We start from the raw sequence: 115,343 nt of genomic DNA, 5'->3' as shown, positions 1-115,343 counted from the left end.
GATGTTCCATGAAGTCGCCCACGGGTTGGGCATTAAGAACACGATCAACGATCGTGGTCCGGTACGAACAGCGCTGAAGGAACACGCCGGTGCGATCGAAGAAGGCAAAGCCGACATTCTGGGGCTGCACATGATCAATCAACTGCATCAGAAGGGTGAGATCAGCGAAGACCTCGAAGACTTCTACGTCACCTTCATGGCTGGCATTTTTCGCAGCGTCCGCTTCGGTGCATCCAGCGCCCATGGAAAAGCCAACATGATTCGGTTCAACTTTTTCCGAGACGCCGGTGCGTTTGCGCGGCAGGACGACGGGAAGTACCGCGTCAACGTGGACAAGTTTCGCCAAGCGACGCAGGATCTGTCGTCACTGCTGCTGGAACTGCAGGGCGACGGAGACTACCAAGCGGTTTCAAATCTGATCGAGACCAAGGGCGTCATCGGCGAACAATTGCAAGCCGAACTCGACATGCTTAGCAAAAACGGAATCCCGGTCGACGTCGTCTTCCGACAGGGTCAAGAAGTGCTGGGGCTGACTGGGAACTGATTCTCAGCGTTTTCTTACAGCTTCTTCCGTCGGCCCATTTGAGTCGGCGAGCTTGACCAGTCATACTCGGCGGGCCCTGGCATCTTGTGCCAGCCCCAATTCCCACCTTTCCTCTGATCCCACTCCCCGGAGACTTCCCCTATGGTTCGTGCTTTTGCGATCGCGCTGCTTGCTGCCCTGTCAACCTTCTCGGCGACTCGTGCCGAAGACTTGGTGATGACGGCGCCCGCCGAGACGTCCGACATGACATCCTTGTTCAACGGCACCGACTTGGAAGGCTGGAGTGGCGACCCTCGATTGTGGTCGGTCAAAGACGGCGTCATCCACGGCGAAACGACTCCCGAGAACGCGGCCGCTGGAAACACTTTCCTGATTTGGAAAGATCCCATCGATGATTTCGAAGTCCGATTGTCGTTTCGTTGCAATGCGATCAACAACTCGGGAATCATGTATCGATCCGAACACGTCACCAAAGGCGTCAAGAACGAATGGGTCTTGAAGGGTTACCAGTATGAAGGACGCAACGAAGAAGACTTCCCAAATGTTCCTGGTTTCATTTATGACGAACGGGGCACTCGAGGTCGCATTTGTGTCGTTGGCGAAGTTGCCGAGTGGAACGAAGATGGCAAGAAGGTTCTGCGAGACGACTTGATGGACCAAGCCGCGTTCAAAGAACTGATGAAGATCGACGGATGGAACGACGTGATCATTCGCGCCAAAGGCAATCACATCCAACATTACCTCAACGGCAAACTCCTGTTGGACTTCACCGACAACCATCCTGAAAAGGCATTCAGCAAAGGACTGTTCGGCGTCCAATTGCACGCCGGTAAACCGATGTGGGCCGAATTCAAAGACATTCGCATCAAGTCGTTGAAGTAACGATTTGCCCGGAAACAACCTTCTCCACTGACCCGTTTGGCTCGATTCTTGTTCGCAGGGGTCGAGCCATACTTCTTTTACACGCAGTCACATTCGATGAAGTTTACGTTTGGTTGCTTAGGATTTTTCGCCACTGTATTCCTGATGGCGACGAACCACCCCGGTCAAGCTCAGGAGCATTCTGGTCCGTTTGCCTACCCGTTTGAGTTGCCGGCCGAATTGTCGGCGACGCTGACGATCGATGCGAACGAACCTGCGCCGGTCAACGCCATGCTGTTGGGTCTGAACTGCAATTGGCCCGAAGGACTATACGGAAAGGTCGGCTACAACCACCCCGATGCGCAGCGATTGATCAAGACGCTGCAACCCTCGTCGCTGCGATTCCCTCATGGCGTTTGGTCGAATTTCTATGACTGGGAATCCGATGGTCGCCGCATGAATGACGACTACGTGACACCGTATGATTCGGCTGTCAAAGATCACCCCGAGTTGCGATACGGGTTCGACGGCTTTCACGAACTGCACGACGCACTTTCGTTCGAAGTCGTCCACACATGGAACGTCAACTACGACGACGTCGACAAGAGCGTTCGACGTTTAAAAGATCGGCAAAGCAAAGGGTTTCCGGCTCGTTGGATCGAATTGGGAAATGAAACGTTTTGGAAGACTCAGCGCAGCGAGTCGGTTCGCGACGTTGAAAAGTACATCGAGGTTGCCAAGGCACACGCGACCGCACTTCGATCGGTGTCACCACAAACGAAATTTTCGGTGCCCGTTCACTGGCGCAACGCGGTCACCGATCCGTGGAACCAAGCGTTGATGAAAGAAGACTTTTACGACGCAATCACCATCCACAAACACATGAACTACAGCGCCGACGCGAAGGGCGTGACCGAGGCATTCTCGGCACGCCAAACGATGGTCGACATGTCAAAGGCCTTGCAAAGCGTCTTCCCCGGAAAGCCCCAATGGGTCACTGAATGGTCGGTCAGTTGCGGCGAAAACTCGCTCAGTACACTCGCGATGGCCAGTGCGCTGTTGAGCCTATTTGACGAACCGGCGCCCTTTCAGATCGCGGACTACTTTCAAATCAATGCCAGCCATCCGTTGATCCACTACGACCGTGCCACTCAAGTTCATTCACGGACCGCATATGGCGCCGCGTACCAGGTCATTCGAGACGCGTTGGAAACAAGCGAAATACTTCCCAGCGACGTGGAATCCACGAAGATCCAACCCAGTTTCGACGCCGTCAGCGCTCAGGCCGTTCGACAAAACGGAAAAACGATCGTCGTCGCGATCAACAAGACGAATCGTTCCGTCCCGTTGACCATTGCCGTCAAGGATGATGCTGCGGCTCGCCAATGGTCACTGCGATCACTCGCCTTTGATGACACGAAAGATTCGCCTCGCTTTCCGATCGATGCGGACGTTCTTGAAACAAGTGCATCAAGTTCGCCCGTCCCGATCTTACCGCCGTTGTCGATCAATCGCATTGAAATCGTTGATCCTTAGGCGGTGGTCACCTGTCATCAGTCGCGACTTCTGCCGCGCTCGATCACCGATGCGAGACGCTTCTTTAGCTGGGCGGCGATCTCGGGGTTGTCGGCGATCACGTCGGTTCGTTCACCAGGGTCGGACGACAGATCGTACAACTGGAACTGGTCGATTTTGCGCCGCTCAAGCTTCAGTTCGGTGTTGTGGGTCTTCCCAACGTCGTGCCGCAGCAGTTTCCAATTTCCTTCGCGAAGTCCATACGTTCCGTTTTGGCCGTTGTCTTGTTGAACCAAGTACTCGCGACCTTCGGCATCGGGCTTACCCATAAATGCAGCGGAGAGATCGAAGCTGTCGAGACACCCGTCACTGGGCAGGGTCGCACCGGCGAGCTTGGCGAAACTGGCTGCCAGGTCGATCGTGCAGACCATCTTGTCGCTGACGCCGACGGAAATCGTACCGGGCCATCGTGTGATCATCGGCGTCCGGGTGCCACCTTCGAATATGTTGTATTTCCCTCCACGGTAAGGTCCGGCGGGGCGATGACTGCCCAGTTTTTCGATGGCGTCGTCTTTGTATCCGTCATCCAGCACGGGGCCATTATCACTGCAGAAGACAACCATCGTTTTCTCAGCAAGCTTCAATTCGTCCAGCGTGTTCATCAACTCGCCGACGCACCAATCCAATTCGATGATCGCGTCGCCTCGTGGTCCCAAGCCGCTGGTTCCGACGAAGCGTTCATGGACGGCCCGAGGTACGTGCAAATCGTGTGATGCGAAAAACAGAAAGAACGGCTTGTCTTGATTGGAAGTGATCCAAGTCTTTGATTCGGCCACCCATCGATCACTCAAGTCTTGATCGCGAAACCTCGCCGCATGACCGCCGGTGTAGAAACCGATTCGGCTGATTCCGTTGTGGATGGTGCTGTTGTGACCATGCGACCAATCCATCGTCAGCGTGTCCCGGTGGCTGATCCCGGTCGGGTGATCGGGCGAAGGGGACTTGTCGCCTACCCAAAGCGGATCGGCGGGATCGAGATTCAGTACGCGATGGTCTTGAACGTAGACCTGTGGCACGCGGTCGTTCGTGGTCGGCAACAGGAAACAATGATCGAAGCCGATCTCAAGAGGGCCCGGTTTCAAATCGCCGTTCCAGTCCGGCTTGGGATCCCCCAATCCCAGGTGCCATTTGCCAATCACCGCCGTCGCATAACCGACGTTATGAAGCACCGAGGCGATGGTCGGCGTCCCGGGGCGAATCAATGAGGGGCTATTCGGTGGTGCAATGCCGGTGCCCTTTTCGCGAAAGGCATAGGTGCCAGTCAAAAACGAATAGCGCGTTGGGGTGCAGGTCGATGCAGAACAGTATCCGCTGGTGAACCGTTGCCCTTGGGCAGCCAAACGATCGATATTGGGCGTCTGAAAGGAAGTCGCACCGTTGCAGGAGACGTCTCCGTACCCCAGATCGTCAGCCATGATCACGATCAGGTTGGGCTTGTCGGCGAGGGCAGTTGCGGGGGCCACCAGAAGGCAAAGTAGGGGAATCCAGTTTCGAATCATCGTGGATCATGGGTTCGAGAAATCGTTCAATTTGAGCTCCAGCCGATACTGGATATAGCGACGTATCTTACTCGGACGGACGCCCCGTCCCGTCGTCCAGATCCAAACCGACGTGAATCGAGCCGGCACCCTGTTATCGATGGGGGGCACTGACTAAATTGTTGCCACTATGAAAAACCTATTTGATCTATCGGATGATGTAGCCGTCGTCATTGGCGGCACGGGCGAGCTTGGCGGATTGATGGCCGAGTCGCTTGGGAAATTTGGCGCCAAAGTGGCCGTGCTGGGGCGAAATGCCGAGCGAGGCGACGCCCGGGCCAAGAAAATCAACGATGCCGGCGGTCAGGCAAAGTTCTTCGCCGCCGATGGTTTATCCGCCGAATCGCTGGACCAGGCTCGGCAAGCGATCAAAACGTGGGCCGGTGGGCCGGCTTCAGTGCTGGTCAACGCGGCGGGCGGAAATCGCCCCGACGCCACGATTCCGCCCGGCGGCGACATTTGCAAGTTGCCACTGGATGCGTGGCGAGACGTTTTCGACCTGAATTTGGTCGGCGGTGCGTTGTTGCCCAGCCAAATTTTTGGCCCCGATATGATCGAAGCAGGCGTCGGCAGCGTGATTAACATTGCATCAATGTCGGGCATGATTCCCCTGTCGCGCGTGGTTGCCTATTCAGCAGCCAAGGCGGCGGTCATCAACTTGACGTTGTGGTTGGCTCGCGAATGGGCAACGACCGGAGTTCGGGTCAATGCGATCAGTCCCGGTTTTTTCCCTGCCGAACAAAATCGCAAGCTGTTGTTCAATGATGATGGTTCGTACACCGAGCGTGGCGGACAAATCATTGGGCACACGCCGATGAGTCGATTCGGTAAGCCCGACGAATTGGCCGGTGCGGTGGTCTGGTTGGCCAGTCGACGTGCGGCTTCATTCGTCACCGGCCAAAACATTGCCGTCGACGGCGGCTTCGCGTCCGTCACGATTTGATTCGTCGATTGGCACTGACTTTTTAATTTTGAACCCTAACAAAACCAATAGAAAACATGAGCGGTCTGAACATCCCCACCGGCGATAAAGCAATCGATTTCTGTGCCCTCGGCGCACTTGTTCATCGCCTGGACCCGGGCACGATCCCATTTCGTACCGCAAACAATTTTGAAGTTCACGTCTCGGGCGGCGAATACAACTGTGCCGCGAACCTTTCGTCATGCTTCGGCTTGAAAACCGCCGTCGCCACGGCGATGGTTGACAATCCGATCGGCGAATTGATCCAGCGCCAAGTTGCAGCGATGGGCGTCAAGCCTTTCTACAAGCACTTCAAGCATGACGGCGTCCGCGGCCCGAACATGGCGACCGTTTACAGCGATCGTGGTCAAGGCGTCCGCGCTCCCGTCGTGTTCTACAACCGCGCAAACGAAGCCGGCGGCATGCTGAAGCCAGGCGACTTTGACTGGGATAAGATGTTCGCCGGCGGAATTCGGTGGGTTCACAGCGGCGGTATCTTCGCGGCGCTATCGGAAACGACCGCCGAAGTCGTCATCGAGATGATGGAAGCAGCTGGTCGCGCCGGTGCGGTCCGATCGTTCGATCTGAATTATCGAGCGAAACTATGGGACACGATTGGTGGCTTGGCAAAGGGACAAGAGATGATGGCCAAGATCGTTAAGAACGTGGACGTATTGATCGGCAACGAAGAAGACCTTCAAAAGGGTTGTGGTATCAAAGGCCCTGACGTCGAAGAACACAACGAAGGCAAGCTCGACCCGAAGAATTTCTTCAAGATGATCGGTGACGCGGTTGCCAAGTTTCCCAATATCAAAGCGGTTGCAACGACGCTGCGGGAAGTCCACTCGACCAACCGTCACTCGTGGAGCGCCGTACTGTGGCACGACGGCAAAGAATATGTCGCGCCGACAGCGGAACTTGACGTGATCGACCGAATCGGCGGTGGCGACGGATTCGCATCTGGATTGATCTATGGATTGATCAACGGCCGATCACCCGAAGAATCGTTGAAGTTGGGCTGGGCCCACGGCGCTCTGTTGACCACGTTCACGGGCGACGTCAGCCGAGCAGTTTTGCCGGAAGTCGAAGCCTTCGCCAAGGGCGGCAGCGCCCGCGTTCAGCGTTAAGAACGGCCTAACCGAAAGTGAAGCAATGGGCAGTGGAATCGCGGTAGGGACTGCCGTCGCCGGCAGCCCCCCGCACAGATCCGTACGTGAAGTTTTCCCTCATACGGCTCCTGCTCTGAGTCGGGCGTGATGCCGAACATTGGGGTAAAGATGGAGGATTTTGGGTTTCGGGATGTAGGCGTTGTACAATCGCGAGAGCCGATCCCACGTCCAGCCCCTTCGTCCACGTTGAGAGCGACGGCGGATTTGGCGGAGCCAAAGACGCTGCACTTCGTCGTCGAACTGCTTGAGCCGGTCGTAGTTTCCTGGAACCGCGTAGTACTGACGCCACCCGCGAACCACACTCCACAACCAGCGACCAGTTTGGCCCAGCTTGTGGTGGCGACGACGACGGAGTTGTTCCTTGATCGCTGCCAGCGTGCGAGTCATGCGCTTCGCCATCGTGATCCGAAGTAGCTTGAAACGTTTTCCCCGCCAAGTCTTTCCGCACGCATGCGTGAAGCCCAGAAAGTCAAACGTCTCGCACTTGCCTCGACCCTCCCGCTCGCGTCTGGCCGCGCTACCGCGACCGAACTCGATCAGGCGAGTCTTCTTCGGATGCAGGTTCAATCCAAACTCACCGAGTCGTTGGTGTAGGGCTTCCAAACACGCTCGGGCGTCCGCTTCATGCTCAAAACCGATCACGAAGTCGTCCGCGTAGCGGACGACAATCACGTCGCCTTGAGCGTGTCATTTTCGCCACTGCCCGATCCAAAGATCGAACACGTAGTGCAGAAACACGTTAGCCAGGATCGGTGAAAGAATCGCACCTTGTGGCGTTCCCTTACCATTGTCACTCCAATCGGTATCCTCGATGATTCCAGCGTTTAGCCACTTGAGAATCAGTCGAACGATCCGTTTGTCGCCGATTCGATGTTCGATGAACTTCACCAGCCAGTCACGGTCGATGTTGTCAAAGAACCCTTCGATATCGGCATCCAATATCCAGTTCACTCGCTTTTCGTCGATCCCGGTCGCCAACGCATCAAGAGCTTGATGCTGTGAACACCGGGGACGGAAGCCGTAGCTGAAACCGACGAAGTCTTCTTCGTAGATGCACTCGATGACCGTTCGCACTGCGTGCTGAACGATCTTGTCTTCTAGTGAAGGAATGCCCAGTGGGCGTTTCTTGCCGTCAGACTTTTCGATGTACACCCGCTTGGATGGCTTCGCTCGGAAGGCTCCGCGGTGAATTCGACCGTGAAGATCGTCAATGCGTTCTTCCAGGTCTGTCTCGTATTCGTGCCAACTGATTCCATCGACTCCGAGGGCTGCTTTCTTGCGGAGCTTGTGAAAGCTCGCCGTCAGCAGTTCGGGGTTGATGTGGTGCAGCAGGTTGCTGAATTTGAGATCACGGCGATTCTTCGCCGTCTCACGCACACCAAGCAGCCCGCGTGACCTGCGATAACCCGGCTTCAAGGTCCGGTCGAGGTTAGGTCTGCTGGTGTTCCTCCTTGCTGGACGCCTTACCTCGACCGACTCCGCAGATGCTTCAGCAGCATCGTTGTTCGCCGATGTCATCGGTACTATGGGTCCATCTGACTTCCCACTCGCGTTCACGTCCGCTGTCCTCTTCCTAGAGTTTTCGGACCGACGTCGGTGACTGATGCCGACGTGCTCATGGGATCTCCCGGTTCTCGTGTTTGGAACTTCCAACCATGCCTCAGCTCCTTGACTCCGCCGAACCGAACGCGGTCTCGCCAATAGCGACCTCGTCCGTACTGCCTTCCACAACCTCGACGGTGTCGGCATTCGGAAAAACTCTGTTTTCGGAGCTCACTCGCTGCGCCTAGTTGTCCCCTTGTCGATACCACACCCAACGTGTCACCACGGTCAGCGTACGACTCAGGGCCAGCGTTCTTGGCTAAGATTTCACTGTAAGAAACTTTCATTCTCTATTCCAAACCGGTTTATCCCGGCGTTTTCCGAGGTTACGAGTCCCCCTCACTATTCGCGGCCGGGAAGAGGATTCGTAACCTCGTCCGCTATCTGAAAATTGAGCTCTTCCGCTGCGTTCGTGGGTCGAAAACGCTGGGCATGGGATCCGAATTGGCGGCGCCGCCCGCCGAGCGGCTGATTCCGTTGCAGTCCGATTGCGAGCGCAAGAGTCGCGACGACATCAGGAGCAAAGTCTTTTCTTTCCTGTTCGGTGTGCCGGTTTAGTTCTCGCGAGCTCAAATGGACCCCATTTCAATCACGCACACGAAAGTTCGATCAATGGAAATTCTACCGCTCGTCATTCAACTGCTCTCTGGCTCTGCCGGCGGCAACGCGGCAACATCGTAGGCAAGTTGGCCAAGAAACTAGACCTTGGACTTCTCTGGAACTCGATCGCGGGAGTCGTCGGAGGCGGCCTTGGAGGGCAACTGATCGGGATGCTTGGCATCGGCGCAGGCCCCAGTGGTGGACTCGATATCGCGTCGATCGTTGGAAGTATCGCATCGGGCGGAGTTGGTGGCGGCGTCGTCATGGCCGTTGTCGGGCTGATCAAGTCAGCACTGGCCAAAGGCAAATGACCGGAATATCGGCTCGGGAGCGAATGAGGCGTCAGGTACGAATGGCACCGTCTTGGCAACCTGTAGAGCCGTAAATACCGAGGAACGCAGGGGTTAGCAGCCTGTTGAAAAAGGGGGGTCTGACCCTTTGGAGACGTTGCTGAAACATTGTGAATTCGAAACGTCGGAGAGGGTCAGCCCCTTTTTCAACAGGCTGCTAGAGCCACGACGAGCCTCCGGGGCAAGATGCTGCATTTTTTCAGTGATTGCGGGATTCCGATATCCGCATTCAATGGGCTGGATATGATCTTCTAAGTGATAAGGTTATTTTAGAATGCATTAGTTCCCTGAAACTGGGCATTCCCGGCCCTTTACATGTCTTTTTAGGAGTTGCGAGTGCGTCTTGCCCACACGTCTATGTTTCTAGTCTTGTTGTTCGTTCCCGTGATCGGGTGCGGCGACGGTGGTGCCAACACAACCCTTGAGACCAGCGACATGCAGGCTTATATCGATGCCCATCCTGAGATGGCTGAAAAGCAAAAGGCCCGTCAAGCGACGTTTGAAAAGCCTGGTGCTGCAAAGTAATCCACGTCTTTTTTTCTATTTCCACGGTTCAAGAGGATTGAGATGAGTAAGCCGAAGAAGCAACTGGGTTTCACATTGGTGGAACTTCTCGTTGTGATCGCCATCATTGGTGTTTTGGTGGGACTGTTGCTGCCAGCCGTTCAAGCTGCCCGTGAAGCAGCCCGCCGTATGAGCTGCAGCAATAACATGAAGCAGCTCGGATTGTCCGTTCAAATTATCACTCTGCCTACAAACAGTTGCCACAGCACGGGTCTGGCAGCGGATGGCTGGACAGAACTGGCGGTGGCCCGCTCAGCTCTGGATATTCCGCAAGCCCGTTTGGCCCCCCCGTTGAACATAGCGGCCTGAACTTGAGTATTTTCGTCGGCCTAACGCCGTTCTTCGAGCAGCAAGCAATTTGGGAGCAAATCAGCAATCCGTTCCTCGTCACGCAGGGATCCGCGCTTGGCAGCCTTCCTCCTGGCACCGCATTCCAGCCCATGGGGCCAATGCCGAACTTCTACGACTTAATTGGTCAGGTTCAAGCTCAGTACGATCCTTGGATGACTGAAATGCCAGCCATGCGATGCCCCAGCGATCCAGGTGCAGGGCTGCCAGCCACTGGCCGATCGAACTACGCCGCGTGCTTGGGTGATTCGATGCAACGCATGGGTTACGGCCTTGCAGAAATTGACGGCACCCGTCCAAATTCCAACAGAGCCCAGATCGTTCGAGCAGGCTGCCGCGGAGCCTTTGTTGGCGGACAGCCAAATAAGTTCCGCGACATTCTGGACGGCCTCGCCAACACCATCATGTTGGGCGAGATCGCCACCGACCTGGGCGACCAAGACGCGAGGACGACGCCCCTAGAGAATGCCAACATCTCGGCCGGAATTCCAAATATCTGTGCCAACAGCAAAGATCCTTTGCGTCCGCAATTTTGGAATCCCACTTTGACTGGAGCGATCAATGCTGCCAGCGAATTCGAGAACCGACGTGGGTATCGCTGGCCTTCTTCCTCGCCCATGTTTACAGCGTTTGTGACCATGCTGCCCCCGAACCGTGAACTCTGCTTGCAGGGGAGCGATCCGCTTGATGGTAGCTCGATCCGGGGATACACACGCCCCGGTTCGTACACGCTTTCCAGTCGCCACCAAGGTGGTGCGCACATCGTGATGGCCGATGGTGCGGTGAAGTTCATCACCGATTCCATCGAAGCTGGTGACAGCGGTGCTGTGAACGTGATGTTTGGCGGTGTGGGTGTTAGTACCCCTGGTTCCGCTAGCCCCTACGGACTGTGGGGCTCGTTGGGCACACGTGCATCGAAGGAAGTTATCCAAGAAGAACTGTAGGCCTATCTATTGCTGAAATAGAAATGTCGAAACACGCGACAAGCGGCCTTGCTACAGGGCCGCTTGTTTGCGTTCATGAGGCATCGCGGGGCTTCGGCGCTGCGACCCATTCTGTCCTCCATTGTCGTCCATCAAAGAATTTGGACCTGATCGTGACGACAGTCGAGAACGAAACAGGCCAACGCGAGCGAAGCTGGAATTGCGGCTCTAATTTCTGATGAACGAGCGTTTGTAACTCATGATGTCACGTAAAACGACGAAGCAATGGTTTGACGAGTACGCCGTTTGTCACCAAAACGGAGTGAATCAGTTGATTCACTGGGTGTGCGTGCCCGCCATTGCTGCTGCGGTACTCGGACTGCTTTGGGCGATCCCGTTCCCTTGGATTATGGCTTCGGGCTTTATCAATTGGGCAACAATTGTGATCGCCGCCAGTCTCGTCTTTTACTTTCGGCTCTCAATCACGCTCGCCATCGGCATGACCGTTTTTTGCGCAGCTGTTGTCGCGGCGATCATTTTCTACGAATCAAATACTACGATTCCGGTCTGGATTCCTTCGTTGACGTTGTTTGTCGTCGCATGGATCGGGCAATTCATCGGACACAAGATCGAAGGCAAGAAGCCCGCATTCTTTCAGGACCTTCAATTCTTGTTGATTGGACCTGCCTGGGTCCTGGATAAACTGTTTCGAAAACTCGGCCACTGAAAACTATTCGAAAGCCATCACAATGAAACTTGCATACGTTTTGCTCCTCATCTCTGCTATCGTGCTTGTGACGGGATGCGCAGACTCCTCGCCAGCGCCTGATCCCACCGCGGATGGTGGAAATGCAGGCTCGGGCAACTCGACGGCCAATGTGCCTGAGCAGGATGCAGTAGTTCGAGTTGTCATTCAACCGGGGCCTGATGCTCAAACGGAAGCTCAGGAGGCTTTGGTTTTGGCTGAGCCCGGTGATGTGATTGAGTTTTCAGAAGGAACGTTTGAGTTCGACGGGACGTTGTCTCTCGATGGCGTCAACGACGTGACGATCCATGGCAAGGGAATGGAAAAGACGATCCTAAACTTTGCCAAACTCGGAGCCGGCAAGGGTGGGGAAGGCCTAAAAATCAAGTCCAGTAAATTTCTGCTGGAAGATTTGACGATTGAAGATACGCCGGGTGACGCGATCAAGTTGCAGGACTGCGAGGGCTTAACGATTCGGCGCGTTCGGACTTGGTGGACGGGCGGGCCTGATGCAGCAAACGGTGCCTATGGTCTTTATCCCGTGATGTGCAGCAATGTATTGATTGAACACTGCGTTGCCGAATGCGCGGGGTGTCGTCTCGCCAGGGCGCGAGTTTACGCGGCCAATTGATGGTTCGTGGTAGCTTTGGGTGCGTAAGGTCGTATCGACGCCTCATTAGCCTTCAAGACCGCGCCATAGGTTGACTCCCACGTTCGCGTTTGAAATTGCTTTTAGTCAACAATTCCAACGCGCGAACCCGCTTGCGGGTTCGATCTTCGGGGAGCTTTTCTTCGAAATTAGTCGTAATTCCTGCGGCCATGCGATTTCTGGACAGACACTAGCTAGTGTCGGCTGAATTGAAATCGGCGGGCTTGACCGTCGTCTGTTTGACGACCGCAACGCGACCGCTGCTGGTCAAGGTCACGGGTCGGTCCGCGGGATCGGTGGACGTGGTCGTGTAGTGCGGCTTGACGGAAATTTGGTATCCGAACACACCGCTGTCCCGCACATCGGTCGACTTGTCGATGATCGGAACGGTCAACTCGAATCGACCGTTCTTCCGGTCGACCGTGGCAACAGGGAACTGATACGTTCGGACGACGGGAGTGCTGGCCTCGTTGACGTAATGATCTGCCAGCGTGACTTCGACATCAAAGCGATCGATCGCACGGATCGTGGCGACGGGAAGATTCAATTCCGAAGCCGGACGATCGATCACCACTTTGGCAAGCGATTTGTTGTCGACCAAGTCGCCTGAATAGATCAGCCCGCCAAGCGGGATCGATAATTCGTCAAACGCATCGGACAGCGGCAACGTTTGCGCGACCTTCGCATTTCCGGTCGTCAAATCGACCGAGGTGTTCCCCGACGTGAAGCCTTGGGCACGATCGGTGCCGGACGCAAAGGTCGTGGACGAGACTCGCCATTCATTGAACCGTTGCCGCCACGCAGCATTGCCGGCAATTTCAGCAGGCGTCGAACTGGACGTCTCGTTAAGGTCAGGACGCTGGGTTGGCTTCAGGTAGGTGATGCCTTCAAGGATATCGTAGGTGGGGAAAGCGTCATCGAAATCGCGAAGAGGAATTTCTAGCTCGGGCCCTGTCGAGACGAAAGGATGATCGCTGATGTAGAGCGTGACTGTCGCCTGATCGAACTGTTGTGAAGACCCAAAAACGTCTCCCTTGATGTCAATCAGTGCCTTCGAAGACTCAGACTGAACGTCGATGCCAATGTTGTCACTTCCGAATCCGGCAAACGCACCTTGCACGATGACTTTGTCGCCATCGGGATCGATAAACCACTGGGACACATCAATGCTGAGTAGGTCATTGAGTTGTGCGAAGACGGGACGTGTCGTCAAAACGCCAAAGTCGTAGCTGAAGAGCCCGTCTGCGATCCCGACGGGCTGGGTATTGGTCAGCCGGGGCGTTGCCTTTCGCTCGGCCAGCCGTTGGTAGGTCGTTGCCGACGTTGGCGGATTGGTGGCGACCGCGGCGCCGCTAGATCCGATTGCCGCGAGCAATACCAATGTTTGCTGTGGACGTTCTAAACGTGAAATGCCTGTCAACGCGAAGTCGTCATTGAAACTAAAGTATCGGTCGGCGTATAGCGTCTCGTTGGGCGTGTACTTCAGGACGCCATCAAGACCTGCGGTATAACTGCCGTAGGTATAACCGCCTTGGACATCGTCTAGGGTCTGTCCCGGGGAGAGCGGATTACCGTCCGGTTTCAGCAGTGTCGTATACAGTGTTTCGCCATCGGCCGAAACACTTGCGGGCCGTAAATCAAACGTGATGCCGTAACGATGGGATCCGGCATCGCGGTAGTCGTCGCTAACCGTTTCTGGCAATTCGGGAATCGTGATGTTGACGGTTCCGGAAACCTGCAATCCCAGCGGATCGGTTGCCGTGAAGGAGAGGGCGCCCGTTGTGCCACCGGTGGGAAGCGGCACCAAATCGCGCAAGTACAAATCGCCCGTGGCGGGATCGACGGAAATCAATCCGGACGCAAGCGAGCTGGATCCGGTGCTGATCGCATAGGTCAGCGAGTCGCCATCCGGATCATACGCGGGAATGCGTCCGAGGTAGCTTCCCAGCGAGATCGGCCCCGGCTGGGACAGTGACTGACCGGGAAAAAAATCTGGGGGTTGATTGCCGGTCGGCGCTTCGACAATTGTGATCTCTGAACTACGACCCGTCGGAGAAAGCCCGACCGTCGTTCCCCCCGGGGCGATCGAGATCAACGTGATGGCAACCGTTTCGGGTGCCTCGATCTGGGAGTCTGGCAACACCGTTACGTCGATCGAAACGGATGTTTGTCCGGCCAAGATGGTCGCTGTACCGCTAAGCGAAACGTAGTCGGTCCCGCCTATGGCGTCGCCGCCCACCGTGTATTGGATCACCGTATCCGAGGCCCGTGGCGAGCTCATGCTGACTAGGAAGGCTGCCTGGCTGTCCGGTTCGGCAACTTCGCCACTGAAACGCTGAACATCCACAATTGCCGCGGGGCGAAGCTGTGTTGGTATGGGAGCAAAGACTGACGAAATCAACCCGTTTTTGTCCGTCGAATCGAAGACGCCATCACGATCGAGATCCATGTCTTCGCGGTAGGGCGGCGGAGGCTCACCGAAGTACGGAACAAAAACAATAAGGTCCGAATTGTTGTTGAGGCCGTCACCGGTCAATTCGCCAAACCAGCGGTGCGACTGATCGAATCTATAGCCACCGAAAACATAGTCGTCGCCAGCGACTCCGTCGTTGTTTCCATCGAGTGGTGTTCCCGCGAGCGACGAAACTGCATCCGAATGAAGACGAAGCTGGTACACGCCATTGGCGAGCGTGCTTGGGGCAACGGGAACTTGCCCATCGATCACCGAATTGCCGGGAAGAAATCCGAGTGTTAGACGTGACTTGCCATCAACAATCGAATTCGAAATCGACGTGCCAACGATAGTTCCCGTCGTCGTGTTGAGGAGAGTGATAGGCGAGCCGTGAGTCGAATCGAGCAAAACAGGTTGATCGAGACGAAATTCTATCTTGGTGAGACTCGACCGAGTCGCGGCGCCGTCATTGATAATCGTCTGTTCAACGATCGGCATATCGCCGGCAAGTAATTGTCGAGATTCAAGATTTTGGAAGGCTAACGATCTCGAAAGTCGATATCGTTTTCTTGACGACTGACTCTTTCCTTGCCCATACGATGCCCCTAAGCGATGAAGAAGTTTTGTTGAACGGTGCCCTGTTCAATCGGTGGAATGTTGACGCATTGAAAAACCAAAAGCAAGGACAATTTTTTCAGCATACCGAAAATTTTACAGTTCGATGCTGTTTCGTATTGGGCGGGCCGTTGTTCGAGCATCAGGCAGAATGGTTTTGCACTGATGCCTCGTGTTGATTGGACCAAGCATGGCGAAATCGATTCAACATCGTGCGGACATCGTTGGGTCTTTCCTGTTTGCCGTGGCCAACCCAGTGTCATCCGAATCCGCCGCCGCCCGGCGTTTCGATGATCAGTCGATCGCCCGTCTGAACATTTACCGTTGCCGTAGGGGGCAGTTCGGTGGTTGCGTCCCTAGTAACGAGCGTATTCCGCCCGGACATTCCCGGTTCACCACCAGCGATGCCATAGGGACACGTGGTCCGACGGCCGGTCAACAGACTAAGCGTCAGCGGTTTCAGGAACTCGAATTCTCGGATGATCCCGTCTCCTCCGCGACGGCGCCCCCCTCCGCCACTGCCACGTCGAATTTCGAATCGCCGGATGCGAATCGGCAATCGTGACTCGGCGACTTCCGGATCGGTGATTCTTGTATTGGTCATGTGCGTATGAACAGCATCGGCGCCGTCGGCGTCCGCCGTCGCCCCGCTGCCACCACCGATCGTCTCGTAGTAGCCAAACGTTTTATCGCCGAAGATGACATTGTTCATGGTGCCCTGTGACGCAGCAACGCCCCCGATGGCGCCGAACAACACATCAACGATCCGCTGACTCGTTTCCACATTGCCCGCAACCACGGCCGCGCATTTCGTGACATCCGGATCAGCCGGTGGATCCAGCAACCCAGGGTCGATTTGCAGATCGACATCCCGTAGCACACCCTCGCACAATGGCAAGTTGGACTGTGACACGCATCGCAGCACATACAACACCGCCGCCGTTACGATCGCGGGCGTGGCGTTGAATCCGAATCGATGCACCGGATCGGTGACGAAGTGAATCGACAATCGGGCGGATCGCCTTTGGATCGTTACCGCGATCGAGGTACCGTCATCAAGCGTGTCCGCAAACTCCATCGGATGACTCGAAAGACCGGCGATCCAGCGGGCCATGGAATCGCCAGCCAAGTCCAAGATCGCACCCATCAAGTCCGTCACCACCGCCGGTGAATACGTCGCAGCTAAATCGCGAAGTGCCCCCGCGCCGTGCGAGCCCGCCGCTTGAGCGGCCGCAATGTCGGCTAAGTTTTCATCGACGCTGCGCGACGGGTACCGCCCCGACGAAAGCAAACTGCGCAGTTCGTCGACGCACGAGACTCCATTGCGAACAAGCGCGAAGTCACGTATCAGGACCCCCTCTTCGGCCAACGAAGTGGCATCGGGCGGCATCGACCCAGGCGTCCGCCCACCGATTTCGGCGTGATGGGCACGCGACGCCACAAAGAAATCAGGCTTGGCGTCACGAGCCGAAGCGTCACAGAAAACGGGTGTCACCAACGTCACATCCGGCAAGTGCGATCCGCCGGCGAACGGATCATTGCTGACGTACGCTTCGCCCGGCGACATGACCGGAAACACATTCATCAGATGGCGTACCGTGTGCCCCATCGCACCCAAATGCACCGGAACGTGCGGCGCGTTGGCGATCAGCGAACCGTCGCCTCGAAAAACCGCACAGCTATAGTCACGTCGTTCCTTCACGTTGACACTGATCGACGTCCGCCGCAGTACTTCCCCCATCGCATCGGCAATGCCTTGCAACCGCCGCGCGATAACTTCCACCAGCACGGGATCCGAAGCGTCCATCGACTTTGCCGGCGAGGACGGCGCCGACGCCAGCGACAACTCGATCACGCCAGCTGCCAAAACGTTCGCACGCCAGCCCGGTTCGACCAACAACGTCGAATGATCGGCAACGATCATCGCGGGTGCATCCACCGAATCGCCCGTTTCCAAACCGGCCCGATCGATCAACATCGCTTGGATTTCTTTACCGTCGTGCCAAAGTGTTGTTTTGGTCGTCGGACGCGAAGGCGTGGATATGGTCGAAGTGGCCAGATCAACGTTGTGACTGATCGTCGATTCACATCGGAGGGCGACCCATTCGATCGAGCGATCCGATTGGTGGTAGCCAAAAATGGACTGGTGCGCGGCGTGAAACCGTTGTTCAAGGGATTCGATTGGCGACAACGACACGGTCAGAGATGCGTCGGTGCCGCGATATCGAAGATCGCATTCAAAGCGATGATCCAAGGCATTCGATTCCGTCGATTCCCCCGACAACATCGTGGTCGTTTCCGACTGCAATTCGTCGATCATCGCTTGCACTTCGGGCGAATCGACCTCGCAGAGGGGACGATAGACACCGCGAGTCACCACACGTCCGATGTCGGCCAATCCCATACCCAAGGCACTCAACATTCCAGCATCGGGATGATCCAGAATACGTTTCATGCCCAACGCCGTCGCCACGCGGCACAGATGCTGCCCCGAAGCGCCCCCGAAACCGACCAGCGTCATCTCTCGCACGTCGACGCCCTGGGACGTGCTAACCGTGCGAACGGCTTCGGCCATGTGCGTGACGGCGATCTGCAAGAAACCGTCGGCCAGTTCTTCATTACACGTTAATGCACCAGATCCCATTTCGGCGGCGATCGCTTCGATTCGCCTTTGTGCAGCAGCACGGTCCAGCACGAACGGGAACCGGTCTACTGGGATTCGACCCAGCAACAGGTTCACATCCGTCACCGTCAGCGGTCCACCGCGACCGTAACAGGCTGGTCCCGGGTCGGCGCCCGCGCTGGCGGGGCCGACGATCAAACGCCCACCTTGGAAGTTACAAACGGAACCGCCACCCGCCGCGACCGTTTCGATATCCATCATCGGCGTCATCACACGAACACCTGCGACGATAGATTCTTGGCGTCTTCCAACGATTCCTTCAAAGCGACTGACGTCGGTGCTGGTCCCGCCCATGTCGAGTCCGATCGCCCGGTCAGCGCCGTACTGTCTGGCGACGTGAGCGAGCGCGACGACGCCACCGGCCGGTCCTGATAAGATGCTGTCGCGACCGCGAAACGCATCGGGCGAAACGAGATTGCCGTTGCTGGTCATCAAACGAAATCGGCACGTCGCTTCGCCGCCGAACTGGTTCCACACCTTCGCCGCGTAGCCCGCCAAAATCGGGCTAAGGTAGGCATCCAAGGTTGTCGTTTCGGCGCGAGAAACCAACTTGATCAGCGGCGCCACCTCACTGGACCGGCTGACGTGAACGAAACCGATCTCGCGAGCCAATTCCTCGGCGCTTCGTTCATGGACGTCACTGACATGAGCGTGCATCAACGCGATCGCAATCGACTGGACACCTTGATCGTAGAGTCGTTGCAAATCCAAGCGAAGTCCGTCCGTGTCCATCGCCGTAAGCACGTTGCCGTCGCAATCAAGACGTTCGACGACTTCGACCACCGTTTCGGTCAACGGCGTCGGTTTGACGATCGACAATGCGAAAAGGTCGGGTCGATCTTGTTGTCCGATTCGTAGCACATCACCGAAGCCAGCCGTCACCAACAACGCCGTGTTGGCGCCGCGGCGTGTCAGCAGTGCGTTGGTGCCTCGCGTCGTCCCCAGCCGAACATCAAGTTTCGGCAATGGCATTCGCAACGGCACGCCGAGCAGAATCCGGGCGGCCAGCACCGGTGCCTCCAGTCTCGCGTCGACTAGGATCGAAGACTCGGGTGCAACATTCTGGCCGTGAATCGAAAGCGTGATCAAGCGACTGGATTGGCGGACAATCTTACCCAGCGGAGTCAGCGTTCCATCGCCATTGACCACCGATACGTCCGCATCGATCCAGAAACCATCCGTATCCAACGCTGGGATTGCGTCCAACGTGATCGATCCGTCCGCAGTGACCTCGACGACTCGCGCGTAGACGGCACCGGAGCTTAGCACTTTGGTGGCTTGGCGACGGTCGCCATCGACGACGAAGCAATCGGTGAACGTTCCGCCGACATCGGCCCATACGGCAATCGTCATGGCATCACGCCGGATTAAAGAGCTTCAAACTATCTTCAGTCGCGGACTGATCGATCAACGCGACAACGACGTCACCCACCTTCAACTGATCCGAAGCGGTTGGAACGCGAACGAAGCCATCGCGATGAATGGCCGCGATCAAGCACTTCCCGGCCAACGGCAATTCGGCCAAGCTAGCTTGGGTGACCGGTGATCCCTCCGTCACTTCCAATTCGAACACGCCGATCGTGCCATTGGGCAAACGCGTTTGGCTGATGATGGCACCTTCGTTCAGAAAGCCCAAAATTTGCCTCGCCGCAACGTCGCGTTCAGACACCGCGCGGTCGATGCCTAGCTTACCAACAACGTTGGCATAATCCGGACGACCGACGACACACATGACTCGCGCTGCACCCAGTTCGCGGGCCTCGACGCCGGCCATGATGTTACTTTCGTCGCTGCCGGTGCAGGCGACGAAGTAGTCAACTTTTCCAGCGCCCTCGTCTTCCAGGATGCTACGGCGGTTCGCGTTGGCGTGAACGAGCGTCACGTTGGGTAGAATCTTTGCCAAGTGATCGCATCGATCGACATCGCGTTCGAGCATAACAATTCGATAGTCACGTCGGCTGAGTGATTCGGCTAAGTGATATCCTGTTTCGCCACCGCCGGCGATCATGACGCGTTGTTTCGCTTTGTCGTCGATGTTGGTGACGAAGATGCTGCGCGTCTTGGCGACCGTGTCGGGAGTCCCAATCAAACTGACCCTGTCACCGCCGTGCAATTCGTCTTCGCCGCTAGCGATCCACATCCGACCTTGCCGTGAGATCGAACCGATGCGGATCGACGCGGGCAGTTTTAAGTCGCGAAGTTTGTGATCGACGGCGCTGCTTTTGGCGTTCACTTCAAGCTCGTAAACTTCCAATTGTCCACGAGCAAAGTGTTCCAGCGGGATCGCATCGGGATTCCGAATCGCGCGTGCGAGTTCGAACGCCGAGAGTTGTTCCAGGCTAAGCAGGCTGTCGATGTTGAAGTGACGTTGATAGTCAAACGTTGACAGGTCGCGAAACGCCGGCGCGTACACGCGAGCGATGCTTCGCCGCGCACCAAGCGCCTTGGCCATGCTGGCCGCGACGATATTAACTTCATCATCACCAGTAACGGCCAATACCATATCGGCGGCGCATACATCGGCTTGGAACAACACGGTGCTGCGAGACGCGCTGCCTTCGATCGCCCGCACGTCCAATTCGCTGTTGATGCGGCGAACATTTTCGGGATTGTGGTCGACGACGGTAACGCTGTGTCGGCGACGACAAAGCATGTCGGCAACCCAACGACCGACCGTACCAGCGCCAAGAGTCAGTACTCGCATCGGATTAGGCCATCCAATCCAAAACGCAAATCACGGCAAAGATGATTGCCATAAATCCGGTGATCCAGCGACCGGTTTGCCACGCGTGTCGCAGAACCAACGACGTGTCCTCATGACGTGTACCGCCGAAGACCAACGAAATCGCGATGATCAGTGGAACGTAGTACAGCAGATAAGATGGAGCGATCGAGAGCATGGTGAGAGAGTCCGTGGTGGGGATGAAGTCCAAGTCGCACTGCGCGAGTGCTAGGCCTGGGCCGGCGAAGTTTCGGAGGCTGTGGTTGATTCCGCCTCGCCGTCTTTCTTGCGACCACTGATCGGGATCGCCAACGGTCCCCCATAAGCATCGTAGATCACCAATATGTTTAGCAATCCCGCGATCACCGTGTACCAGGTGCCCAATTCATAGCCCGCGCCGCGCCGCGCGTACCACGCCGACACCTCATCCGCTTCGCTTTCCAACACCGGTCGAAACGGTGGTGCCATGAAACCTCCCCAAAGTGGTTCGTAGGCCGGTGACGTGCGTCCATTGGCAGTGGCTTTCCGCATCCGGTCGCCTTGGATCATCGCCGGCAATGCGACCGCGCCGACGCCCGCCTGCAGAAAATAGTGCCAACGTTTGTCACCGGGCTGCCACGACGCGTAAACAACGTGGCCGCCGCCGAGAGCGAATCCCAAAATCCACGCCGACATGATGCAGACGAAAAATAAACATCCCTTGGTCGTTCGTCCTTGGTAAACGTGTCCCGCGCCGGGGATCAGCCAAGCCAGAAGAGCAGCCAGCGGTCGGTTTCTGAGATTTACCTCTTTGCCGTCGACTTCGATTGTGTTTTTTTCGTCCGCGGCCATCAGGGTTCTTTGCGTTAGCTATTGGATTCGGGGTAAGCGTGCGAGGCCCATTGTGGGTTAAAGCGATTCAGGGCGGTAGGTGAATGCCTCGGTCATTCTTCGGCTACCAACCCAGAATCTTGGATCGCTTGTCTTGACCCCGCCGGATTTGATTTCCTACAGGAAGTGCTTACCGACACACACACTGTCCAACCCCACATCCCTATACGGCTCCTTCCATGGCACGATTCGAATTCTGCAAAGCCTGGCCGAAACTCCTTCTGGCAACCCTGGTATCGCCTCTGTTTTTGACGTCGATCGGTTGCGGCTCGAAAACGGATGCCGTCGCAGATGCGTCCACCACGGGCGGTTCCGTCGCATCGGTGACCACCGTTGACGGTGAATCGGTTCCCGGCCCGACCGATGTTGTCAGCCAGTTTCTGGATCTAGTCCGACGCGGCGGCGCGGATTCCGGTGCCGGATCGTTGCTGACCCAGCAAGCCCAGTCAGAACTACGGCGAATCGGCCGCAACGTCCAGCCGATTGGATCTCCCAACGCCAAATTCACCGTAACGCGAGCCGAAATGATTCCTGATGAGCCGGGATCTGCTCTCGTTCACTCGATTTGGGGCGAACCGACCACAGACGGCTCAAAAGTCGAGTATCAAGTCGTATGGGCGCTACAACGCGAATCCGTCGGATGGCGAATTTCCGGTTTGGCCATGGAGATTGATCCGAACCAAAACCCGCTGATCATCGACTTCGAAAACGGACAACGTCTGGCGCAATTGCTCGACGATACGGCCCCACCGGCCGCCAACGATACGATCGCTCGGTAGGCCCCGATCGCCCGGCCGGGCACCCGGCTGACCCATGATTTCCAGCGAAAACTGGCATTCATGGCGGTTTTCTGTCTCCCCATCTCGTTCGCCTCTGCCAGCCACCCCAACGGGTGGCTATCCGACGTTGCGCTCGCCCAAACGTTGGAATTCGCGGCAAAACGGAGCTCAACTCGGGCCCGTCGTGCCCCGAACCATGCCGCAAAACCTTCCATTACCGGCCGCCCGCACTTTGATGACGGATTGACACTCGCCATCGTCCAGGTACTGTAACGACGAAATTACGCGAGCGGCAAAACTTACGCATCTTACGCAGTGTACGCTTTGTCGATGAAAGACCGAATGACGGTCGGCATGTTGCCGACGGTTCGGTTGGGGAGCCCAAGGATTTGGGAGCCTTCGAAATGATGTGCGAATTCGGATCGCACCAAGCACTCCGAAATCTTGGGAGAATTCTATGAATCGGACCGTGGTGAGCGGCATTGCCGCATTCGCACTTTTGATCAGTGCGTCCTTGAACATGAACGTGGCGCAAGCCGGTTGCAACCACGGTGGTGGATTGCTCGCAAAGCTTCACGCCAATAAGAACTGTGGCGGTGGCTGTGGATTGTTCTCACGCTTAAAAGCAAAACGATCCTCGGGTTGCTGCACTCCCGAACCAACTTGCTGCGAACCAGCTCCAGAACCTTGCTGTGCACCAGCACCGGTTGCCGAACCCTGTTGCGCACCGGCACCTGTTGCCGAACCGTGCTGTGGTGGCGTTGTCGAAATGGCTCCGGCCGTTGAAATGTCAGCACCTTGCTGTGGTGGCTCGGTCGAAATGGCTCCCATGATGATGGAAGCTCCTATGATGGAATCGGCACCGATGGCGACTGGCGCAGGTTGCGTCGGTTGTGGCGAAGCCGTTAGCGATCAAGGCATGACCGGCGAAGTGATGATGGACAGCAGCAGCCAAGGCTACGACTTGGCACCGGGCGAACAACTCGTCCCCGGTAGCGTCCAGACCGTTTCTGAAGGTGGCGCTGTCGAAGCTGCACCAACCGCAGAAGCCGCTCCTGCCCCTAAAGCTGCTCCCGCAGCCGAAGCACCGGCCAGCAGCAGCGACGCTGTCGAAGCAGTCGAAGAAGCCGCACCACCGGCACCGACACCTGATGCATCAACCGATGCATGATTTCGGTTGCGATCCGCTTCGGGTCGCATCGAACTTCTAGTCGAAATAAAGAACCTCGTCGATCATCCGATCGGCGAGGTTTTTTTTGATGCGTGGGGAAAAAATCCGTTCTCGCTAGATATCGAATTCTTCGATCACGTCGAGACGCCGTCGCCCGACGTCATTGAAATCCTCGACGTCATCAGGCTTCAGGAACAGATGTTCTTGCTCATCTTCGTCGCGGACATAGAACCACTTGGGCGTCGTCACGGCCGCGCGAGCACGCGACGATTGCGTGCGTATCTCTAAGCTCGGATCGGTCTTGACCCACGCCGCAGGCGATATCAGAGAACACGAACCGTCGGCCAATTGGCAAAGCAAGTCGACCATCGTCTGGTCCGATGTTGGGCCAGATATTCGAATCGGTCCGATGTCGCTAACGATCATAGGCACGCGAATTTCTGGACTGCGCAGTGGACCGCAATGATGGCCGATCCATCCGTTTTGTCCCAACGCGAATCCGTTCGTGCCGACGACAATCACTTGCGGATCCTCCACCCCAATCGATTGCAACAACACTTCGATCATCAAATCGATCAATCGCACCTGACATCCGTACGTGCGCATCCATGACGTGATCCAGTCCGGATCGACCGAATCGCCGATCGGCTGGCGCGGCACTGCAACGGTGTCGAAAATCGGTAACGTCGGTTCGTCGATGACTTCGTCGTTCGGCATTCCGATCAGTTCGACATCTTCGAACGCTTCACGCGAAGGCAGTTCGATTTCGTCGATCGGGAATAACGACCGTGGCGCGTCCCAGCGATTGGCTAAAAAATTGCTGTGCAACCACAACACGTTCCAAGGTTCCGCTTCCGAATCGCGTTCGATCGCTGCCGCAATGATCGATGCCAATTGGGTGCTTTCAATGTCATCCGCCGGTTCGTCGGTGTCACCAACGGGCAACTGTGGCAACGTGATCACGCGATCAAAGCAATCGGCATGGCGCCCGATTGATGGATCATCTGTGATCAAGTCAACGGCGCCACCGCTGCACTGTCCCCGATCGCGATAGCGTTGGGACCAGTGGTCGACTTGATCGGCGAACCACTTTTGCATCACGGCTGCGGATTCGTCATCGGTCGCGATCCAGCGATCCCAAACACAACCGCCGGTCGCGATGGTATCGATCGCCGGCGTTTGATTCCAAGACGAGCCGTAACAACCAACCGCTGCCGTCGCCAAGCCTTCAAAGGACAAAACGATCAACGGCTTGGCTGCATGATTCGATTGAGCGGGGCGAACGTCGGACACGATCGGCGAAACCCATGGGGGATGAAGGAAACGAACACCCGGCACAACCGACAAATTCGTCGCAGTCGGTCGCCAAGGCGACTTGCCATAGAAGCGTAGCACCTACGGACGGGTGCACCCAGTCTATGGGTGACCTAGCGTTCTTGGCACGGGTTCCCCTTTTTCCACCGACGATTCTCTCAATCATGTCCACGCCCATTGATGCTTCGCCCACTTCGATGCCCGGGAACAGCCCCGTCGTTGCACCGACGTTGCTTCCATCATTGCCCGCCGAGTCGCCACCGATTCGCCACACGCGTTCGGTCGTTTGGGGCGTGCCGTTCGATCACGTCACCTTGGACGAAGCCGTCGACAGTATCGAAGGCCTGGTGACGCACGGCCAACCGGCTTATGTCATCACGGCCAATTTGAACTACGCGATGCTGAACCATCGGCGCGACGAGATGAAGCCGATCACTCGCGAAGCCGATTTGATTCTGGCCGACGGACAACCCATCGTCTGGCGCAGCCGACTCAATGACGAACCGCTTCCCGAGCGCGTCGCCGGCAGCGAAATGATTTATCGGCTGGCCCAGCGCGCCGGTGAAAAAGGTTGGGGCATCTATTTCCTTGGCGGCGCACCGGGTGTCGCGGCGACCTGCGCCGAGCGACTCTCGACGATGTACCCGGGATTGCGAATCGCCGGTGTGGAATCACCTCCGTTTCGAAAATTAAGCGACGAAGAACAAGCCGCTCAAGACGCCCGAATCAAAGAATCCGGCGCCGCGATTTTGTTGGTCGCGTTTGGCCAGCCCAAGGGCGAGCAATGGATCCATGAAAACTATCGCCGACTCGGCGTCCCCGTCAGCATCCAGTTGGGCGCTTCGTTCGACTTCATTGCGGGAACTGCAAAACGAGCACCCGAAGCGTGGCAGCGGTTCGGCATGGAATGGGCCTATCGAATGCTAAGCGATCCCAAACGACTGGTTCCAAGATATGCGGCCAACGCTTCGTTTCTGTTCAGCGCGATCATCGAAGACTGGAAACAGACCGTGATTCGATGGGGCATGTGGACGCCCTCAACAAAGTAGCCTTACCCTCACTTCCCATTGGTTCGACTCATGTTAGTAATGCTTGTGCCCTTCGCAATCGTTGTCGCTTTGTTAACGCTGGCGGCGGTTCTGATCAGCCGCACTTACAACCGATTGGTTGCAGCCCAACAAGTCGCAGTCAACTCGTTTTCGCAAATCGAAGTGCAATTGAAGCGTCGATACGACTTGATCCCTTCCCTGGTCGAAGCCGTCCGTTCCTACATGGGTCACGAACGTGAAACCTTGGAAGCCGTGATCGCCGCACGCGGAAACGCATCGTCGAAGCTATCCGGCGTTAGCGGACAATTGAACGACCCGGCGACCGTTAGTTCATGGTCCGCATCGGAATCAGCCTTCGGTGGAGCGATCGGACGCTTGGCAATGTTGATCGAAGCCTATCCCGAATTAAAGGCCAACGAGACCATCGCCGGACTGACCGAAGAATTGACGAGCACCGAAAATCGGATAGCGTTCGCTCGTGGCCTGTACAACGATACGGTCACCACCTTCAACATCGATCGCCAAAGTTTCCCAACCGTCGTCTACGCTGCTGCAATCGGTTTTGGCGATGATTTGATGTTGTTGAATTTTGACGATCAACCCGAAATCCACAACGCGCTGAAAGTCGAATTGGTCGCATAGTTGCACGCCTTGACCTTCGCACCGATTGGGGCCTCCATCAATGTTTGACTTCCTCGCACGAAGGACGCGCGCACTTCGTGCCTCGGCTCGATGGTTCGCGCTCGTCATCTTGACTCAGACGTTCACGGCGGTGGCCACCGGCGTTGCAATTGGATACTTGTTGATGTTTCCCGTCGTGTTGGTGTTTGCCAACCAAGATCCGTCCGAATCGGCGGCAGACCGGGCATCGGCGGAAAAGACGTTTCTGCGCGCGTTTGATGAATCAATACCGATCGATGATCATTGCGTTGACCCGAAACGGGTTTTCTGGTTTACATCGCTGCTCGGTATCGCAACCACAGCCACGGGTCTGATTCTTGTCACAGCGGTCGAGCATCGATGCATCCGACGCGACGGTGGATGGGCAATTGGGTTAGCGATGGGAGGCCGCCGCGTTGATGCGATCGCAAATTCGAACGAACGACAGCTCAGCAATATCGTCGAAGAGGTCGCCATCGCATACGGGACCTCTGCCCCGGCCGTGTTTGTGTTGCCCGGCGAGCCAGGCATCAATGCCTTTGCGGCGGGGCTATCATCCGACGACAGTATCCTTTGCATTACAGGCGGTGCGATCGACCACCTGGACCGCGATGAATTGCAATCGATTGTCGCGCACGAAATCAGCCACCTCGTTCACGGCGACACGTTGCTGGGCACCCGGTTGACGTCGGTTCTGTTGGGCATTCAAAGCATTCGCGTGTTGGCCGAATCGATCTTTCGATTGGGTCACCACTTGGCCGAGTGCGAAATGGAAGGGACCCTTCAAGGTTATCTGTACATGTTGGTCGGCGGCGTCCTTTGGCCCTTTGGTTTGTTCGGAACCGTCGCTGCAACGGTGCTGACCATGTCGCTGGGTCGATCACGCGAGTCCTTGGCGGATGCCGAAGCGGTCGCTCGCGTCCGGAACCCCATCCCGTTGGCTCGCGCGATGCGAAAGATCGCGGGACACGACCACCAGGGACAAATCCGACACCCGATGACGGCGCTGATTGCACCCATGTTGTTTGTCGAGCCTTCGCAAACCCATCGATGGTTTTCGACGCACCCGCCATTGGCCGATCGGATTCGGGCGATTGATCCGGCGGGGGATCACAGCCCCATTTTTGAACAACCCACCGGTCCGCCACCCACTCACAACGAGTCACCGCACACGGTCGCCTTGTTCAACATGATGTTTGTCGGTGCTGCGATCGCGCCAACAACGAACACACAACGAACGTCCATCGATCCTAAGTCGGCTCAAGCGGCGTCGATCGTCGTGTTGTCGGCGATCGCTTCGTGCGACGGGGAAACGCCGATGTCGGACTACGAGTTCATGCGAGGCTGGTCGCACCTGGGACTCGGGCACGCCAACCGATTGCCGGCTACCGACCTGGACGCTGACTTGATCCAAATGTCCATCGACGCACTGGCCGATGCAACGCCTCGCCAGAAACGAGAACTGATGACCGCCATTGCTCGCACCGTTTCCGCGGACGAAAATGTTTCACCCGCCGAAGCGGAACTCTTGTCGTCGATCCGAAGAAGCTGGTCCTGCGATACCGACGACTTCCAATTCACCGGCGAGTTGAAAGTACATTAGGCTTTCCGGACGGCAACAATCACGCGTCACCGTCAGACAAAAAACGGGTCACGAAGCCGGTGTACCATCGCCGAGCAACTTCAATCCGACCAGCAATTCTTGCATTCGTTTCTCGATCGTTCGTTCTTGGAAGAATCGCTTGAACGCGTCGAACGCGTTGTCGGTGATGCGACGAATTTCGTCGGGACGTTCCAGATAGTACTCGCACTTTTCCGTCAGGTCGGCGAGATCCCAACGAACCGGAATATAGGTTTCGCCAGGCACGTAGATATTGGGATCGGTCAACATGTGCGACGTGTCCGGCTTGATCAGTAGCGCACGGCAATCGACGATTCGAAAATCACGATCGGTGACCTCGCCCCAACCCCAAGGACTCAGCGCGATCCGCGATGACCGTAGTTGCCGATAAAATTCTTTGAGCGGTACTTTCGAGTCATCGCGATTCGATTCGATCTTGTACTTCTTTTCCAGCGGCTCGAGCGCGTTGAGACACTGCCTGCGATGCGCCGAATAAATGTTTTTCGGGTCGGCTCCCTTCATCGGCAACACCGACACGCGACAAAAGATATCGATCGACTTCTTTCGTTCCGCCATTCGTTTGGCCGAGTCGATGACCGGGTGACGGGCTCGCTTGCTGATTTCACCCCACGCCCCCAGATTCCAATAGACCTTCACTCGATCAGCGTATTCGGTCGGCAGCGGCGAACTGAAACTCCAATCCCCAACGTCCACATCGCAGTGCTTCGCAGCGATTTCTGCAAGCGGATTCCCGCCGGGCCAGTCGTTGGTGTTGTACAACGACATCGGATTGAGAATTTGTTTCTTCCAATAGACGTCGACAAAAGGAAGTACCGGAAAAAACGGTGTTGTCGTTTGATCGTACGTGTCCACATAGACGATCTTGGGACAATCCCCGCTGGATCGTAACGCTGCGAGCATGTCGACGCACGCCGATACTTCTTCTCGCCAATCGAACGTGATGAACAGCACCTGTGGTCGCTTTTCGCGGACCATCGCGATGGTCTCGGCGAAACCTGCCTGATTGGCGAACGACAGCGACAGTCCGAACTTCCGAAACGCTCGGACATTGTCATGCAAGCTGTCGGTCATCCACTGATAGATGCAGTCTTCGGTTGGTCCGACGACAAGCCCTTTGATTTTTGCCCGACGGGCGTGGCCCACATCGTTCAAGACTTCACCGAAGGATGCGAAGGCCACATCGATGCAACTCCGTTGGCCGCACCCAGGGATGCGTTTCGATGCTGGAAGATCGATGACGCGATTCCCGCTGCTTTGGACGGTTTCAATTCCACATCGTCCCAGGTCAAGATCTGCTTCGGTTCGACGGATCGTTTCAATCGGGCGCCGGCCAGGATGCCAATGGGCACATGGTCGGGGCACGAGGCGATGTCGACGGCTTCCCCTCGGAACAAAAACCCACCCGTCGCTCGAACAATGTGCTCGCCTTTGGGCATGGCGACTTTCGCGACCGCCGCGACGCTAAGCGTCGGTGAAACACTGTTGTTCAACAAGATCGGCCCACCGCTGAGCGTGCGGCGAATGGTCTTTACAACTTCGAAGGCACACAAGTGATAGTTTCGGATCAACGTGTAATAGGGACCGTCGCCTAACTTGTAATATCGCAGTGAATCTTGCTCGATGGCATCGTGTTTTGCGGTGATAAAAACGCCCGGCACTTGGGTCCGTGAAAGGATGTAATCGGCAATCGGCCGTCCACCCTTGTCAGCCAATGCACCCAGTTGGCTAGCCGCTTGATAGGTTTCGTCGCTCTCGATGCCAACCATACCTTGTTGGACGATCGTAGCGCCACTTGCATTGCCGATCAGCACTTGTTCGATTTGAAGCTTCGTTCCATCAGTAAAGGATGTGGTTTGCTCGTGTGCAATTCCTTGTCGCTTGGACCACATTTCCATTTCCTCGCGTTTGGGATAGTGGTTCATGAACCCCTTCATGTTTCCGTACACGAGCGGTTCGAATCCCATCTGTAACATGTCTTCGCGCAGCTTGGCCAGGCAACCCGGTTGATCCCCTTCGGCTTCGGTCAGATGGCCGCGACTGGCAAAGTACGACCCAGTGGTGACATGGAATTCGGCATTCATCGTCACCACGGGAAGGCCCGCGGAAAATGCCGCGTCGACGACTTCCGTTGCGTAGACGGGATCACCCGAGCACTCGAAAACCAGGTCACAATTGTCGATCAACTCCTCGATCGAATTTGTGAGCGGGTGTTGGGCGGACAAATCGGGGCTGAGTCTGATCGAGCGTCTTGTCAGCGTTTGCGAAATGGAGAGATCGGGATGATGGTTCTTCACCAGGCGGGATACGCCCCCGGCGATAAAACCCGTTCCGACCATTCCGATTCTTTTTGACATATTTCGCCAACTAGCTCCTGGCTGACTCGATGATGAAAAGCGAGTCTCCTAAGTTCCCATTCAATGGGACCACAAACACTGAATCACCCAATGCCTGATGGGCCTGTGATTGCCGATCGACTTTCGGGTGCACTTCCTAGCAATGGAAACCCGACTCCGAGCGTAGATCGCCGAGATCACAATTCAATGCTTTCCTAACATTCTAATTACGCCGCACCACCAGATGTTCAGGTTGTCGCGATTATGACGACGGCAACGGCAAGCAAAGCCGTTTCACTATCGCGGTTCCGTGAAAGAATGTCACTGAAAAAATGGTTCCCTGCCGAGAATTGCAGGACAAACTTCGCCGTTGGGGGGCAACAAATCCCTGACCAACGACGCCATCAAGGGGGCATCGGGGCAGGTTGGCGGCGATGGCGGCGCGGGATCTGAGAAGATTTCCACTACGATCCGCCGCAGCAAAGCGGCGGATCTGTGGGGGTGCCGTTCGATGCGCGGCTTGGCGACGGTACGAAACTAAGCTGTTGTGACTGGCTTTTTTTTCTTCGGTTTGAAGATCTCGGTCGCGGTGCCGTAGTGCACTTCACCAGCATTCATCAACGTTTCGCTGAGCGTCGGGTGCGGGTGGACGCTATCGGTGATGTCATGGACTTCGCATCCCATCTCGATCGCCAAAACGGCTTCGGCGATCAATTCGCCCGCGCCGCTGCCGACGATGCCGCAACCGACGACGCGGTGCGTTTTCGGATCGACCAACCATTTGGTCAAACCGTCGGTGATACCCAGGGCTTGGGCCCGACCGCTGGCTGCCCACGGATAGACTTCGACATCGACTTCGATGCCGTCGCGTTTGGCTTCGTCTTCGGTCAATCCGGCCCAGGCGATTTCTGGGTCGGTGAAGACGACGGCCGGGATCGCGACCTTGTCAAAGGCCGACGACTTGCCCGCGATGACTTCGGCTGCGACGCGGCCTTCGTGAGTCGCCTTGTGAGCCAACATCGGATCGCCGGCGACATCGCCGATGGCCAGGATGTGCGGATCAGCCGTGCGCTGTTGCTTGTCACAAACGATGAAGCCGCGCGGGTTGACTTCGACGAGGGTGTTTTCCAGACCGAGTCCCTTGGTGACCGGTCGGCGACCAATGCTGACCAAGACGCGATCGAACGCTTCTCGCCCGAACTTGCCGGGACCTTCGAAGGTGACCTGGATCTTGTCACCATCTTCGGTTAGCGAACCGACTTTCGTGTTCAAGTACACCCGGTCTTCGCACATTTTGTGAATGCGTTTAGAAAGCGGTTTGACCAAGTCGCGATCGGCGCCGGGCAACAACATTTCCGTCATCTCAACGACGGTGACTTTGGAACCCAAGTGAGCATAGACGCTGCCCATTTCCAGTCCGATGTAACCACCACCGATGACCAACATCGTTTCGGGAATGTCGGCCAATTTCAAAGCACCGGTGCTGTCCATGACCCGATCGCTGCCGATGTCGAACGCCGGCGGCATGGCGGGAACGCTGCCGGTGGCGACGATGCAGTGATCGAATGTCAGTTGGCCGCCCTCGGGGATCGACGCGTCATCGCCGTCCAGTTTCAGCGTCGTCGAGTTGATAAAACTGCCGCGGGCGCGGATGATCGTGACGTTTCGTCGTTTGGCAAGACTGCCCAGTCCGCCTGTCAAATTCGAGATGACTTTGTCCTTGCGAGCCCGAACCAAATCGATATCGATCTTCGGTCCGCCGGCGTACTCGACGCCCCACTCGGCACCCAAGTCGGCGACTTCGCTGATCACTTTGGCGACGTGAAGCAGGGCTTTGCTGGGGATGCATCCGCGAAGCAAGCAGGTGCCGCCGAGCGTCGGTTCGGATTCGACGATCGTCACTTCTAGGCCTTCGTCGGCCGCCAAGAACGCGGCTGCATAACCACCGGGACCACCACCAAGAACAACTACAGGCGAATGCATGGGTCAAAACTTCGGTTGAAAAAGTGTAAGGCCGACCTTCGGAAAAGTCGGGTGTGTAAAAAAACGATCCGCACGAGCGACAAAGGGCGCGTGCGGATCGTGGTTGATTGTAGTCGTCTTTTGAATCGTGAACGATCGCCGTTTTCAGGGCACTATCGTGACAGGAATTCGACGACGCTGTTCGCGTCCACCGGCAAGCTGATGTCGCTGGCGCCGGGGTTGCCCAGCACGGTCGCTTTCAGGTTCTCGCTATCGAACGAAACCCAATCCAGGGCGTCCGGCGAAGCGTTCGCGATCACGCCGCGGTACAGGTTCTTCAGGTTTTCGCGACCGCGAAGTTCGATGATATCACCAGGACGCAGGATGTAGCTGGGCTTGGTGACTTTGACGCCGTTGACGCGGAAGTGTCCGTGGCCGATGCCTTGGCGGGCTTGCGGACGGGTCTTGGTGAATCCCACTCGGCGGACCACGTTGTCCAAACGACGCTCGCACATCAATAACAACAATTCGCCGGTATTGCCCGGCTTGTGGCTGACGGCATCAAAGTATCGACGGAGTTGACGTTCGCCCAAGCCGTAATAGTGCTTGATCTTTTGCTTCTCCATCAACGCCAAACCGTAGTTACTCGGGCGGCGGCCGCGGACGTGCATCCCGGGAGGTGTGGGTCGACGGTCCAGTGCTCGAGCGGCACCGGCAGTTTCGTAAATCAGAATACCGAGACGGCGGTTGACGCGAGCTTTCGGGCCGGTATAGCGGGCCATGGGCAATGCCTTTCTTTCCGCAGGCCAGATCGACCAAGCGGCTTCGTGGAACGTGGTCGAACGAGTCGAAAACCGAGGCTTTCAGACATCGCCGGCCGGCGTGATCCGTGCGAGGGCCAGAACGATTCCGGCCCGCTGGTCACGCGGGGATTTTGGGAAGCGGCAAAGTTTGGCTGGAAAAGCTGGTTTTTGCAAGGGCAAGCACCTGACGACTTCCGTGCGATTTCGGTAACGTGGCAGCGGCCGAGCTGGGCATCGAGAAACCAGCCACCGAACCAGCCGCCAAGTCCCCCCCCTTACTATTAGAGAAACTTCAGCAAGATGACTGATTTTGACGTTTTCGGCGTTGGCAACGCCCTGGTCGACATTCAAGCCACCGTCGAAGACGCCGTGCTCACCGAGTTGGTTTTGGATAAAGGCATCATGACGCTGGTCGATGACGCCCGCCAACGAGAAGTACTGGCCAAGTTGGACGGCCGCCCACTGAACCGATGTGCAGGGGGTTCCGCGGCCAACACGATCGTCGCGGTTGCCGAATTCGGTGGCAAGTCGGCGTTCGTCGGCAAGATCGGCAACGACGACGTCGGCAAGTTCTTTTTGAAAGACATGCAGGATCTGGGGATCTCGATCGATGTCGAACCGGCCGGCGAACCAACCGGCACGTGCGCGGTGCTGATCACCGAAGATGCCCAACGAACGATGCTGACCAACTTGGGCGCGTCGGTAACATTGACCGAGCATGACATCGACGAGGAAATGATCAAACGATCCAAGTACATCTATGTCGAAGGCTATCTGTTCACCGGCGAGAACACCAAGGCAGCGGCCTATCGCGCAATGGATTTGGCGCAAAAGCACGGCATCAAGATCGCTTTCACGGCGTCGGATCCGTTCTTGATCAACATGATGCGCGATGAGATTTGGGAACTGATCACCGGCCCAGTCGATCTGCTGTTTTGCAACGAAGAAGAAGCGAAGAGCTTGACCGGTGAATCCGATGCGATCGCTTGCGCCAAGATGATTCACGACCATGCCGAAAATGTGGCGCTAACGCTTGGCGAGAAAGGGTCGATCGTGATGCACGGCGGTGAAGCGTTTCCGATCGAAGGCGTGCAAGTGAAAGCCATCGACACGACCGGAGCCGGTGACATGTATGCCGGCGCGTTGCTGTACGGCATCACCAACGGCATGTCTTGGCGCCAAGCCGGCCACCTGGCCAGCGAAGCATCCGCCCGCGTTGTTTCTCAACTGGGTGCTCGTCTAGAACGCAAATTCACCAAGGCTGAAATCGAAGCCCTGTCGAGTTTGTCGTAGTCTCGCGAGCTTGTCCGGGCGAATTTCACTTTTCATTCAGCGTCAGGCAACTGCATCTCGCAGATCTTCAGCGCGTCTGCGGCGATGGTCGGATCAAGAAACGGCGACACTTCGCCGTTGTCGATCCACTTGGCCACTGCGTCAATCTCGTGAACGAACGCTTCAACAGGATCGCCATCGCCAAATTCGGGCCGTTCGACGCGACCGTCGTTGTGCATGATCGTGACGGGAATCAGTGCAGACGACCCGTCGGCGTACCCGGCGAATTCGTACTGGATCGTCGCCGCTTCAAAGCTGACTTCATACCCGTGCGTGAACCCCCGCGCCGACGAATCAATAACGCCACCGCCCGCAGAGACGACTTTTGAATCGTCGCCGAAATCGAACACGGTTTCATAAAACTTGGGAACCCCGCCGCGCCGATGGCTGGCGGTGCGAGCCGCCCGGGGCATGCCGAACAACAAGCGAATCAAGTGCGCGTCATGCACGTGCAAATCGACCAACGGACCACCGACCTTATCCGCATCGTAAAAATCGGGAATCCAATCGGGCGGTCCGATCGTGCGTTTGAATCGGCCCGCGACGGGTTTGCCGAAGCGCCCGTCGGCCGCAGCGTCAACCAAGATTTTAAATTCTGGCATCAGCGGCAAAATGTGGGCGACGGCCAGATTGGCGGCGGTTGCTTCGCGAGCCAAATCCGTTGCCGTCGCCGCATCGAGCGCGAGCGGCTTTTCGCACAAGCACCGTTTGCCGAAATCCAAACACGCTCGGATCGCTTCGGCGTGCATTGCCGGTGGCAAACAGATATCGACGACATCGATCGAATCGTCGGCCAACATGTCTTCGAAATTTTCGTAGACATTCAACCCTGAAACATCGATCTGTTCCCCGGGTGGTCCGAAATTCCCTTGAATGGACCGCCAATCACCGGCGCGCTTGGCGGGATTGCTGGAACAAAATGCGACCACTTCGGCAGCGGGACTACGTTGATAAGCTAGATAGTGGATCCAGCCCATGAAGCCGACGCCGACAATTCCTGCACGCATGTTGATCGCTTTTGGGTTTGGGATACCGAGTTGCCATACCTTTTCTTACCGAGAGTTTAAGATGTTCCAACGTCTCAGGTTGTGTTCACGGCAAGGGTTCATGTCGCTGGCATGGGTTTGCCTTGCGAGCTTACCAGCATTCGCCGACGACTGGCCGGCGTGGCGTGGCGTCGAAGGCAACAACCACAGCGCGGCGGGCGCCGAAGCTCCGCTGAAATGGAATCTTCAATCGGGTGACAACATCGCCTGGAAGACGCCCATCCCCGGACGCGGTCACTCGACGCCCGTGGTGGTCGACGACGGCATCTTTTTGACGACCGCCCAGGCGGATGCCCAGACTCAGTCGTTGATCAAGTTCGATCGGCAAAGCGGACGCATGATCGACCAATGGGTGCTGCATCGCGGCACGCTTCCCGCCAACATCCACGGCAACAACTCTTACGCGTCACCGACACCCGCATTCGACGGCGAGCATCTTTTCGTCAGCTTCCATACCAACGATGCGATCTGGTTGACCAAAATCACGACATCAGGAAGAGTTGTTTGGCAAAACCGGGTCGCCGCGTTCGAACCAAAGCTTTTTCAATTCGGCTACGGCGCCAGCCCCATCGTCGAGAACGGTTTGGTGATCGTTGCGGCGGAGTACGACGGGCCGGACAGCGGCCTCTACGCGCTCGATGCGCGAACGGGAAAACCGGTATGGAAAGTGGCTCGCCCCAGCAATTTGAATTTTGCTTCGCCGATTGCCGCAACGATTGTCGGGCAACGACAAATCCTGTTGGCCGGCGCCGAGATGTTCGCGTCCTATGATCCCAACACCGGGAAAGTCATCTGGTCGGTCGACTCGACGACCGAAGCGATCTGTGGAACGGCCGTTTGGGACGGGCGACGCGTGATGGTCAGCGGTGGTAATCCCGCGTCGGGAACTTGGTGTATTAGCGGCGACGGATCGAACACCGAATTGTGGAGCAACCGCGTCAAGTGTTATGAACAGTCGCTGCTGGCCATCACCAATTATGTGTTCGCCATCGCCGACAATGGCGTTGCCTATTGTTGGCGGACCGAAGACGGCAAAGAGATGTGGAAAGAACGATTGTTCGGGGGCGGGATCAGTTCGTCGCCGACACTGGTGGGCGATCACCTCTACATCGCCACCGAAGCGGGCCAAGTTTTCGTCATCAAGGCGTCGCCCAATCGGTTCGAACCGATCGCGGAAAACCCCACGGGCGATTCGATTTTTGCGACGCCGGTGCCCGTCGACGGTCGGCTGTATCTGCGAACAGGTGTCGGTGCGGGAGCGAATCGCCAGGAATATTTGGTCGCGGTCGGCCGAGTCTCACCAAATTAGCCCGTTACCTGCGCATCGATCGGGTTGGTAGTTAATATCCGTGTACGGGCCAGCGAGAAAAAAGTGTCCGACCCTTTTTGCCGGGAACCGGCCCTTCGGGTGCTTCGCATAAAAGGGGTCGGACACTTATTTTCCGCTCATTCCTAACGGCCTGTTGACAAAGGGGTCTGACCCTTTGGAGACGTTGCTGAAACATTGTGAATTCGAAACGTCGGAGAGGGTCAGACCCCTTTTTCAACAGGCTGCTAAGCCAACACCTCGACTTTACGACAAACCAACCAGCAGCCAATCTTCTGTTTCTTCCCGACGCGTAACCCCCATTGTTCCACCGATTATGCTCCGATCACTCTTGACGGTTTTTCTGACGACATCGCTTTGCGTTTCGGTCTTGCGTGGGCAAGAGAAACCGGACTTAGCGAAACCTGCAGCCGCGAAAAGCGACTTGCTTCGCGAGATGCAATCGGATGCCGTCCGAGAACAAAAAACAGATTGGGGTCACTGGGGCAATCAACCCGACCGATTCAGCACGTGGCTCAACCACAGCAACCGGCTGATTCCAGTTTATACGTTCGGTATCACGCTGGATTCCCTTCGCGCTCAAGGAAGCGCCTACGCCGATGCGGATCGTTTGAAGAAAATTTATGGATCGGTCCCTGAGGAAACCGTCAATCCGACGGCGACCTACTTTGACCAAACGGATATCTATCAACTGCAAAAGACAGCGATCGATGCTGGCTTTACCAACATTATCATGATTGTCTTTGACGGCATGGACTGGCAAACGACTCGCGCCGCGGCGCTCTATCACGAACATCGCAATAGTTACACCAGCGGACGTGGTACCGGACTTTCGATTCTGGATGACCGATCGATGCCAACAGATTTTGGCTTGATCGTCACCAGTGCCCGATCGGCAGGGGCGAAGTACGACGTGGATGCACAGACTCTGGTCGGTGGTGAAAAGAAGACAACGGGCGGATTCGATCCCCATCGCGGCGGCGACGCACCTTGGAACGAGAAACCGGGACTCGCGTACTTGATGGGACTCGATCGCGAGCGCCCCCATACCGTCACTGATTCGGCATCGTCGGCGACCAGCCTGTTCAGCGGCATCAAGACTTACAACGGTTCCATCAATTTTGCTGCCGACGGGACTCAAGTCGAACCGATCGCCCGTGTGCTGCAACGTGACGAGGACTATATGGTTGGCGTCGTGACCAGCGTGCCGGTCAGCCATGCGACACCGGCCGCCGCTTACGCCAACAACGTGACTCGCAAAGACTATCAAGACATCGCGCGTGACATGATCGGACTGCCGTCGTCGTCGCATCGTACCGATCCGCTGCCTGGCGTCGACGTGTTGATCGGCGGCGGCTGGGGCGACGGAACCGACAAAGACGCCGCGCAGGGCGAGAACTTCTTGTCCGGCAACATTTACCTGCACGATGACGACCTTCGCCGCGTCGATGTCGAAAACGGCGGCAAGTATGTCGTCGCGAAGCGAACGAGCGGCGTGCCGGGCCGTCAACGTTTGATGGCCGCCGCCCAACGAGCGGTCAATGACCAGTCTCGATTGCTGGGCTACTATGGCGTCAAAGGCGGGCACCTGCCGTTTCAAACCGCCGATGGGAATTTTGATCCGACGTTCGACGCCAAAGGCACCGAGAAGTATTCCCCCGCCGACATCGAAGAGAACCCGACGCTTGCCGAGATGACGGAAGCAGCGCTCTTGGTCCTAGAACAAGCGATTGACGGTTTTTGGTTGTTGATCGAAGCGGGCGACGTCGACTGGGCGAATCACGCCAACAACTTGGACAACAGTATCGGTGCCGTCTACAGCGGCGATGCGGCGTTTCGATCTGTCATGAATTGGATCGACGAAAACAATGCGGCCGATTTTACGGCCGTCATCGTCACTTCCGATCACGGCCACTATTTGGTGATCGACGACATCGACCGGATCATCGAAGCTGGGGTGACGGTTTCTGAAAACGAATAGGAACGTCGCAGAGATTCAACGCCGCATCGATGCGACGTCACTGGGCATAACGACTGAAACTGGTCAAGACGGCGAACAACTGTTACCCTGCGGTTGTTAGTCGCTCACCGGCGGTCGGGTTCAGTACAGTTCGTTGACGCATCTGGCGCAGGAATGCGCCCACCCGATCGCCGGCGTGTGACAGGAATACATCTTTATTTTCCTGTTCAGGGAGCGGTCGGAATCGACCGCTTGGATACGTCGTGAATGCTTTCGAACCCCATTCGGATGATGTCGTTCATTTGGTTGATGGTACCGGCCAAATGGATGGGACCGATCAAGATTCAAAGCTTGCTAAGTGCCAAGATATCATTGGCTACCAGTTCAAAGACCTGTCACTTCTGCTTTCCGCACTCACCCACGCCTCCGGTGCATCGCATCGGCTGGCGAGCAACGAGCGACTGGAATTCTTGGGTGATGCCGTCCTTGGGTTGGTCGTTTGCCGGTGGTTGTTTGAAGAATACCCCGAGTATAACGAAGGTGATTTGACCAAGATCAAGTCAGCCGTTGTCAGCCGACGATCGTGTGGCAAAGTCGCGATACAATTGGGTCTTGACCGATGCTTGATCGTCGGCCGCGGCGTCACGAGAAATCGCAGCTACCCCCGGTCGTTGGTCAGCGACGTGTTCGAGTCCGTCGTGGCAGCGATGTATTTGGACGGCGGCGACGAAATCGTACGTCAACGTTTGAAAGAATGGTTGGCCGACGAAGTGGCCACTGCGGTCGAAACGCAAGGGTCCAACAACTTCAAATCAACGCTACAGCAATACGCTCAACGGGACTTGGCCAGTACTCCGGTGTATCGGCTTGTCAGCGAGTCCGGTCCGGATCACCGCAAGGCGTTCTTGATTTCCGCGGTGATCGCAGAGCGTCAATTTCCGGCTGCCTGGGGCAGCAACAAAAAGGACGCCGAACAGCACGCCGCTTCGAACGCGCTGGCAGAATTGCACGGGTTGCCACTGCCGTTTCCAGACACCGATTCGTAAGGGACGCGGCCCTGGTTTCCGATCGAGAAGCCCGCTGTCGGTCTTCAACTACTCGGGAAACGTGAACCCGCCGCTCTTCGCCGCTGGCGTGGATGCGGGCGTTGGCGAAGCCTCGGTCGGACGAATTGCCGGCGGTTTAGCCTCGCTGGGTCGAGTCGGCTTCAGCGTCGAACTGGGTGTGGCCGAATTCGGTGTGGATGAATTCGTTGACGTCGAATCGTTTTGCCAGTTTGGGTTCCAAGCCTGCGTCCAAGACGGTGATGACTCGGTTGCCGGCACGTTGATTTCGACCTTCGCTGGAGGCGCCGATGGCGGAGCAATGGATGCCATCGCGGGCGCCGATGCTTTACCTGCCAACGGATTTGGTGTGATCGGATTCTGCGTGGGCGGCTTCGGTGTCGCCGGTGCCACGGATGCCGTCGTCTTGATCGTCGGTATGGTCACACCGGGTGCGCCAGTTTGGCCGGTCGGCTGGATCGTCGGTTGATACGTTCCAGCGTACTGAGCATTGCCCACGTTCGATTTCGGTGCGGCTTGGGCAACGGTGCCCGAACTGGCGCTGATCTGGGCCAGCATCTCACGAGATCGTTCGATCGCGCGTCCGACGGCCGGGTCCGAAACGGCGTCGGATTCAAACTTCATTGCCTCGGCAATCTGGCTCTGTGCCTGAGGCATTTGACCTGCCTTGAAGTACAGATACGCCATGTTGAAGTGCGCGACGGCCGGCTTGTTGTTCTGTGCCAAGACCTTCATCGCCGACGCCGCGTCGCCCGATTCGAATCGAACGCTGGCGAGATTGTTGGCATAGCGGGACGTTCCCGGTGCCAGCTGCAACGATCGTTCTAGCGTCGCGACCGCGCCGGCATGGTTGCCCATCTTGCTAAGCGTTAGACCGAGATCGTTGTAGAGACCGGCGTCCTGCGGGGATTGAGCGATCGCCGTTTGGAATGACTTCGCGGCCTCCGGTAAATTGCCTTGGCGGAAATGCAAACGGGCGATGGCCGTGACGGCTTGAGGATGATTCGGCGTGCTCTCCAAAGCCTTGGTGTAGCTTTCCATCGCCTTGCCGTAGTCGCCTGTCGATTCCCACAGTTGACCATTGGCGACGAAGACTTCGGCGTCGACCTTGTCCGGTTTGTTGTCCAACCGCAGCGGGTCCGTTTCGGCGAGTTGATCCGCGGTCTCGTCCGTTTTACGTCGGAAGACGCTGGTCATCGCATTGGCAGTTTTGCCGATCGCGTTCTTGGTGCTGACAGTCATGGCTTTGACTTTGCTGGTCGCGCCGTTTTCCGTCGCTGCGATTGTCTCCGTCGCCGTTGCACCCATGTCCGTCGGTGCCGTTCGAGCGAACGGATTCATAGAAGCCATGGGAAACCCACCGCTGGAACAGCCACCTGCGGTGATGGCGGCACCGACGATGATCGTCGAAAGTAGAATTCGGCGTGTTTGAGTCGTAGGTTTCACGTTTACTTTCCCCTCGGCCGTCCGTGCCTGATCAAGAGCGATCGGGCGATAACGGTTATCCGGATAGATTGAATGGTTCCGTATAGAAGGATCGGACGTCTGGGGGGACGGACTTGAACGGGTGTGCGATCAGATTGATAAGAATCGAAAAAAAAGGCGGCCGATGAAACTCATCGACCGCCTTTTACAGGGGAAAGATTGGTGCGATGCACCGACAACGTGTTTACTGGCCCGAAGGTGTTGCGACGGAGTTGTTCCCCGATGCGCTGACCTGAGGCAATCGGGGCGCCGGCATGCCTTCCAGCCATTCGCGGCTGACCTTGGTTGCCCAAGCACCCGACGATGTCCCGGGTTCGACGTCGGTCACCATGACGGCCGGAGTCTGGCCCTGCAGATTCAACGATGCCAAGGTTTGATGGACCGATGCGATGCGGGACTGAGTTTCCTCGGGGGTTAGGCCTCGCATCACGAAGAGCTCGCGATGTGCCGAAGGAGCCTGGGTCGCAATCCATTGGACGCGACGGCTTCCCGAAGCCAGCAACGCACCATCACCTTCGCGGAACAACTCGTGACCGATGGTGTTGTGCAAACGCCATCCGTTGTGTTTCATGATTTCGAACGGCTGCACGACTTGCATCGCGTCAACTTCGTTAAAAGGATCTGGCCAAGCGTTGTTGCGATGATACCCGACATTCATGTTGTGCCAGAACGTGTGCCAATCGGCTGAGGCCGACGTTGCAGTCACACCGACGGCCAAGAAAGCCAACACGAATCGGTTGAATTGGACGGTTCGTCTCATAACAGGCAGTTCCTTCCGCCGGCAAAAGCGATCCGGCTGGAACGCTTTCATCGTTTGAAATTGATCGTTGGAATTGGCGAGGGAGCAGACCGTCGCCGGGGGTGGATGGCGGCACCCGATTCCTTCGGGACCGTCCGTCGCTTAGTTCATCGGCGGATCGGCACCCCAAACTTGCCAGTGCGTCGAGGGTGACGCGAATTCGTTACGACCGACAAACTCGAACCTCTGAACCGACACCCGTTTGCGACGTCCGACTTCAAACCATCGGTTCGACGACGATCGTTTCCCCGTCGAACTCCACGACATCACCGAGCGACAATTGCTTCCGGCGGCGGGTTTCGATTTCTCCATTCACTTTCGCCTCGCCGGCTTGGATCCGCACTTTCGCTTCGCCACCCGTACCGACGAATCCGACAAACTTCAAAAAATCGTCCAAACGGATGACGGGGATATCGTCAGTCGACATGGTCTCGTAGAGCTTTCAATCAAGAAGTGGGCGGACGGGCAACAGATCGCCCCGCGGAAACTTCCGCTACGATACTCTCTATTCCCTCCTTCGACCGGACTCTGTCAAGAAAATGAATTCGCCTCCTTCGCCAACACCGATTCCGACCGTCACTGTGGATCGAAAAATCAGCATTGATGCCTATCGTGGCATGGTGATGTTTTTGATGCTGGCGGAAATGCTGCGCCTGGATCGTTTGGCCGAACATTTTCCGAACGTCAAGTTCTTTCAGTGGATTCAATTTCACACCACCCACGTCGCCTGGGAAGGCTGTTCGCTTCACGATTTGATTCAACCAGGGTTCACGTTCTTGGTCGGAGTGGCGATGCCTTTTTCCATCGCCAGCCGCATCAAACGCGGTGGTTCGACCAAATCGATGTTGTTGCACGCCGCGTGGCGATCGGTCGCGCTGGTGTTGCTCGGCATCGTGCTGAGGTCACTGGCATACGACCAAACGAACTACACCTTTGACGATACGCTGACCCAAATCGGGCTGGGATACTTCTTCGTCTTTCTGATCGCGTTGGCCCCTCGTTGGGTTCATTACGCGTCTGCGGCCGCCATCTTGATTCTGTTTTGGGTTGCGTTTTCCATTTCGCCGGCGCCCCCGGCTGACTTTGACTATCCGGCGGTGGGTGTGCCGACGGACTGGCCTCATCACTACGAAGGATTCGCGTCACGGTGGAACAAAAACAGCAACCTGTCATGGCGTTTTGACGTCTGGTTCATGAACCTGTTCCCCCGCCCTGAACCATTCACACATGCTGACGGTGGCTATGCGACGCTCTCCTTTTTTCCGACGATGGCGACGATGATCTTTGGATTGATCGCGGGGTTATGGTTGAAAGAACCGCTCGACTTGAAAGCCCGCTGGATTCGCTTCGGGGGCGCCATTGTGTTTGGGTTTGCGATCGCCTTCCTGTTGCAGTGGACCGGCATTTGCCCCAACGTTAAACGCATTTGGACGCCAACGTTCGCATTGTTCAGTGGCGCTTGGTGTATGACATGGCTGTTCGCACTCCACCTGATTTGCGATGTCGGGCGATGGCAGGGGTGGACGTTTCCTTTCGTCGTCATCGGCGCCAATTCCATTTTGATCTACGTGATGAGTTGGACACTGGAAGAACCGATTCACGAATTTTTGCATCGCCATTTTGGTGAAGGCCTCTTCGAAGTCTTCGGACGCTCGTACTCCGGTGGACTGATCGGTGCCGCAACCATGGCAATCATGTTTGCGGTCCTGTTGTGGCTCTATCGCAAACGTGTCTTCATCAAGATTTAGATCGGTTTCGTTGAATCACAGAATCACAGTCCATGACAGATCGATTTTCCCATTTCCGTGAACAACTCGATGCACTGGATCGCACCAGTCGCCTTCGCCGTCTCGTTCCCAGGTCACCCGCTGGCAACCAGTTTATCGAGAACGGTGCCGAGTTCGTCAACTTCGGCAGCAACGATTACCTTGGACTAGCATCACAACCAACGCCATCAGTTTCCCGCCGGGGAGGTGGATCCAGCAGTCTGGTTTGCGGCTGGACCGACGTCCACGAACAACTCGCCGACCGAATCGCATCATTGGAATCAACAGAGTCGGCGACGATCTTTCCGAGCGGGTTCGCCGCCTGCAGCGGCGTGGTCGCGACCTTGCCCGGGCCGAACGATTTAATCCTCAGCGACGAATTGAACCATGCGTCCCTGATTGATGGCTGTCGTTTATCGGCCGCTGATCGTGTCGTTTACCCGCACCGCGACGTTCTGGCGATCGAGTCCATTTTGCAGCAGCAGAGGAGCCAACACGAACGCGTTTGGATTGTCACCGACACGATCTTCAGCATGGATGGAACGATCGCGCCACTGGTTGAAATCTGTGACCTGTGCGATCGATTCGACGCGATCCCGATCGTCGATGAAGCGCATGCAACCGGGGTGATGGGCACAAACGGCAGCGGCGTCTGCGAGGCGCTGGGCGTCAAATCGCGAGTTCCCATTCGTATCGGTACGCTCAGCAAAGCCATCGGCAGCCAAGGTGGATTCGTCGCCGGTCCACACGTTGTGATCGACTATTTGATCAACCGATGCCGCACACTGATCTACAGCACATCGCTTACCCCCAGCGCGGTTGCGGCGGCGATGGCGGGTCTAGATTCGATCGAAGGCGAACCGGAACGAAGGGCCCGCGTACAAGCCCTGTCGTCACGACTGCGAGCGTCGCTCGAGATAATAACGCCGCCCGTCGAGTCGATTGTCCCGATCGTTCCGGTCATCCTTGGCGACGTCACGACGACGTTGGCGGCCGCCAAGTCGCTTGCTGATATCGGTCTTTATGTCCCGGCCATCCGCCCGCCGACCGTCCCCGACGGCACTGCCCGTTTGAGAATTTCGCTGTCGGCCGATCATACCGGCCAACAACTGGATCGACTGATAAAACACCTTCGTCGTGGCGACCCCTTTCGGCCGTCGGCTTAGATCCGGCTAGGAAATAAAGACATTCGCGCGAAAGATTCGAATTTGACCCTAACAAAATTCGCCGTCGATCGTCGAACTCTTTAGACTCGATTCTTCGAGCCTCTTCTCGATTCGCTTCTCTGAAATTTGGTGGTTGCTATGGCGCGAGTGCATCAGTCCGTCGTTGCGTTTTTCTGGTCCTGCATCGTTGGCTCGCTTCTTTTCAGCCCGCTCGGACATGCCGAACCGATCGGATGGATCGAACGTTATGCCTTGGCCGAGGATCGTCAATCGGCGCTCGATGAACTGATTCCCGGGACCGACGACTATTACTTTTTTCACTGCCTGCACTATCAAACGACGGCACAGTTTGAAAAAGCCGAAGCGATCCTGGCCGAGTGGGCGCCGCCTCACCTAGGCCAACCCAGCGCCACGGTCAAAGCGATGATCGATCGCCAGCGTTTACTGACCTATGACCAGTCGCCTCAACGAACGATCGATCACTTGGTACGCCGCCTCGGGATCCAGCTTAATCACGCCCCGCCAGCCACGCGCCACGAGCGGCGGTACCCGAGCGAGCTAGACGAAACCGTGTTGGACGTCCGGCAAATCATCCGAGACGCGATCACTCGTAGCGACGCACTGAAACCTTCGGCAATCAATTTCTTGGCTGATCGCTTTGTACGCGATGAAGCCGCAGGCTACGCCATCACACTGGATCGACTGCTTGATCGAATCCAACAACCGACGATCGAGAATCTTGGTCAACTCGTGATCAAGGAACTGAAAAGTCGGCGGCCCAACGATCGAAAGTTTGGCAATCTGCACGCTCATCGTGTTCTAACACTTGATGAACTGAAAGCCGTCGCCAAGAACGTTGCCGAAGTGGGGAATGACGAACCGATGGTAACGGCAATCCTGGCGCGGCTACGTCCCGGGGCCGAGGTGGATCTGTCGGTCCAACCGGACGAACGGCTCGCTTACCTTACGCGCGTGGAAAATTACGCCCAATCACTTCCACCCAGCTACAACAGCTTGAAAGCGTCGGCGGCATTTCGGTTGCTGGAAGCTAATTTGTCACAATCGAAGTTCGACCGTGATTTGTTTTTGCGATACCTGGCGCTACCGCGATTTAGCGATGTCGTTTTGCCACGATGGAACGAACAGCAGATCCAACCGGCCGATCTGAATCGTGACTTCATGGGAATGGCCTTGTTGCCGCCGATCGGCAACGACGAAGCCGTCGTGCGAGCTCACCTCGAGCACTTCTTGCGCGACGCAGATTCAACGCAAGCATTTGATGCATACTTAAAACGGAAATATCTGAGCCGCGTTTTCGCAGAAACCAAGTTGCTTGCCGGCGTTGGCGACGAAGCACGCTGGTATCCGATGCTGAGCGAGATCAATCGACAAACGCTGCGCGACTCGGTGGAGTTGCGTTTGTCGCCGACGAACCCGTTGTTTTTCTCGCCCAAAAAATCAACTCGATTGGCGGTCGAACTTAAGAACGTCGACGAATTGGTCGTTCGGATCTATCAGATCAACGTCCCCGCCTACCATCGAAGCCACGACAAACCACTGGATACGGACATCGATCTGGACGGGTTGGTTGCGACGCATGAAACAAAGTTGGCGTTCAACCACCCGGCGATCCGCCGACACCGCGAAGACATCGAGTTGCCGCAGATCGCTGGACGAGGTGTCTGGGTCGTCGACTTGATCGGCAAGGGAATCCGTGGTCGCGCTATGGTTCGCCGTGGATCGATCGACCATGTTGTCACCACGGTCGCAGATGGACTGGCCATGACCGTCATCGACGAAAATCGTGAACCACTCTCTGGTGCATCCGTCAGCATCGGGTCGCGACACTTCACCGCGGATGAAACCGATAGCCGGATTCTGATTCCGCTTGCGTCAAAGGATACTCGACGCAAAGCGATCATCAGCGACGGCGTATTGGCGGAATCGATCGATTTGCCACATCCCGCGGAAACGTACGAACTTTCGGCCGCAATGGTTCTGGACCGTTCCTTATTGCTTTCCGGCGGACAGACTCAAGTGCTTATCCGTCCCCGCTTGTCGATGACGGGCGTCCCGATCGATCCTTCGATCATTCAAGACGGACGAGTCTCAATCGCGTCGACGGATCTTGATGGTGTCACGTCGACGCAAGAGACTGCCAGAATCGAGTGGACCCAGCAAGGCGAAATGGTTGTTCCTTACCGTGTGCCGGAGAGACTGGCGGATGTGACGGTCACACTAACCGGGTCCGTCAAACCGCTGACCGATGCACAAGTTCGCCCGCTGTCGACATCTCAATCGTGGAACATCGCGGGTGTTCGCAAGACACGCAATGTTCACGACGCATACCTGACGCGTGACCGTGATACCTATGTCATCGAAGTCCGCGGTCGCAACGGAGAAATCGTTCCGGGTGCAATCGTTTCGGTCTCGATGAGCACACGATTTCGTAACTCGCCCGTCGAACAAATGCTGCAGGCTGGTGCGGCCGGACGAGTCCGATTGGGTGACTTGGCTAATGTCGAGACGATCACCTTTGCGGTCAGCGGCGGGATCTCGCACACTCAACGACTCGGTGACTATCGAACGTTTTGGGCGGCGGAAGTCTTCACCACGATCGGTCGCGCGATCGAGTTGCCGTGGTTCGAACCCGTCGATCGAGCATCGTCCCGATTTCGGCTAGTCGCCATGGACGGTGGGCAAGTTCGCTCGGACGAGACACAGCACGTTTCGATCCGAAATGGTTTCTTGACGATCACCGATTTACCGGCCGGCGACTTTCGCTTGATCGATCGACAAACGGGCGACTCCATCGTCATCGCCGTGGTCGATGGACCGGTCATCGACGAAGTAGCCGTCGGCGAAAACCGGCATCGAACGCTCAATACCGAGCGTCCGATCTCGATCGCCAACGTTGATCGCAACGCCGACGGATTGACCATAAAGTTGTCTGGACAAACGGAACTGGCGCGAGTCCACCTGTACGCCCGACGCTATTTTGAACAGGCAGATCCCGCCGCGGCGTTGGATCTGCCGATGCCGGGGATGACCGGGCGCAGTGTCCGCCGCGACGTTTCGGGATACGTCAGCGATCTACGACTCGGCGACGAGTACCAGTACGTTCTGCGCCGTCGATATGCGAGCAAGTTTCCAGGCGTGATGCTTCCTCAACCCGGGTTGATCCTGAACCCCTGGGAAACCGAAGAAACGACGAACCAATCCCAGTCCGCGGACGTTGGTCAAGCGGTCCCACCGACGGCCGCAGTCCCACTGCGTCAGCAACTCGAGCGACAACGACGCGAATCGAAACAAGCCCCGGATGCAGTGGCTTCCGATTTCGATTTCGTGGCCGATCCGGGGGTCATCGTTGCCAACTTGCGACCGGACGAAAACGGAGTCGTCAACATTCCGGCGGATGTGATCGACGGCATGCCGATTCTGCAGATCGTCGTCTGTGATCCCACGACGGTGATCTCGCAAACGGTGGCGGGACCCCTGGTCGACTGCGAAACTCGCGACCTTCGATTGGCGAAAACACTGGACTTGAAGACGGCGTATTCGATGGAGCAATCGGTGCTGGTGGCATCGCCTGATTCGCCCTTGGACTTGCAGATCCTCGGCAGTGCTCAGGTGCAAACGATTGGATCCGTGACTTCGCTATTCAAACTTTACAAAACGCTCGTCAACGATTCGCGACTAGACGATTTTGATGTCCTCGCCCGTTGGGACGGACTCGACAAGATGGCGAAGACCGAAGCGTACTCACGATTGGCAAGTCATGAACTTCACGTCTTCTTGTGGGCACACGATCGGGCGTTTTTCGATGAAGTCGTGACGCCGTACTTGGCGAACAAAAAAGAAAAACAATTCGTCGATCATTGGCTTCTCGGCGACGACTTGTCCTCCTTCACTTCCCTTTGGCGGTACAACCGACTCAACGCGGCCGAGCAAGCAATGTTGGCGATGCGAGTTCCCGATGTTCGTGAAACGGTTCAGCGGCAGTTGCGCGAAGTCGTGGCGAACCGTGACGTCGATCATGCCGCCATTCGGCTGGGCTTTGAAAGTGCACTGAGCGTTCGCTTTGGCCGCGACGATGATTCCGACGGCACGTTGATGGAGATGGGAGAACCGTTTGGCGATGCGAGCGTCACAGGCAACATGCTTTTTTTCGGCGGTGGATCGAGGGTTGAAAAGCCACGAATTGCGGCGGGCAAAGCCATGTCAAATGGCGCCGCAACCCTTCCTGATCTGAAGGAGTGGGAAAGCCTCAGTCGCCGACGTTTGGGACGATCGACCACTGGCTTTTTCCGGGAACTCGACACGACACGCCAATGGGCCGAGAGCCATTGGGATCGTGTCCAATCAGTGCCCGCCCCATCGTCGTCGTTGCTGATCGATGCCAACCTTTTTTGGGCTGACCTCTCGACCAGATCGTCTGACGAGATCGCTCTCTCCACTCACCTACTGCGGCCGATCGATTCTCGCCACTCGGCTTTGATGGCCTTGGCGTTGTGTGGTCTGCCGATCACGGCCGGTGATATCGACTTGCCAAGCAAGCCGGGCGACCCTTACCAACCCGCGCACTCTGTCGCTGTTGTCACCAAGCGTCTGGTGCCGCTGTCGGTCGCCGAAACACCCACCACGACCATGATTGGCGGACGGTTCGTGCGGGCGGACGATTCCGATGCAAGCGACGTCCATGAGTTCGTTGCGGGCGTGGTTTACCGGGGCCAAGCTGTCTTGTCGAACCCGACGTCACAGGAACGAACGGTCAATGTGATGTGGCAAATTCCGGCCGGCAGCATTCCCGTCGCCGGAACGCGCTCGCTAGATAGTCGCATTGTCGCGATCAAACCCTTTGCGGTCGACGCGATCACGTATGAGTTCTATTTTCCCACGTCAGGCCGTTTCGATCACTATCCCAGCACGGTCGCCAGCGGTGAAACTTTGCTCGCGCAAGCCGACGCGGAAACAATCACCGTGCTGGACGAACCCAAAGAAGACAACGACGAAACTTGGCCGACAATCGCTCGCACAGGAACGCCCGACCGAGTTGCGTCGTTCTTGAAAACGGCCAATGTTCGTTTGTTGGACTGGGACTTGATCGTTCACCGAATGAACGATCAAGACATTTACCAAGTGGTTGTCGGAGCACTGGATACCAATAAGCTAGCCATCAGCAATATGTGGGCGTACTCGTTCAAGCATCGCGACGAACCCGCGATTCGCAACTTTCTTTCGGTTCGCGATGACTTGGTTGGCAGTGTCGGTCCGGTCTTGGAGTCTTCGTTGTTATCGGTTGACCCGATCGATCGTCAAACGCATGAGATGCTTGAGTATTCGCCGCTGGTTCTCGCCCGTATTCACCGGTTGGGCGACATCGACGAAATCTTGAATTCGACGTTGATGCAGCAGTACCGCGGATTCCTTCGCACCCTTGCTTACAGCCGCGAGATCGCTCCGAAACAACATCTGACACTGGCATACTACTTGTTGATTCAAAATCGAATTGCCGAGTCTATCGCCGCGTTCGAAAAGGTCGATCGCGGGGATGTGGCGACGAAATTGCAGTACGACTACATGGATGCCTACTTGGCATTGCACCGCGGCGATCACGATCGCGCTGCAAAGATCGCCAGCGCAAACGCCAATCACCCGATGCCACGCTGGAATGCTCGGTTCACGGAACTGCAATCGCATCTTGACCAATATCGCGACTTGAACGAGACGCAAAAAATTGTTTCGAAGGGTGATCCCAAACCGGACGCCAATGACATCGGACAAGGAACCGGTGATTTGGCGATCATCGACCAACAAACGCGACAATCCAATGCGGCGAACGAGTCACCCGAAGTCATCGTTCGCGTCGAAGGAAACAAACTGCGCATCGACCATCGTCGCACCGATTCGGCGACGCTGAATCTGTATGGCGTCGATTTGGAATTGCTGTTCAGCAAGGCTCCCTTTGTTCGCGAAGACTTGGCCCGGATGGCGATGGTACGTCCGCTGGCAAGTGAATCACTTGCCTTCGACGATTCGAACGGCGTAGCCACGTTTGATCTGACCGACGATCAACGCCGGCAAACGCTGTTGGTCGAAGTCGTCTCGGGAGCTTCGCGATCGACGGCTCTTTCATACGGTGGAAACTTAACAACGTACGTTTCCGAAGCGATGGGTCAATTGCAAACAACGAACTCAGAAACCCGCCGACCGATCATCCAAGCCTACGTCAAGGTCTACGCGAAGTACCCCGACGGCGGCGTGCGCTTTTACAAGGACGGATACACCGATGCCCGCGGACGTTTTGACTACGTCAGTCTGAGTGCGGACGACGCAAAGGGCGCGACACGGTTCGCGGTCTTGGTGCTAAGCGACGAACAGGGAGCAACCCTACACGACGTCGCGCCGCCGACACGATAGAAGCCACCCTCGCGGACCCGCGACTCCGCTCGCGGGATGCGAACTGCAAAGCGGTTTCGATCACAGATCCCCGCGGCGGAGTCGCGGGGCAACAAAGGGTGCTTGAGAAACGGGTGGCGGGCTATGTCCATTGCCTCAGCCACTTTTCCAAGATCAACAAATTCCATAGTCGGTAGCCGTGATTTTGTTCGCTCGTTTCGTGGGATCGAACCATTTCCGCGACGGCTTCTTTGCGAAAGATCGGTGCAATCTTGGCGTCGTCGGCTAACAACGTGTCGTGCACCATCGGTTTGAGCTCGTCGCGGAACCACGCACCAATCGGGATGCCGAAACCCATCTTCTTTCGTGTGAAGATCGACGAGGGGATCATCGAACCGAAGGTGTCTTGAAGAATCAACTTGCCTCGCCGCCCGCGGAACTTCATCCCGACCGGAAGCGACGCCGCGAACTCGACGACGCGGTAATCCAGTAGCGGTTGGCGGACTTCCAAGCCATGACCCATCGATGCGATGTCGACCTTGGTGCAGAGGTCGCATGGCAAGTAGGACAGAATGTCCGACGTACTTGCTCGCGTTACGACGTCGCGGCCCTTGCTTCGGGCCCACACCGAATCCAGGAACGCGAACGGATCCGAATCGGGTAGCGACGATACGAAATCATCGGTGTACATCGACGCACGAAGCGATTCCGGAAAGATCTGCAACCAATTCAGATACCGTCGCGCCGTCGGTTGGCCGAGCGCTTCCAAGAATCGTTTACCACGACGAATGACCGAACGCCGCTTGTTAGAATCAGGCAAACGCTGTATCAGTCCGATGCCGGGAATCTTTTGGATTGGAAACATTCGTTGCAACTTGTTGCTAAGCCACAACGCCTGATAGCGTTCGTAACCGGCAAAAAGTTCATCTCCACCGTCACCCGATAGCGCGACAGTGACTTCGCGTTTGGTCAGCTCGGAAAGGTACCACGTCGGAACGGCCGATGAATCGCCGAACGGTTCGTCGAAATGCCAAACCAACTTGTCGATGATGTCGACGCCGCTGGGTGTGACTTCGAAACGCGTGTGCTTGGTTCCCAAGTACTCGGCGACCTGGGCGGCATACTTGGTTTCGTCGAAGTCGGCGATCGGGAAACCGATGCTAAACGTGTTGACCGGGTCGGATGACTGCGACTGGGCTATCGCCGTGATCAACGACGAATCGATGCCGCCAGAAAGAAACGACCCCAATGGCACGTCCGACTGCAACCGCAGCTTTACCGAGTCGGTCAACAACTCACGCAATCGCTCCTGAGCCTCTCGCGCACCGATGGGACGTTCGACCGACGGGTCAAAGTTCCAGTATCGGTGAACCGACAATTCACCGTTTTCATAAACCGCGTAGTGACCGGGTTCCAGTTTGCGGACGCCTTTCCATATCGTTCCGGGATGCGGAATGTATTGGTAGGTAAGGAATTCATCGACGGCGGCTGGATCGATCTCGTTGCAGACGCCGGGTACGGTTGCCAAGCATTTCAGCTCGCTCCCAAAGACGAGTCGATCGTCTTTGACTGCATAGTAGAGTGGCTTTTGTCCGATCCGGTCGCGTGCCAACACCAACCGATTGCGGGCCGCGTCCCAAATCGCGATCGCGAACATACCGTTCAATTGCGAGAAACAATCGGTACCCAGATCTTCGTACAGGTGGACGATTGATTCGCCGTCGCCGTGAGTCGCGAAAGAATGCCCGGTCCCTTCCAAACGTCGGCGCAGGGTTTGGAAATTGTAGATCTCGCCATTGAAGACCAATCGCACCGAACCGTCTTCGTTAGAAAGCGGTTGTCTCGCGCCGGCGATGTCGATGATGCTGAGACGGCGAAATCCTAAACCGACGCCGACTCGATTGCCGTATGCATCACAGTGATCGGGGTTGATCCACATTTGGGAATCGTCGGGTCCCCGGTGCGCGATCACGTCGGTCATCTTCCTCAGAAGATCCGGCGTGACCGCAGCGCGATCTTCACGCCATACCGCCCCAGTGATTCCGCACATTCATTCTGTCCTACTGCTAAATTTGACCGCGCTATCGTGGCGAGACACGGGCAACGTGGTTCCCCTGGTGAACATCAATCATGATTCTTCACCATCACCACTTCGCTGTTACCAGCTCGAAAGATGACGTCATCCATAAGGCTGGTCAACAACATCAAACCGCGACACTGTTCCAATTCGAAGGACTCCGGGGTTCCCGGTGCTGGCGTCATTCGGGTCACTCGCCCGCGTCCCGTTTGGGAAACTTGAATTCGCGTGTCATGCTCGCCAACCGAGAACCTTAGTTCAACCGTTCGGCGGGCGTACTCGGGCTTCGCCGCTCTCTCGGCCATTTCCTGAACACCCGTTTCATCGCCTGCCAACAATCGACTGAGCAGCGTTTCGCTGTCTTGGATTTCCAAATTGCCGAAGCAGATCGCGTTCAGCATCGCGCTGTAAACGGCCGTCCCGATTCGAATCCGGTGGGTCGGGTTCATGTGCCCCGTCGCGGCCAACGTCTGGACCACAAACAACACGACCGGTTCGATTGCCGCGATGTCGTTTGCGACCGTCAAAGTAAATTCGGGTCGCTTCAAGGGCGGGTACCCCTCGCCGAAGACTCGGTCGGCGTGGGCCATCCGAATGGTTTGCCCGACCACGCGGTTTAACAGTTTGTGAAGCGAGTTTTTGGGGACAAAATTGGCGGCCCCCGTCGCCAGGGCGTCGACGGCTAATGATTCGCTGCCTCTGGCGGTGACCACCACTGTGGGAAGGTGCGAGTATTTCTCGGCGATCGCGCGGACCAATTCCATCCCGTTCAGCTCCGGCATTCTCAGGTCCGTCACCACCAAATCGGGTTGTCGCTGGCCAAGTGTCTCAAGCGCCAGCCGGCCATTTTCGACGCACTCGACGTGATACCCAGCAGACTCCAAAATGGATCGCATCAACGCTGCGTGCGTTGAACTATCCTCGGCTAGTAGAATCGACGACATGACGGACCTTCCTATTTAAGTATCGACGGATTCCGCGACCGCTAACATCAAGTTCGTTGACCAAGATTTTCCATCGCTGTGGCGTCATGCTTTGGAAACGAATCCTTGTCGTTTGCAAATACCATTGCTGTGACAACGCTCTAGTCTATCTGATCCCGCTCCCTCGGTTGTTTGAACCATGCAGAATCCATTCGACGTTCGTATTCGCTTCCTTTTGTTGTTCGCCACTTTGGTCATGGGAACCGAATCGATTTCCATGGCCGATGGCCCCGCCGACAACCAAGCCGGTCTGGTTCGCCCGATTCCGCCGCCCGGCATCGAATTGGACAAGGCGATCGAGCAGGTGCTGCTGAAACGATGCGAATCCGTTCGCACGTCGTTTATTAGCATCGATCCGAAGCTCGAAAACCCGGCTGTACAATCACTCGCCTGCGAAGTGCTTGTGTTTCCACGTGCGGTCGAGTTGGCCGTCGAATTTGGACAGTTCTATAAGCCCAAGGAAATCGAAGCCGCCGGTCAATTGTTGGACGAAGCCGAGCGTCGCGTGACGATCATTCGCGAAGGCGGCGACTGGGCAGCAGTCGTTGGAATCGGCGACGGTGCTAGCCAAAAGCTGATCGTCGGTGGCTACCAATCGAAGCTGGACGACTCTTACCAACCCTATAGCGTGGTCGTACCGATGGGAACGCGGAAGTGCGACCCGCGTCCACGACGGATGGATGTTTGGTTTCACGGCCGCGGCGAAACGCTAAGCGAAGTCGCCTTCCTAACCAAACAACAATCCGATGCGGGAGAATACACTCCGGTGGATTCGTTTGTACTGCATCCTTACGGACGCTACTGCAACGCGTTCAAGTTCGCCGGTGAAATCGATGTGCTGGAATCGATCGATTACGTTCAATCGCGACTTCCCGTCGACCCCGATCGAATCAGCGTACGAGGTTTTTCGATGGGCGGCGCAGCGTGTTGGCAAATGGCGACCCATCACGCGGACCGTTGGTTCGCCGCCAACCCCGGTGCCGGTTTTTCGGAAACACCCGAATTCCTGAGCTTCTTTCAAGGCGAAGACGCCCGAACCACCGCGCCGGACTACCAACAAAAACTTTGGAAACTGTACGATTGCCCGCCTTGGGCCGGCAACTTGAAGCAATGCCCCACGATCGCGTATAGCGGCGAAATCGACAAACAGAAACAAGCTGCCGATGTGATGGACACAGCACTTCGCCGCGTCGGCATCGACATGGTTCATGTGATCGGTCCCGATACGGCACACAAGATCCATCCTGATTCCAAGAAGACGATCGAATCGACGATGGAGACGCTGGCGAGGTCCGCTCCAATGGTCGCGCCGCGACGAGTCGACTTCACCACAATGACACTTCGATACCATCGAATGCACTGGGTCGACGTGCAAGGGTTGGGAGAACACTGGAAACCGGCCAGAGTGGAAGCTGATGTCGATTCCGCTTCACGGATTCGCGTCACGACCGAGAACGTCACAGACCTCCATCTTGATTTCGGCCCCGGTCAATGGCCGGGTGCTACGTCCGGTCCGGTCAAAATCGAGATCAATGGGACCACCGTGATCGGTCCACCGATTCGTTCGGACCGGTCATGGAGCGTGGCACTGACTCAAGGCGCCAAAGACTGGGAAACGGTATCCAAACGCGATGAATTGGAACTGCGGAAACGTCCGGGCTTACAAGGGCCGATCGACGACGGGTTGATGGATCGTTTCCTGTTTGTGATGCCCGGCGAAGCATCCAGCGACAAGGTCGTCCAGCAGTGGGTCGAGTCCGAGTCCAAGCATGCGATGGACCATTGGCGAAAACACTTCCGAGGCGACATTCGCCAGACGTTGGATCGCGAGTTGACGGACGAACAGATTGCGTCGAACAATTTGATCCTGTTTGGCGACGTTGAATCCAACGAGCTGATCGCTCGGATCGCCGATAAGTTGCCGGTCAAATGGACCGATGACGAGATCCGTATTGGCGGATCCAAAGTGCCTCGGGCCGGTCATGTACCGATTCTGATTTTCCCGAATCCGCTCAATCCCGATCGCTATGTCGTCATCAACAGCGGATTCACGTATCGCGAATATGACTACCTCAACAACGCCCGCCAAACACCCAAGTTGCCGGACTGGGCATTGGTGGATGTGACCGGCGGCTCAACGTCTCAGACACCGGGCGAAGTAAAATCCGCAGGATTTTTCAACGAGAAGTGGCAACCGTAAGACGAACCTATAATCCATATTCAAGAAGATTTAGGTTTGGCTTTGACATGGCGTAGGCTTCTACGCATGCGATATACGTCGAATTCAAGCAGGCATGCGGGATGCGAACCCCGCAGTCTGATCTGGAAGATGCACTCGCCGGGTTTTAAGCCGACACGGCGTTGTCGAAACCGACCGCGTAACCTACCGACGCTTGTCGGACGCAGGTGATCGCGTCTTGAGCTTCGTGTTGGCGGCGCAGTTCGTCGAGCACTTCGGTTCGGATGGCGACAAAGTCGGCCAGTGGTGTCGGCGACGCTGGACTTGATTTTCGCAGCTCGCCAAGCCGGCTGATGGCGTCCGCAGCAACTTGCCGTGCAACGGTGCGATGTTTCGGATCGGCGAGTTCTGCCAAGGCCGCGATGCGAGCTTCGATTTCAGCGAGCGGTTGGCTCGCCAAGCTCGCCCGTTGCTTGCCGGTCACGGCAACGTTCTCGCCGCGAACAATGGCAACGTCGCGGGGTGCGTCGATACCGATTTCGATCCGCGATTTCTTCAGATCGAGGACCCGAACGACGACGCCCAACGATGGGAACTCAATCGATTCGCCCTTCTTCCGTGACAGCACCAGCATATCCTGACTCCATTGTGTAGGTCCGTGCGATGACTCAAGTGATCCGTATTCTATCGCCCGACCCAAAACAATACAAGAGTACACTAGTGAACCTGCGACACCCTACTTTTCTGGCGTGATCGCCCTCGATTGGGTGTGTAAATGACCGAAATGGTCGCGACTGAAACGGTCTATCCTGGTGGCCAGGTCATCTTTCGGCCGCCCATGACGTGAAAATGCAGATGGGGAACTTCTTGGCCGCCATCGTCGCCACAGTTACAGATCAGCCGATAGCCGCCGTCCAGACCTTCGGCGGCGGCAACCTGGGACGCCACGACGACACAGCGGCCGACGATCGTCTGGTCTTCATCTGTCAAATCGGCGAGCGAAACAATTTCTTTCTTGGGGATGACCAGGAAGTGAGTCGGCGCTTTGGGGCTGATGTCGCGGAACGCCAAACACAACTCATCTTCGTGAAGAATGTCGGCGGGGATCTGGCGGGCGATTATTTTGGTGAAGATTGACGGCATAGGATTGAAGACGGACCCGTGTTTTGGAATTCGGAAACTTGATTCTATTCTAGGCGGTAACCAGACGGCGTTTCCGCGTGTCGGGGATATGTGGATCTGGTTTCTGGTTGACTCTTGAAAGTGACTTATCGTGGAAGAAGCGTTGAACGGTTGGATGTTGGCGGGCGGTGCCGCTGCCGTCACGATTTTGGCCACCGGTTGGGGACACGTGAAGAGTCTCTACAGCCAGGTAGCCGGGCGGGTCGTCGTCAAGATCACGACCAGCGGCTATCAAGCCGATGCGATCCTCCTTTATCTGAAGCATCACTTCACGGCATCGCGTTTCGGGCCTCGCGCCTATGTGGGGTGGAAGCTATTTGTGCGACCCAAGTCCCGCGTGCAATTGGTGTCAATGGAAATCGCGCCGCCGACGGGACGACTGTATTGGAAGGGCTGGCAACCGATTTGGGTCGCGAAGAGCAAAGACGGGCTTGGCGATCTTGAAGAAGGCCTGCAGGCGGCCGACTACGACTATCAAACGATCTCGATCACGTTCCCGCGTGGCACGATCGATCCAGATAAGTTGATCAGCGATGCGACCAACTTCTTCAACGACCAGGTTCGCGATTACGAATCGACCGGCGGGCGACGCCACTCGATCCGTTTCATTCACGGCACCGCCGGCAACACCGCGACGATCCAGATGAAAGGCAAAAGTGGTGGCAAGAGTCCCACCAGCAGCAGCGACATTCGCGCGTGCCTGAGCCACCGACCACTCGGTTGGACGTTCTCGGATTTCGGCAGTGACCCGGGCGAGGACGTGTCCGCGATCGACGGATTGGCACTGGACGAAGTTGCTTTGGACTTGGTCCGCGAAGCCGGCCGTTGGCGTGAAACGGAAGCTTGGCATCACGAACGTGGACTGCCGTGGCGGCGAGGCTATTTGCTTCACGGCGAACCGGGAACCGGAAAGACGGCGCTGGCCCGCGCGATGGCCGAGGACTTGGACTTGCCGGTTTTCGTCTATGACTTGGCCACGCTGAAGAACGATGAACTGTTGAAAGCTTGGAACCAAATGTTAGCCGAGGTTCCGTGCATGGCTTTGATGGAGGACATCGATGCTGTGTTCGACGGTCGCAAAAACATCGCTGTGCAAAATGGACCCGGATTGACGTTTGATTGTTTGCTGAACTGCCTCGACGGTGTTCAACGCGCTGACGGATTGATGGTCATGATCACGACCAATCATCTGGAAAAAATCGACCCGGCGATTGGACAACCCGGCGCCATCGGGTCCCGCCCAGGACGAATCGACCGCGTCGTTTCCATGGGCCGCTTGGACGAAGAAGGACGCCGAAAATTGGCCGAGCGAATCCTGCGGGATTGGCCGCATTGGATTGACGACCTCTGTCAAGCCGGTCGCGGTGATACACCGGCCCAGTTCCAAGAACGCTGCAGTCGGTTAGCGTTAAAACTGCACTACGGCGATCTGAACGGCCAACCCGATGTCCCGACGGCGATGCAAAAAATCTAGGCCATCAACGACCACCCGGCGAGTTACTACAATGGCGCGGGTCGCTTCTTTTCTTGGTTCTTTCGCGCGCACGGTCACCTCCTTTGAACGTTCTGATCACCGGTGCCTGTGGCTTTGTCGGTTCTTCGATCGCCCGCTACTTGCTGGAAGCGAACGAGTCGATTGAGGTCCACGGGATTGATAATCTGATCCGCCGGGGTAGCGAGACCAACCGTGACGACCTAATCAGGCGATCGGTACGAATACGTCATGCCGACATTCGAATACCGAGCGACTTAGCCGCCATAGGCGACGTCGATTGGGTGATCGATGCAGCAGCGATGCCCAGCGTTTTGGCGGGCGTCGACGGAACCGTTTCGGCGACCCAGTTGGTCCAGCACAATTTGGTTGGCACGTTGAACTTGATCGAATTTTGTCGTGAACGTAACGCCGGCCTGGTCCTGTTGAGCACCAGCCGCGTTTACTCGATCGACGAACTGAACCGAATTCCGTTGAAAGTGGTGAGTGACCGATTCGCGATTGACGGCGACGGACCGGGCGTGACCGGTGCGGGTATCGACGAGTCTTTTTCGACCACCGCGCCGATCTCGTTGTACGGCGCGACGAAATTGGCATCGGAAACGATGGCGATCGAGTACGGTTTGACCTACGACTTTCCCGTTCGGATCAATCGGTGTGGCGTCATCGGCGGGGCGGGACAATTTGGCAGGGCGGATCAAGGCATCTTCGCCTTCTGGATTCACTCTCATTTGCGCAAAAAACCGATTCGGTACATCGGCTTTGGCGGATCGGGTCACCAGGTTCGCGACTGCCTGCACCCTCGCGATCTTGCCAGATTGGTCAACGACCAGATTCATTTTTCGGGCACTAAAAAACCGGGGATCGTTCACGTCAGCGGCGGTATCGAATCGTCGGCATCGTTACGGGAATTGACTCGGTGGTGTGACGATCGATTTGGACTCCACCCTGTGATAGCAGGCGACGAATCACGAACGTTCGACGTGCCGTGGGTGGTCCTGGATTCTTCGCTTGCGAAGGACGCTTGGTCTTGGAAACCCGACTACGCGATCGAAGATATTTTTGAGGAAATCGCACAACACGCCGAGGCCAACCCAACTTGGCTGGAGCTTTCCCTTTGATGGACAACGACAATCGCTTGCATCGGAGCAAGTCATCGTGGTGGTGGATCGCGATCCCAATCTTGGTTTTTGCAGTTCTGCGATTGCCAACGGTTGTCCATTCACCCGGCATGCAGGATGAACAATGGTTCGCCGTCCCGGGTTGGACCGTTTGGAACGAAGGCGTGCCCCGAATACCGTACGTTCCTACACGGCACCGGGACACACTTTTTGAGAACGCCGACCGATGTCTGATGACACTTCCCCCGGCGCTTCATTACTTTCAAGCGCCCTTCCATGCCGTGTTCTCACCTGGCTATTCGACTTCGCGATTACCTCTGTTCTTCGGCGCGTTGATCTCGATCGCCATCACCTTTGGATTCGCCAAACGCATTGGGGCTAGCACGGGATCGGCGCTGTTGGCGGCCCTTTTGATGGCGGTGTGTCGACCACTTATGTTCACCGGGACGGTGACGCGACCCGATTTGTTGTGCGCAGTCTGTGGCTGGTCCACAATCATTTTGCTTTGGCGATACTTCGACGCCCCAAGATTCGGAACGCTGGTTGCCAGCGGGTTGATGTGTGGACTCGGCGGATTGTTTCACCCTTTTGCGATCGTGTTTGCGATGCAATCGGGCGTGGCGATGGTCGCAGCAGGGCCAGGAATCGTCACGATCGTAAAACGCCTTGCGACGTTTGGGATTTCTTGTGCCGCAGCGATATCGTTGTGGGTACCGCTGGTGATCCGATTCCCCGAGGAATTCCGCAGTCAATTTTTTGCTAACGTCATCGATCGTGCAGGGCCGGGTCTGCCCAGCCGATTGATTTGGCCTTGGCCATCCATCGATCATCACGCCGGGTTGTTGATGGAGTTTGTCGGACCCTGGCAATTGCTTTTCTTCGGCATCGCCTTGGTCGGCGCGTCCTGGATCAGTTTTTACCACTGGCCGCGGCATCAGGCCGTTGGTTTTGTTGCGTTGCTTTGGTCAAGCGTGTTTCTGACCGCGGTGGTCGCTGGGATCCATCCGACGAAGGGGTACTGGGTCTATCCATGCGTTTGGATCCTAGCGGGACTTGCCATCGCGCTCGATCGATTGCTGCGAAATCAATCGACGATGAAACGAAGGCTAGCGTTGGCGATCGTTGCCGCCGTCTCGGGCCTAATGATGTTTCCAGGGTGCGGAATTCGGTCGACCTATTTGTATCTGACCCACTGGGGCGATCCGTCCTATCATGGACGTGCCTTCATCGCCGACGTTTTGTCGGATCTGCCCGAAGAGGGACTTTTTCTTGCGGATCTGTCGTACGTCTATGACATCTATCTAAGCGGCCGAACGACGATACTTTGCCAAGAACGGGCACAATACTGGGGCGATCAAGAATTAGATTACGAAGCGATTCTGTTGGCGTGGGAAGGCAACGACGCAAATTGGCCAGAACAATACAACGCGATAAGGTCAAAGCGTATCGGCAGCGACCAGCCGATCCAAAAGTGCTTTGTCGATATCTATAAGCAGAAGGGTGTCACCGATGAATGAGACGCGTGACGTGCCTGAGCTTTCGATCGTCATTCCGGCCTACAACGAAGAGAAGAACATTGGACCATGCCTGGACGATTTGATCGAATGCATCGTTTCGGCTGCCGGCATTCGCACCGAGATCATCGTCGTCAACGATAACAGCAGTGACGACACCGAAGCGGAAGTCCTGATACGAATCCAACGTCATCCCGACGTGGTGCGATTGATTCGCCGTCATCCGCCGGGCGGATTCGGACGGGCCGTAAGGACCGGGTTGGAATTTGCGAGCGGCGACGTGATGATCGTTTACATGGCCGATCGTTCGGACCATCCCGAAGATGCGCTGCGGTACTTCGAAAAGATCCGCGAAGGATACGACTGTGTCTTTGGATCACGCTTCATCGACGGATCGAATGTCCGAAACTATCCACCGACAAAACTGTGGGTCAATCGCATTGTCAACAAAGCGATCCAGTGGATGTTTTGGACCAATATGAATGACTTGACCAACGCGTTCAAGGCATACCGACGCGATGTCGTCCGAACCTGTGGGCCCTACAAAACGTGCCACTTCAACATCACGTTGGAAATGTCGTTAAGCGCGTTGATCGCCGGTTATCGCATCGTCGAGATTCCGATCGGCTGGGAAGGCCGCACTTGGGGATCCACCAATTTGCGGATGCGTGAAATGGGGCGACGTTATTTGTGTACGCTTTTGATGTTGTTCTTTCAACGAATTTTGGTGAACGATGACGTTCGTTCCGAACGACTTGATGAAACGACATTCGCCGAGGAAGTTCACTTGGAACTTGGCACCAGCGGCGACGGATGAATCGGCGTCAATTCCAATTGCAGCCGCAACACTTTGGCGGCTTCGATTTGGCCGGCGGATTCGAACTTGTCGGCCAACCCCGTCATCGGTCCGGTCTGAAGAACCATGGGCAATTGATTCAGTTCTTGTTGCCACTTATCGACCGAGGCAGCGACTTCGGGCGGTGTTGCCGTTCGCCATAGAACACACCTTGCCAACGACGCGATTTCAGGGCGATCGGTTTGCCCCGCCAGCAAGTTCAGCACCGACGAAGCGTCGCTTCGATCGGCCGACGATAACAACCAACTAGCCGCGACCAACCGTACCGCCGGCGAGTCATCTTGCAAACGTTTTTGGGCCGCTTGGACGATGGCGGCGGGTTGGCTGCCGTTCTGCCAAGCGATTGGAAACCATGCCGTGACCAACGGCGGCAGCCCGCGACGATCGATCTGGGATACCAGTTCGATCGCGATGTCGCCGCGCAGTGTCTCTCGCGAGGCGTTTGCGGCCATCATCGTCAACCACTGTTGTCGCCAAACGGGCGGCCGTTCTTTCAACAACCCCGGCAGCGCTTGCAGTGCCTCGGCGTATCGTTTTGCATCAAAGTTCTCGATCGCCGCCTTTTGCACCGCCGATACTTCCCCGGGCTGAACCCAGATCACTCGCGACGCCGCGATCAGGGTTTCCACTTCGTCACCCTCAATCACGATCCGCATTTTTTCGTTATCGAAGTCGACGATCCTTCCATCGATCGTTTCGATCGCGCGGGGGTACCAATTGCTTTGCGTGCGAATGCGTGGCAACGGTTGCACCCAAATGCGATCGGCCACGGATTGGCCGCTTGCGATCGCTGTGATGGCGACCAAGAACACGACGATCAACGAACGAGCGAACGTCATGGTGCAGTCGATGTTTGCAAGTTTCGGATGTTGACATATTGGTATTGGCCCTGATTCATGGCCGCCAAGTCGCGAAGAAAACTGTCACTCGGTGCGATCGAATCGGGACCGAATTCGATCGCATGGATCGTCGTGCCGGCTTGCTGGGCCCGTGACTGGATCGCTCGTAGTTCGGCGCCGGATAGTCGCGGGATGCGCGCATCGGTCAAAAAGAAGATCACGTCCGGCGATAATTTCAGCGCCATCTTGATCGCCGTTTCGTGCTCGGTTCCGCCGAATGCGGTGATCGAGTTGATATAGCGCTCGGCCGACACGACGTTGGGTTCGTCGCCAGCCATCATTTGCAACGGCACGCCCGACATCCGAAACGGCGTCGGCTTGTCGTTATAGAAAATCAACTGGAAACGCTGTTTGTCGCTGAGTGATCGTAGTGAACGGATCAATTCGGCCTTGGCCGCTCGCAAGGGCTTGCCGCTGAACCCGTTCATGCTGTCACTGCGGTCGAAGACATAGACGAATCGTGAACCGCTGCCCGATACGCCGAAGACCATGGCCGTCGTTTGGCCACGATCGCCGGCCTTGGATTCGCCGCGACCCGGACCGAATGCGTCGCCGTCGAATTTCGTGTCTCCGGCCATTCCGGTACCCGAAACGGCCGATGGAGTGGACTGGATCGCCTTCAAGATGCCGTCCAAATCGATCGGCGGCGATAAATCGGCCGGCGGCGCGGCAATGCTGGCGGCGGCGGCCGATTCCGACGTTTCGGTCGATTCTGGGTCCGTGGGAGTCGGCGTCGGAGGGGCGTAAATGTCGCGATCGGGCATTCGGTGGACCAGCGCGATGCCGACCGGCCGATCTTCGATTTCGCCGGTTCCGCTGGCCGCGGAGGTCCAAATCAACCCGACCAGCGTCAACAAAATGACGTGAAAGACCAACGACATCACCAGCGCCGGCCAAGCGGGCGGCGAGGGTTGTAAGTCAACGGGCGGCGGAGTTGTCATATCGCAGAGGGAGATCCGATCGACCAGAACACGCGGATTGCCGCTTCTCAGAGCGACGTCCGGCAAGTAGCCTATGGCTGACTTTATTTTAGACCCTCAGCGTCCCGACAGGGACGAAAGCCCGGAGAAAGCCGTCGTGACAACCGCTCGCTATCTGTTTACCAGTGAATCGGTCAGCATGGGACACCCCGACAAGCTGGCCGACCGAATTTCCGACGGAATCCTCGACGCGCTGTTGGCCGAAGATCCCAACAGCCGCGTTGCCTGCGAAACGATGGTCACCACCGGTATCGCCATCATTGCCGGCGAAATCACGACCAAGGCAAAAATCAATTACTCCGACGTGGTTCGCGGCGTCATCAACGAAGTCGGTTACACCGACGACGATTTCGGCATCAGCGGTAACACCTGTTCGGTGATGGTGTCGCTTGACACGCAAAGCCCTGACATCGCCCAAGGCGTCGACCGCGAAGGCGCCGGCGACCAAGGTTTGATGTTCGGTTACGCATGCAAAGACACACCCGAATTGATGCCACTGCCGATCTCGCTGTCGCACCGCATCATCAACCGTTTGACCGAAGCACGCTTCGCGAAAGAAGTGGATTGGCTGCGTCCAGACAATAAGGCGCAAGTTACCGTCGAATACGAAGGCAACACGCCGATCCGCATCGACACCGTGGTTGTTAGCGCGCAACACAACCCCGAGGTCACCAATGATGAAATCAAAGCCTTTATCATCAAGAAGATCATCGAACCGTTGTTGCCGGCGAACTTGATCAAGGGCGACATCAACTACCACATCAACCCGACCGGCAAGTTCGTCATCGGCGGACCGCACGGCGATTGTGGTTTGACCGGTCGAAAGATCATCGTCGACACCTATGGTGGTTGGGGTCGTCACGGTGGTGGCGCGTTTAGCGGCAAGGACAGCACCAAGGTGGACCGTTCGGCCGCTTACATGGCGCGTTACGTCGCCAAGAACATCGTTGCATCCGGTTTGGCAGAACGATGCGAAGTCCAATTGGCCTACGCAATCGGTGTCGTCGAACCCGTCAGCGTCAATGTCGACACCGAAGGCACCGGCAAAATCGACGACGCCCAGTTGTGCGAATTGGTGCGAGCACACTTTCCGTTGACTCCCAAGGGAATCATCGAACACCTGAAACTGCGTCGTCCCGTGTTCAAGGAAACCAGCGCGGGCGGTCACTTCGGCCGCGAAGGCGACGGTTTTACGTGGGAAAAAACCGACAAAGCCAAAGCCCTGGCTGCGGCGGCCGGCGCCGTGGCAACGGCCTAGTTTCGTTGCGATGATTTTTGATAGGCGGCACCTGGGACAGATGCGTTGAAATTCGTTTGGACGACTGATCCGCATTTTGACCACGTTCCCGCCGCGGTTTGGCAATCGTGGGTTGCCGACATCGCATCAAAGTCGCCCGACGGTCTATGGATCACGGGCGACATTTCCGAAGGCGATGATGTCGTCGTCCAACTGCGCCGCTTGGCCGCTGCGGTGGATGTGCCGGTTTATTTTGTGCTGGGAAATCATGACTTCTATCACCGATCGATTGCCGACACCCGCCGCGATGTGATCGCCGCGACGCGAGACGATCAACGGCTTGTCTATTTGACGGACTGTCAACCGATCGAGCTGACCGTTGGCGTGTTCTTGATTGGCGAAGACGGCTGGGGCGATGCGACGGTCGGCGATTTTGACGCGTCGCCGATCCGGCTTCGCGACTTCGATATGATCGAAGATCTCAGCCGATTGCCAAAAGAGCATCTGAAAGACCAGCTTGCCCAATTGGGCCGAGAATCGGCCGAGCGATTGGAAGACAAGATGGCATCGTTGCCGCCACATGCACGACAAGTCATCGTGCTGACGCACTTGCCACCGTACCGAGAAGCGTGCTGGTACGAAGGCCGAACGGCCGACGACGATTGGGCGCCATCGTTCGTGTGTGGCGAGATCGGCCGGGTGCTGACAAGTTACAACCAATTGCACCCGAGCATCCGCGTCGAAGTGTTTTGCGGGCACACACACCACGAGGGTGTCTACAAAGTGGACGAGAATTTGGTTGTTCGAACAGGATCGTCAACCTATGGAGCGCCCGAGATCGAAGCCGTGATCGAACTTCTTTGATTTGACCCAGACGGGCCATTCGCGCGCTCACCAGCCCATTGTCATTGCAGCCACCGCTCTCGTCCCAGCTGGGTCGGCAAACTCGTCGGCTGCGGGAAGCGCGATCGAGTTTACCCCGGGACGTGAGCGATGGCTTACAAGGTCGAAACAGGGTCGGTTCGGTGCAAACTAGTGCCGCACGGTCGCCGTCGGCTGGGCCGCCAATTGCAGATGCCCGAACAACGTTTGTTCTTTGCGAACCAAGTAGAACTTGGCTCGCGGTCCACGTTGCATGTCGGGATGTTCCAAGATGCCGGCCAAATCATTCATCGACGACGTTTGCCAACCGTGGATGCCCAACAGCACATCACCGGCGGCAATGCCCTGGTGATCGGCGGCCGAACCGGGACGGACGCGAGTGATGTAGAGTCCGCCGCGATAAGGCGTCTTCATCCGCTGGTTCAGACGACGCATGGTTGCATCGGCAACGGGCTTGGCTTGAATGCCCAGGACGTTCCAAGCAAGTTCGGCCACCGATTGGTTGTTGGAAGTCGCCCCTTCGCCGACGACCGCAAGATCGATTCGCTTGCCCGATCGTTCGATGCCCAATTCGAGCGGTGAACCGGGGTTGGAATCGAGCATCGCTAATGCGAAGTCCAATCGGCTGTTGATCGGTTGCGAGCCAACGCGGACCACGCGGTCTCCTGGCTTCAATCCCTCCCGTGCGGCTGGACTGCTGGCGGAGACATTGGCGATGGTAACACCGTCGCCGTCGCGCGGTCCGCCGCTGGCTCGCAAGCCGGTCGACAAACGACTTTCATTATGTTGTTCGATCATCTCGGTCACAACCTCGATCACTTGATCGATCGGAATCGCAAACGCGATCTGTTGTGCACCGACACGAACCGCAACGTTCACACCGATCATTTCACCGGTGATGTTCAGTAGCGGTCCACCCGAGTTGCCTGGGTTAATTCCGGCACTGATTTGAATCAGGTCACGGTACTCTTGCGTATCGTTGACGGGCACGTCGCGGTGCAGAGCGCTGATGATGCCTTGTGTGCTGGTGTGGACATAGCCGTACGCGTTACCGATCGCGATCACACTCTCGCCGATCATCAAATCGCTGCTGGTCCCGCGAGGGATGGTGGGCAAAGGATCGCGAACGTTGACTTTGATCAATGCTAAGTCGTTGCGAATTCTTGCGGATACCAACTCGGCCGTCGTGGTCTCGCCGGACGCCAGCGTGACTTGGATGTCGTCGACATCTTCGACGACGTGATAGTTGGTGATCACATAGCCACGCGGATCGATGACGACTCCGGTGCCCATGCCGTTGACTTGGCGAAACGACTCAGGGCCTTCGGCACCGGCCATTCCGGCTGCGGTAGAGCGAACCGTTTTCTGACCATGAATATTGACGACGGCCGGTGAGACTCGTCGAATAGCCAAAACGGTCGGGGTTTCACGAATATCGGAAACTCGTCGCGATGGCGATTGACCGGCCGACGTTTCTGCCATGACCAACGTGCCGACGAATGCGGCGGCGGTCATCAGACAGAACGCGGCGCGGGATGCTTGTTTGTTCAGTCGCATTAGTTCCCGTACCCGAATCATTCGGATGCAAACCTTCAGGCGGACTTGACGATCGGTCCGCCTTCATCTCCACCGGCATGACCGGTATGGCTGTTTGCATCGGAACAATCCGGCGCCGACCTTGACCAACGGGGGATCACGCCGCAAGGTTTACCAACCTTAACACTCGGGTACCCCCAATGACCAATTCTCAGCCTCGAGTGAGGATTCAAATTCGGAAATGCACGGAATTCCGCCGGGATTCAGTGGCCATCGGCCGTCGGCATCGCACCGAAGACGGGTCGCGTCGGAACGGGGTGAAAGCGAGGCCATGGCACTTCGGGGGGCTCAGTTTGGCCTCCCTCGATCGCATTGGGGTCGAACGGATCAAAGCCCAGCGCGCCACCGTCGCTGCAAGACGGGTCACCCGAGTACGAATCATTCGTGAATTCGTCGAAAACGGTGTGTTGAGAAGCGGTGCTTGCGCCGCCCTTCTTCCAGGGCCCTAAGATGCCACCAGCGTCGGCCGGATCATGCGCTCGCTCGCTGGGAATGTTCAACGCGACACATCCACATTGACCGAAAGAAACGGCGAATGCGAGCATCAAAGCGGCAAAGTGGGGGCGTAATTTGGGCATGAATTGAATCGAGGACGTCTCGGTGCCTGTACGAGTATCCCCCCACGACAGACTGAACATTAAACCTAGATCGACCAGACTTGTTGGTTTCTTTAGAAAATCTTACCCAGTCGCTAGCCTCGGCAGCCAAGATGGGAACGCAGAACACGAATCACGAAGACATTCCGCTGCGCAAGCCTCCGGTTTCGACTTAGCCGAAGCGGTTGCCGAGCCATTTGAGAGTTCCACACAACCTAGGCGTGACCGTGAGCCAAGCGATTCTCACTACCGAACAATCGATTGCCGAGCAAATGATCATCGGCGAAATTCCCGATGACGAACCACCCATCGTCGCAACGCTTGTGCGGCCAGGCAAACTTCGACGGTGCGGCGCGGCGATCGCGTGGGCCGCCCGTGGTTCATTCTGTATCGCATCCCTGATTGTGTTGCTTGCAATCTTGACTGCGATACCGCTTCTTCAGTTGATCGCGTTCGGCTATTTGTTGTCCGTTAGCGGTGGCCTGGCATCGGGCGCAAAGTTTCGCGATGCGTTGCCCAAGTTGAGTGAAGCAGGCCAGATCGGCATGACGCTGCTAGCCGTGTTGATCGCCGCCCTGCCGACACAATTGCTAACGCATTGGGAATCGGTCGCTTCGTTGATACAGCCGGGATCGAACCAGGCCGCCATGATCCGCGTCGCCGCCATCGCCGCGTCGCTATTCGCGACGGGGTATTTGTTGTGGGCGTGGGTCCGAGGCGGCAAACTTCGCCACTACCTGTGGCCGGAACCGAAACGTTTCGTGAAACAGGCATGGCGACCATCGACGTGGACTTCGATGCCCGATCGATTGTGGGACTTCACCGTTTCATTGAATCTGCCAACCTACTTTTGGTTGGGACTTCGCGGCGCGTTGGGGACTTTGGTTTGGTTGATTCCCGCGATGATCATCATCGCCGCGTTTCGCAATGGTGAAACCGGCTTGGCGGGCTTGGTCGGCTTCGTCTCGTTGGTGCTTTTGGGCATTGCGCTGATGTACTTGCCGATGTTGCAAGCACACTTTGCGGCGGAGAATCGTATCGGCGCGCTATTCGAGGTCCGCCGCATCCGCAGTGATTTTCGTCGCGCACCGTGGGCTTGGTTGGCGGCGATGGTTTGCGGTTTAGTGATCTTGCCGATCCCCTTGTACCTGTTGAAGATCGAAGCCACGCCTCGCGAAGTCGTGTGGTTACCGTGCTTGATTTTCGTCGCGTTCATCCTGCCGGCGCGAATCGCCGAGGGATTGGCCCTTCGCCGCGCCCGATCGCGGCCGGAACCCGTCGGCCGCTGGGCAACGATCTCGCGACGGACCGTTCGCGTGTTGTTGGTACCGGTGGTCGCGGTGTACCTGTTGTTCGTCTACGTCAGCCAGTACACCAGTTGGGACGGACTGCAGACGTGGGTTCAACAGCATGCGATTTTGATTCCGGTGCCGTTTTTGGGCGGAACGTAGGACCGTGAGGACAGCATGGGTACGTGCGGCGGCGAATACCGGGAAACCATCGTGCAGGTCTACGGTCGTTCGACCCGAGGGCGTAAAATACGCGAGATCTAAATATTGCCGTTTCGACGCCCTGGTCTGCTATGCCCCCTCGCAATTTAAACATCATTATCATCGCAGCCGCGATCAGTCTGCTGTGTTATTCGACCCATCGGCGGGTTCGTCCGGCGATGATCGTTGGTGACGCCTTGAATCTGATCGATATGTTCTACGTCGATCCCGTGGACGACGACGAATTACTGACCGCGGCGATGAACGGCATGACGTCAACGCTGGATGAAAACAGCGAATACATCCCCGGCGACGATTACGTCACATTTCAAGACAGCATCAATCAAGAATTTGCCGGCATTGGTATTTTTGTCGAAGCATCGGAAGACGGCGGTCCGGTCCGAGTCAAAACGCCATTGGTGGGATCGCCAGCGCTGAAGGCCGGTTTTCGACCGGGCGACCTGATCGTGCGAGTCGACAACGAAGACGTTTCCAAGATGCCGCTTCCGGATGTCAGCACACGGTTGCGGGGACCGATCGGCACGTCGGTCAATGTCAGCGTCAAACGACTGGCAAAGACTGAAAACGTCGACGCATCATCCAACGAAAACGTCGCTGAACCCGTTTTTGAAATCAAAGACTTGGTCGTCCAGCGAGCCCGCATCGAACTGGAATCGGTGGCGGGCGACTATCGCGACGAAAATGATCGTTGGGTGTTTCGGCTGCGCGAGGATCCGACGATCGCCTACATTCGATTGACAAGTTTTGGTGACAAGTCGACGGACGAGATGACGGCGGCGCTGAAAGGACTGGACAACAACTATCGCGCGCTCGTGTTCGATCTTCGCGGCAACGGTGGCGGGCTGTTGCACACGGCGGCCGACATCGCAGACATGTTTTTGGATTCGGGCAACATCGTTTCGACACGAACGCGCGGCGGTGTGATCGAATCCAATTTTGACGCCAATGGAGGCACCTTGGTCGATTCAAAAATCCCGATCGCAATTCTGATCGATGGCAATTCGGCTAGTGCCTCGGAAATCGTTGCCGCATGTTTGCAGGACAACAACCGCGCGACAATCGTCGGAACTCGAAGCTTTGGCAAAGGCACCGTACAGAACATCTTGCCGTTGCAATACGGACGCAGCGCCCTTCGTTTGACCGTGGCAAGGTATTACCGACCCAGCGGCGCCAACATCCATCGCGCCACGGACGCTAAACCGGAAGACGAATGGGGTGTCACGCCCAACGACACGATGCTGGTCGAATTGGACGAAGCGAGCCTGCTGAAAGTTTCCCAACGTTGGTCCGAATCGGCCTATCCCGCCTTGGTCGTCGACGAGGTGTTGGACCCCAATGCGGAATCCAGCACCACCATCGACCCGCAATTGCGGCGAGCGGTCGAAGTACTCAAAGAGAAGATGGAATCCGCGACACCCCAAGCTGCTGCGGCTTAGCATCGGTTGGTCGAGTATCAAGAAAATGGAAGCCAATCCCAGGTCGATCATCACTTCGCGAACCGATCTTTCGGATGGCCAAGTCCATAAGATTTGCGACACGATTCGTGAATGCGGTTTCGGTTTGCATCGCTATCTCGGCAGCGGGTTTCGGGAAAAAGTCTATGAACGCGGGATGATTCACCGCATGACCAAAGCGGGATTGGCCATTCGCGTTCAGCTGCAAGTCAAAATATTCGACGAAGACGGAACGGAACTCATCGAAGAAACCATGGACCTGATCGTTGAAAACGTATTGATCCTAGAACGGAAGGCTGTCCGAGAAACTTCCGATGCCGACGTCGCCCAACTCCTCGGTTATCTCAAAGCCACCAACTTCCGCCACGGCCTCCTGATCAACTTCGGCAACAGCAGATTCTTCATCAAGAAATATGTCATGTAGAAGTCGGGCAACGAGAAGCCGCAGAAGCGAAGCTTGCTAGCCACAAAAGTCAAAACAAGAGGCCTGAACTCTTTGTGTCTTCTGTGACTTTTCGTGGCTAGTAAACATTCCATCGCCGAACGGTCATTTGTTTGCATTATCGATGCGAGGTTTTCTGTTTCTTGCTTGTGGGTTCCGTCGGTACTCGGCTTGGTTGGGTAGTTGCACTTGGTACTGCGAGAGTCGCTTGTCAGCGATCGGATAATCGGTGCTGATGTATTGGGCGCCGCTTTCGAAGGCTCGATCGCGCCGTGTCGTGTCATTGGTTCTCGCTTCGTGTGTTTCTGCGTCCGCGCGTGTGCGAACGATGAACCCTTGCTTCACGGCGTTTTGAATCTTTTTGAATTTTCCGATCGGATCGTTTAGCTTCATGAATCCGGCGGCTGGATGATTCGCATCGACCGAGACGAACATCACTCGGTTCTCGAGTGTCGGATGCTTTTCGAGATAGCGTTCGCGGGTTGCGTCTTCGTTGTCCAGGGCAAACCACACTCGCCCGCGAGACGCGTTGACGGTCGGCCAACCTCGCTGCGAAAGTGCGTCGCGCAGAGTCTTGTCTGACCCACGGATCTGGTCGGGCAGAATCATTTCGTCGTCCGCAAAGACACTGCGGATCTCGGCATCGACCGCGTCCAGTAAATCCGAATCGAAAGCAAGGGGCACGACCGGATCAGGGCCCACGACGGAATCTTTGAGTTCGACCAAAACGAGAATTGGAATGTGGTCAGGATTCGACTGGGACCAATTGCGAATCTTTGTGAGTCCGTCGACAAACGTTGACACAGTGCTGCGATAATCGAAACCTGGCGAATGAATGACTTTCATCCCGGGACGGCTCAGCGCGCCGGTTGCTTTGGGGTGAGATTTTTCGGTCGCCTCGGTCTTGGGCAAACACTCGTGACCGGCGGGGTTCGCAAACAATCCGCCCTCGGGGTCTGCATAGATGTCCAATTCGATTTGTCGAATCTTGTGCGTACCAAGTTGTTCGGCGATGGGAAGGTGCGAGTAGTTCAGCGCCTCGGCACCCTCGGACGAAAAGAGTTCGATCAGACGCAGAATCTCCGGTGGCGGTGCCAGATGATAGGAATTGTGTGTACCGATGGTTTGAATCTGGTTGAGACGCAAGTCTTGCGAAAACGCTAGGCTGCCGCCTTGGAGACAGCCGAAAAGGACAAGCCCGATCGTGAGCACACGGATTCGCATGGGAATTTGACCTCCGAACAGGGAAGCAGGACAGCAGCGGACTGGGCGACCGTGCGGGTCATCGCAGACCAATTTATCCGCAACGAGCCGACCCCTTCTTAGCACCGAACAGGGATCATTGGTAGGATCATTGGTAGGATCATTGGTAGGATCACCGTTTCGGATCGATTCGACGGATTCACAGACTTTTCCAACCACGGGACTTCGATGGGGCTTTACGACCGCGATTACGGACGCGACGAACCGACTGCTTGGGATCGGGTCGAGAAGCCACGAAGCATGGCGATCACGCTGATCGTGATCAATGTGGTCGTTTTCCTGATCGATGCGATTATTGCGAAACAGGGCGACGGCGGCCGCGAGAGCATTCTGGCGCCGTGGTTTGCGATCTCGGCCGACACGCTGATCCAGCCTTGGAATTGGTTTCAATTTCTGACCTACGGATTTTTGCACGACATCCGCGGACCGTTCCACGTGCTGTTCAACATGATCGGGCTCTATTTCTTTGGCCGGATCATCGAACAGCGGATCGGTCAGATGGAGTTCCTGAGGTTCTATCTGGTCGGTTTGTTCGCCGGCGGTGTTGTCGGCAGCATTACGCATGCGGCGATGTACGGTTTTGGCAGTCCGGTTACGACGATCGGGGCCAGCGGTGCGGTCATTGCGACGGTGATCTTGTTCGCCTTGTACTACCCGCATGAAAAGATTCACTTGATGGCAGTATTCCCCGTCGAAGCGTGGATCGTGGCGGTCTTGTACGTGGGGATGGATCTGCTGGGGGCCCTTCGCGCCATGACGGGCGGGGCGGCCGGCAACACTGCTTTTACGGTCCACTTGGCCGGTGCGGCATTCGCTTTGGCATATTTCTATCAGCGTTGGAATCTCAGCTTTTTGGCCGCATCAGGGATCGCAGATCTTCCGGCGCGGATGCGAGACCGTTCGCGGCGTATGAAGTTGAAACTTCATGATCCGGACAAAAAACTTGTGGAAGAAGCAGAAGATGCGGACCGAATTCTGGCTAAAATCCATAAGCAGGGTGAATCCAGCCTGACCGCATCGGAACGAAAGACACTCGAACGATACAGCCGAAGACAACGCGAAAAAAGAAACCAATGAACTCAAAATCTTCCCCTTCACCGATCCGAGTAAATTCCATGACACGGCGACAATTGATCGGCGGCGCCGCCACGGCGGGACTGGCCACTTGGTTGGCACGCCCTCTGGCAGCGATGGCGGACGAATCGGGCGACGCATCGGCCGGCCACGGACCACTGCCCTACCTCGACCGCATCGGGTTGCAACTCTATACGCTTCGCAACCAAATGGCAGACGATCCGGCCGCCACGCTGGATGCCGTTGCCAAAGCGGGTTACCGCCAAATTGAACTGATGTCGATCAATGACGAAGCCGTCAAGATCGCCGCGATGGCGCGCGATCGCGGCATGATGGTGCACAGCGCGTTCATGGACTTCAATGCCATCACCAATCCCGACGGCAAGGACGTGATATCCGTCGACCGTACCATCGAGATTGCCGAGCGGATCGGACTGCGTCACGTCGTGTTCGGCTACGTCGCGCGCGACCAGCGCGACACGATCGAAAAGTGCCAACGCATCACCGACGCGGCCAACGTCGCAGCCGAAAAGACACGCAATGCCGGCATGCGAATGTGTTACCACAACCATTCGTTTGAGTTCGCGAAACTCGACGACGGATCCACAAGAGCGTTTGATATTTTCGTCGAAGGATTTGATCCGCAGTTCATGGAATTTGAATTGGATGTGTTTTGGGTCAAGATCGGTGGGGAAGATCCGATCGCGATGATGAAAAAGTTGGCCGGCCGAATCTCGCAAGTTCACCTGAAAGACTTGAAGCCGGATGTCGGAACCATCACGGATGAAGGCAAAGTTCCCACCGATGCCTTTCAAGAGATCGGTGATGGAGTGATCGATATGCCAGCGGTCATGCGGTTGGCCCAAGAAATTGGGGTCGGCGAATGCCACGTCGAACAAGACCAATCGCCAGCGCCGCTGGAAAGCATTGTGCAAAGCATCCAATACCTTGAAAAAAAGAACGGCTGATGTTGACTCTACGATTCGCTATGACTGCTGTGTTGTTCGTGATCAGCGGAGCAGCGCTTTCGGCCAAAGAAGCCGCGCCTGATTCGCCCAAAGTCGGTGACGTCGCGCCCGATTTCAATCTGCCCGTCGTCGGTAACGACGACATGATGAAGTTGAGCGACGAGTGCAAAAACGGGCCTGTCGTCGTAGTGGTGCTGCGCGGTTTTCCGGGTTACCAGTGTCCATTATGCAGCCGACAAGTCGGCGCGCTGGCAAACCGTGCCAAAACGATCGGCGAAAAGGCATCGCGAATCATCTTGGTCTATCCCGGTGAAGCATCGATGCTGGACAAGCATGCGGAAGATTTCATGGGACCGCGAACGCTACCCGATCCGATCGTGATGGTGCGTGACCCGGATATGAAAATGGTGGACACGTGGGGTCTGCGTTGGAATGCGCCGCGCGAGACGGCCTACCCGGCCACGTTTGTCCTGGATGAAAACGGAAAAGTCGCCATGAAATTGGTAAGCGATTCGCATGCCGGTCGCAGCACGGCCGACGATATCATCCGAGCGCTGAAGAAGCTGTAGGATCGAATTTCCGCGTATCCCCCGTTTCATTCGCTCGTTCAAACTGGCCGGGCCTGGAAGGGATGGCAGTGATTTCGGCGTTGAAGACTCCGTTTAGAGCGGTTTTGCGGGGCTGAGAGGACGCAACCCGACGCTTGGCGATGGGGACTCTGGGCGACGACGATCGGGCAACTACACTGGTGCCGATTCACGTCCGTTCACCCTTTCCACGCAGCAAACGCTATGCAGGTCCGCAAGGCCGTCATCACGGCAGCCGCCCCCAACCAAAACCGCCTGCCGCTTCAACAATTGGTCGATGCGAACGGCGACGAGAAGACGGCGCTGCAATTGATCATCGAAGAGACCGTTCTTGCCGGTGTCGAAGAGATTTGTTTGGTCATCAGACCCGGCGACCATGCGGCGTATCAGTCGGCTGCGGGATCTCACTTGGGCAGTTTGCGATTCTTCGAACAACCTGGTCCGCTGGGATACGCCGACGCGATTTCTCGTGCCAAAGACTTTGTCGGCGACGAACCGTTCTTGCACTTGGTCGGCGACCACTTGTACGTCAGCGCCGATGAAATCCCCTGTGCCAAGCAATTGGTCAGCATCGCGTCAGAATTTGAGTGTTGTGTTTCGGCCGTTCAATCGACTCGCGAAAACAATCTTCCGTACTTCGGAATCGTATCCGGCCCCAACGTGCCGCGCCGACAGCGACTTTACGAAATCCAACGGGTCGTCGAGAAACCGACACCGACGTTTGCCGAACAAGAATTGGTGACGCCCGGGCTTCGCGTCGGACATTATCTGGGCTTCTTTGGCATGCACGTGTTGACGGGTGAAGTGATGCCGCTGATCGATCGTTTGCTGACCGATTCGCAATCCGCGGGACCATCACAAAAGAAACCGACGCTGTCGGATGCTGCCGCACTGCTGCCGTCACGCGGCCGCTATTTGGCGTACGAAATTCAAGGGTCTCGCTACAACTTGGGAATCAAATACGGTTTGCTCAAGGCTCAATTGGCGATTGGTTTGTCAGGCATCGACCGGGAACAGATCTTGGCCGAGATGATCGATCTGTTGTCGCATCGTTTAGAGGCACAAACCGCGTCATGATTCGATCACAACCCCTCGACCCGCTGATCGAGATCATCGTCTCGGAAGACGACAACGTTCGTAACCGTTCACTTGAATCGGTTTGTCAAGGCTTGTCGCTTGAACAATTGATGTCGCACGTCGATGCGCTTGATCAGTTTCGCCGAGCCGAGCCGAACCTGTACCACCGCGTTCGCGCATTGTTTTTCTTGGCAGCCATCTATCGGTATCACTTGCCGCCGAGACTGGGTCCGACGCAATCGGGCTTGATCCCGTATGCCGGTTACGACCACCTGCTATCACGCCGTTTTATCGAAGCCATCGACACGTTTTTGGAAACCCAGTCCGCCGATGGACCCAGCGATGCGCTGGCCAGCTCGCTTGCCCAGGCCTACCACCAACTTGGTTTCCAAACGCTCGCCGACCAAGTTCGTCGCAGCGTCCGTAGCGTCCGCGGAAACCAGTGGATGTTTCGTTTGGGTCACCCGGCCGATCACCCGTTACGCATTCGGCCGGAGCTGAAAATCGTCGACTCGACGACGGGCACGACGCCGCTGATGAAAGAAACCACTGCTGTGCGAATGGACTTTTCGCACAGCGCGTGGAGCGATATTTTCTTTCTTGGAATGGACTTCCCCGAAGGCGCCCGCGTCTTGAACGTGTCCGTCGACTTGGGCGTCCGCGGTCGTGACGAGCAACCCAAACCTCCGATCGAGACATATTTACGCGTCATTGATCGACCGGTCATTCGTTTGACCAGCGTCGACCTGGGTGCATCGACCGAAGTCGAATCGATTTCAGAAATGTTCGATTTTGCACGCGACTATTTGGGGCTGCTCAAGGCCGCCGTGATCGCATCGGGATTGGTGCCGCCCGGATTGGAAGGCTGTCGCCAATCGATTGCTGAACTGTTGACTCGCGTCGTCGGACCAGGCCAAGGAATCGAACTGGTCAGCAAGATCAATGACATTCCCAAAGGTTCGCGGTTGGCGGTATCGACCAATCTTTTGGGTTCGTTGATCTCGATCCTGATGCGTGCGACGGGTCAAATCCAGTCGCTCTCGGGGCCATTGACCGAACCGGACCGACGACTTGTCGCCGCCCGCGCCATTCTTGGCGAATGGATCGGCGGCAGCGGTGGCGGTTGGCAAGACTCGGGGGGCGTTTGGCCAGGCATCAAGTTGATCTGTGGAACGACCGCCGGCAAGGAAGACCCGGAATTCGGCATCAGCCGCGGCCGGCTGATGCCCGTTCACCACGTCATGGATCATGACGAAGCGTCACCCGAGACGCGTCAAAAGATTCAAGACAGTTTGGTGCTGGTCCACGGCGGCATGGCACAGAACGTCGGCCCGATTTTAGAAATGGTGACCGAACACTATTTGTTGCGCAGCGAAAAAGAATGGGCCGGACGAAGCGAAGCGATGAAGATTCTGGACGAAGTCACCGAAGCGATTCGGGAAGGCGACGTCCGCCGAATCGGTGAAGTCACGACGCGAAACTTCGAAGGCCCCCTGCAAACGATCATTCCCTGGGCGACCAACCGGTTCACCGATTCGTTGATCGAACAGTGTCGTCAGCGATACGGAGATAAGTTCTGGGGTTTCTGGATGCTCGGCGGGATGGCCGGCGGCGGAATGGGTTTCATCTTTGAACCGGCCGTCAAACCCGAAGCTCAGGATTGGCTTGCCGGAGCGATGGTGAAAACCAAACGCGAACTGCAAACATCATTGCCGTTTGCGATGGATCCGGTCGTCTACGATTTTTCCATCAACGACAACGGATCGTTCGCCGAATTGAAGGTCGGCGAAGACGCAGTTATGCCCGATCGGTATTACGCGTTGGTGTTGCCCAGTCTATTACGAACGCCGATGCGAGACTTACCGATCGGACGGCGAATCGAAATGGAACAGATCAGCCGCCGCTGCAATGACACCCGTGATTCAACAACGGCGAACCTGTTGTTGTCCAGCGTGCTGCCGCAAGGACGATCGCGAAACGACAAAGCGGAAACGTTACAACAAATTTTGGCAGCTTCCGGTTTCGATCGCCAACAACACGAACAGATTCGCGAAGACTTGCGCAGTGGCCGCATCGGCTTGGCGCAGAACCGTTTGCCTTCGGCGACCACGATCCGCGACGTCGGCCCAAGTCACGTGACGGACGTTCGCACCGGAGCCGATCCGAAGTTCGAGGCCATCGGCGCGAAAGCGATTCGCGACGGCAAGGTCGCAGTGGTCACACTTGCCGCAGGCGTGGGTAGCCGATGGACCGAAGGCGCCGGCGTCTGCAAGGCGCTTCACCCGTTCAATCGTTTCGCCGGTCGTCATCGCAGTTTCTTGGAGGTCCACCTGGCCAAGAATCGAAAGACATCGCAAACGTACGATGGATCGATCCCGCACGTCTTTACGACCAGCCACTTGACCGACGCCGCGATTCGCGATCATTTGCAACGTCACGATTATTTTGGTTTCGATGACCAACGCGTCCGCGTTTCGACCGGTCGCAGCGTCGGATTGCGAATGATACCGACGGTACGCGATCTGCGTTTTTTGTGGGAAGAAACCGCACAACAAGTGTTGGACGAACAGCAACAAAAGGTGCGCGAGAGCGTCCGCCAAGCATTGATCGGTTGGGCAACGACCACCGGCCCCTGCAGCGACTACACCGACAACGTGCCCAGCCAGTGCATTCATCCGGTCGGTCACTGGTACGAGATTCCGAACTTGCTACGCAACGGTGTGTTGGCGGAGATGCTTCGCAATCAAGGCGAACTCGAGCATCTGTTGTTGCATAACATCGACACCCTCGGCGCCAGCCTTGATCCGGGACTACTCGGATTGCACATCGATGGCAATCAAACTTTATCGTTCGAAGTGATCGGTCGACGATTGGAAGATCGCGGCGGCGGACTGGCGTTGGTCGATGGTCGACCGCGGCTGGTCGAAGGTCTGGCGATGCCATCGGAACAAGCCGAGTTCGCGCTAACGTTCTACAATTCGATGACCACGTGGATTCACATCGACGGTTTACTAACGGCTTTCGGGCTGACCCGATCGGATTTGGACAATAATTCCAAAGTCGACGAAGCGGTTCGACAAATGGCGACACGACTGCCGACGTATGTCACCTTAAAGGACGTCAAAAAGCGTTGGGGTCACGCCCAGGAAGACGTCTATCCGGTGGCCCAGTTCGAAAAACTGTGGGGTGACATGTCGGCGCTGCCGGAAATTGCAACGCGATTCTTCGTCACACCGATGCGCCGCGGTCAACAACTCAAGGCCCAGGCTCAACTGGATCCTTGGAAACGTGACGGCAGCGCCGATTACATTGATTCGCTTTGCGACTGGATATAGCGGTCGCAAGAGTCTCCGACGTCAACTTTCCAGTTCGGCGATCCGTTTTTCCAGTGCATCGATGCGCTCGCTGACCGTTTCAAGTCTCGCCAATAGTGAGTCGACCGCAGTCCCAGATGCTTTCGGCGTCTTCGTTTCGGTCGCGGGCGAGCTGTCGGTGGCGGCATGCTTTTCGATTCTTGCAAGCAAGTATTGTCGTTCCTGGGGCGGATACAGTTTGTGGGCGAACATTTGCCCTCGACCGGCCGGAGTGATCGGTTCAACCAAGCCTTTTTCTATCAATCCGTCGACCGTCGTTTGCATGATCGACAAATCGTCGAAGGGGTGCATGCGGGAAGCGCGAGTCCGCAATTCGCCAAGCGTTTGTGGACCGCGAAGCAAAAGTTCCGTCATCACCGCGGAACCGGGTCCGTCGACATCGAACCATTCGTAAGCGGCGTGTCGGTATTTGATCGCCCGGCCACTGCCCTGGACCTCCCGAGCCGCACCGGCCGCCTTCAGTTCGTCGAGTGCTAACAGCGCGTCCTCGTCGTCGAGATCCATCTTCGGATCTCGATTCGATTTCTGGTTCGATCCACTGATCAACGACGCAAGTGTCAGCGGATAGTTGTCTGGCGTCGTCTTTGCCTTCTCGACCAACACACCTAGAACGCGTCTCGCGCCAGCCGACAAAGGCTTCGCAGTCTTCTTATCTTCGCCTGTTTCATCACTCATTGCAGATGCTTTCTTGTTTTCGGTTCGGAACGAGCCATTTTCGCATTGTAGGGTGCCACGACACAAGCGCCCGATTGTTATCGTGTTGACCAAGGTCTCGACGCGTCGATTCGGGACTCCTCTTAATCCGAACGCGACATTGAACCATGAAGTTTAGGCTGATTTGCGAACTGGCCCTGTTGGCTTTGATTCTGATGCCCAGCCCGTCTCGGGCCGAGCGTCCCAACATTGTGATGGCTTTCGCCGATGACTGGGGCAAGTACGCGAGTGCCTACGCGGACCTTCAACCCGATAGCATCCACGATGTTGTCTCCACACCGAACTTCGATGCGGTGGCCGAGCAGGGAGTATTGTTCACTCGCGCTTTCGTCAGCGCACCATCTTGTACGCCGTGCCGGAGTTCGCTGTTATCGGGCCAACCGTTTTGGCGATGCGAACGGGCGTCGATTCTGCAGGGTGCGATTTGGGATTTTTCAATTCCTGCTTATCCGTTGCTGCTGGAACAAGATGGCTATCGCATCGGTCATACGTACAAAGTTTGGAGTCCGGGAAGTCCCGCCGACGCACCGCACGGTGGCGCTAAGACGGCTTTCAACTCGCACGGACGGGCGTTCAACGGTTTTTCGCAGAACGCGATGAAGGCTGACGATCACCAGGCTGGGAAAAAGAAGTTGTTCAATGAAGTCCGCAAAAATGTACGGTCGTTCTTGGATGCAAACGACGACGGAAAACTGGACGGTGACTCGCCCTTTTGCTATTGGTTCGGACCCACCAACACGCACCGAAAATGGATCGCCGGCAGCGGCAAAGAATTGTGGGGGATCGACCCGGAAGCCCTCAAAGGCAAGTTACCGGCATACCTTCCCGATGTCGAAACCGTCCGCGAAGACTTCGCGGACTACCTTGGGGAAGTCCAAGCGTTTGACGCGGGCCTGGGAATCTTGATCGAAGAATTGAAACGGATCGACGCTTACGAGAATACGATTTTGGTGGTCAGCGGCGACCATGGCATTCCCGGCGTGACGCGTGGGAAATGTAACTTGTATGACATGGGTACCCAGGTGCCGCTCGCAATTAGGTGGCCAGCCGGTATCGATACACCGGGTCGCATCGTCGACGATTTTGTCTCCTTACCAGATCTGGCGCCGACGTTTTTGGAAGCGGCCAACGTCGATGCACCCGAAACGATGATTGCCAAGTCGCTGATGTCTGTCTTGACCAGTGACCAAGCCGGTCAAGTGGATGCGACGCGTGATGCCGTGTTCACCGGACGCGAACGACATGTCGCCGCCGCGCGGACGGATTTCAAACCGTATCCGCAGCGTGCCATTCGCACCGACCAGCACTTGTTCATCATCAACTTCGAACCCGATCGTTGGCCGATGGGAACGGGTCCCGGTTTCGGTAAACAGGGCAACCTTCCCGATGCGATGGCGCTTACCGAGGACACGTTTGCGGCGTTCGGTGATATGGATGCCAGTCCCACGAAGGCATGGGTGGTTCTACATAAAGATCAAGATCCACAGTCGTTCGAGTTTGCCGTCGGACAACGTCCACGGTTTGAACTTTATGACGTTCAAACGGATCCCGATTGCATGACAAACTTGGCGGAAGACCGAGAGATGGTGGACGTCGCCAAGCAACTGGAACGTCGGCTGATGAATCATCTGCGATCGACTGGCGATCCACGCGTCAGCGAGGATCCGATTTTCGAGTCATCGCCGTACACGGATCCTGAGAAGAAGCGAAAACGCAAGTAGACGTGATCACAGCGAGGGCCGCACGAATGCTTTGCGGGCATCTTGGACGACTTTCCAATGATGACAACGGCGCAAGTGATCGTTGACGATTCCCATCGATTGCATCATCGCATAGCAAGTCGTGGGACCGACGAAGGTCCATCCGCGCCGTTTCATTTCCTTGCTCATGCGAGTGGATTCGTCCGTCATTGGTACGACATCGGCGCGAGTTTTTGGCGACGTATGCCGCTTGGCTTCAAACGACCAAAAGAACGTGGCCAACGAACCGAACTCGGCGACCATTTCGATTGCCCGACCGGCATTGTTGATCGTGGATTGGATCTTGCCACGATGCCGAACGATGGAAGCATTCGCCATCAAGCGGTCCACATCGGTCTGGTCGAAGTGAACAACCTTTTGGAAGTTGAATCCATCGAAGGCGGTTCGAAACGAGTTACGTTTTTTCAGGATCGTCAACCAGCTCAGCCCTGACTGAAATCCTTCCAAACACATCTTTTCGAACAACCGCGTGTCGTCGTCGATCGGCATCCCCCATTCTTCGTCGTGATATTGGACGTACTCGGGGTTGCTGCCACACCACCAACACCGATTAACGGAATCGCTGCCGAGCAAAAGATCTTCGTCATTGGACATTAGGACGAAGCCTGGATTCGGAATCGAATGTCGGTGACCTTGTTGCCGTCGATGTCTTTTTGGAACTGCCGCAAGATCGCTCGTTTGCGAAAATTCAGTTCTTGAAGTGTGACCGAGTCCGACACAAAGACTTGCAAGACACCCGCGCGAAGATTGCCGACATAGCATGACGCGGCCAATTCCGGGCCGACGGCTGCTCCGATGGATTCACCAAGTTGTTCGTTGACGCCGCTGCGGGCGTAGCCTTTCCGCGACATCAATTGGCCGATCAAAGATCCGATTCGACGGACCCGCGGTTTTTCGTCGGGTGAACCGGGTGACTTCGACTTAGCCGCCTTTGACTTGGGCGACGGGGGACGCTTCATTGCATAGGTTCCCATGATCCGGATCGCCGACGATATGGACAGCGCGGCAGAATAAGGTTCCACTCTAACACGATCAATCCACCTGATCGGAGTTTTCATACGAGGGATCTATCGTTGTCGAATCTTCCTACACCTCCGGCGACGGAAACCCCGCTCGTCATCATGGGCTGGCGCGAGTGGGTTCGCCTACCCGACCTGAAAATCGGTCACATCAAGGCCAAGATCGATACCGGCGCACGTTCGTCCAGTCTGCACGCCTTTGAAATCGAGCCCTTCGACAAATCGGGGGTTCCCTGGGTTCGCTTTCAAGTCCATCCGATCCAACGTCGAGACGATTTTACGGTTCATTGTGAAGCCGAGGTTCATGATGTCCGAAAAATCCGCAGTTCGAGCGGTTCGGCGTCGAATCGGTTTGTCATTTTGACGCCCGTTCTATGGATGGGTGAAACGTGGACCGTCGAACTGACGCTTGCCGATCGAACCAAAATGGGTTTTCGCATGTTGGTTGGTCGCGAAGCCGTCCGGGGTCGGATGTTGGTTGACCCCAGTCGGTCCTATTTTGGGGGACGCCCGCCCCGCAGACTCCGACGACGCCCGAAATCTTAGGGCCAAACCGAAAAGGGGTCTGACCCTCTCCGGCCAAGCCAACGTTTCAATCCATCGAATCGCCGCCAAAAGGTTCAGACTCCTTTTCGGTTCGGCCCTTAGTGACGAAATCATCGACGATGAAACTTGCGATTCTTTCTCGAAGTAAAACCTGTTACAGCACCCAACGATTGGTCGAAGCCGCGAAGAAGCGAAACCACAACGTCAAAGTGCTGGACACTCTGCGGTTCTCGATCGATCTCGAGAAAGGCGAGCCCGATCTCTATTACCGATCGAAACAACTCAGCCACTACGACGCCGTTGTGCCTCGAATCGGTGCATCCATCACATACTTCGGCACCGCCGTTGTTCGTCAATTCGAACAAATGGATGTGTTCACCGCTTCGTCGTCGGCCGGCATTTCGAATTCTCGCGATAAGCTTCGTTGTTTACAGATCATGAGCCGCCATCAGATCGGCATTCCGCAAACGACCTTTGTGAGGGAAAAGAAGGACGTCCTGCCGGCGATCGAACGCGTCGGCGGCGTACCCATCATCATCAAGTTGCTGGAAGGCACCCAGGGCGTCGGCGTGATCCTGGCCGATTCGGTCAAGATCGCCGAGGCGATCATCGAGACACTTCAAAGCACTCGCCAGAATGTTTTGGTCCAGAAATTTGTCGCTGAAAGCAAGGGTCGTGACATCCGCGCCTTTGTGGTTGGTGATCAAGTGGTAGCCGCGATGAGGCGCGTCGCTCAGGGGAACGAGTTTCGCAGCAATGTTCACCGTGGCGGAAAAACCGAACTGGTGAAGCTGGACAGTGCCTATTGCGAGACCGCCGTTCGATCCGCACAAATCATGGGATTGCGAGTCGCCGGCGTCGACATGCTCGAAGGCAAAGACGGACCCCAAGTCATGGAAGTCAATTCGTCACCCGGTTTGGAAGGCATCGAGACTTGCACGCAGCTGGATATTGCCGGCGCCATCGTGGACTACATCGCGGCACAAGTTGACTTTCCCGAGATCGATTTGCGCCAGCGGTTGACTGTCAGCCGAGGCTATGGCGTCACCGAGATTTACATCCCCGATGGATCAGACTTCATCGGAAAAACGATCGACCAGAGCGGACTGCCCGAACAGGACATCAATGTGTTGACCCTCTATCGAGGCGCCACCGTGATTCCCAACCCGCGGTTGAAACGAACGCTCGAGCCCCACGATCGTCTGCTCTGCTTCGGAAAACTCGATGCGATGCGGGGAATGATCCCAGAAAAGACTCGAAAACGGCGCCAACCCAAGGTCAAAAAGTTGGCTACCACAGTCGATACGCATGTCTAAAGAATTTCGCTCTTCGGGAAATTCAGGTCATTGATTGGTGAGTCACGATCGATGTGTGGGCATCCCTAGAAAAGCTATCCGCTTGCGTTTGGATAACCTGTTTTCGTTAGCGATCGCGTGCCATGGGCATGATCACGTAGCCGTACCCGTCATCCGTCGTTAGCAGCGCCGGTGAGGCACCCGATTCGATCTCCATCATGAAGTTCGCTTCGTTGTCCAACACTTTGCAAAAGTCCGCTAGATAGCGATGGTCCATCGTCAAGGTGATCGGTTCACCGTCGTAAGCGATGGGTAATTCGATCTGTGACTCACCGATCTCGGCGGTGCTGGCTTCCAACTTCAACGTGCCATCGGCGAACGTAAAATCGATCCCACGGCTTTCATGGTCGGTCACAATCGCGGCTTGACGAAGCGCGGCGAACAGCGGCCCAACGGTCATGTCCAACTGGATCGCGTTCTCTCGCTTGGGCAAAACTTGTCGCCAATTCGGATAGCGACCTTCAACAAGGCGCGAATAGATGACCGCGCGACTGGTTCGCAACAACAAATCGTTGCTACGAGCGGCGACGTCAACCGTTTCGTCTTTGTCCGAAAGCGCTCGTTCCATCAACTGGATCGCACGCGTCGGAACAATGGTGCTGGATCCGGTCGTTTGATGACCACCGATCGATTCGCCGACGCCCTCCATCCGTGCCAGTCGCCGACCGTCGGTACCGACCGCCGTGACGGTGTTCTCTTCCAATTCCAACAGCACTCCGCCAAGTGCGTATCGGCTGCTTTCCGGGTCCGTCGCAAAGACCGTCCGTTTGACCATTTCGCGGAACAAACGTGTTGGCAGAACGTGGTACTTGTTTTCATCGAATCCCACGACCGCTGGAAACTCGTCGGGGTTGTTGCCGGGCAATCGATACTTGCTGCGGCTGCCGCGTACACGGATACCCGAGTCGTCGGTTTCCATCGAAATCGACTCGTCGTTGCTCTCGCGAAGGATCGCCATGGTGCGGCTGACGGGAAGCAGTGCCGTGCCTTCGACTTCGATCTCGACGCCGTCTTCCAGTTCCAAACGAATTCCGACTTCCATATCGGTCGCCGTCAGCGTCAGTTTCCCGCCGGCGGCAGTGACTTTGACGTTTTGCAGAATTTCTTTGGGCGAACGAGTCGGCGCGATGCTGGCGGCAAGTGCGAAAGCATTGGTCAGCGATTCGCGTTGGCAAGTGATCTTCATGGCTTCACAAAAATCTTTAGAGGGCTTCGTTGGCCGGCGAAGGGCCAGTGGTGATTCATTTTTCAGTTGCCATGTTGTACCCCGTTGCCGCAACGAACGCAGCAGGTCGAGCATCGATGATGCTTGTCACCGGAGGGTCTGCCTTATTGAGTTAGATAGATTTAAATAACGTCGTCATCGTCATACATGTCCCGAAATTGTTGAGAGTCGTGGTTTCGCTCTCGTAAGTGACGACGACGTCTTGAGTTGGCGAGATGCATGCCTGGTGGAAAAGTTGTTCGCCGTCCGTTGACAAACCGTTGGAAACCGCCGTGAAACTCAACAGGATGTGACATGCCAGCGGAAACACCGACGCGGCGGCGTTGCCAAGCTCAACAGAACTTGAACGTTGATTGAACAAGTTATCCACCGAAAAAATTGTTCTGATTTTTTACGATTTGTCCGACCCAGCACTACTCTCCCGCTGGCATCATTCACTCTTGGGCGGTCGATGGCGTTACCGTTTCGTAGTGCTTCGACGAAGTGGGATCGGACACGATTCCCTTGCACCGCCGATCGAGTGTGCGAAGCCAGTGACAGCGCGCCACAGCGTACGCAATGGGGGCGCACGGACTGTGCGGAAAGAGGGCATCGTGGCAACATGCCGTTAGACCGGCGAGAGTTTCTCGGTCACCTCGTCCGCGGCGCGGCGGAGGTCTGAGTCGTTTTCTAGCAACGATTGAGTCTTGCGAATCGCGTGCAGGACCGTCGTGTGGTCACGGCCGCCGAAATGGTCACCGATTTGATGCATGCTCTTGCCCGTCATTTGACGAGCCAGCAGCATCGCCAGCGAACGCGCCCGAACCAGATTCTGTTTCCGCGAACTGCTGCGAAGATCCGCCGCCTTCATCCGAAAATACCGGGCGACGGAGTTGGTGATCGATGAAAGCGAGACTTCCTCGGTCGTACCGATTCGGTTGATCGCCGATTGGACGGCTTCCATCGTCGGCGGGCTCTCGTGCATCCGGCACCACAGCGAAACCTGTTTCAGGGCCGCTTCCAGAGCACGAGCGGGCAGGTTGTCTTCCAGCCCATCGTGCAATACTTCCAGCAAGTCGGATTCGATTTCCAGACCGAAGTGCAGCGCCAATTCGCGGAGCAATTGCAATCGCGATGGTCCTGTTGGCAGCGAGATCGGAATCGTCAAACCAGGCAACACACGGCTGGCCAGTAGCGGTCGCAATCCACGAATTTCGGATGGCAAACGACGACATGTCAGGATCGTCGCCATTCCCGCCAACGTCCGCGACTCGATCCGCATCGCCAATTCGTCTTGGGCGGCCGGCTTGTCGGCGATCAGGTGCAGGTCATCGATCACCAGAATCGGTGCCTCGTTGATCTCGGCTCGCAGAGGCGGCAAATCATCGGCTGCCACCGCTTCGGCGTACTGACGGGCAAAGTCAATCGCCGGAAAATGAACCACTTGAGCCGGTTTTCCGTCGACGGATTCATCGATGGCTTGGCGGGCAGCCAAATGCATCGCGATCACCGTTTTTCCCGCGCCGCTGGGCCCGATCAGCAGAATCGGGTTGCCAAACTCGAACACAGAAGCTTCGCCGCCAGAAACGAACGCCACCAAACGGTTTTCTTCGCCGGCAATGAAGTACGGCAACGACCCCGAAGTGATTCGCGCATCACGCCGTCGCGCACGGACAGCTGGCCGTTCGAGCGGAAAGGAATTCACATCGATCGTTTCGTCGACCAACACGTTCACAAGGAAGCCGGTTATTGGGGTCGCGAAAAGCGAGCCCGTCGCAAAGAGAAAGTGGAAGAAACAGTCTTGCCGTGCCCTGGCAGACTGGGTCGTTTACCACGGCAACAGCGACATTGTACGGAGTTCTGGTCGAAAAGCGAGTGGAAAACTAAAGGTTATCCACAGTCAACTATTTACTTAAGTGCTTGTATGAAATGGAGATACGTTCGATCGACTTTGAAATTTCTTGTTCGGTGGAAAACTTCGACACCCCGAACCGGAGCGCCGACCGGATTTCGGATTCCGGTCGTCCCATCGCGATCAGGACGTGGCTGGGCGGGCTGCTGCCGCTGCTGCACGCGGACCCGCTGCTGCACGCGACGCCCGCCATATCAAGCGCCATCAACATCGACTGCCGATCCGTGCCGACCATCGACACACAGGACGTCGACGGTAGTCGCGTCGCGGCACGGTTGCCCGGTTGTCCACTGCCCTGAAAACTACAACCCTGAACAACGATTTCCGGAAACGCGGCGACGAGCGCGCCCTCCAATTGATCTCTCAGCGACATCATGTGTGTGGCTGCGGCGTCGCGTTCGTTCGTGGCAAGCTCGATTGCTTTTGCCATCGCAACGATCATGGCGACAGGTTCAGTTCCGGGACGCGATTCGAGCTGCTGTTGGCCGCCGTGAAGCATCGGGCGAAGCGTAACTCCGCCGGCCAACCACAAACCGCCGATACCGACCGGCCCGTGAAATTTGTGCGCCGTGAACGTGACCGCCGATGCGCCCGATGCTTCGACGTCGAAATCGACCTTTCCGATCGATTGGGTCGCATCGACGTGCATCGGTACACCTGCGGCGTGGCAAATCGCCCCGGCTTCGGCGATTGGTTGGATGACGCCGGTTTCGTTATTGGCCGACATGATCGAAACCATCGACGCGGGGCCGCCGGGGTGATCGCTTCGGCCGTGAATCCCTTCGCCACGAATCAAGTTGTCCAGTTGGTCGATCCGCACGACGCCATCGGAATCCACGTCCAGCCATCGGATCGTGCGACCGCTCGATTGGATCGATTGAGCGACGGCAATGATGCTGGGGTGTTCGATGCGGCTGATCACGATGGGAGCCGGTAAATCGTCGCCCATCCCGGTGATTGCCAGGTTGTTAGCCTCGGTACCGCCGCTGGTCAGAATCAACCTGGGACCACCAGGTCGGTCCAACCGCGTTCCCAGGGTGGCTCCGATTCGCTCGACCGCGTCGTCGACTTTTGCCCGCGCCCGGCGTCCGACACCATGCAGCGACGACGGATTGCTCGGGCCGGACGCAAGTTCGCGCACCAGAACTTCGGCGACCCGCGGATCGATCGCGGTTGTGGCATTGTTGTCGAGGTAGATCACGTCAGCAGTTACTTCGAAGGTTCAAAAGGCTGGATCGCCGGGGTAGTCTCGCGAGGCTTCTTGACGCAGTGCTTCGGCCAAATCGTTGCGGCCGGTCTCTTTGAGGTCAGCGATCAGGCCGGCGTACTCGCGTTTGAGGTATTTGTCGATTTCGGTTTGCAACGCCTCGATGGATGGCTGGTTCTGGGCGATCTCAAGCATCCGCGGCATCAGGATGTAAAGCTCGCGATCGGCAAGTTTTTGGATCGTCGGCCACAGTTCCCGTGCGAGTTTGGGATGATCGGTGCACCACTGTTTCCAATACGGGTTCGAGCCGGTGTTGAGTTCCAGTTGGTCGGTCAATAACTGAGCATCGGCAGGCGTACGGCCCGTCAATCCGCGCTGGATCGTGACCAAATGCCAAACATCGGGATTTCCGGTTGCGGCCGGGATCAGGCCCGTTTGTCGCAGGTAGACCGCTGTTTCGGGAGTCGTTCCTGAGCGCTTGATGGGTGTGATTTGCAGGTGAATCAGCGGTATTTCGTAGAAACTGAAGTCGCGTTTTTGAAAATGAGACGGCGAAAACTCACTTCCGCTGACATAGCCTTGAGTGCGGATCACCAAAAAACCGACGATGACGAACAAGACGGTGGCCGCCAAGGTCACCCATAGCCGAGCTTTACGATTATCGGCCGCCTTGCCACGATTGGCCGGACGTTGACCCTGCGTGCCAGTAATCTGCGAAGGGTTGCCCTGGGACTTGTTACCGACTGAATGAGGGTCAGCGGGGTTAGAAACCGAGGTGGACATGGCGGACCAAGTACGAGATGTTGCGCCGAAACGAATACAAACGATACTGTTTACCAAATTGTCGATGTGTCGACGGAAAATTTCATCACTTAAACCATGCAGCGACACGCGTCCCCCATCGTTCGCCGCGACTCCTACGGCTGGGGTCGATTTCCGATCTCTGCGGTTCGGTTGCCGCGTCCGTACGGGGTGACGTTTGCATCCGCCATCGTCGTTAACGACGAGGGAGTGGATTCAGAGGAAGATTCCGTCGATGACGAAGAACCACGTGTACGGCAGATGCGAGCCGAAGCTGTCCTGTTGATCACGAAGGGGTCGCTAAGTCCTCGAAAACTTGCCCAATTGGCTCACTTGGCGGACGCTACCGAGGCTCGTACACTTGTCCGCCAGCTCAATCGTGTTTATGACACTCACGGCAGAGCCATGAGAATCGAACAGGTTGCTGGCGGATTCCGAATGTTGACGCATCCGGTGTTGGCACCTTGGTTAGCTAGGCTTGGACATTTACCTGAAGCGGTTAGGTTGTCCACGCCGATGATGGAAACGCTTGCGGTCGTCGCTTACCGACAACCGGTTTCACGGGCCAGCGCGGAAGCAATTCGTGGCGTTGCGTGCGGCGAAATATTGCGGCAGTTGATGGAACGAGATTTGATACGTGTCGCCGGTCGTAGCGAAGAGCTCGGGCGGCCGTATCTTTATGGTACCACCAAACGTTTTTTACAGATTTTCGGGCTATCCAGTATCAATGCCCTGCCACCCATCGATTGGCAGACGTTACAAGATGATGCCCAACCAGATTTACCCCTTGATGATTTGTCGACACCCACGAAGGAGTCTGTCGTGAGTACCCTTGCCGCGCCAGTTCTAGAAACGACCGTTTTCGGTCAACCAGAACTGAACTCGTCCGTTTTCGCCGCCGCGGTCGTTTCGTCGGATGACGCCGAGACACTCGGTCCGTTCGCACCCGTCGATCCCGCCGGTGTGCCCCAAGCCGTGATCGAGGACGACGAGGACGAAATTGAAATCGACGATGACGATGATGACTTCGACGACGACGACGACGACGACTGGGACGATGATGACGACGACGACGATGATGATGAGGACGAGGACGAGGACGAGGACGATGACGAGCTCGACGACGACTGGGAAGAAGTCGACGACGATGACGACGAAGATGACGACGAGGATGAAGACGACGACGCTGAGGATGACGACGAAGAAGAGGACGACGACGAAGATTGGAGCGAGGACGACGACGAAGAAGACGATGTCGAGGATGGCGACGAAGAAGATGACCAGTGGGACTGAGTCTCGCGTAGTCGCTTTGCGGTCGGTTGCTTAGGAACTGTTCGTATGACCCCAGGCCTTACGGTTCTCCGATGGTTTGGGATTCGAGATAATCGCCTAGTCGTCGCCAAGGTTGAACAAGTGCCGTAGGGCTTCCACCAGCCCACGGCGATGCCCTTCCGCCGCGTCGTCTCGGATGGACGCCAGCGGCGGGTGCAGCAGTTTATTGATCAAACGATCGAATGATTTTTCGATTTCTTTGATCGCGGCGGCGTCTCCATCACCAAGCCCCAACTTGTTCTTCAAGCGATCCAGTTCGTCGTTCTTCAATTCACCAGCTTGGTTACGAAGTCGCTGGATCACGGGACCCGTCGCCCGATGATGGATGGCTTGGATGAACCGTTCGGTTTCTTCAGCGATGATCTGCTTCGCTTTGGGCCATTCTTTTTGTCGCTCGCGGCGATTGCGTTCGCAGGCGGCTTTCAAATCGTCGATCCCATACAGATAGACGCTCGATAACTCACCGATCGAAGCTTCAAAGTCTCGCGGAACGGCCAGGTCTAAGATCAACAACACGCGGCCCTGTCGCTTCGCATGCAGCGGCAAAAAGAGCTTTTGGTTCATGATCGTTTCGTTCGCCGAAGTCGCGCCGATCAGCACGTCGGCCGCCACGACTTCGTCGTAAAGTTGGTCCCACGGAACCGGTGTGACGTCGAACGATTTGGCCAACGCCACCGCGCGATCATACGATCGGTTCAACAGTCGCACGTCGGTGGCGCCTGCTTGAATCAAGTAGCGAAGGGTTTCTTCGCCCATTTCGCCCGCGCCACAAATCACGACGCGCTTTTTCTTTAGCGAATCGAACACTTCGGGAATCACTTCCCCCACCGCGACACTGGGGACGCTGACACGCCTGCGGTGAATCGCCGTTTCTTCCTGGACTCGTTTCGCAGCACGGTTGGCGGCTTGAAAGACACTGTGCGTCAGTGGCCCGGCCGAACCCGATTCACAAGCCATGTCGTAGGCCTGTTTGACTTGGGCCAATATCTGGGCCTCGCCAACGACCATGCTGTCTAAACTGGCTGCGACCGTGAACAGGTGTTCGACGGCTTCGACGCCGACCCGATAGATCATCTGGTCGACAATCTCGTCCATCTTCAAACAACGTTGCTCCGCCAGAAACTCGGCAACCGCATCGCGATCGAGTTCGTTGTCGTTTCCGGCGGTCGTGTACAGCTCGATCCGATTGCAGGTGCTGATCAGCACCAATTCGCTGGACGGAAATCGTTCGCGGAATGCGGCCAGCGCTAAGCCGACTTGGTCGCTGGGGAAGGCTACCTTTTCGCGAAACTCAACCGCTGCGTCGTGGTGGCTGCAGCCGATCATTTGAAGATTCAAAGTGATCGCTCCCCGTCGCTCCGGATGTTCGAATCGGGGGACTCGATGACCGCGGAATCAACCGCCGGCGTTTCGCCCGATTGACCGTGCGGAGTACTCAGCACGCCGCCCATCGCTAGCACCAAAAACCCAAGACTGGCGAGCGTCAAATAAACGGCTTTGCGACCTCGGCTTGCCGGTGCATAAAAAAACTCGACCGACGCGGCGGCCAGCAACCACACCAACAACAACACACTTAGCAACACGCCACGGTCGGTCCAATCGACGTGCCCCCAACGATTCAGGTTCATTACCACGCCCGCCAACAATCCGATCGCGACGGCAATCGTGCTGATCACAAGGCAGCGGCGGTTCAATCGTCCCAACGTTTCCAAGGTCGGCAATCGTAATGACGATCCGGCGCGATGCCGTTTCAGTCGCCAAGACTGAACCAAGTACATCACGCCGGCCAGGAAACCGACCAGCACCGCCGACGATCCCACCGCCATGGCAACCGCGTGAGCGTTTCGCCAAACCTCGACAGCCTCGGTCCGAGTGAATGGTGGCAAGTGTCCAACGGCGAACGACAACGCGATCAGCCCCATCACGACGGGCAGAAAAAAGAAGCTGATGATCGTGTCCGGCCGAAGCAGGTAAAACACGAAGAAGAAGATCGCCAGCGCAAGCGCCATCAACAGCGACCAATCCGACCAAGTCGCCAACATCCCCGCGTCGGCCCCGTCGATCGCGCTGGCGCGAAGCCAGATATAGCAGACGTGGGTGAACAGCCCGACGACCATCATCACCAACACCGCTAAACCGCGACCGGGAATTCGTCCCGCCAAGCGCAGCAATTCCAGCACCAAGACGACCAGGTAACTGGTGAAGAAGCAGGTGACGGAAATCTCGCGAAGGATGGCCAACATAAGCTTCGCTGGTGTTCTCGAAGAATGGCGAGCGGGGAGACCTCAATCGTACCTGCTGAGGAAAAAATGTCTGCGCCTTAACCTTTGGGCGTCGTTACACTTCGGCCAGCACCACTGCGACGCCCCCGGCTCACCATCTGACGCTCACCAGGGCGAAACCAACCACGATCGGATTTCGACCTGCCCCGACCCGTCGATTCGGACTCGGATCGCGCCGTCGTGCGCGGTGACGTGGACGCCGCTGCCGAATTCCCCCAGCATGTCGGTCACTTCTGGCCGATCGGCTCGCTGGCCACCGCTGACGATCGTCTCGGCCGGCCGGCACCACTGTAAGACCTTGGGGGCGTCCATCTGCAGACTGCCGTGGTGTGGCGCCATCAAGACGCCCCCGGGGGCTGGTCGAATCTGATTGACCAAAACATCGGTCCCCGGCGGCTCCAGATCGCCTGGCAACAATAGCACCTTGTCGTGACGATCGATGCGGACGACCAACGAGTTCGCATTGTCGCTGGCGGGCAGCCGTATCGTCGGAGGATGCAAGACTCGCATCGTCGATCGACCCAGCGTGACTTCGTCTCCGCGCGACAATTCGTGTACCGGCACACGGTACCGCTGGACTGAATCGCGAATCGGATCAAGTGCGACTTCCGGCTCGGCCATCATGCCCGGCGGCGTGCAAATCTGGTCGACTCGAAAACGGCGTAGCAAGCCGGGCAACGCGTTGAAGTGATCGGAGTCGGCGTGGGACAAAAAGACACCGTTGAGCCGCGTCACGCCCAGCGACCAAATCGCTTCGTCGATGCCACGGCTGCTGCCCACGTCATTGCCCAGCCGTCCGCAGTCGTAAAGCCATACGTCGCCGTCGCCGGATCGAATCACGACGCTGGTCCCGTGTCCGACGTCGACGAATGTGGCTTCCAGGGTTTCTCGATCGAGCCTCGGTTGCCACGTCGCCATCAACCACGCGATGGCTACCCAAACAACCATCCACCGGTATCGCCATGTGCGAACCCGAGGTCCGTCGGGGTAACAAAGCGACAATCCGATCACGATGTAGAACAGGATCACCCACCACGTCGGCGGCGCGGGCAGCCAAGCGTGTCCCCACGGTACGTCGGCCGCCCACTGGATCAACCAACGCATCACCGCAAGCGAAAACTCACAAACAGTCGCCGGAACGGCTAACAAAGGTGCGCCCAACAAAACGCCGCCGGCTGTACAAATTCCTGATGCCAACGCTAGCACCAAGAGCGGCCCGAGTACGACGTTGGTGGGCACGCTGATCCACGAGATCACGTTGAACTGGTGCCATACTAGTGGCAAACTGATCACGGAAACACAAAGGCTGAACCACAACAATTGTCGGATGATGTCGACACCGTATCCAAGTTGTTTGATCGCCATCGGCCGCGCCGATTTCGCCAGCTCGGACAACTGTTCTTCGTTGCGAATGGCTTGATCGATGGCGGGTGACCCGGTGCGACCGCGACCGCTGGTCATGATCAACGTGGCAACAGCTAAGAAAGACAACTGAACACCGACGCTAAATACATTCTGGGGATTGGCGAGCACTAGGATCAGTCCAGCCAACGAAAGCGTGTTGATCGCTTGGCCCGGTCGCCGCATCCAGATCGAAAACATCAGCGTCGAAACCAACACCGCAGCACGCATCACCGGTGGTCGGGCGCCGGTGATCGCGCAGTAGAAAATGCATACAACGATGATCAGGCCGATCTTGGCCGTCATCGGCATTCGTAAGATCATTGCGATCCATTGAGTCATCAAGACAACGATAGCAAGGTGCATCCCGCTGACCGACAAAAGGTGCGCCGTTCCTGTTACCAATAACTGGTCACGCGTCTCTTGGTCGACAAAGTCACGCTGTCCGATTACCAATGCGACCGCTAACGGTCCGGCCGATTCGCTCAAATTGTCGAGCAAACCATCGCGACTGCGGGCCGCTGCCTGCGCGATCAGACGCGAGAATCCGTAGCCTGAAACGGGTTCGCCGATTCGTTGTACTTGCTCGATCTGATTGACATCGATGCGTCCCTGCAGCCGGCGTCGGTGATAGTATCCCGCCATATCCGTTTGACCGGGATTTGTCGGCGGCGCGATGCCTCGGATGTCGCCGAATACGCGAATCGGATCCCCGGGCAGAAACTCGTCCAGCCGCCCATCGACGCTGACCAACACGCGACCGTCGATCGGTTCAAAGTCGTATCCGACACGGACTCGATCCAGCGTTACTTCAAATTGTGTTTGCCACGGTGATTGGTTTTCGAAACTACGTCGCTCGGCCATCGGATGACGACGCAGCACGGCGGGTCGCTCGATGACGCCTTCGACAATCGTAGGCCGAGACTGGGGACCCATCATTTTGGCGATTGTCGATTCGGCATAGCTTCGCATTTGAATGGCGTGATTCAATCCGCCCAATCCGAATACCGCAATCGCGAGCGCCACGGCGGAAGTCACCGATCGTCCAAGACGCGCGCACACGAAAATCGAAACGACGCACGAAAGGATGATGACCATCCAAAACATCGTTCGTATTCTGTCGGACGCAAACGAGGGCGACGTACTCCAAAACGAATCCACCAACACGCCGGCGATGACTGCGGCTGCCAAGTACATCAGCGGCTGCGTTTGGGTTGACGCTCGCAAACGGGATCGCCAAGGCACATTTGCAACGGTCGAATCATCCACAGCAAACAACGAAGACTACTCCGATAACACTGGCGACGTGATGGGTTCGAAGTCGCCGTAAAGGTGAAATCGTACACGGCACAAAGAAGGCGATGTTGCTCTGCCCGCCGGTGGAAAGATTATCTAACTTGAGCGGCAGGCCGATATTACAAGTACGGCACGATAAAAACCGACCCGAAACACGTCATTCACAGGCGCCAAAAATGAGCGGATCGAAGACTACGATCGACAGCGAAGTGACGTTTTCGGCGAGCACGATTTCACATCCGCGCGACGGTGCAATCGATGTGATGAAAGCCATATCGATCCTGGCGGTCGTTGCCATTCACACGCTGGATCGATTTATGGTGGAAGGCAGTACTGTCCAAATTGGTTTCAGTTCGCTTCGGTTTTGCATTCCGGTCTTTCTGTACTGCTCTGGCCTCTTGTTCGTTTCGGTGACGACGACCGACCGACTCTTTCGTCGAATCAAACGAGTGGTCGGTCCCTATCTGATTTATGCGATTGCGGCTCAATTCGTTTCCGCCTTCGCGTACGGTTCACCCTTCCCATGGCAGGATCCGGTGCGCAGCATCGGGCGGTTGATATTCGCTCAAGACTGGAACATCTACTATTTCGTTTTCGTCATCGTGTGCTGTTACTGCATCGGTTTTTTGATGACTCGATTCACGGTGCGCGTGGCATCCATCACCCTATTCATTTCGTTGGTCATCGCGATTTTCCATAGTAGTGTAAAGAACGCCGTCTTCGAATCGGTCGCCGTCTCCGAGACTGCTCGCGCCGCTTACGATCTGAGGTATGTCCCTTACTGGTTTTTCTTCTTCGCGATGGGATTGTTTTCCGAGCGTTTGCATCTTCGAACTATGTTCCTTCGCTACTCGTACGTTGGCTTGATTCTTGCCATGTTGTTTGGCGGGATGACCGTGCGTCACTATGCCAACCATCCCGAATCGAATCCGTACGATCATCCTTGGATCGTCTTTTACGGAACAGCGGTGATTTGGGCATTCAGCCGCCTTTCGGCCAATCCAGTTACCGAGTACTTGAGCGCTCGGTCGTACGGGATCTATTTGTCGCACATTTTTGTGGTCTATCTGTCGCTGCGTTTGATCGGACGAATGATTCCCGATCCGCATGCTTGGATGGGGGTGGGACTTTTTTGTGTCGCGCTGGTCGTTCCCTTGGCGGTCTCCGAAATCGCGAGTCGGATTCCGGGCGGCCGTCGCTTCATCGCAAGGCTCGGCTTCTAGATGGACCAACAATCGCACGCGAGGCGTCTTCGGATGCTAAGCACAAAAGAGTTGGGACATTCTTTTCGCACCAGCCGTAAAGCGGGAAGTCATTCCGAGACGGTTTCTCAGCGGCCGACAATAGCGGCCAAACGCTCTTTTAGCGCCAACGAAAAGTCTGCCATCGAACCTGCGGTGGGGACCAGTCGGTGCGGTTCGAACCCGTGGTCGGCGTCTGATCGAAATGCAACGGGATACGCCAAAAACGCTAAACCCTGGACTTCGGCTAATCGCATGGCGCGGCGCATGTGAAACGCGCTGGTGATCAATGCAACCTCACCGTCGGTTGGAAAACCCTCGGGCGGATTGTCCAAGAATTGTCGCATCGCCTTCATCTCTTGCGTGGTATTTTCGCCTTCGACGCGATAGATAACTTTGTCGGGTATCCCCGTCGACAACAACAGATCGCGACCGACGTCGGATGGGTTGTATCGTCCGTCTGGCGTCGCGCCGGTACAGATGATCGATCGCGTTCGTCCGGCGCTGAATAGTTGAGCGGCCGAGAAGACTCGCTCGCCATCATCGCTCAGTTCCGGATTCCCCAACGGGCTGATCGAAACTCCACCGCCCAAAACGACGACACTGCGAAACGGCGTTTCAAGCGTCGTCGGAACAGAGTCTTCCGGCCATTCGACCGACGACATGAACGATGACACAACGTAAGCGTTACCCGTGAAGAAGACCAAGCCGCTGATCAACGCGAACGCCAAACATGCCGACCCCATCCGGCGCAGCCCAAACACGATCGCAAAAAACGTCGACGCGAGCCACATCAAACCGACGGGCATCACCATGGTCGTCGCCATCCGTGTTGCATACGTCGAACCTTCGACAACGTAGGACAGTCCCACGGCGGAGAGGCAAACGATCGACATCAAAAGTATCGCCGTCCGTAACGCAGCAGCGGGACGGCGAGGCACTGTCAACGGATCACTCAAGCGACTTCGATGGCTTCGAGAACGGCTGGGTTTTCGATCAACTGTTTCGCAACTCCGCGAAGATAAACGCCGTAATCACTTTTCATTCCAGCCGCTTGTTGGGCCAACTGTTCCGCAGTGATGAATCCCATCCGGGCAGCGATTTCTTCCGGGCAACAGACCCTCAGTCCTTGCCTTTGTTCGATCGCCGCGATGAAGTTGGACGCCTGCAACAGCGCCATCGGTGTGCCCGTGTCCAACCATGCCACGCCTCGGCCCATCTTCTGGACCGACAACGAACCGTCGTCCATGTACTGCTGGATCACGTCGGTGATTTCGTACTCGCCGCGTGGTGACGGTTTGACAGCCTCAGCGAATCCGACGACGCGATTGTCGAAGAAATAGATTCCGGGCACCGCGAAATTCGATTTCGGTTCTTTCGGCTTTTCCACAATCGCAAGCGGTCGCCCGGCGGCGTCCATTTCGATCACGCCGTACCGTTCGGGGTCGCTGACTTCGTAGGCAAAGATGGTCCCACCGTTGCCACTCTGAGCAACGTTTTGCAACGTCTTCGAAAGCCCGTGACCATAGAAGACATTGTCGCCAAGGATCAACGCAACCGAATCATCACCAATGAACTCTTTGCCAAGCACAAACGCCTGCGCTAGTCCGTTGGGTTCCTGTTGCACCTTGTAGGTGATCTCAATCCCGAACTGGGAACCATCACCGAACAAATCTTCGAAGCGATGAATTTCCGTCGGTGACGAGATGAGCAAGACTTCACGGACGCCTGCCAACATCAGAGTCGAAAGCGGGTAGTAAACGAGCGGCTTATCGTAGATCGGCAACAATTGCTTATTGCAGCAAGATGTCATCGGTGCCATTCGCGTGCCCGATCCACCGGCCAGGATAATGCCTTTGGTACAAGCTGCGTGCGTCGAGGTCATGAAGGTCATTCTTGAGGTGAGAAAAATAAAATCGCAATATTGAATCGGATTGGGCGCCAGAACAAACCCTGGCGCAAAAACGAGAGGTTGCGGCCGAGAAGATTCCCAGCCGCAATCCGCAACGAACGACTAGGCGTCGATCAGTTGGTATTCACTACCGTCGGCTTCTTCGTGACGAATTTCGTCGACGGGGTCTTGTTTGCCTTGACCGGCGTACAAGCGGTTGGGTGCATTGAAGACGATGCCTGGGTGCAGGCTGACGTTCTTGTAAGCGTGCACAACGCCGGGCGGTACGATGACCGACTGTGGATTCGTCGCACCGACGATTCGAGTGAACCGTTGTCCGAAAGTCGGCGAGTCCTTGCGTGAATCCCACAAGTACAGACGGAAGTCGCCAGGGCCGAAAAAGCCGAACAAGTCGGATTGATCGACGTGCTCGTGAGGGCCACGCGAAACACCTGGCAACGTTTGGCTCATGTAAGCCATGACCGGTTCATTGCCCGCAGGGACTTCATCGTTGCGGAACAGTTCGATCAACCATCCGCGATTGTCTTCGTACTTGCCAAGCTTGTTGAAAACAACGCCTTCGAACGGGCAGTCTTCGTTTTGGTTTGGCGCCGTGTCGCTCATGTCCGACGCGGTAATGCCGGCCGACGGATTGCCTTCGGCGTCGATTCCCAGACGTTGGCCGTCGTAACCGTTCTTGCGAGTGCTTTCGACCCAATCGCTGTTGGCCAAATACCACTTCACAGTCGCTTCGATGCCCTGTTCAAAGCTGACGGCGGCCTGCCAGCCGAGGTCATTGTTCAGTTTCGAGCAGTCGATCGCATAGCGGAAATCGTGGCCCGGGCGGTCACGCACGAATTCAATCTTGTCACTCGACTTCTTCGACGATCCGGTCAAACGGTCGACGGTATCGCAAATGATGTTGACGACGTCCAAGTTCGATTTCTCGGTCCCGCCGCCGATGTTGTAGGTCTCACCCACGTTTCCGGATTCGTAGATCGTTCGCAGCGCCGTGCAGTGATCTTCGACGTGCAACCAATCGCGGACGTTAAGGCCCGTGCCGTAAACGGGTAACGGTTTGCCTTCGACGGCTTTGGCGATGATCAGCGGAATCAACTTTTCGGGGAACTGGTAAGGCCCGTAGTTGTTGCTGCAGTGCGTGGTGATGGTCGGAAGGGCGAACGTTTCGTGGTAGGCCCGGACCAAGTGATCGCTCGACGCCTTCGATGCCGAATAGGGCGAGTTGGGCGAATAGGGCGTCGATTCGGTGAAAGCACCTTCATCACCAAGCGAGCCGAAGACTTCGTCGGTCGACACATGGATGAACCGGAAGTTTGCACTCTTCTCTTCGGCCAGCGATTGCCAGTACTCTCGCGTCGCTTCCAGTAACTCGTACGTACCCACGACGTTGGTTTGAACGAAATCGCCCGGTGAACCGATGCTACGGTCGACGTGCGATTCCGCAGCCAAGTTCATCACACCATCGCACTGATAACGATGCAGCAGATCTAACATCAACATGCCGTCGCCGATGTCGCCCTGGACGAACGTGTAGTTCGGCGAATCCTCAAGATCCTTGAGCGAGAACAGGTTGCCAGCATAGGTCAACTTATCAACGTTGATGACTCGGTACTGTTCGGAGCGAACCAATTGCCGAACCAAATTGCTGCCAATGAAGCCGGCACCGCCGGTGATGAGAATCGTCCGCATGTGATTTTTAACTCTGAAAGGTCGAAAGAATTTGTTTGCCCAGTCCGTGATGATCATCAATCAAAGCAATTGGTGGGCCAAGTTTGGCATTCAAAAACGGGGATGTTGCATCCGCTTCATTATCCCACCGCAAGGTTGCCGAGTCTTCCGTTAGCGAAATTTACGCCGGCAACAATCTCGATAGACAGCGATTTGGCCGGAATCGTTTCACGATTGTATCGATGGAAAAGATCAAATCGAGAAAAATCGCTCCTCAGGATGAGCAAAGCCGTGAGAGCAAGGCCAGCATCCTGGCCACAATCGCAGTCTCTTTCGGCGTTTCGGCTAGTCCCGATGATTCGCCGCAGCCCGGTCGAGAACCGTTCGAAGGTGCCGCCCGGCGACCTCGTCGGTGTAATGGTCACAGGCGAATTGATATGCCGCCCGGCTCAGTCTGTCTCGCAGTTCACGATCGCCCAGCAGAAGGCTTAATTTTTCGGTCAATTGGTCGACATTGCCAGACTGAAATCCTAGCGTCGTGTTTCCGTCATCAACGTAGTCTTGCAACCCGATCGAATTGGATGTCACGATCGGCGTTCCCAACCACATGCCCTCGGCGACGGTCACATGTCCGGTACAGGTCTCGTCGGATTCAAGGGGCACGACGTGAATCGTTGCCGATTGAATCAAGCGATGACACTGTTCCGCTGTTTGGCCTGTCTTCACGGTGACGTAATCATTTTTTGGTATGTGCTCGGCCTGGAAGGGCGCGCACACAATGACAGTTGGAATTCGCAACTTTTCAGCAGCGATAGCCAGCGTTCGATAGTCTCGGCAAGCGCTTCCCACCGCGGCGATATAGGGCGGATCGGCGGGGACGCGTTCGCCGAGATCGATACGCGGTTTCTGGTAATGACAAAAGTAAAATCGTTCAATCGGCAGGTTCAGCCACTTGCTGTAAACGTGCCGTTCATGAGTGGAATTGACCACGAAAACGTCGGTCTTCTTCAGCATCATTCGCGCCAAGAACTGGCGGATTCCGCCCGGCGTCGATCCCAAATTAAAGTCCCAAGCAACCGTCGGTCCGCGTTTGGCAAGCCACGCCATTTTCAGAGCGCCCAGGATGGCCGGGCGCTGGGAAAACAGGGTGACATAACCATTGCCCGGCTTCCACAAGCGAGTGCCTTGGAGGACATGGGCGACCATCAATCGCCATTGTTTCAGCGACGAAACCGCTGACTTTTGGTTACTGCGATCAAAGACAATGACTTTCGGCGGCAGTGATGTAAACGTATGCTCGGATTCACCCAGAAAAGGGAATAACCACTCTTTGTATTCCGCGAGAATGGGGAGGAAAATCCAGTGCATGACAATTAACTAAATGCTCACTGCGCCGATTTTTGTTTTAACTTCATTTGTTTCAACTGAATATCAAACCGTTTGATCTTTCGGTAGATCGTGGCCTGACCGAGTCCTAACAAACCCGCCGCTGCGGCGGCGTTTCCATCGGTGTCACGCAAAGCAGCAAGGATCGCTTTCTTCTCGAGCGATTCCATTTGACTTAAACCGGAATCGACGCTGTCGACCCTGGTTATCGGCTCGGCCGGCTTGGTCGACGACTTGATTTCGATCGGAACGTTTTTGATACCGATATACGGGTCTCGCGCTAACAAAACCATTCGCGTCACCAAATTTTCGAGCTGGCGAACATTCCCTGGCCAGTCGTACGCGACCAAGCAATCCATCACATCCTTGGAAAACCCAACGACCGCACGTCGGTGCGTTTCGACTGCTTTGTCAAGGAATGCTTCGGCCAGAATCGGAATGTCATCGCGGCGTTCTCGCAGCGGAGGCATTCGAATCGGAAATACATTTAATCGATAATAAAGGTCATCACGCATCGTCGATTCGCGAACCATTTGTTCGGGTTCGCGATTGGTGGCGGCAATGATCCGGACATCAGCACTTCGGACCAGATTGGATCCGACCCGCATGTAAGTTCCGTCTTGCAAAAAACGAAGTAACTTCGCCTGCAATTGGATATCCATTTCACCGATTTCATCCAGCATTAGCGTGCCACGATCGGCGGTTTCGCACCAGCCTTCGCTGGTCGTATCGGCACCGGTGTAGGAACCTTTTTCGTGTCCGAAAAGAATGCTTTCCGACAGCGTTGCTGGTAACGCAGCCACGTTAACGGGGACGAACGGCCGATTGCTGCGTGCGGAACATCGATGGATAGCGCGTGCGAGTAGTTCCTTACCCGTACCGCTTTCGCCCAATATCAACACCGTCGCATCGGTTTCGGCCACATCGTGGACCAATTCCAGCACGTCGTGAATCGCTTGGCTTTCCCCTAGGATTCCAAAGTTTCCGGCATCTTTTATCGAATTCATACGTCCAGCTTCGGTACGTCGCGATCGGCTTCGAAACTCGTTGTCTCGAACCGCTCCATCAACCAACAAACGCAGTTGGAATAGATCGGGCGGGTTTGCAACGACATCAACAGCTCCCAGCTTCGTCGCACGCACGGCCAAACCAAGAGTCGCCTCCGGCGCCATCGCGATAACTGGAATCGATCGCCACGATTGACCCAGCGTGTTAAGCACATCAAACCCGCACTCGTCCTCACCTAAATCGAGCAGAATTAAATCAGGCGGATCCGTTCCTAGTCGCCGGAGCAATTCATCCATGCATGATGTTGCGGTCACCTCATACCCCCATTTCGTGAAGTGGGCATGCACGGAACCCACCACGCTATTGCCTTCACAAGCAACAAGCAGTTTTGGCTTCACGGATAGGCCGTGGGGATGGACCATGGAAAGACAAGCGGTGGCGGTTGGAGCGTCGAAAATCGAGATATTCGATCGGGGGGGTAACCTGATAATGGTAGCAGGTAGTCTGGATAGGAGAAATCATTTGTCAACGCATAAGGTGCGTAACAACAGGGAAGGACGCTATTTTTCCCTTACTGGGTTCCGAATGTCACTTCCGAGGTCGTGAATCGACGCCGAAAAAATCTGTCGACAGCATTTGAAGTCGACACATTCGCTCGGAAATAGCATTCAATTTGATATCACTTCGCGATCGTACTTCGCGGACAGTGTGAAATATCAACGCCGCGCTAACGGCGGAGTCGGTTCGTTTCACTGGTGAGACAACACGGCTCATTTGGGCGTTAGAGCACCGTCTCGTTTTATCGAAACGATCACCGGGAAGAGGCCGTTTTTATCATTCTCGACCCGTTCCCACCGAAACCGGACGACCACTCTTGGGCCGAATGAAAAGCTGGCGAAATAGCAGCAAAACTTCTGAGGATGGTTAAACGGGGTGGAATGTCACATTAAATGGCGTTTCTGTTGGTCAGGGTTACCGCTGCTTCAATGTGGATTGGCGGGCATCATCGGTGGGATTAGAAAATAAGCTACTTGGCGATGCACTTTTAGATACCGGTGGCACAGCGGTACAGCGTTTGCAAAACATTTGCGTCGACGCAGATCGATGTACGTGGACACCAACCCACGACACGTACCCCGCCGGCCTCGACATCTTTGCTCGCGGATGGTGCAGGACTGACGACGGGGCCTGCCAGCGATTGGTGGTAACGGAATGTCACACGAAATCACAACTCGTCCCGATACCACCCCATCCCTCCTACCACTTTTCGCCAACACCACGCAATGTTCTCCGCTCTGCTGCTTGCAATACCGCTCTTACTTGGACTCGTAACCTGGGTCGGTGGGCCCACGCTTACCGTCCGTACCGGTTGGTTGTTCACGTTGCTGGTGCCGACCTGGATGATGCGTAATATCGGCGGTTTGGAGTTCGATCTACGTCTTTTGACGGCGATGGTGCTGATCCCGTTGGCATTGTTCAGCGGGCGGTTGCTGCGAAAACCTTCTTGGATCGACGTTTGTGTCGTCTGCTTTGTTGCGATCGGCTTGTTTTCGGTCTATCGCAACCAATTGGTTTCTCCCACCACGATCGCCGCCGTTTTTTCGGTTTGGATGGTCCCTTATGTGATGGGTCGCATTTTGGTGACGTCGATGAACGACCTTCGTGCCCTGGTACCGTGGGCCTGCTGTGCGTGCATTTTCCTGTCCGCGTGGTCGATTTTTGAATCGACGACGGGGATCAACCCGTTGAATGTTTTGGCTCAGCGATCTGGATCGTTCAACGCCGAGCATGATGGTCGGATGGGGCTTCGGCGTGCTGAGGGGCCGCTCGGGCATCCGATATTCTTCGGCATGGTGCTGGCGCTTTTATTCCCATGGGCGCTCGAGGGCGCATCGATGGCCCGCCGACGATTGGCCAGTCCGGTCTTCTACGTGACTCCGCTGTTGTGCGCGTTGGGCGTTATTGGAACTGTCTCGCGAGGCCCAATGTTGGTCTTGGTCGTATCCGGCGTTACCGCACTCTTTTTCTACTTGCCATTCATCCGAGTTCCGCTATTTCTTGGAGTTGCCGTATCAGCGGTGATGGCGTTGGCGGCTTGGCCGGCGATTGTTGAGAATTTGGAAACGATCTCGGGCGAGAAAGCCAGTTTGATAATCACGATCGAGGGCAAAGAGTACGCCTACACTGGCACGCGTCACCGCGAACTCCTTTACAAAGTCTATGCCGATGCGATGACGGAAGCCGGAGTGCTTGGGCATGGCAGTTGGGGTGCCAAGTCGATTCACCAAGCCTACATTGAACCTCAATTGCGAGGGCTGTTTCGGTCGGTCGACAACCATTACATCCTGACGGTTTTGAACTGGGGTTTTCTTGGTCTGGCGGCGTTTGCCTTGATTGGTGTCTCGGCAGCAATCGGCGGCAGCTTCCTGGCGTTGGAGGTTGACCCCGAGTTCCGGCTTCTGGTCGGCGCGCTGTCCGGTTCGATCGTAGCGACCTTGTTATTGCTATCCACGGTTTGGTTCTCGCCCGATTACGGATTCCTCTGGCTGCTTACCGTCGGCGTGATCAGCAGCGCCCGATCGGCATGGTTCCGCGAGCGTCCGCAAACCAAACTTCGACCGGCCCACGGTCCGGCGGTTTGGAATCCTGAGAACGTGGCCTTCCCGATGGCTACTTCTGCCCAGTTCGAATGATTGTCTTTGATCTACATCCTTTGTCGTCAAACAACTTTTCCACAAACCTTTTGAATCGGTGCGACAGCCGAAAGAAAACGTAATGACCCGAATCATCACAACATCCAAGCCAAGTGCCTCCATCGTCGACAGCGTGTCACAACGCGAATTGAGCAATGCGGCATTTCGTTTGGCTCCGTCGACAAGTGGATCGTTTAAGACTCCCGAAGTCCGCATGATGAACTTGGCAAAGATCACTTTGCCGTGGCTGGTGTTGGCGGCGATGATCAGTGCCCCGGTCGCCTATTTTTGGGCAAAGCGAAACACGATCAGCACCCACACGGTTCAATCACGCCTGATCTACAACAAGACGTACCTCGGATCGCCGCTGTACGAAGGGCCTGGCATCTACACGCTTTTGAGTGAGTTTCAAAGTAAGGAAGCGATCGAAGAAGTGATCGCCAAACGCGGCCTGACGGCCTCGCCGTCCTACATCAGCCGACAAATCGAATCCGACGTCTCGCGTGGCGACGGCTCCATTTCTGTGTCGTTGACCTGGGGCGATCCTGAGGAAGCTGCCGCCATCGCCAACGACTTGGTGGAAGTCGGTATTCGCCGTGCTCGTTTGATTCGCGATGCTGGTCTAGAGCAGCACATCGTCGGTCTCAGTCGCGCGATCGAAAACATTCACCTTCCCGAAGTGAATCGATTGAAAGAAGAGTACGCGGAATTGAATCGCAAGCTTGAAGTTCCGGACGTTCGCGTCGCCTATGACGAATGGAAAGACAAGCTGCAAGTTTTGGAAAAGGAATTGCGATCCGAGCAGGCTGTTTTGCAAGCCGCCGAGGAACAAGTATCGCGTCTGGAATCAGGCGTCGCCCTGGTCAACACTTCCCTTGATTCCAGTGCCGCCGGGTACAAGCCGAAGGGTCTTTCACCGGCCGCCGTCGTCAACCGAATCGCAGCGTTGGAAAAAGACATCAACGAACAACGAGAGTTTGTTGTCTTGGAATCCAAGCTGGAAAGCAAAGAAAGCGAACTGGCACGGATCGCACCTCTGGTCGGACGCGGCTTGGTTTCGCAATCGCGTTACAATGCGTTGGCATCCGAAGTCGATCAACTTCGATTGCAAGTTCGTGGCGACGGTTCCATGGTCGATCTAGAACAAGAATTGGAACGCCTCAATCGCCAAATGGACAGCTTCGGTGATGACCCAATGGCCTCGGTCGAAACCAGCCGCGAAGCCACACGTTTGAAGACGGAGTTGGACACGGACGTGGCAACGTCGCGAATCTTGATCGAACATCTCGAGAGCTCGATCGGATACCTGGAACCCCGTCTAGCGAACTTGGAATCGTCGATGGAAGCGGCGCGGGAAATTCAACGTAAACTGGCTGCTTCCCAAACGGGTCTTGATCAAAGCATTTCGCTAAGCGAGGCGATGGAGACGCTGAAGCACGGTGACGCGCACAGCTTCCGAGTCGTGCAACCTGCTTCACCTACCCTGGAATCGGAAAGCAGTAACTTCAAAAAATTGTTCGCCAGCACCTTCCTGATCTGCATGATCGGATTGTCGGCGCCGGTCATGGGGTTGGGTTTTCGACAAGTCATGCCCAAGCCGGCCGAGACGCTTGCCGATCGAATGGAAATTGCCGAGATCGGCAATCTTGGACGTGGCGATATGAAGGCCCAGCGTCCCGGCAAGTCGCTGGCCAAAGTGACTGATGCGATGCGGCTGACCGCGGTGCACCTGCAGTATCTGACCGGTGCGATGACCACGCGGTTGGTCCACGTCGTCGGGTTAAGCGGTCGCGCGGCAACCGTCGGCGTCGTGCGTAAGTTGGGACTTTCGGTCGCCGAATTGGGCGAAGACGTCACCGTCGTGATCGTTGGTGGCCAACCAAAGGCAGAAGGCGAGATTGTCGAAATCGAAGTCAATGAAGAATACCCCGACAACTACCAAGTGGTATTGATTCACGAGAGCCGAGCCGAAGAGATTCTTAGCCATTTGCAGAACGAGGTTCATTGCGAAGGTTTGATCTTGGTGACCGGGTTGTCGTGCAAAGAGCGACCCGAGATTGAATTGTTGAGTTTGAAATCCAACTCGGTCGTTTTGTCGGCACCAGCCGGCGGCAGGATCACACGAGCCGCCGACGCAGTGGTCGGTGGACTGCGACGTTTCAACTTCCCGATTCTGGGAGTAATCTCTTGATCCTTGCCGTTTTAGCGTTCCAGTTCGTCGTAGCTTTGCAATGGATACTTGGTTTCGTTGCGATCGCCTTTCTGGTTCCGACGTTCATGTTGATGACCCAGTGCGTCACGGGATCGTTCCCTCGCCGCAAAGACGTCGACGGTGATCACCGGGACAACAGTGGCGTCGGACGTCCTAGCGTCGATGTCTTGATTCCGGCTCACAACGAAGAATCGGTTATCACGGCTACGATCCTTTCGATCCAAAGCCAATTGCGAGCCGGCGATCGAATGTTGGTCATCGCCGACAATTGCACAGACGACACCGCTGCGGTGGCTCGTGCATTGGGCGCCGACGTTACCGAACGGTTCAACGATACCCAGCGAGCCAAAGGGTTCGCAGTCGATCATGGTTTGAAGGTTCTCGAAAGCGATTCGCGCGATGTAGTTTTGATGGTGGACGCTGACTGTGACGTTTCCAACGGATCGGTCGATCGGCTTGCACGGCTTGCGATTGAAACGGGAAGCCCCGTGCAAGCGAACTATCAAATGCCCGCCGCTTCGCGTGCGGGGTCTTGGGGCGCCGTTTCGGGTTTCGCCACGACGGTAAAGAACCAAGTTCGGCCGCTCGGCCTGCATCGGCTCGGGTACGGATGTGTGCTTTACGGATCGGGAATGGCGTTTCCGTCGAAGTTGGCTCGCCGCCCGAATTGGGCCAGCGACAACATCGTGGAAGACATGAAGGTCAGCTACGACTTGATGATCGAAGGTCACTCGCCGCGTTACTGTCCCGAAGCGATCGTTCGTGCGGGACTTCCTGAAGCACGCGACAATGCGCTCGAACAACGCAAGCGATGGGAACATGGGCACCTTCACACGATCGCCACTCAATCGCCTCGTCTGATCGGTTGGGCCATGAAGACGGCGCGTCCGTCGCTGCTGGTTGCGGCGATCGATTTGTTGATTCCGCCGTTGGCGTTGTTGGTGCAGTGCTGGGTCATTGTGACGCTTGCGATTTTGGTGATCACGTGGACGACGTCCATCAGCTGGATTCCGTTGGCCATCATGACGGTTGCGGGTTTCAACTTGGCGATTGGCGTGATGACAGCGTGGTATGCCCATGGTCGCGATCAACTTTCCATTCGCCAACTATGCACGATCCCGTTCTACATCCTCAGCAAACTTCCACTTTATGTCTCGGCAATCTTTCGGCGTCAGCGCACTTGGCGTCGAACCGATCGTGAACCTAGCCACGAAGCAACTGTCTAGATCCTGCCTGCCGCTTCCGCCGAAAACCCCGCCCCTTCCCCCCGCCATACGCGAAGATTTTTCGTCATCATCGAAATGAACACCTCGATCGTTATCGTCAACTATCGGACGGCTCCCCTGACCTGTGATTGCTTGGCTTCGCTTGCCACGCATGTCGTTGGTAGGTCGGATGTGCATGTCGCGCTGGTAGACAATGCGTCGGGCGACGACTCGGTTGATGTACTTCGTGCGGCGATCGAAGCGAATGGTTGGCAGTCGTGGGTGACGCTAATGCCGCTGGATCGAAACGGCGGTTTCGCGTTCGGCAACAACGCGGCGATCCGCGATGTATTGGCGGTCACGTCCGATGATGCGGGCGGGCGAAGCAAGACGGACTTGGTTTGGTTGCTCAATCCCGACACGTTGGTCCGCGAAGGCGCTCTTGAGCACATGATCGCGTATTTGGACGCCAATCCAGAAGTCGGCATCGTCGGCAGCCGGCTTGAAGACCGCGACGGAACGGCACAGCGTTCTGCGTTTCGTTTTCCGAGTCTGGCGAGCGAGATCGACGACGGTCTTCGCTTGGGCATCGTATCGCGATTGTTTTCGAAGAAGATCATTGCACCGCCCATTTCCGAATCAGCGATCCGAACCGATTGGGTCTGCGGCGCAAGTATGTTGATTCGGCGAGAGGTCTTCGAGGCGATCAGCGTGCTCGACGAAAACTATTTCATGTACTACGAGGAAACGGACTTTTGTCGGCAAGCGGCGTTGGCCGGTTGGGCGTGTGGGTACGAACCACGCAGCCGGGTCGTTCACTTGGTTGGTCAAGCGTCAGGCGTTCAGATCCAATCCAAGCCTCAAAAACGCCGCCCTCAATATTGGTTCGAATCGCGTCGCCGGTACTTCGTCAAGAATCACGGTTTCTTGTTCACCTGTGTCACCGACTTGGCTTGGGGCGCGTGTTATTCGCTTTATCGAATTCGCGCAGCGGTACAACGAAAGACGGTCACCGATCCGCCATGTTTCTTGTTTGATTTTTTTCGCAACAGTGCGATTGTCCGCGGAGGTGCGATGTGAGTCATCCATCTCCAGCCGCCACGATTGAAACCGTAACAGAAGATCGTGATCGCGATATCAAGGCAGTCGACTTGATCGGCGTCGTCGCGATCGGTCGAAACGAAGGTGAACGTCTTCGATGTTGCTTGCAGTCGATTCAAAACTGTAATGCCGTTGTGTATGTCGATTCCAATTCATCCGACGATAGCGTTGCCCTTGCAAAGCAGTTCGGTGTCGAAGTGGTCGAGCTCGATATGAGTCAGCCGTTTTCGGCGGCCCGTGCTCGCAACGAAGGGTTTGCTCGTCTGATGGAAACCTTTCCAGCGACGAAGTATGTCCAGTTCGTCGACGGCGACTGCGAAATGTCTGACGGTTGGCTCCAGCGGGCACGCGACGAGTTCGGTAAAGATCCCAAATTGGCGGTCGTGGGCGGTCGCATTCGCGAACGGTATCCCGATCAATCGTTGTATAACCGGTTGTGCGATATCGAATGGAATACGCCCATCGGCGATGCCAAATCCGTTGGCGGAAACGCGGTCATGCGAACCGACGTGGTTCAGTCGATGGGCGGTTACAACCCGACGGTCATTGCGGGCGAAGAGCCTGAGTTGTGTGTTCGGATCCGCGCCGACGGTTGGAAGATTCGTCGAATTGATGCAGAAATGGCACGGCATGACGCGGCGATTACGCGTTTTAAGCAATGGTGGCGTCGTATGCAGCGAAGCGGCCATGCGTACGCACAAGGGGCAATGATGCACGGTGGCGCACCCGAGTTTCATTGGGTACGCGAAACTCGAAGCATTTGCTTTTGGGGCTGCGTTGTCCCCGTGATCGCACTGTTACTTGCGTGGCCCACCTGGGGATTGAGCCTTGGTTTGTTTGCGGGCTATGCCGCCTTGATAAGGCGCGTGGGACGTTATTACCGAGGGCGTGGTTTCTCGAAAACGGACTCTCGTTTGGCTGCGATTTTCGATGTGTTGGCGAAGTTTCCACAGTTCGTCGGCGTCGTCGTGTTTCGAATGAATCATTTAAGATCCAAAAATACTGAATTGATTGAATACAAGGGAGCTACATCATGAGCGTCTACGTTGAACCCCAACCCGAGGCGGTCCCGAGAACGACTCAGCCATCAAAGCCGGAATTCGCTGGGAAGATTGCCTACCTGGTGAACCAATATCCGGTTCCGAGCGGTACGTTCATTCGCCGAGAAATCGAGGCGATGGAATCGTTCGGTATCAAAGTCGTTCGATTCGCCATTCGTCAAACCAACGTTCGACTATCCGAACCCAAGGATTTGGTCGAAGCATCGCGAACGCGAATCGTTCTCGATCTGGGTTTACTCGGTCCCTTGGTCGCCACATTCGCGACCATGCTGACCAAGCCGATCACGTTCGTCAAAGCATTGGCGTTGACCATCAGAATGGGTTGGCATTCTGATCGCGGCTTGCTTGTCAATTTCGCATACCTGTTGGAAGCATGCCAATTGACCCGTTGGTTGATTCGCGAAGACGTCGAGCATTTGCACGTTCACTACGGATCCAATCCGGCTAGCGTTGCATTGCTATGCCGTGCCTTGGGTGGGCCCCGTTACAGCTTTACGCTTCATGGTCCTCACGAATTTGACAAGCCACACTTCCTTCGTCTGGGCGAGAAGGTTGCACGATCGAAGTTCGCGGTAGCCATTAGCGAATACGGCCGCAGTCAACTTTATCGATGGACCGACCGCGAGCATTGGGACAAGATTCACGTCGTCCACTGTGGACTCGACAGAGCTTATTTTTCGGAGGAACTGACACCGCCGCCATCCGATCCACGTTTGGTTTTCATCGGACGTTTGGACGAACAGAAAGGCACGCACCTGTTGGTCGAAGCGGCCAAGATGCTGAAGGACGGCGGTTGTGAATTCGAATTGGTCATGGTGGGCGACGGACCGTTCCGCGGTGAACTCGAAAACATGATTCGCCGATACGGTTTGGAATCGAACGTTCGTTTGGCCGGCTGGCAAAATGATGTCGAAGTTCGCCAATCGCTGTTGGATTCCCGAGCGCTCGTGTTGTCCAGTTTTGCCGAAGGTTTGCCTGTGGTGATCATGGAATCGCTGGCAATGGGTCGCCCGGTCATCTCGACCAACATTGCGGGCGTCGCTGAATTGGTCCAACCGGGCGTTTGCGGCTGGTTGGTACCCGCTGGTGCGATCGAGCCGTTGGCCAAGCGGATGCGAGAGGCCATCGAAATGCCCGTTGAGGAATTGGCCCAGTACGGAAAAGCCGGTGCTCAATTGGTCAGCGAGAGTCATCAAGCGGTGATCGAGGCGGCAAAACTGGCCCGGCTGATCGGACTAACAGAGCTCTAAGTCCCATTTTTATCACTTGAAGTGATCAAAATTATCAATTCGATCAATGACAGTTGGGTCCTCCACGGTATCAGAAATTTTTAAATGGCCTAAAGGGGCCATGGCCACCCAAGGCGGGGTTAGTGGGCCAGAAACCGGCATCAAAACTTACGCAATCCACTGGCATGTGGCTTGCTTCTATAGTTTGCCCCGTCGGAGCAGGTTGCCACGGATCAAGTGCACTGCGAACCGGCAAATTCCCTTTCCCTCCTTGATGTGTCCCACACGGATAAACGCAATGTCGACAGCTTCGACGTGTACCCATTCGAATTCCAGCCTGAACAACGCTCCAGATTCTTTGCGCCAAATGTGGCAAAGCCTGTTCATCTACGATCGCCTGAAGCGAGTCAGCGACATCGTCATTGCGATGGCTGCTTTGATCGTCCTGTCACCGATGCTTGCCATGGTGGCGTTGATGGTCAAGTTCACCGATTTCGGTCCGATTTTCTTCGTCCAAACGCGAATTGGCAAAGACGGTGTTCCGTTTTCGTGTTTGAAATTTCGTTCGATGCGAGTCAACGCGGATGAGTTGAAGGCAGAGTTGATGGGTCAAAGCCATCATGCTG

90 protein-coding genes and 2 pseudogenes (2 of these 92 only partly in view) are annotated in these 115,343 nt (G+C 56.3%); 51 read left to right on the top strand and 41 right to left on the bottom strand.

Features of this window, described 5'->3' with window-relative positions; genetic code table 11:
- The 3 genes from Poly51_RS13860 to Poly51_RS13850 all read left to right on the top strand — a co-directional run.
- A protein-coding gene (locus Poly51_RS13860; RefSeq protein ID WP_222435857.1) for a dipeptidyl-peptidase 3 family protein crosses the window boundary here: on the top strand, positions 1-544 show its 3' portion. 1,322 nt of this gene lie to the left of the window's left edge; only the last 544 of its 1,866 coding nucleotides appear in the window; the start codon falls outside the window, past its left edge; its stop codon occupies positions 542-544.
- Positions 545-685: 141 nt separating this feature from the next.
- The gene (locus tag Poly51_RS13855; protein WP_146458350.1) at positions 686-1,426 is read left to right on the top strand and encodes a 3-keto-disaccharide hydrolase; all 741 of its coding nucleotides are present in this window, start codon (positions 686-688) and stop codon (positions 1,424-1,426) included.
- 144 nt (positions 1,427-1,570) lie between these two features.
- Entirely contained in the window at positions 1,571-2,941 is a 1,371-nt protein-coding gene (locus Poly51_RS13850; protein WP_146458349.1) for a hypothetical protein, read from the top strand.
- A gap of 17 nt (positions 2,942-2,958) precedes the next feature.
- Here Poly51_RS13850 and Poly51_RS13845 read toward each other — a convergent pair whose 3' ends face one another.
- A complete protein-coding gene (locus Poly51_RS13845) occupies positions 2,959-4,479 on the bottom strand; it encodes a sulfatase family protein (RefSeq protein WP_146458348.1) in 1,521 nt (506 codons plus the stop codon).
- 169 nt (positions 4,480-4,648) lie between these two features.
- Between Poly51_RS13845 and Poly51_RS13840 the strand changes: the two genes are divergently transcribed.
- Together Poly51_RS13840 and Poly51_RS13835 are read left to right on the top strand one after the other, a co-directional pair.
- Positions 4,649-5,461, top strand: a complete 813-nt coding sequence (locus Poly51_RS13840) for an SDR family oxidoreductase (RefSeq protein WP_146458347.1) — start codon at positions 4,649-4,651, stop codon at positions 5,459-5,461.
- Between the two features lie 56 nt (positions 5,462-5,517).
- A complete protein-coding gene (locus tag Poly51_RS13835; protein WP_146458346.1) occupies positions 5,518-6,606 on the top strand; it encodes a sugar kinase in 1,089 nt (362 codons plus the stop codon).
- A gap of 99 nt (positions 6,607-6,705) precedes the next feature.
- Here the strand turns inward: Poly51_RS13835 and Poly51_RS31305 are convergent, their stop codons facing one another.
- Both Poly51_RS31305 and Poly51_RS31010 read right to left on the bottom strand, forming a co-directional pair.
- Positions 6,706-7,035 carry a group II intron maturase-specific domain-containing protein gene (locus Poly51_RS31305; RefSeq protein ID WP_246114509.1) on the bottom strand — a complete coding sequence of 110 codons (330 nt, stop codon included), beginning with the start codon at positions 7,033-7,035 and terminating at the stop codon, positions 6,706-6,708.
- A gap of 78 nt (positions 7,036-7,113) precedes the next feature.
- Positions 7,114-7,800 (bottom strand): annotated as a pseudogene (locus tag Poly51_RS31010) (reverse transcriptase domain-containing protein); the annotation flags it as partial.
- Positions 7,801-8,682: 882 nt separating this feature from the next.
- Here Poly51_RS31010 and Poly51_RS31600 point away from each other — a divergent pair.
- The 6 genes and pseudogenes from Poly51_RS31600 (at position 8,683) to Poly51_RS13810 (ending at position 12,411) form a co-directional block, all read left to right on the top strand.
- A complete protein-coding gene (locus tag Poly51_RS31600) occupies positions 8,683-8,808 on the top strand; it encodes a hypothetical protein (RefSeq protein ID WP_261344118.1) in 126 nt (41 codons plus the stop codon).
- A gap of 128 nt (positions 8,809-8,936) precedes the next feature.
- Positions 8,937-9,161: a hypothetical protein gene (locus Poly51_RS13825; protein ID WP_222435854.1), complete on the top strand. Its 225-nt coding sequence runs from the start codon at positions 8,937-8,939 to the stop codon at positions 9,159-9,161.
- Positions 9,162-9,557: 396 nt separating this feature from the next.
- Complete coding sequence (locus Poly51_RS30430; RefSeq protein ID WP_186775539.1) at positions 9,558-9,725, top strand: hypothetical protein; 168 nt, start codon at positions 9,558-9,560, stop codon at positions 9,723-9,725.
- A gap of 42 nt (positions 9,726-9,767) precedes the next feature.
- Positions 9,768-11,056 (top strand): annotated as a pseudogene (locus tag Poly51_RS13820) (DUF1559 family PulG-like putative transporter).
- Positions 11,057-11,294: 238 nt separating this feature from the next.
- Positions 11,295-11,762, top strand: a complete 468-nt coding sequence (locus Poly51_RS13815) for an Mpo1 family 2-hydroxy fatty acid dioxygenase (protein ID WP_222435853.1) — start codon at positions 11,295-11,297, stop codon at positions 11,760-11,762.
- 22 nt (positions 11,763-11,784) lie between these two features.
- Positions 11,785-12,411 carry a hypothetical protein gene (locus Poly51_RS13810; protein ID WP_146458345.1) on the top strand — a complete coding sequence of 209 codons (627 nt, stop codon included), beginning with the start codon at positions 11,785-11,787 and terminating at the stop codon, positions 12,409-12,411.
- Between the two features lie 208 nt (positions 12,412-12,619).
- Here the strand turns inward: Poly51_RS13810 and Poly51_RS13805 are convergent, their stop codons facing one another.
- The 5 genes from Poly51_RS13805 to Poly51_RS13785 all read right to left on the bottom strand — a co-directional run bounded on the left by Poly51_RS13805 (position 12,620) and on the right by Poly51_RS13785 (position 21,732).
- A complete protein-coding gene (locus Poly51_RS13805) occupies positions 12,620-15,379 on the bottom strand; it encodes a Calx-beta domain-containing protein (RefSeq protein ID WP_146458344.1) in 2,760 nt (919 codons plus the stop codon).
- Between the two features lie 376 nt (positions 15,380-15,755).
- Positions 15,756-19,532, bottom strand: a complete 3,777-nt coding sequence (locus Poly51_RS13800) for a hydantoinase B/oxoprolinase family protein (RefSeq protein ID WP_146458343.1) — start codon at positions 19,530-19,532, stop codon at positions 15,756-15,758.
- A 4-nt stretch (positions 19,533-19,536) separates the two neighbouring features.
- Complete coding sequence (gene trkA, locus Poly51_RS13795; RefSeq protein ID WP_146458342.1) at positions 19,537-20,883, bottom strand: Trk system potassium transporter TrkA; 1,347 nt, start codon at positions 20,881-20,883, stop codon at positions 19,537-19,539.
- 4 nt (positions 20,884-20,887) lie between these two features.
- Positions 20,888-21,079, bottom strand: coding sequence for a hypothetical protein (locus tag Poly51_RS13790; protein ID WP_146458341.1), 192 nt, complete (start codon positions 21,077-21,079; stop codon positions 20,888-20,890).
- 50 nt (positions 21,080-21,129) lie between these two features.
- On the bottom strand, positions 21,130-21,732 hold the full coding sequence (locus Poly51_RS13785; RefSeq protein ID WP_246114486.1) for a DUF6677 family protein: 603 nt from the start codon (positions 21,730-21,732) through the stop codon (positions 21,130-21,132).
- 218 nt (positions 21,733-21,950) lie between these two features.
- On the opposite strand from Poly51_RS13785, the gene Poly51_RS13780 reads away from it, so the two are divergent.
- Both Poly51_RS13780 and Poly51_RS13775 read left to right on the top strand, forming a co-directional pair.
- Positions 21,951-22,550 (top strand): hypothetical protein, encoded by a 600-nt coding sequence (locus tag Poly51_RS13780; protein WP_146458340.1) that lies wholly within the window; start codon positions 21,951-21,953, stop codon positions 22,548-22,550.
- A gap of 457 nt (positions 22,551-23,007) precedes the next feature.
- Positions 23,008-23,721 (top strand): hypothetical protein, encoded by a 714-nt coding sequence (locus Poly51_RS13775; RefSeq protein WP_246114485.1) that lies wholly within the window; start codon positions 23,008-23,010, stop codon positions 23,719-23,721.
- Positions 23,722-23,835: 114 nt separating this feature from the next.
- Here the strand turns inward: Poly51_RS13775 and Poly51_RS13770 are convergent, their stop codons facing one another.
- On the bottom strand, positions 23,836-25,116 hold the full coding sequence (locus Poly51_RS13770; RefSeq protein ID WP_146458339.1) for a hypothetical protein: 1,281 nt from the start codon (positions 25,114-25,116) through the stop codon (positions 23,836-23,838).
- A gap of 83 nt (positions 25,117-25,199) precedes the next feature.
- On the opposite strand from Poly51_RS13770, the gene Poly51_RS13765 reads away from it, so the two are divergent.
- Genes Poly51_RS13765 through Poly51_RS13755 form a run of 3 tightly spaced genes read left to right on the top strand, consistent with a single transcriptional unit; the run spans position 25,200 to position 28,347 of the window.
- Entirely contained in the window at positions 25,200-26,084 is an 885-nt protein-coding gene (locus tag Poly51_RS13765; protein WP_246114484.1) for a WecB/TagA/CpsF family glycosyltransferase, read from the top strand.
- A 30-nt stretch (positions 26,085-26,114) separates the two neighbouring features.
- The gene (locus tag Poly51_RS13760; RefSeq protein WP_222435852.1) at positions 26,115-26,726 is read left to right on the top strand and encodes a LemA family protein; all 612 of its coding nucleotides are present in this window, start codon (positions 26,115-26,117) and stop codon (positions 26,724-26,726) included.
- Between the two features lie 40 nt (positions 26,727-26,766).
- Positions 26,767-28,347 carry a M48 family metalloprotease gene (locus Poly51_RS13755; protein WP_146458337.1) on the top strand — a complete coding sequence of 527 codons (1,581 nt, stop codon included), beginning with the start codon at positions 26,767-26,769 and terminating at the stop codon, positions 28,345-28,347.
- A 48-nt stretch (positions 28,348-28,395) separates the two neighbouring features.
- Here Poly51_RS13755 and Poly51_RS13750 read toward each other — a convergent pair whose 3' ends face one another.
- The 4 genes from Poly51_RS13750 to rpsD all read right to left on the bottom strand — a co-directional run bounded on the left by Poly51_RS13750 (position 28,396) and on the right by rpsD (position 33,463).
- Entirely contained in the window at positions 28,396-29,565 is a 1,170-nt protein-coding gene (locus tag Poly51_RS13750; protein ID WP_146458336.1) for a glycosyltransferase family protein, read from the bottom strand.
- Positions 29,535-30,740, bottom strand: a complete 1,206-nt coding sequence (locus Poly51_RS13745) for a hypothetical protein (protein WP_222435851.1) — start codon at positions 30,738-30,740, stop codon at positions 29,535-29,537. The genes Poly51_RS13750 and Poly51_RS13745 overlap by 31 nt, the downstream gene beginning before the upstream one ends.
- A gap of 516 nt (positions 30,741-31,256) precedes the next feature.
- Positions 31,257-32,702, bottom strand: coding sequence for a dihydrolipoyl dehydrogenase (gene lpdA, locus Poly51_RS13740; protein WP_146458335.1), 1,446 nt, complete (start codon positions 32,700-32,702; stop codon positions 31,257-31,259).
- Positions 32,703-32,854: 152 nt separating this feature from the next.
- Positions 32,855-33,463 carry a 30S ribosomal protein S4 gene (gene rpsD / locus Poly51_RS13735; protein ID WP_146458334.1) on the bottom strand — a complete coding sequence of 203 codons (609 nt, stop codon included), beginning with the start codon at positions 33,461-33,463 and terminating at the stop codon, positions 32,855-32,857.
- A 321-nt stretch (positions 33,464-33,784) separates the two neighbouring features.
- Between rpsD and Poly51_RS13730 the strand changes: the two genes are divergently transcribed.
- Positions 33,785-34,777: an adenosine kinase gene (locus tag Poly51_RS13730; RefSeq protein ID WP_146458333.1), complete on the top strand. Its 993-nt coding sequence runs from the start codon at positions 33,785-33,787 to the stop codon at positions 34,775-34,777.
- Positions 34,778-34,809: 32 nt separating this feature from the next.
- Here Poly51_RS13730 and Poly51_RS13725 read toward each other — a convergent pair whose 3' ends face one another.
- A complete protein-coding gene (locus Poly51_RS13725; protein WP_146458332.1) occupies positions 34,810-35,823 on the bottom strand; it encodes a Gfo/Idh/MocA family protein in 1,014 nt (337 codons plus the stop codon).
- A 61-nt stretch (positions 35,824-35,884) separates the two neighbouring features.
- On the opposite strand from Poly51_RS13725, the gene Poly51_RS13720 reads away from it, so the two are divergent.
- From Poly51_RS13720 to rnc, 3 genes are all read left to right on the top strand, one after another.
- Positions 35,885-37,171 (top strand): outer membrane protein assembly factor BamB family protein, encoded by a 1,287-nt coding sequence (locus Poly51_RS13720; RefSeq protein ID WP_146458331.1) that lies wholly within the window; start codon positions 35,885-35,887, stop codon positions 37,169-37,171.
- Positions 37,172-37,505: 334 nt separating this feature from the next.
- Positions 37,506-39,170, top strand: coding sequence for an alkaline phosphatase (locus Poly51_RS13715; RefSeq protein ID WP_146458330.1), 1,665 nt, complete (start codon positions 37,506-37,508; stop codon positions 39,168-39,170).
- 302 nt (positions 39,171-39,472) lie between these two features.
- Positions 39,473-40,195 carry a ribonuclease III gene (gene rnc / locus Poly51_RS13710; RefSeq protein WP_146458531.1) on the top strand — a complete coding sequence of 241 codons (723 nt, stop codon included), beginning with the start codon at positions 39,473-39,475 and terminating at the stop codon, positions 40,193-40,195.
- A gap of 48 nt (positions 40,196-40,243) precedes the next feature.
- Here rnc and Poly51_RS13705 read toward each other — a convergent pair whose 3' ends face one another.
- The 3 genes from Poly51_RS13705 to Poly51_RS13695 all read right to left on the bottom strand — a co-directional run bounded on the left by Poly51_RS13705 (position 40,244) and on the right by Poly51_RS13695 (position 42,924).
- Complete coding sequence (locus Poly51_RS13705) at positions 40,244-41,659, bottom strand: tetratricopeptide repeat protein (RefSeq protein ID WP_246114483.1); 1,416 nt, start codon at positions 41,657-41,659, stop codon at positions 40,244-40,246.
- A 223-nt stretch (positions 41,660-41,882) separates the two neighbouring features.
- Positions 41,883-42,458, bottom strand: coding sequence for a hypothetical protein (locus tag Poly51_RS13700; protein ID WP_146458329.1), 576 nt, complete (start codon positions 42,456-42,458; stop codon positions 41,883-41,885).
- 256 nt (positions 42,459-42,714) lie between these two features.
- Positions 42,715-42,924 (bottom strand): RNA-binding S4 domain-containing protein, encoded by a 210-nt coding sequence (locus Poly51_RS13695; RefSeq protein WP_146458328.1) that lies wholly within the window; start codon positions 42,922-42,924, stop codon positions 42,715-42,717.
- 112 nt (positions 42,925-43,036) lie between these two features.
- On the opposite strand from Poly51_RS13695, the gene Poly51_RS13690 reads away from it, so the two are divergent.
- From Poly51_RS13690 to Poly51_RS13680, 3 genes are all read left to right on the top strand, one after another.
- Positions 43,037-44,245 carry an acyltransferase family protein gene (locus Poly51_RS13690; protein WP_222435850.1) on the top strand — a complete coding sequence of 403 codons (1,209 nt, stop codon included), beginning with the start codon at positions 43,037-43,039 and terminating at the stop codon, positions 44,243-44,245.
- 32 nt (positions 44,246-44,277) lie between these two features.
- A complete protein-coding gene (locus Poly51_RS13685) occupies positions 44,278-45,429 on the top strand; it encodes an aminotransferase class I/II-fold pyridoxal phosphate-dependent enzyme (protein WP_146458327.1) in 1,152 nt (383 codons plus the stop codon).
- Between the two features lie 138 nt (positions 45,430-45,567).
- Positions 45,568-51,849, top strand: a complete 6,282-nt coding sequence (locus tag Poly51_RS13680) for a hypothetical protein (RefSeq protein ID WP_146458326.1) — start codon at positions 45,568-45,570, stop codon at positions 51,847-51,849.
- Between the two features lie 121 nt (positions 51,850-51,970).
- Here the strand turns inward: Poly51_RS13680 and asnB are convergent, their stop codons facing one another.
- Complete coding sequence (gene asnB, locus Poly51_RS13675; protein ID WP_146458325.1) at positions 51,971-53,878, bottom strand: asparagine synthase (glutamine-hydrolyzing); 1,908 nt, start codon at positions 53,876-53,878, stop codon at positions 51,971-51,973.
- A 74-nt stretch (positions 53,879-53,952) separates the two neighbouring features.
- The gene (locus Poly51_RS13670) at positions 53,953-54,849 is read right to left on the bottom strand and encodes an ATP-binding response regulator (protein ID WP_146458324.1); all 897 of its coding nucleotides are present in this window, start codon (positions 54,847-54,849) and stop codon (positions 53,953-53,955) included.
- Between the two features lie 178 nt (positions 54,850-55,027).
- Here Poly51_RS13670 and Poly51_RS13665 point away from each other — a divergent pair, with 178 nt between their 5' ends.
- Positions 55,028-57,088: a prolyl oligopeptidase family serine peptidase gene (locus Poly51_RS13665; RefSeq protein WP_146458323.1), complete on the top strand. Its 2,061-nt coding sequence runs from the start codon at positions 55,028-55,030 to the stop codon at positions 57,086-57,088.
- 145 nt (positions 57,089-57,233) lie between these two features.
- On the opposite strand, the gene Poly51_RS13660 is transcribed toward Poly51_RS13665, so the two are convergent.
- Both Poly51_RS13660 and Poly51_RS13655 read right to left on the bottom strand, forming a co-directional pair.
- A complete protein-coding gene (locus Poly51_RS13660; protein ID WP_146458322.1) occupies positions 57,234-57,701 on the bottom strand; it encodes a carbon storage regulator in 468 nt (155 codons plus the stop codon).
- 170 nt (positions 57,702-57,871) lie between these two features.
- Positions 57,872-58,210 carry a histidine triad nucleotide-binding protein gene (locus Poly51_RS13655; RefSeq protein ID WP_146458321.1) on the bottom strand — a complete coding sequence of 113 codons (339 nt, stop codon included), beginning with the start codon at positions 58,208-58,210 and terminating at the stop codon, positions 57,872-57,874.
- A gap of 130 nt (positions 58,211-58,340) precedes the next feature.
- On the opposite strand from Poly51_RS13655, the gene Poly51_RS13650 reads away from it, so the two are divergent.
- From Poly51_RS13650 to Poly51_RS13635, 4 genes are all read left to right on the top strand, one after another.
- The gene (locus Poly51_RS13650) at positions 58,341-59,723 is read left to right on the top strand and encodes an AAA family ATPase (protein ID WP_146458320.1); all 1,383 of its coding nucleotides are present in this window, start codon (positions 58,341-58,343) and stop codon (positions 59,721-59,723) included.
- An 83-nt stretch (positions 59,724-59,806) separates the two neighbouring features.
- The gene (locus Poly51_RS13645; RefSeq protein ID WP_146458319.1) at positions 59,807-60,862 is read left to right on the top strand and encodes an NAD-dependent epimerase/dehydratase family protein; all 1,056 of its coding nucleotides are present in this window, start codon (positions 59,807-59,809) and stop codon (positions 60,860-60,862) included.
- The gene (locus Poly51_RS13640) at positions 60,862-62,379 is read left to right on the top strand and encodes an ArnT family glycosyltransferase (RefSeq protein ID WP_146458318.1); all 1,518 of its coding nucleotides are present in this window, start codon (positions 60,862-60,864) and stop codon (positions 62,377-62,379) included. Before Poly51_RS13645 ends, Poly51_RS13640 begins: the two co-directional genes overlap by 1 nt.
- Positions 62,372-63,193, top strand: a complete 822-nt coding sequence (locus Poly51_RS13635; RefSeq protein ID WP_146458317.1) for a glycosyltransferase family 2 protein — start codon at positions 62,372-62,374, stop codon at positions 63,191-63,193. The genes Poly51_RS13640 and Poly51_RS13635 overlap by 8 nt, the downstream gene beginning before the upstream one ends.
- Here Poly51_RS13635 and Poly51_RS13630 read toward each other — a convergent pair.
- Together Poly51_RS13630 and Poly51_RS13625 are read right to left on the bottom strand one after the other, a co-directional pair.
- Positions 63,160-64,071 (bottom strand): hypothetical protein, encoded by a 912-nt coding sequence (locus Poly51_RS13630; protein WP_146458316.1) that lies wholly within the window; start codon positions 64,069-64,071, stop codon positions 63,160-63,162. The two genes, Poly51_RS13635 and Poly51_RS13630, sit on opposite strands and share 34 nt — an antisense overlap.
- Positions 64,068-65,072: a hypothetical protein gene (locus tag Poly51_RS13625; protein ID WP_146458315.1), complete on the bottom strand. Its 1,005-nt coding sequence runs from the start codon at positions 65,070-65,072 to the stop codon at positions 64,068-64,070. The genes Poly51_RS13630 and Poly51_RS13625 overlap by 4 nt, the downstream gene beginning before the upstream one ends.
- Positions 65,073-65,145: 73 nt before the next feature.
- Between Poly51_RS13625 and metK the strand changes: the two genes are divergently transcribed.
- Together metK and Poly51_RS13615 are read left to right on the top strand one after the other, a co-directional pair.
- Entirely contained in the window at positions 65,146-66,369 is a 1,224-nt protein-coding gene (gene metK / locus Poly51_RS13620) for a methionine adenosyltransferase (protein ID WP_146458314.1), read from the top strand.
- 45 nt (positions 66,370-66,414) lie between these two features.
- The gene (locus Poly51_RS13615) at positions 66,415-67,212 is read left to right on the top strand and encodes a metallophosphoesterase family protein (RefSeq protein ID WP_146458313.1); all 798 of its coding nucleotides are present in this window, start codon (positions 66,415-66,417) and stop codon (positions 67,210-67,212) included.
- Positions 67,213-67,380: 168 nt separating this feature from the next.
- Here Poly51_RS13615 and Poly51_RS13610 read toward each other — a convergent pair whose 3' ends face one another.
- Positions 67,381-68,787, bottom strand: a complete 1,407-nt coding sequence (locus tag Poly51_RS13610) for a trypsin-like peptidase domain-containing protein (protein ID WP_246114482.1) — start codon at positions 68,785-68,787, stop codon at positions 67,381-67,383.
- Positions 68,788-69,029: 242 nt separating this feature from the next.
- Positions 69,030-69,404 carry a hypothetical protein gene (locus tag Poly51_RS13605; RefSeq protein ID WP_146458311.1) on the bottom strand — a complete coding sequence of 125 codons (375 nt, stop codon included), beginning with the start codon at positions 69,402-69,404 and terminating at the stop codon, positions 69,030-69,032.
- Between the two features lie 245 nt (positions 69,405-69,649).
- On the opposite strand from Poly51_RS13605, the gene Poly51_RS13600 reads away from it, so the two are divergent.
- The 3 genes from Poly51_RS13600 to Poly51_RS13590 all read left to right on the top strand — a co-directional run bounded on the left by Poly51_RS13600 (position 69,650) and on the right by Poly51_RS13590 (position 72,811).
- Positions 69,650-70,873 (top strand): DUF4013 domain-containing protein, encoded by a 1,224-nt coding sequence (locus tag Poly51_RS13600; RefSeq protein ID WP_246114481.1) that lies wholly within the window; start codon positions 69,650-69,652, stop codon positions 70,871-70,873.
- Positions 70,874-71,004: 131 nt separating this feature from the next.
- Complete coding sequence (locus Poly51_RS13595; RefSeq protein WP_186775537.1) at positions 71,005-72,369, top strand: S41 family peptidase; 1,365 nt, start codon at positions 71,005-71,007, stop codon at positions 72,367-72,369.
- A 25-nt stretch (positions 72,370-72,394) separates the two neighbouring features.
- On the top strand, positions 72,395-72,811 hold the full coding sequence (locus tag Poly51_RS13590; protein ID WP_146458310.1) for a GxxExxY protein: 417 nt from the start codon (positions 72,395-72,397) through the stop codon (positions 72,809-72,811).
- A 123-nt stretch (positions 72,812-72,934) separates the two neighbouring features.
- Here Poly51_RS13590 and Poly51_RS13585 read toward each other — a convergent pair whose 3' ends face one another.
- A complete protein-coding gene (locus tag Poly51_RS13585; protein WP_146458309.1) occupies positions 72,935-74,053 on the bottom strand; it encodes a phosphatidylinositol-specific phospholipase C1-like protein in 1,119 nt (372 codons plus the stop codon).
- Between the two features lie 207 nt (positions 74,054-74,260).
- Here Poly51_RS13585 and Poly51_RS13580 point away from each other — a divergent pair, with 207 nt between their 5' ends.
- The 5 genes from Poly51_RS13580 to Poly51_RS13560 all read left to right on the top strand — a co-directional run bounded on the left by Poly51_RS13580 (position 74,261) and on the right by Poly51_RS13560 (position 81,133).
- The gene (locus Poly51_RS13580) at positions 74,261-75,169 is read left to right on the top strand and encodes a rhomboid family intramembrane serine protease (protein ID WP_146458308.1); all 909 of its coding nucleotides are present in this window, start codon (positions 74,261-74,263) and stop codon (positions 75,167-75,169) included.
- Between the two features lie 38 nt (positions 75,170-75,207).
- The gene (locus Poly51_RS13575) at positions 75,208-76,134 is read left to right on the top strand and encodes a sugar phosphate isomerase/epimerase family protein (RefSeq protein ID WP_246114480.1); all 927 of its coding nucleotides are present in this window, start codon (positions 75,208-75,210) and stop codon (positions 76,132-76,134) included.
- Positions 76,134-76,703, top strand: coding sequence for a redoxin family protein (locus Poly51_RS13570; RefSeq protein WP_146458306.1), 570 nt, complete (start codon positions 76,134-76,136; stop codon positions 76,701-76,703). The genes Poly51_RS13575 and Poly51_RS13570 overlap by 1 nt, the downstream gene beginning before the upstream one ends.
- Before the next feature lie 222 nt (positions 76,704-76,925).
- Entirely contained in the window at positions 76,926-77,798 is an 873-nt protein-coding gene (locus Poly51_RS13565) for a sugar phosphate nucleotidyltransferase (RefSeq protein ID WP_146458305.1), read from the top strand.
- Positions 77,795-81,133: a UTP--glucose-1-phosphate uridylyltransferase gene (locus Poly51_RS13560; RefSeq protein WP_146458304.1), complete on the top strand. Its 3,339-nt coding sequence runs from the start codon at positions 77,795-77,797 to the stop codon at positions 81,131-81,133. Before Poly51_RS13565 ends, Poly51_RS13560 begins: the two co-directional genes overlap by 4 nt.
- A 21-nt stretch (positions 81,134-81,154) precedes the next feature.
- Here Poly51_RS13560 and Poly51_RS13555 read toward each other — a convergent pair whose 3' ends face one another.
- A complete protein-coding gene (locus tag Poly51_RS13555; protein ID WP_146458303.1) occupies positions 81,155-81,847 on the bottom strand; it encodes a YceH family protein in 693 nt (230 codons plus the stop codon).
- 146 nt (positions 81,848-81,993) lie between these two features.
- Here Poly51_RS13555 and Poly51_RS13550 point away from each other — a divergent pair, with 146 nt between their 5' ends.
- Complete coding sequence (locus Poly51_RS13550) at positions 81,994-83,607, top strand: sulfatase family protein (protein ID WP_146458302.1); 1,614 nt, start codon at positions 81,994-81,996, stop codon at positions 83,605-83,607.
- Between the two features lie 6 nt (positions 83,608-83,613).
- On the opposite strand, the gene Poly51_RS13545 is transcribed toward Poly51_RS13550, so the two are convergent.
- Positions 83,614-84,240 (bottom strand): DNA-3-methyladenine glycosylase I, encoded by a 627-nt coding sequence (locus tag Poly51_RS13545; RefSeq protein ID WP_146458301.1) that lies wholly within the window; start codon positions 84,238-84,240, stop codon positions 83,614-83,616.
- On the bottom strand, positions 84,240-84,605 hold the full coding sequence (locus Poly51_RS13540; RefSeq protein WP_146458300.1) for a DUF721 domain-containing protein: 366 nt from the start codon (positions 84,603-84,605) through the stop codon (positions 84,240-84,242). The genes Poly51_RS13545 and Poly51_RS13540 overlap by 1 nt, the downstream gene beginning before the upstream one ends.
- Positions 84,606-84,719: 114 nt before the next feature.
- On the opposite strand from Poly51_RS13540, the gene Poly51_RS13535 reads away from it, so the two are divergent.
- Both Poly51_RS13535 and Poly51_RS13530 read left to right on the top strand, forming a co-directional pair.
- The gene (locus Poly51_RS13535; RefSeq protein ID WP_246114479.1) at positions 84,720-85,211 is read left to right on the top strand and encodes an ATP-dependent zinc protease family protein; all 492 of its coding nucleotides are present in this window, start codon (positions 84,720-84,722) and stop codon (positions 85,209-85,211) included.
- A 119-nt stretch (positions 85,212-85,330) separates the two neighbouring features.
- Entirely contained in the window at positions 85,331-86,527 is a 1,197-nt protein-coding gene (locus Poly51_RS13530; RefSeq protein WP_146458299.1) for a RimK family alpha-L-glutamate ligase, read from the top strand.
- Positions 86,528-86,633: 106 nt separating this feature from the next.
- On the opposite strand, the gene dnaN is transcribed toward Poly51_RS13530, so the two are convergent.
- The 4 genes from dnaN to Poly51_RS13510 form a co-directional block, all read right to left on the bottom strand.
- Complete coding sequence (dnaN, locus tag Poly51_RS13525) at positions 86,634-87,752, bottom strand: DNA polymerase III subunit beta (RefSeq protein WP_146458298.1); 1,119 nt, start codon at positions 87,750-87,752, stop codon at positions 86,634-86,636.
- 646 nt (positions 87,753-88,398) lie between these two features.
- Complete coding sequence (locus tag Poly51_RS13520; RefSeq protein ID WP_246114478.1) at positions 88,399-89,505, bottom strand: helix-turn-helix domain-containing protein; 1,107 nt, start codon at positions 89,503-89,505, stop codon at positions 88,399-88,401.
- Positions 89,506-89,674: 169 nt separating this feature from the next.
- Entirely contained in the window at positions 89,675-90,883 is a 1,209-nt protein-coding gene (locus tag Poly51_RS13515; protein WP_146458297.1) for a cysteine desulfurase family protein, read from the bottom strand.
- Positions 90,884-90,904: 21 nt separating this feature from the next.
- Positions 90,905-91,672, bottom strand: a complete 768-nt coding sequence (locus tag Poly51_RS13510) for a hypothetical protein (protein WP_246114477.1) — start codon at positions 91,670-91,672, stop codon at positions 90,905-90,907.
- A 96-nt stretch (positions 91,673-91,768) separates the two neighbouring features.
- On the opposite strand from Poly51_RS13510, the gene scpB reads away from it, so the two are divergent.
- Positions 91,769-92,983, top strand: a complete 1,215-nt coding sequence (gene scpB, locus Poly51_RS13505; RefSeq protein ID WP_186775536.1) for an SMC-Scp complex subunit ScpB — start codon at positions 91,769-91,771, stop codon at positions 92,981-92,983.
- A gap of 96 nt (positions 92,984-93,079) precedes the next feature.
- Here scpB and hemA read toward each other — a convergent pair whose 3' ends face one another.
- The 3 genes from hemA to Poly51_RS13490 form a co-directional block, all read right to left on the bottom strand.
- The gene (hemA, locus tag Poly51_RS13500; protein WP_146458296.1) at positions 93,080-94,360 is read right to left on the bottom strand and encodes a glutamyl-tRNA reductase; all 1,281 of its coding nucleotides are present in this window, start codon (positions 94,358-94,360) and stop codon (positions 93,080-93,082) included.
- Positions 94,357-95,265, bottom strand: coding sequence for a cytochrome c biogenesis protein CcsA (gene ccsA, locus Poly51_RS13495; protein WP_146458295.1), 909 nt, complete (start codon positions 95,263-95,265; stop codon positions 94,357-94,359). The genes hemA and ccsA overlap by 4 nt, the downstream gene beginning before the upstream one ends.
- Positions 95,266-95,409: 144 nt before the next feature.
- Complete coding sequence (locus tag Poly51_RS13490; protein ID WP_186775535.1) at positions 95,410-97,812, bottom strand: ComEC/Rec2 family competence protein; 2,403 nt, start codon at positions 97,810-97,812, stop codon at positions 95,410-95,412.
- Here Poly51_RS13490 and Poly51_RS30425 point away from each other — a divergent pair.
- Both Poly51_RS30425 and Poly51_RS13485 read left to right on the top strand, forming a co-directional pair.
- A complete protein-coding gene (locus Poly51_RS30425; RefSeq protein ID WP_186775534.1) occupies positions 97,793-98,035 on the top strand; it encodes a hypothetical protein in 243 nt (80 codons plus the stop codon). The two genes, Poly51_RS13490 and Poly51_RS30425, sit on opposite strands and share 20 nt — an antisense overlap.
- 142 nt (positions 98,036-98,177) lie before the next feature.
- Positions 98,178-99,224 (top strand): acyltransferase, encoded by a 1,047-nt coding sequence (locus Poly51_RS13485; RefSeq protein WP_186775533.1) that lies wholly within the window; start codon positions 98,178-98,180, stop codon positions 99,222-99,224.
- A gap of 107 nt (positions 99,225-99,331) precedes the next feature.
- Here the strand turns inward: Poly51_RS13485 and Poly51_RS13480 are convergent, their stop codons facing one another.
- The 5 genes from Poly51_RS13480 to Poly51_RS13460 form a co-directional block, all read right to left on the bottom strand.
- Complete coding sequence (locus tag Poly51_RS13480; RefSeq protein ID WP_246114507.1) at positions 99,332-100,183, bottom strand: YdcF family protein; 852 nt, start codon at positions 100,181-100,183, stop codon at positions 99,332-99,334.
- A gap of 14 nt (positions 100,184-100,197) precedes the next feature.
- A complete protein-coding gene (gene rfbA / locus Poly51_RS13475) occupies positions 100,198-101,127 on the bottom strand; it encodes a glucose-1-phosphate thymidylyltransferase RfbA (RefSeq protein WP_146458287.1) in 930 nt (309 codons plus the stop codon).
- 129 nt (positions 101,128-101,256) lie between these two features.
- The gene (gene rfbB / locus Poly51_RS13470; protein ID WP_146458285.1) at positions 101,257-102,843 is read right to left on the bottom strand and encodes a dTDP-glucose 4,6-dehydratase; all 1,587 of its coding nucleotides are present in this window, start codon (positions 102,841-102,843) and stop codon (positions 101,257-101,259) included.
- 324 nt (positions 102,844-103,167) lie between these two features.
- On the bottom strand, positions 103,168-104,190 hold the full coding sequence (locus tag Poly51_RS13465; protein WP_146458282.1) for a glycosyltransferase: 1,023 nt from the start codon (positions 104,188-104,190) through the stop codon (positions 103,168-103,170).
- A 17-nt stretch (positions 104,191-104,207) separates the two neighbouring features.
- Positions 104,208-105,638 (bottom strand): sigma-54-dependent transcriptional regulator, encoded by a 1,431-nt coding sequence (locus tag Poly51_RS13460; RefSeq protein WP_146458280.1) that lies wholly within the window; start codon positions 105,636-105,638, stop codon positions 104,208-104,210.
- An 861-nt stretch (positions 105,639-106,499) separates the two neighbouring features.
- Here Poly51_RS13460 and Poly51_RS13455 point away from each other — a divergent pair.
- From Poly51_RS13455 to Poly51_RS13425, 7 genes are all read left to right on the top strand, one after another.
- Positions 106,500-107,909 carry an O-antigen ligase family protein gene (locus Poly51_RS13455; protein WP_146458278.1) on the top strand — a complete coding sequence of 470 codons (1,410 nt, stop codon included), beginning with the start codon at positions 106,500-106,502 and terminating at the stop codon, positions 107,907-107,909.
- Positions 107,910-107,991: 82 nt separating this feature from the next.
- On the top strand, positions 107,992-110,100 hold the full coding sequence (locus Poly51_RS13450) for a hypothetical protein (RefSeq protein ID WP_146458276.1): 2,109 nt from the start codon (positions 107,992-107,994) through the stop codon (positions 110,098-110,100).
- Entirely contained in the window at positions 110,097-111,347 is a 1,251-nt protein-coding gene (locus Poly51_RS13445; RefSeq protein ID WP_146458274.1) for a glycosyltransferase family 2 protein, read from the top strand. Before Poly51_RS13450 ends, Poly51_RS13445 begins: the two co-directional genes overlap by 4 nt.
- 75 nt (positions 111,348-111,422) lie before the next feature.
- A complete protein-coding gene (locus Poly51_RS13440) occupies positions 111,423-112,406 on the top strand; it encodes a glycosyltransferase family 2 protein (protein WP_146458272.1) in 984 nt (327 codons plus the stop codon).
- Complete coding sequence (locus Poly51_RS13435; protein WP_222435849.1) at positions 112,403-113,464, top strand: glycosyltransferase; 1,062 nt, start codon at positions 112,403-112,405, stop codon at positions 113,462-113,464. Before Poly51_RS13440 ends, Poly51_RS13435 begins: the two co-directional genes overlap by 4 nt.
- Positions 113,461-114,738: a glycosyltransferase family 4 protein gene (locus Poly51_RS13430; RefSeq protein ID WP_146458270.1), complete on the top strand. Its 1,278-nt coding sequence runs from the start codon at positions 113,461-113,463 to the stop codon at positions 114,736-114,738. Before Poly51_RS13435 ends, Poly51_RS13430 begins: the two co-directional genes overlap by 4 nt.
- A 277-nt stretch (positions 114,739-115,015) precedes the next feature.
- A protein-coding gene (locus Poly51_RS13425) for a sugar transferase (protein ID WP_186775531.1) crosses the window boundary here: on the top strand, positions 115,016-115,343 show its 5' end (the start). It continues 362 nt past the right edge of the window; the window shows 328 of its 690 coding nt (coding positions 1-328); the start codon lies at positions 115,016-115,018; the stop codon falls past the right edge of the window.

The organism is Rubripirellula tenax, from assembly GCF_007860125.1.
GTDB classification, from domain to species: Bacteria; Planctomycetota; Planctomycetia; order Pirellulales; family Pirellulaceae; genus Rubripirellula; species Rubripirellula tenax.
This window is presented reverse-complemented; position numbering and strand designations above follow the sequence as displayed.

Excerpts from the sequence above, each read along its gene's own strand:
- Poly51_RS13855 (WP_146458350.1), top strand. The coding sequence starts at position 686 with ATGGTTCGTGCTTTTGCGATCGCGCTGCTTGCTGCCCTGTCAACCTTC.
- Poly51_RS13850 (WP_146458349.1), top strand. The coding sequence starts at position 1,571 with ATGGCGACGAACCACCCCGGTCAAGCTCAGGAGCATTCTGGTCCGTTT.
- Poly51_RS13845 (WP_146458348.1), bottom strand. The coding sequence starts at position 4,479 with ATGATTCGAAACTGGATTCCCCTACTTTGCCTTCTGGTGGCCCCCGCA.
- Poly51_RS13840 (WP_146458347.1), top strand. The coding sequence starts at position 4,649 with ATGAAAAACCTATTTGATCTATCGGATGATGTAGCCGTCGTCATTGGC.
- Poly51_RS13835 (WP_146458346.1), top strand. The coding sequence starts at position 5,518 with ATGAGCGGTCTGAACATCCCCACCGGCGATAAAGCAATCGATTTCTGT.
- Poly51_RS31305 (WP_246114509.1), bottom strand. The coding sequence starts at position 7,035 with ATGACTCGCACGCTGGCAGCGATCAAGGAACAACTCCGTCGTCGTCGC.
- Poly51_RS31600 (WP_261344118.1), top strand. The coding sequence starts at position 8,683 with ATGGGATCCGAATTGGCGGCGCCGCCCGCCGAGCGGCTGATTCCGTTG.
- Poly51_RS30430 (WP_186775539.1), top strand. The coding sequence starts at position 9,558 with ATGTTTCTAGTCTTGTTGTTCGTTCCCGTGATCGGGTGCGGCGACGGT.
- Poly51_RS13815 (WP_222435853.1), top strand. The coding sequence starts at position 11,295 with ATGATGTCACGTAAAACGACGAAGCAATGGTTTGACGAGTACGCCGTT.
- Poly51_RS13810 (WP_146458345.1), top strand. The coding sequence starts at position 11,785 with ATGAAACTTGCATACGTTTTGCTCCTCATCTCTGCTATCGTGCTTGTG.
- Poly51_RS13805 (WP_146458344.1), bottom strand. The coding sequence starts at position 15,379 with ATGCCGATCGTTGAACAGACGATTATCAATGACGGCGCCGCGACTCGG.
- Poly51_RS13800 (WP_146458343.1), bottom strand. The coding sequence starts at position 19,532 with ATGACGATTGCCGTATGGGCCGATGTCGGCGGAACGTTCACCGATTGC.
- trkA (WP_146458342.1), bottom strand. The coding sequence starts at position 20,883 with ATGCGAGTACTGACTCTTGGCGCTGGTACGGTCGGTCGTTGGGTTGCC.
- Poly51_RS13790 (WP_146458341.1), bottom strand. The coding sequence starts at position 21,079 with ATGCTCTCGATCGCTCCATCTTATCTGCTGTACTACGTTCCACTGATC.
- Poly51_RS13785 (WP_246114486.1), bottom strand. The coding sequence starts at position 21,732 with ATGGCCGCGGACGAAAAAAACACAATCGAAGTCGACGGCAAAGAGGTA.
- Poly51_RS13780 (WP_146458340.1), top strand. The coding sequence starts at position 21,951 with ATGGCACGATTCGAATTCTGCAAAGCCTGGCCGAAACTCCTTCTGGCA.
- Poly51_RS13775 (WP_246114485.1), top strand. The coding sequence starts at position 23,008 with ATGAATCGGACCGTGGTGAGCGGCATTGCCGCATTCGCACTTTTGATC.
- Poly51_RS13765 (WP_246114484.1), top strand. The coding sequence starts at position 25,200 with ATGTCCACGCCCATTGATGCTTCGCCCACTTCGATGCCCGGGAACAGC.
- Poly51_RS13760 (WP_222435852.1), top strand. The coding sequence starts at position 26,115 with ATGTTAGTAATGCTTGTGCCCTTCGCAATCGTTGTCGCTTTGTTAACG.
- Poly51_RS13755 (WP_146458337.1), top strand. The coding sequence starts at position 26,767 with ATGTTTGACTTCCTCGCACGAAGGACGCGCGCACTTCGTGCCTCGGCT.
- Poly51_RS13745 (WP_222435851.1), bottom strand. The coding sequence starts at position 30,740 with ATGTCAAAAAGAATCGGAATGGTCGGAACGGGTTTTATCGCCGGGGGC.
- lpdA (WP_146458335.1), bottom strand. The coding sequence starts at position 32,702 with ATGCATTCGCCTGTAGTTGTTCTTGGTGGTGGTCCCGGTGGTTATGCA.
- rpsD (WP_146458334.1), bottom strand. The coding sequence starts at position 33,463 with ATGGCCCGCTATACCGGCCCGAAAGCTCGCGTCAACCGCCGTCTCGGT.
- Poly51_RS13730 (WP_146458333.1), top strand. The coding sequence starts at position 33,785 with ATGACTGATTTTGACGTTTTCGGCGTTGGCAACGCCCTGGTCGACATT.
- Poly51_RS13725 (WP_146458332.1), bottom strand. The coding sequence starts at position 35,823 with ATGCGTGCAGGAATTGTCGGCGTCGGCTTCATGGGCTGGATCCACTAT.
- Poly51_RS13720 (WP_146458331.1), top strand. The coding sequence starts at position 35,885 with ATGTTCCAACGTCTCAGGTTGTGTTCACGGCAAGGGTTCATGTCGCTG.
- Poly51_RS13715 (WP_146458330.1), top strand. The coding sequence starts at position 37,506 with ATGCTCCGATCACTCTTGACGGTTTTTCTGACGACATCGCTTTGCGTT.
- rnc (WP_146458531.1), top strand. The coding sequence starts at position 39,473 with ATGGATGGGACCGATCAAGATTCAAAGCTTGCTAAGTGCCAAGATATC.
- Poly51_RS13700 (WP_146458329.1), bottom strand. The coding sequence starts at position 42,458 with ATGAGACGAACCGTCCAATTCAACCGATTCGTGTTGGCTTTCTTGGCC.
- Poly51_RS13695 (WP_146458328.1), bottom strand. The coding sequence starts at position 42,924 with ATGTCGACTGACGATATCCCCGTCATCCGTTTGGACGATTTTTTGAAG.
- Poly51_RS13690 (WP_222435850.1), top strand. The coding sequence starts at position 43,037 with ATGAATTCGCCTCCTTCGCCAACACCGATTCCGACCGTCACTGTGGAT.
- Poly51_RS13685 (WP_146458327.1), top strand. The coding sequence starts at position 44,278 with ATGACAGATCGATTTTCCCATTTCCGTGAACAACTCGATGCACTGGAT.
- Poly51_RS13680 (WP_146458326.1), top strand. The coding sequence starts at position 45,568 with ATGGCGCGAGTGCATCAGTCCGTCGTTGCGTTTTTCTGGTCCTGCATC.
- asnB (WP_146458325.1), bottom strand. The coding sequence starts at position 53,878 with ATGTGCGGAATCACTGGGGCGGTATGGCGTGAAGATCGCGCTGCGGTC.
- Poly51_RS13670 (WP_146458324.1), bottom strand. The coding sequence starts at position 54,849 with ATGTCGTCGATTCTACTAGCCGAGGATAGTTCAACGCACGCAGCGTTG.
- Poly51_RS13665 (WP_146458323.1), top strand. The coding sequence starts at position 55,028 with ATGCAGAATCCATTCGACGTTCGTATTCGCTTCCTTTTGTTGTTCGCC.
- Poly51_RS13660 (WP_146458322.1), bottom strand. The coding sequence starts at position 57,701 with ATGCTGGTGCTGTCACGGAAGAAGGGCGAATCGATTGAGTTCCCATCG.
- Poly51_RS13655 (WP_146458321.1), bottom strand. The coding sequence starts at position 58,210 with ATGCCGTCAATCTTCACCAAAATAATCGCCCGCCAGATCCCCGCCGAC.
- Poly51_RS13640 (WP_146458318.1), top strand. The coding sequence starts at position 60,862 with ATGGACAACGACAATCGCTTGCATCGGAGCAAGTCATCGTGGTGGTGG.
- Poly51_RS13635 (WP_146458317.1), top strand. The coding sequence starts at position 62,372 with ATGAATGAGACGCGTGACGTGCCTGAGCTTTCGATCGTCATTCCGGCC.
- Poly51_RS13630 (WP_146458316.1), bottom strand. The coding sequence starts at position 64,071 with ATGACGTTCGCTCGTTCGTTGATCGTCGTGTTCTTGGTCGCCATCACA.
- Poly51_RS13625 (WP_146458315.1), bottom strand. The coding sequence starts at position 65,072 with ATGACAACTCCGCCGCCCGTTGACTTACAACCCTCGCCGCCCGCTTGG.
- metK (WP_146458314.1), top strand. The coding sequence starts at position 65,146 with ATGGCTGACTTTATTTTAGACCCTCAGCGTCCCGACAGGGACGAAAGC.
- Poly51_RS13610 (WP_246114482.1), bottom strand. The coding sequence starts at position 68,787 with ATGCGACTGAACAAACAAGCATCCCGCGCCGCGTTCTGTCTGATGACC.
- Poly51_RS13605 (WP_146458311.1), bottom strand. The coding sequence starts at position 69,404 with ATGCCCAAATTACGCCCCCACTTTGCCGCTTTGATGCTCGCATTCGCC.
- Poly51_RS13595 (WP_186775537.1), top strand. The coding sequence starts at position 71,005 with ATGCCCCCTCGCAATTTAAACATCATTATCATCGCAGCCGCGATCAGT.
- Poly51_RS13590 (WP_146458310.1), top strand. The coding sequence starts at position 72,395 with ATGGAAGCCAATCCCAGGTCGATCATCACTTCGCGAACCGATCTTTCG.
- Poly51_RS13585 (WP_146458309.1), bottom strand. The coding sequence starts at position 74,053 with ATGCGAATCCGTGTGCTCACGATCGGGCTTGTCCTTTTCGGCTGTCTC.
- Poly51_RS13580 (WP_146458308.1), top strand. The coding sequence starts at position 74,261 with ATGGGGCTTTACGACCGCGATTACGGACGCGACGAACCGACTGCTTGG.
- Poly51_RS13575 (WP_246114480.1), top strand. The coding sequence starts at position 75,208 with ATGACACGGCGACAATTGATCGGCGGCGCCGCCACGGCGGGACTGGCC.
- Poly51_RS13570 (WP_146458306.1), top strand. The coding sequence starts at position 76,134 with ATGTTGACTCTACGATTCGCTATGACTGCTGTGTTGTTCGTGATCAGC.
- Poly51_RS13565 (WP_146458305.1), top strand. The coding sequence starts at position 76,926 with ATGCAGGTCCGCAAGGCCGTCATCACGGCAGCCGCCCCCAACCAAAAC.
- Poly51_RS13560 (WP_146458304.1), top strand. The coding sequence starts at position 77,795 with ATGATTCGATCACAACCCCTCGACCCGCTGATCGAGATCATCGTCTCG.
- Poly51_RS13555 (WP_146458303.1), bottom strand. The coding sequence starts at position 81,847 with ATGAGTGATGAAACAGGCGAAGATAAGAAGACTGCGAAGCCTTTGTCG.
- Poly51_RS13550 (WP_146458302.1), top strand. The coding sequence starts at position 81,994 with ATGAAGTTTAGGCTGATTTGCGAACTGGCCCTGTTGGCTTTGATTCTG.
- Poly51_RS13545 (WP_146458301.1), bottom strand. The coding sequence starts at position 84,240 with ATGTCCAATGACGAAGATCTTTTGCTCGGCAGCGATTCCGTTAATCGG.
- Poly51_RS13540 (WP_146458300.1), bottom strand. The coding sequence starts at position 84,605 with ATGAAGCGTCCCCCGTCGCCCAAGTCAAAGGCGGCTAAGTCGAAGTCA.
- Poly51_RS13530 (WP_146458299.1), top strand. The coding sequence starts at position 85,331 with ATGAAACTTGCGATTCTTTCTCGAAGTAAAACCTGTTACAGCACCCAA.
- dnaN (WP_146458298.1), bottom strand. The coding sequence starts at position 87,752 with ATGAAGATCACTTGCCAACGCGAATCGCTGACCAATGCTTTCGCACTT.
- Poly51_RS13510 (WP_246114477.1), bottom strand. The coding sequence starts at position 91,672 with ATGTCCACCTCGGTTTCTAACCCCGCTGACCCTCATTCAGTCGGTAAC.
- scpB (WP_186775536.1), top strand. The coding sequence starts at position 91,769 with ATGCAGCGACACGCGTCCCCCATCGTTCGCCGCGACTCCTACGGCTGG.
- ccsA (WP_146458295.1), bottom strand. The coding sequence starts at position 95,265 with ATGTTGGCCATCCTTCGCGAGATTTCCGTCACCTGCTTCTTCACCAGT.
- Poly51_RS30425 (WP_186775534.1), top strand. The coding sequence starts at position 97,793 with ATGATGACCATCCAAAACATCGTTCGTATTCTGTCGGACGCAAACGAG.
- Poly51_RS13490 (WP_186775535.1), bottom strand. The coding sequence starts at position 97,812 with ATGTTTTGGATGGTCATCATCCTTTCGTGCGTCGTTTCGATTTTCGTG.
- Poly51_RS13485 (WP_186775533.1), top strand. The coding sequence starts at position 98,178 with ATGAGCGGATCGAAGACTACGATCGACAGCGAAGTGACGTTTTCGGCG.
- rfbA (WP_146458287.1), bottom strand. The coding sequence starts at position 101,127 with ATGACCTCGACGCACGCAGCTTGTACCAAAGGCATTATCCTGGCCGGT.
- rfbB (WP_146458285.1), bottom strand. The coding sequence starts at position 102,843 with ATGCGGACGATTCTCATCACCGGCGGTGCCGGCTTCATTGGCAGCAAT.
- Poly51_RS13465 (WP_146458282.1), bottom strand. The coding sequence starts at position 104,190 with ATGCACTGGATTTTCCTCCCCATTCTCGCGGAATACAAAGAGTGGTTA.
- Poly51_RS13460 (WP_146458280.1), bottom strand. The coding sequence starts at position 105,638 with ATGGTCCATCCCCACGGCCTATCCGTGAAGCCAAAACTGCTTGTTGCT.
- Poly51_RS13455 (WP_146458278.1), top strand. The coding sequence starts at position 106,500 with ATGTTCTCCGCTCTGCTGCTTGCAATACCGCTCTTACTTGGACTCGTA.
- Poly51_RS13450 (WP_146458276.1), top strand. The coding sequence starts at position 107,992 with ATGACCCGAATCATCACAACATCCAAGCCAAGTGCCTCCATCGTCGAC.
- Poly51_RS13440 (WP_146458272.1), top strand. The coding sequence starts at position 111,423 with ATGAACACCTCGATCGTTATCGTCAACTATCGGACGGCTCCCCTGACC.
- Poly51_RS13430 (WP_146458270.1), top strand. The coding sequence starts at position 113,461 with ATGAGCGTCTACGTTGAACCCCAACCCGAGGCGGTCCCGAGAACGACT.